This is a genomic window from Oceanobacillus phoenicis (assembly GCF_047238145.1).
Classification (GTDB): Bacteria; Bacillota; Bacilli; order Bacillales; family Amphibacillaceae; genus Oceanobacillus.
This window is the reverse complement of record NZ_JBDFME010000002.1, coordinates 115,343-230,685: the sequence shown is the minus strand read 5'-3', so window position 1 is coordinate 230,685 and position 115,343 is coordinate 115,343. Positions and strand designations below refer to the sequence as shown.

At 31.5% G+C, this 115,343-nt stretch carries 115 protein-coding genes and 7 pseudogenes (2 of these 122 running past the window's edge); 89 read left to right on the top strand and 33 right to left on the bottom strand.

The window, feature by feature from the left end; translation table 11 throughout:
• The 4 genes from ABC346_RS20990 to ABC346_RS20975 all read right to left on the bottom strand — a co-directional run.
• Positions 1 to 1,183, bottom strand: partial view of a VirB4 family type IV secretion system protein gene (locus ABC346_RS20990; protein ID WP_317958557.1) — the 5' portion only. Its footprint begins 935 nt before the window's first position; the window shows 1,183 of its 2,118 coding nt (coding positions 1-1,183); it begins with the start codon at positions 1,181 to 1,183; the stop codon falls past the left edge of the window.
• Complete coding sequence (locus ABC346_RS20985; RefSeq protein WP_317958556.1) at positions 1,146 to 2,045, bottom strand: hypothetical protein; 900 nt, start codon at positions 2,043 to 2,045, stop codon at positions 1,146 to 1,148. Before ABC346_RS20985 ends, ABC346_RS20990 begins: the two co-directional genes overlap by 38 nt.
• Complete coding sequence (locus tag ABC346_RS20980) at positions 2,046 to 2,414, bottom strand: PrgI family mobile element protein (protein ID WP_317958555.1); 369 nt, start codon at positions 2,412 to 2,414, stop codon at positions 2,046 to 2,048. It lies immediately after the preceding gene.
• An 82-nt stretch (positions 2,415 to 2,496) separates the two neighbouring features.
• Positions 2,497 to 2,883 (bottom strand): hypothetical protein, encoded by a 387-nt coding sequence (locus ABC346_RS20975; RefSeq protein WP_317958554.1) that lies wholly within the window; start codon positions 2,881 to 2,883, stop codon positions 2,497 to 2,499.
• Between the two features lie 347 nt (positions 2,884 to 3,230).
• On the opposite strand from ABC346_RS20975, the gene ABC346_RS20970 reads away from it, so the two are divergent.
• On the top strand, positions 3,231 to 3,944 hold the full coding sequence (locus ABC346_RS20970; RefSeq protein ID WP_317958553.1) for a hypothetical protein: 714 nt from the start codon (positions 3,231 to 3,233) through the stop codon (positions 3,942 to 3,944).
• 84 nt (positions 3,945 to 4,028) lie between these two features.
• Here ABC346_RS20970 and ABC346_RS20965 read toward each other — a convergent pair whose 3' ends face one another.
• The 5 genes from ABC346_RS20965 to ABC346_RS20945 all read right to left on the bottom strand — a co-directional run bounded on the left by ABC346_RS20965 (position 4,029) and on the right by ABC346_RS20945 (position 8,317).
• Positions 4,029 to 5,297, bottom strand: coding sequence for a DUF3854 domain-containing protein (locus ABC346_RS20965; RefSeq protein WP_413236671.1), 1,269 nt, complete (start codon positions 5,295 to 5,297; stop codon positions 4,029 to 4,031).
• Between the two features lie 27 nt (positions 5,298 to 5,324).
• Entirely contained in the window at positions 5,325 to 5,630 is a 306-nt protein-coding gene (locus ABC346_RS20960; protein WP_317958550.1) for a DUF4258 domain-containing protein, read from the bottom strand.
• Between the two features lie 160 nt (positions 5,631 to 5,790).
• Positions 5,791 to 6,054, bottom strand: coding sequence for a hypothetical protein (locus ABC346_RS20955; RefSeq protein WP_317958549.1), 264 nt, complete (start codon positions 6,052 to 6,054; stop codon positions 5,791 to 5,793).
• Positions 6,055 to 6,225: 171 nt separating this feature from the next.
• Positions 6,226 to 7,935, bottom strand: a complete 1,710-nt coding sequence (locus ABC346_RS20950) for a hypothetical protein (RefSeq protein WP_317958548.1) — start codon at positions 7,933 to 7,935, stop codon at positions 6,226 to 6,228.
• Positions 7,904 to 8,317: a helix-turn-helix domain-containing protein gene (locus tag ABC346_RS20945; RefSeq protein WP_317958547.1), complete on the bottom strand. Its 414-nt coding sequence runs from the start codon at positions 8,315 to 8,317 to the stop codon at positions 7,904 to 7,906. Before ABC346_RS20945 ends, ABC346_RS20950 begins: the two co-directional genes overlap by 32 nt.
• A 257-nt stretch (positions 8,318 to 8,574) precedes the next feature.
• Here ABC346_RS20945 and ABC346_RS20940 point away from each other — a divergent pair, with 257 nt between their 5' ends.
• The 7 genes from ABC346_RS20940 (at position 8,575) to ABC346_RS20910 (ending at position 14,244) form a co-directional block, all read left to right on the top strand.
• A complete protein-coding gene (locus ABC346_RS20940; protein WP_413236670.1) occupies positions 8,575 to 9,564 on the top strand; it encodes a Rad52/Rad22 family DNA repair protein in 990 nt (329 codons plus the stop codon).
• A gap of 90 nt (positions 9,565 to 9,654) precedes the next feature.
• Positions 9,655 to 10,782, top strand: coding sequence for a DNA polymerase III subunit beta (gene dnaN / locus ABC346_RS20935; RefSeq protein ID WP_317958545.1), 1,128 nt, complete (start codon positions 9,655 to 9,657; stop codon positions 10,780 to 10,782).
• 73 nt (positions 10,783 to 10,855) lie between these two features.
• The gene (locus ABC346_RS20930; protein WP_317958544.1) at positions 10,856 to 11,194 is read left to right on the top strand and encodes a hypothetical protein; all 339 of its coding nucleotides are present in this window, start codon (positions 10,856 to 10,858) and stop codon (positions 11,192 to 11,194) included.
• A gap of 19 nt (positions 11,195 to 11,213) precedes the next feature.
• Positions 11,214 to 11,765 carry a hypothetical protein gene (locus ABC346_RS20925; protein WP_317958543.1) on the top strand — a complete coding sequence of 184 codons (552 nt, stop codon included), beginning with the start codon at positions 11,214 to 11,216 and terminating at the stop codon, positions 11,763 to 11,765.
• Positions 11,737 to 12,405 carry a hypothetical protein gene (locus tag ABC346_RS20920; protein WP_317958542.1) on the top strand — a complete coding sequence of 223 codons (669 nt, stop codon included), beginning with the start codon at positions 11,737 to 11,739 and terminating at the stop codon, positions 12,403 to 12,405. The genes ABC346_RS20925 and ABC346_RS20920 overlap by 29 nt, the downstream gene beginning before the upstream one ends.
• A gap of 25 nt (positions 12,406 to 12,430) precedes the next feature.
• On the top strand, positions 12,431 to 13,399 hold the full coding sequence (locus ABC346_RS20915) for a hypothetical protein (protein ID WP_317958541.1): 969 nt from the start codon (positions 12,431 to 12,433) through the stop codon (positions 13,397 to 13,399).
• Positions 13,399 to 14,244, top strand: coding sequence for a ThiF family adenylyltransferase (locus tag ABC346_RS20910; protein WP_413236669.1), 846 nt, complete (start codon positions 13,399 to 13,401; stop codon positions 14,242 to 14,244). The genes ABC346_RS20915 and ABC346_RS20910 overlap by 1 nt, the downstream gene beginning before the upstream one ends.
• Positions 14,245 to 14,442: 198 nt before the next feature.
• Here the strand turns inward: ABC346_RS20910 and ABC346_RS20905 are convergent, their stop codons facing one another.
• From ABC346_RS20905 to ABC346_RS20880, 6 genes are all read right to left on the bottom strand, one after another.
• Positions 14,443 to 14,835 (bottom strand): hypothetical protein, encoded by a 393-nt coding sequence (locus tag ABC346_RS20905; protein WP_317958539.1) that lies wholly within the window; start codon positions 14,833 to 14,835, stop codon positions 14,443 to 14,445.
• Between the two features lie 38 nt (positions 14,836 to 14,873).
• Positions 14,874 to 15,746, bottom strand: coding sequence for a hypothetical protein (locus ABC346_RS20900; protein ID WP_317958538.1), 873 nt, complete (start codon positions 15,744 to 15,746; stop codon positions 14,874 to 14,876).
• Between the two features lie 14 nt (positions 15,747 to 15,760).
• The gene (locus tag ABC346_RS20895) at positions 15,761 to 16,408 is read right to left on the bottom strand and encodes a hypothetical protein (RefSeq protein WP_317958537.1); all 648 of its coding nucleotides are present in this window, start codon (positions 16,406 to 16,408) and stop codon (positions 15,761 to 15,763) included.
• Positions 16,401 to 17,009, bottom strand: coding sequence for a hypothetical protein (locus ABC346_RS20890; RefSeq protein ID WP_317958536.1), 609 nt, complete (start codon positions 17,007 to 17,009; stop codon positions 16,401 to 16,403). Before ABC346_RS20890 ends, ABC346_RS20895 begins: the two co-directional genes overlap by 8 nt.
• Positions 17,010 to 17,128: 119 nt before the next feature.
• Positions 17,129 to 18,004, bottom strand: a complete 876-nt coding sequence (locus tag ABC346_RS20885; protein WP_317958535.1) for a tyrosine-type recombinase/integrase — start codon at positions 18,002 to 18,004, stop codon at positions 17,129 to 17,131.
• 345 nt (positions 18,005 to 18,349) lie between these two features.
• Entirely contained in the window at positions 18,350 to 19,351 is a 1,002-nt protein-coding gene (locus ABC346_RS20880; RefSeq protein ID WP_317958534.1) for a hypothetical protein, read from the bottom strand.
• A gap of 892 nt (positions 19,352 to 20,243) precedes the next feature.
• Here ABC346_RS20880 and ABC346_RS20875 point away from each other — a divergent pair.
• Positions 20,244 to 20,426, top strand: coding sequence for a hypothetical protein (locus ABC346_RS20875; protein WP_317958533.1), 183 nt, complete (start codon positions 20,244 to 20,246; stop codon positions 20,424 to 20,426).
• 197 nt (positions 20,427 to 20,623) lie between these two features.
• Here ABC346_RS20875 and ABC346_RS20870 read toward each other — a convergent pair whose 3' ends face one another.
• Together ABC346_RS20870 and ABC346_RS20865 are read right to left on the bottom strand one after the other, a co-directional pair.
• The gene (locus ABC346_RS20870) at positions 20,624 to 20,956 is read right to left on the bottom strand and encodes a hypothetical protein (RefSeq protein ID WP_317958532.1); all 333 of its coding nucleotides are present in this window, start codon (positions 20,954 to 20,956) and stop codon (positions 20,624 to 20,626) included.
• 43 nt (positions 20,957 to 20,999) lie between these two features.
• On the bottom strand, positions 21,000 to 22,187 hold the full coding sequence (locus ABC346_RS20865; protein WP_317958531.1) for a ParM/StbA family protein: 1,188 nt from the start codon (positions 22,185 to 22,187) through the stop codon (positions 21,000 to 21,002).
• Positions 22,188 to 22,830: 643 nt separating this feature from the next.
• Between ABC346_RS20865 and ABC346_RS20860 the strand changes: the two genes are divergently transcribed.
• The 44 genes and pseudogenes from ABC346_RS20860 to ABC346_RS20645 all read left to right on the top strand — a co-directional run bounded on the left by ABC346_RS20860 (position 22,831) and on the right by ABC346_RS20645 (position 65,567).
• Entirely contained in the window at positions 22,831 to 24,180 is a 1,350-nt protein-coding gene (locus tag ABC346_RS20860; RefSeq protein WP_317958530.1) for a replication-relaxation family protein, read from the top strand.
• Between the two features lie 126 nt (positions 24,181 to 24,306).
• Positions 24,307 to 27,249 (top strand): type IV secretory system conjugative DNA transfer family protein, encoded by a 2,943-nt coding sequence (locus tag ABC346_RS20855; RefSeq protein WP_413236668.1) that lies wholly within the window; start codon positions 24,307 to 24,309, stop codon positions 27,247 to 27,249.
• 167 nt (positions 27,250 to 27,416) lie between these two features.
• The gene (locus ABC346_RS20850) at positions 27,417 to 28,346 is read left to right on the top strand and encodes a 30S ribosomal protein S1 (protein ID WP_317958528.1); all 930 of its coding nucleotides are present in this window, start codon (positions 27,417 to 27,419) and stop codon (positions 28,344 to 28,346) included.
• Positions 28,347 to 29,339, top strand: a complete 993-nt coding sequence (locus tag ABC346_RS20845) for a hypothetical protein (RefSeq protein ID WP_413236667.1) — start codon at positions 28,347 to 28,349, stop codon at positions 29,337 to 29,339. It begins immediately after the preceding gene.
• 216 nt (positions 29,340 to 29,555) lie between these two features.
• Positions 29,556 to 31,025 (top strand): hypothetical protein, encoded by a 1,470-nt coding sequence (locus tag ABC346_RS20840; RefSeq protein WP_317958526.1) that lies wholly within the window; start codon positions 29,556 to 29,558, stop codon positions 31,023 to 31,025.
• Between the two features lie 337 nt (positions 31,026 to 31,362).
• Positions 31,363 to 32,169 carry an SAF domain-containing protein gene (locus ABC346_RS20835; RefSeq protein ID WP_317958525.1) on the top strand — a complete coding sequence of 269 codons (807 nt, stop codon included), beginning with the start codon at positions 31,363 to 31,365 and terminating at the stop codon, positions 32,167 to 32,169.
• Between the two features lie 2 nt (positions 32,170 to 32,171).
• A complete protein-coding gene (locus ABC346_RS20830; protein WP_317958524.1) occupies positions 32,172 to 33,314 on the top strand; it encodes a CpaE/TadZ family protein in 1,143 nt (380 codons plus the stop codon).
• A 32-nt stretch (positions 33,315 to 33,346) separates the two neighbouring features.
• On the top strand, positions 33,347 to 34,777 hold the full coding sequence (locus ABC346_RS20825) for an ATPase, T2SS/T4P/T4SS family (RefSeq protein WP_413236666.1): 1,431 nt from the start codon (positions 33,347 to 33,349) through the stop codon (positions 34,775 to 34,777).
• Positions 34,778 to 34,780: 3 nt separating this feature from the next.
• Positions 34,781 to 35,758 (top strand): hypothetical protein, encoded by a 978-nt coding sequence (locus ABC346_RS20820; protein WP_317958522.1) that lies wholly within the window; start codon positions 34,781 to 34,783, stop codon positions 35,756 to 35,758.
• 26 nt (positions 35,759 to 35,784) lie between these two features.
• Complete coding sequence (locus ABC346_RS20815) at positions 35,785 to 36,687, top strand: hypothetical protein (protein WP_413236665.1); 903 nt, start codon at positions 35,785 to 35,787, stop codon at positions 36,685 to 36,687.
• Positions 36,688 to 36,709: 22 nt separating this feature from the next.
• Positions 36,710 to 36,901 (top strand): hypothetical protein, encoded by a 192-nt coding sequence (locus ABC346_RS20810; RefSeq protein WP_317958520.1) that lies wholly within the window; start codon positions 36,710 to 36,712, stop codon positions 36,899 to 36,901.
• Between the two features lie 44 nt (positions 36,902 to 36,945).
• On the top strand, positions 36,946 to 37,122 hold the full coding sequence (locus ABC346_RS20805; protein WP_317958519.1) for a hypothetical protein: 177 nt from the start codon (positions 36,946 to 36,948) through the stop codon (positions 37,120 to 37,122).
• 38 nt (positions 37,123 to 37,160) lie between these two features.
• Entirely contained in the window at positions 37,161 to 37,337 is a 177-nt protein-coding gene (locus ABC346_RS20800) for a hypothetical protein (RefSeq protein ID WP_317958518.1), read from the top strand.
• Positions 37,338 to 37,413: 76 nt separating this feature from the next.
• Positions 37,414 to 37,848, top strand: coding sequence for a hypothetical protein (locus ABC346_RS20795; protein ID WP_317958517.1), 435 nt, complete (start codon positions 37,414 to 37,416; stop codon positions 37,846 to 37,848).
• Positions 37,845 to 38,837: a M23 family metallopeptidase gene (locus ABC346_RS20790; RefSeq protein WP_317958516.1), complete on the top strand. Its 993-nt coding sequence runs from the start codon at positions 37,845 to 37,847 to the stop codon at positions 38,835 to 38,837. Before ABC346_RS20795 ends, ABC346_RS20790 begins: the two co-directional genes overlap by 4 nt.
• Before the next feature lie 311 nt (positions 38,838 to 39,148).
• Positions 39,149 to 40,054, top strand: coding sequence for a hypothetical protein (locus ABC346_RS20785; protein WP_413236664.1), 906 nt, complete (start codon positions 39,149 to 39,151; stop codon positions 40,052 to 40,054).
• A gap of 1 nt (position 40,055) precedes the next feature.
• Positions 40,056 to 42,866 (top strand): hypothetical protein, encoded by a 2,811-nt coding sequence (locus ABC346_RS20780; RefSeq protein ID WP_413236663.1) that lies wholly within the window; start codon positions 40,056 to 40,058, stop codon positions 42,864 to 42,866.
• 154 nt (positions 42,867 to 43,020) lie between these two features.
• Positions 43,021 to 43,254, top strand: a complete 234-nt coding sequence (locus ABC346_RS20775; protein WP_397351697.1) for a helix-turn-helix domain-containing protein — start codon at positions 43,021 to 43,023, stop codon at positions 43,252 to 43,254.
• Positions 43,255 to 43,421: 167 nt separating this feature from the next.
• Positions 43,422 to 43,748, top strand: a complete 327-nt coding sequence (locus tag ABC346_RS20770; RefSeq protein WP_317958513.1) for a hypothetical protein — start codon at positions 43,422 to 43,424, stop codon at positions 43,746 to 43,748.
• Positions 43,749 to 43,979: 231 nt separating this feature from the next.
• Entirely contained in the window at positions 43,980 to 44,558 is a 579-nt protein-coding gene (locus ABC346_RS20765; RefSeq protein WP_317958512.1) for a hypothetical protein, read from the top strand.
• A gap of 33 nt (positions 44,559 to 44,591) precedes the next feature.
• The gene (locus ABC346_RS20760) at positions 44,592 to 45,449 is read left to right on the top strand and encodes a hypothetical protein (protein ID WP_413236662.1); all 858 of its coding nucleotides are present in this window, start codon (positions 44,592 to 44,594) and stop codon (positions 45,447 to 45,449) included.
• A gap of 27 nt (positions 45,450 to 45,476) precedes the next feature.
• Positions 45,477 to 45,713 carry a hypothetical protein gene (locus ABC346_RS20755; RefSeq protein ID WP_317958510.1) on the top strand — a complete coding sequence of 79 codons (237 nt, stop codon included), beginning with the start codon at positions 45,477 to 45,479 and terminating at the stop codon, positions 45,711 to 45,713.
• 20 nt (positions 45,714 to 45,733) lie between these two features.
• Positions 45,734 to 45,943 carry a hypothetical protein gene (locus tag ABC346_RS20750; RefSeq protein ID WP_317958509.1) on the top strand — a complete coding sequence of 70 codons (210 nt, stop codon included), beginning with the start codon at positions 45,734 to 45,736 and terminating at the stop codon, positions 45,941 to 45,943.
• Between the two features lie 286 nt (positions 45,944 to 46,229).
• Positions 46,230 to 46,412, top strand: coding sequence for a hypothetical protein (locus ABC346_RS20745; RefSeq protein ID WP_317958508.1), 183 nt, complete (start codon positions 46,230 to 46,232; stop codon positions 46,410 to 46,412).
• 75 nt (positions 46,413 to 46,487) lie between these two features.
• Complete coding sequence (gene ssb, locus ABC346_RS20740) at positions 46,488 to 46,961, top strand: single-stranded DNA-binding protein (protein WP_317958507.1); 474 nt, start codon at positions 46,488 to 46,490, stop codon at positions 46,959 to 46,961.
• Between the two features lie 107 nt (positions 46,962 to 47,068).
• On the top strand, positions 47,069 to 47,386 hold the full coding sequence (locus tag ABC346_RS20735; RefSeq protein ID WP_317958506.1) for a hypothetical protein: 318 nt from the start codon (positions 47,069 to 47,071) through the stop codon (positions 47,384 to 47,386).
• Between the two features lie 15 nt (positions 47,387 to 47,401).
• Positions 47,402 to 48,487, top strand: coding sequence for a DUF6094 domain-containing protein (locus tag ABC346_RS20730; RefSeq protein ID WP_317958505.1), 1,086 nt, complete (start codon positions 47,402 to 47,404; stop codon positions 48,485 to 48,487).
• 16 nt (positions 48,488 to 48,503) lie between these two features.
• A complete protein-coding gene (locus ABC346_RS20725) occupies positions 48,504 to 48,704 on the top strand; it encodes a hypothetical protein (protein WP_317958504.1) in 201 nt (66 codons plus the stop codon).
• Between the two features lie 66 nt (positions 48,705 to 48,770).
• Complete coding sequence (locus ABC346_RS20720) at positions 48,771 to 50,627, top strand: LPD1 domain-containing protein (RefSeq protein WP_413236661.1); 1,857 nt, start codon at positions 48,771 to 48,773, stop codon at positions 50,625 to 50,627.
• Between the two features lie 71 nt (positions 50,628 to 50,698).
• A complete protein-coding gene (locus tag ABC346_RS20715) occupies positions 50,699 to 51,052 on the top strand; it encodes a GNAT family N-acetyltransferase (RefSeq protein ID WP_317958502.1) in 354 nt (117 codons plus the stop codon).
• Positions 51,049 to 51,234, top strand: a pseudogene (locus tag ABC346_RS20710) (DNA (cytosine-5-)-methyltransferase); the annotation flags it as partial. The gene ABC346_RS20715 and the pseudogene ABC346_RS20710, both read left to right, overlap by 4 nt.
• 532 nt (positions 51,235 to 51,766) lie before the next feature.
• Complete coding sequence (locus ABC346_RS20705; protein WP_413236660.1) at positions 51,767 to 52,768, top strand: DnaA N-terminal domain-containing protein; 1,002 nt, start codon at positions 51,767 to 51,769, stop codon at positions 52,766 to 52,768.
• Between the two features lie 390 nt (positions 52,769 to 53,158).
• Positions 53,159 to 53,779 (top strand): class D sortase, encoded by a 621-nt coding sequence (locus ABC346_RS20700; RefSeq protein WP_317958500.1) that lies wholly within the window; start codon positions 53,159 to 53,161, stop codon positions 53,777 to 53,779.
• Positions 53,780 to 54,150: 371 nt separating this feature from the next.
• A complete protein-coding gene (locus tag ABC346_RS20695) occupies positions 54,151 to 54,363 on the top strand; it encodes a hypothetical protein (protein ID WP_317958499.1) in 213 nt (70 codons plus the stop codon).
• A 162-nt stretch (positions 54,364 to 54,525) separates the two neighbouring features.
• On the top strand, positions 54,526 to 57,912 hold the full coding sequence (locus ABC346_RS20690; RefSeq protein ID WP_413236659.1) for a helicase-related protein: 3,387 nt from the start codon (positions 54,526 to 54,528) through the stop codon (positions 57,910 to 57,912).
• Positions 57,913 to 57,981: 69 nt separating this feature from the next.
• Positions 57,982 to 58,617, top strand: coding sequence for a hypothetical protein (locus tag ABC346_RS20685; RefSeq protein WP_317958497.1), 636 nt, complete (start codon positions 57,982 to 57,984; stop codon positions 58,615 to 58,617).
• 313 nt (positions 58,618 to 58,930) lie between these two features.
• Complete coding sequence (locus tag ABC346_RS20680; protein WP_317958496.1) at positions 58,931 to 59,647, top strand: hypothetical protein; 717 nt, start codon at positions 58,931 to 58,933, stop codon at positions 59,645 to 59,647.
• Positions 59,635 to 60,216, top strand: coding sequence for a hypothetical protein (locus tag ABC346_RS20675; RefSeq protein WP_317958495.1), 582 nt, complete (start codon positions 59,635 to 59,637; stop codon positions 60,214 to 60,216). Before ABC346_RS20680 ends, ABC346_RS20675 begins: the two co-directional genes overlap by 13 nt.
• Before the next feature lie 31 nt (positions 60,217 to 60,247).
• Positions 60,248 to 60,778, top strand: a complete 531-nt coding sequence (locus tag ABC346_RS20670; RefSeq protein WP_317958494.1) for a hypothetical protein — start codon at positions 60,248 to 60,250, stop codon at positions 60,776 to 60,778.
• Positions 60,779 to 60,927: 149 nt separating this feature from the next.
• Positions 60,928 to 61,350 carry a hypothetical protein gene (locus tag ABC346_RS20665; protein ID WP_317958493.1) on the top strand — a complete coding sequence of 141 codons (423 nt, stop codon included), beginning with the start codon at positions 60,928 to 60,930 and terminating at the stop codon, positions 61,348 to 61,350.
• Between the two features lie 14 nt (positions 61,351 to 61,364).
• On the top strand, positions 61,365 to 63,290 hold the full coding sequence (locus ABC346_RS20660; RefSeq protein ID WP_413236658.1) for a DNA topoisomerase: 1,926 nt from the start codon (positions 61,365 to 61,367) through the stop codon (positions 63,288 to 63,290).
• A gap of 69 nt (positions 63,291 to 63,359) precedes the next feature.
• Positions 63,360 to 64,199, top strand: coding sequence for a hypothetical protein (locus tag ABC346_RS20655; protein ID WP_317958490.1), 840 nt, complete (start codon positions 63,360 to 63,362; stop codon positions 64,197 to 64,199).
• Between the two features lie 35 nt (positions 64,200 to 64,234).
• The gene (locus ABC346_RS20650; RefSeq protein WP_413236657.1) at positions 64,235 to 64,657 is read left to right on the top strand and encodes a hypothetical protein; all 423 of its coding nucleotides are present in this window, start codon (positions 64,235 to 64,237) and stop codon (positions 64,655 to 64,657) included.
• 544 nt (positions 64,658 to 65,201) lie between these two features.
• A complete protein-coding gene (locus tag ABC346_RS20645) occupies positions 65,202 to 65,567 on the top strand; it encodes a hypothetical protein (protein ID WP_413236656.1) in 366 nt (121 codons plus the stop codon).
• Between the two features lie 103 nt (positions 65,568 to 65,670).
• Here the strand turns inward: ABC346_RS20645 and ABC346_RS20640 are convergent, their stop codons facing one another.
• From ABC346_RS20640 to ABC346_RS20630, 3 genes are all read right to left on the bottom strand, one after another.
• The gene (locus ABC346_RS20640) at positions 65,671 to 66,486 is read right to left on the bottom strand and encodes a hypothetical protein (RefSeq protein WP_413236655.1); all 816 of its coding nucleotides are present in this window, start codon (positions 66,484 to 66,486) and stop codon (positions 65,671 to 65,673) included.
• Positions 66,487 to 66,933: 447 nt separating this feature from the next.
• Positions 66,934 to 67,383, bottom strand: coding sequence for a hypothetical protein (locus tag ABC346_RS20635; RefSeq protein WP_413236654.1), 450 nt, complete (start codon positions 67,381 to 67,383; stop codon positions 66,934 to 66,936).
• 197 nt (positions 67,384 to 67,580) lie between these two features.
• A complete protein-coding gene (locus ABC346_RS20630) occupies positions 67,581 to 67,940 on the bottom strand; it encodes a hypothetical protein (RefSeq protein WP_413236653.1) in 360 nt (119 codons plus the stop codon).
• A gap of 112 nt (positions 67,941 to 68,052) precedes the next feature.
• Between ABC346_RS20630 and ABC346_RS20625 the strand changes: the two genes are divergently transcribed.
• From ABC346_RS20625 to ABC346_RS20615, 3 genes are all read left to right on the top strand, one after another.
• The gene (locus ABC346_RS20625) at positions 68,053 to 69,726 is read left to right on the top strand and encodes a hypothetical protein (RefSeq protein WP_413236652.1); all 1,674 of its coding nucleotides are present in this window, start codon (positions 68,053 to 68,055) and stop codon (positions 69,724 to 69,726) included.
• 926 nt (positions 69,727 to 70,652) lie between these two features.
• Positions 70,653 to 71,813: a replication initiation protein gene (locus ABC346_RS20620; protein WP_413236651.1), complete on the top strand. Its 1,161-nt coding sequence runs from the start codon at positions 70,653 to 70,655 to the stop codon at positions 71,811 to 71,813.
• A 1,083-nt stretch (positions 71,814 to 72,896) separates the two neighbouring features.
• Entirely contained in the window at positions 72,897 to 73,106 is a 210-nt protein-coding gene (locus ABC346_RS20615) for a hypothetical protein (RefSeq protein ID WP_413236650.1), read from the top strand.
• A gap of 241 nt (positions 73,107 to 73,347) precedes the next feature.
• Here ABC346_RS20615 and ABC346_RS20610 read toward each other — a convergent pair.
• Positions 73,348 to 73,517: pseudogene (locus ABC346_RS20610) on the bottom strand (IS256-like element ISBsu2 family transposase); the annotation flags it as partial.
• A gap of 95 nt (positions 73,518 to 73,612) precedes the next feature.
• On the opposite strand from ABC346_RS20610, the pseudogene ABC346_RS20605 reads away from it, so the two are divergent.
• Positions 73,613 to 73,840, top strand: a pseudogene (locus tag ABC346_RS20605) (transposase); the annotation flags it as partial.
• A gap of 72 nt (positions 73,841 to 73,912) precedes the next feature.
• Here the strand turns inward: ABC346_RS20605 and ABC346_RS20600 are convergent.
• Positions 73,913 to 74,674: a 2-phosphosulfolactate phosphatase gene (locus ABC346_RS20600; RefSeq protein WP_413236649.1), complete on the bottom strand. Its 762-nt coding sequence runs from the start codon at positions 74,672 to 74,674 to the stop codon at positions 73,913 to 73,915.
• A 32-nt stretch (positions 74,675 to 74,706) separates the two neighbouring features.
• Positions 74,707 to 75,612: a hypothetical protein gene (locus ABC346_RS20595; protein ID WP_413236648.1), complete on the bottom strand. Its 906-nt coding sequence runs from the start codon at positions 75,610 to 75,612 to the stop codon at positions 74,707 to 74,709.
• Positions 75,613 to 75,809: 197 nt separating this feature from the next.
• Between ABC346_RS20595 and ABC346_RS20590 the strand changes: the two genes are divergently transcribed.
• The 22 genes and pseudogenes from ABC346_RS20590 to ABC346_RS20485 all read left to right on the top strand — a co-directional run bounded on the left by ABC346_RS20590 (position 75,810) and on the right by ABC346_RS20485 (position 96,414).
• On the top strand, positions 75,810 to 76,052 hold the full coding sequence (locus tag ABC346_RS20590) for a hypothetical protein (protein ID WP_413236647.1): 243 nt from the start codon (positions 75,810 to 75,812) through the stop codon (positions 76,050 to 76,052).
• A gap of 690 nt (positions 76,053 to 76,742) precedes the next feature.
• Positions 76,743 to 77,452 (top strand): annotated as a pseudogene (locus ABC346_RS20585) (group II intron maturase-specific domain-containing protein); the annotation flags it as partial.
• A gap of 150 nt (positions 77,453 to 77,602) precedes the next feature.
• Entirely contained in the window at positions 77,603 to 78,364 is a 762-nt protein-coding gene (locus ABC346_RS20580; RefSeq protein ID WP_413236646.1) for a helix-turn-helix domain-containing protein, read from the top strand.
• Positions 78,351 to 78,593, top strand: a complete 243-nt coding sequence (locus ABC346_RS20575) for an acyl carrier protein (RefSeq protein WP_413236645.1) — start codon at positions 78,351 to 78,353, stop codon at positions 78,591 to 78,593. Before ABC346_RS20580 ends, ABC346_RS20575 begins: the two co-directional genes overlap by 14 nt.
• Positions 78,590 to 79,813 (top strand): ATP-grasp domain-containing protein, encoded by a 1,224-nt coding sequence (locus ABC346_RS20570; RefSeq protein ID WP_413236644.1) that lies wholly within the window; start codon positions 78,590 to 78,592, stop codon positions 79,811 to 79,813. Before ABC346_RS20575 ends, ABC346_RS20570 begins: the two co-directional genes overlap by 4 nt.
• Positions 79,801 to 81,072: a type III PLP-dependent enzyme gene (locus ABC346_RS20565; protein WP_413236643.1), complete on the top strand. Its 1,272-nt coding sequence runs from the start codon at positions 79,801 to 79,803 to the stop codon at positions 81,070 to 81,072. Before ABC346_RS20570 ends, ABC346_RS20565 begins: the two co-directional genes overlap by 13 nt.
• Complete coding sequence (locus ABC346_RS20560; protein WP_413236642.1) at positions 81,065 to 82,234, top strand: acyl-CoA dehydrogenase family protein; 1,170 nt, start codon at positions 81,065 to 81,067, stop codon at positions 82,232 to 82,234. Before ABC346_RS20565 ends, ABC346_RS20560 begins: the two co-directional genes overlap by 8 nt.
• 32 nt (positions 82,235 to 82,266) lie before the next feature.
• A pseudogene (locus ABC346_RS20555) lies at positions 82,267 to 83,160 on the top strand (ABC transporter transmembrane domain-containing protein); the annotation flags it as partial.
• A 210-nt stretch (positions 83,161 to 83,370) separates the two neighbouring features.
• A pseudogene (locus ABC346_RS20550) lies at positions 83,371 to 84,063 on the top strand (ABC transporter ATP-binding protein); the annotation flags it as partial.
• The gene (locus ABC346_RS20545) at positions 84,053 to 85,762 is read left to right on the top strand and encodes an ABC transporter ATP-binding protein (RefSeq protein WP_413236641.1); all 1,710 of its coding nucleotides are present in this window, start codon (positions 84,053 to 84,055) and stop codon (positions 85,760 to 85,762) included. The pseudogene ABC346_RS20550 and the gene ABC346_RS20545, both read left to right, overlap by 11 nt.
• A 214-nt stretch (positions 85,763 to 85,976) precedes the next feature.
• Complete coding sequence (locus ABC346_RS20540; protein WP_413236640.1) at positions 85,977 to 86,798, top strand: hypothetical protein; 822 nt, start codon at positions 85,977 to 85,979, stop codon at positions 86,796 to 86,798.
• Positions 86,799 to 86,850: 52 nt separating this feature from the next.
• Positions 86,851 to 87,858 carry a PLP-dependent transferase gene (locus ABC346_RS20535; RefSeq protein ID WP_413236639.1) on the top strand — a complete coding sequence of 336 codons (1,008 nt, stop codon included), beginning with the start codon at positions 86,851 to 86,853 and terminating at the stop codon, positions 87,856 to 87,858.
• Positions 87,848 to 88,963: a hypothetical protein gene (locus tag ABC346_RS20530; protein ID WP_413236638.1), complete on the top strand. Its 1,116-nt coding sequence runs from the start codon at positions 87,848 to 87,850 to the stop codon at positions 88,961 to 88,963. The genes ABC346_RS20535 and ABC346_RS20530 overlap by 11 nt, the downstream gene beginning before the upstream one ends.
• Entirely contained in the window at positions 88,956 to 89,885 is a 930-nt protein-coding gene (locus ABC346_RS20525) for a pyridoxal-phosphate dependent enzyme (RefSeq protein ID WP_413236637.1), read from the top strand. Before ABC346_RS20530 ends, ABC346_RS20525 begins: the two co-directional genes overlap by 8 nt.
• An 18-nt stretch (positions 89,886 to 89,903) precedes the next feature.
• Positions 89,904 to 90,704 (top strand): hypothetical protein, encoded by an 801-nt coding sequence (locus tag ABC346_RS20520; protein WP_413236636.1) that lies wholly within the window; start codon positions 89,904 to 89,906, stop codon positions 90,702 to 90,704.
• Between the two features lie 4 nt (positions 90,705 to 90,708).
• On the top strand, positions 90,709 to 91,353 hold the full coding sequence (locus tag ABC346_RS20515; RefSeq protein WP_413236635.1) for a GNAT family N-acetyltransferase: 645 nt from the start codon (positions 90,709 to 90,711) through the stop codon (positions 91,351 to 91,353).
• Between the two features lie 12 nt (positions 91,354 to 91,365).
• Positions 91,366 to 92,241 (top strand): putative PEP-binding protein, encoded by an 876-nt coding sequence (locus ABC346_RS20510; protein ID WP_413236634.1) that lies wholly within the window; start codon positions 91,366 to 91,368, stop codon positions 92,239 to 92,241.
• Positions 92,242 to 92,273: 32 nt separating this feature from the next.
• Positions 92,274 to 93,011, top strand: coding sequence for a hypothetical protein (locus ABC346_RS20505; protein ID WP_413236633.1), 738 nt, complete (start codon positions 92,274 to 92,276; stop codon positions 93,009 to 93,011).
• A 2-nt stretch (positions 93,012 to 93,013) separates the two neighbouring features.
• Entirely contained in the window at positions 93,014 to 93,793 is a 780-nt protein-coding gene (locus ABC346_RS20500) for a hypothetical protein (RefSeq protein WP_413236632.1), read from the top strand.
• Between the two features lies 1 nt (position 93,794).
• Positions 93,795 to 94,379 (top strand): hypothetical protein, encoded by a 585-nt coding sequence (locus tag ABC346_RS20495; RefSeq protein ID WP_413236631.1) that lies wholly within the window; start codon positions 93,795 to 93,797, stop codon positions 94,377 to 94,379.
• Positions 94,376 to 95,290, top strand: coding sequence for a hypothetical protein (locus ABC346_RS20490; RefSeq protein WP_413236630.1), 915 nt, complete (start codon positions 94,376 to 94,378; stop codon positions 95,288 to 95,290). The genes ABC346_RS20495 and ABC346_RS20490 overlap by 4 nt, the downstream gene beginning before the upstream one ends.
• A complete protein-coding gene (locus ABC346_RS20485) occupies positions 95,287 to 96,414 on the top strand; it encodes a nucleotidyltransferase family protein (protein WP_413236629.1) in 1,128 nt (375 codons plus the stop codon). Before ABC346_RS20490 ends, ABC346_RS20485 begins: the two co-directional genes overlap by 4 nt.
• A gap of 727 nt (positions 96,415 to 97,141) precedes the next feature.
• Here the strand turns inward: ABC346_RS20485 and ABC346_RS20480 are convergent.
• Positions 97,142 to 98,374: a tyrosine-type recombinase/integrase gene (locus ABC346_RS20480; protein WP_413236628.1), complete on the bottom strand. Its 1,233-nt coding sequence runs from the start codon at positions 98,372 to 98,374 to the stop codon at positions 97,142 to 97,144.
• A gap of 466 nt (positions 98,375 to 98,840) precedes the next feature.
• Between ABC346_RS20480 and ABC346_RS20475 the strand changes: the two genes are divergently transcribed.
• The 4 genes from ABC346_RS20475 to ABC346_RS20460 are packed head-to-tail and all read left to right on the top strand — an operon-like array spanning position 98,841 to position 101,024.
• Positions 98,841 to 99,092: a hypothetical protein gene (locus ABC346_RS20475; RefSeq protein WP_317958690.1), complete on the top strand. Its 252-nt coding sequence runs from the start codon at positions 98,841 to 98,843 to the stop codon at positions 99,090 to 99,092.
• 15 nt (positions 99,093 to 99,107) lie between these two features.
• On the top strand, positions 99,108 to 100,055 hold the full coding sequence (locus ABC346_RS20470; protein WP_317958689.1) for a helix-turn-helix domain-containing protein: 948 nt from the start codon (positions 99,108 to 99,110) through the stop codon (positions 100,053 to 100,055).
• Between the two features lie 54 nt (positions 100,056 to 100,109).
• Entirely contained in the window at positions 100,110 to 100,274 is a 165-nt protein-coding gene (locus ABC346_RS20465; RefSeq protein ID WP_317958688.1) for a hypothetical protein, read from the top strand.
• 42 nt (positions 100,275 to 100,316) lie between these two features.
• Positions 100,317 to 101,024, top strand: coding sequence for a thermonuclease family protein (locus tag ABC346_RS20460; protein WP_317958687.1), 708 nt, complete (start codon positions 100,317 to 100,319; stop codon positions 101,022 to 101,024).
• 551 nt (positions 101,025 to 101,575) lie between these two features.
• Here ABC346_RS20460 and ABC346_RS20455 read toward each other — a convergent pair.
• A complete protein-coding gene (locus tag ABC346_RS20455; RefSeq protein ID WP_105101340.1) occupies positions 101,576 to 101,761 on the bottom strand; it encodes a hypothetical protein in 186 nt (61 codons plus the stop codon).
• Positions 101,762 to 103,088: 1,327 nt separating this feature from the next.
• Here ABC346_RS20455 and ABC346_RS20450 point away from each other — a divergent pair.
• The 4 genes and pseudogenes from ABC346_RS20450 to ABC346_RS20435 all read left to right on the top strand — a co-directional run.
• Positions 103,089 to 103,646: pseudogene (locus ABC346_RS20450) on the top strand (recombinase family protein); the annotation flags it as partial.
• 43 nt (positions 103,647 to 103,689) lie between these two features.
• Positions 103,690 to 105,138, top strand: coding sequence for a Mu transposase C-terminal domain-containing protein (locus ABC346_RS20445; protein WP_317958685.1), 1,449 nt, complete (start codon positions 103,690 to 103,692; stop codon positions 105,136 to 105,138).
• Positions 105,131 to 105,943, top strand: a complete 813-nt coding sequence (locus tag ABC346_RS20440; protein WP_317958684.1) for an AAA family ATPase — start codon at positions 105,131 to 105,133, stop codon at positions 105,941 to 105,943. Before ABC346_RS20445 ends, ABC346_RS20440 begins: the two co-directional genes overlap by 8 nt.
• Before the next feature lie 183 nt (positions 105,944 to 106,126).
• The gene (locus ABC346_RS20435; RefSeq protein WP_413236627.1) at positions 106,127 to 106,684 is read left to right on the top strand and encodes a recombinase family protein; all 558 of its coding nucleotides are present in this window, start codon (positions 106,127 to 106,129) and stop codon (positions 106,682 to 106,684) included.
• Positions 106,685 to 106,853: 169 nt separating this feature from the next.
• Here ABC346_RS20435 and ABC346_RS20430 read toward each other — a convergent pair whose 3' ends face one another.
• Positions 106,854 to 107,744, bottom strand: a complete 891-nt coding sequence (locus ABC346_RS20430) for a hypothetical protein (protein WP_413236626.1) — start codon at positions 107,742 to 107,744, stop codon at positions 106,854 to 106,856.
• A gap of 378 nt (positions 107,745 to 108,122) precedes the next feature.
• Here ABC346_RS20430 and ABC346_RS20425 point away from each other — a divergent pair, with 378 nt between their 5' ends.
• On the top strand, positions 108,123 to 108,347 hold the full coding sequence (locus tag ABC346_RS20425) for a hypothetical protein (RefSeq protein WP_413236625.1): 225 nt from the start codon (positions 108,123 to 108,125) through the stop codon (positions 108,345 to 108,347).
• 160 nt (positions 108,348 to 108,507) lie between these two features.
• Here the strand turns inward: ABC346_RS20425 and ABC346_RS20420 are convergent, their stop codons facing one another.
• The 5 genes from ABC346_RS20420 to ABC346_RS20400 all read right to left on the bottom strand — a co-directional run bounded on the left by ABC346_RS20420 (position 108,508) and on the right by ABC346_RS20400 (position 111,569).
• Positions 108,508 to 108,795 (bottom strand): hypothetical protein, encoded by a 288-nt coding sequence (locus tag ABC346_RS20420; protein ID WP_413236624.1) that lies wholly within the window; start codon positions 108,793 to 108,795, stop codon positions 108,508 to 108,510.
• Between the two features lie 159 nt (positions 108,796 to 108,954).
• On the bottom strand, positions 108,955 to 110,067 hold the full coding sequence (locus ABC346_RS20415) for an FRG domain-containing protein (protein WP_413236623.1): 1,113 nt from the start codon (positions 110,065 to 110,067) through the stop codon (positions 108,955 to 108,957).
• A 140-nt stretch (positions 110,068 to 110,207) separates the two neighbouring features.
• Entirely contained in the window at positions 110,208 to 110,456 is a 249-nt protein-coding gene (locus tag ABC346_RS20410; RefSeq protein ID WP_413236622.1) for a hypothetical protein, read from the bottom strand.
• Between the two features lie 2 nt (positions 110,457 to 110,458).
• Positions 110,459 to 110,956, bottom strand: a complete 498-nt coding sequence (locus ABC346_RS20405) for a hypothetical protein (RefSeq protein ID WP_413236621.1) — start codon at positions 110,954 to 110,956, stop codon at positions 110,459 to 110,461.
• 175 nt (positions 110,957 to 111,131) lie between these two features.
• A complete protein-coding gene (locus ABC346_RS20400; RefSeq protein ID WP_413236620.1) occupies positions 111,132 to 111,569 on the bottom strand; it encodes a JAB domain-containing protein in 438 nt (145 codons plus the stop codon).
• An 844-nt stretch (positions 111,570 to 112,413) separates the two neighbouring features.
• Here ABC346_RS20400 and ABC346_RS20395 point away from each other — a divergent pair.
• Positions 112,414 to 114,315 (top strand): LTA synthase family protein, encoded by a 1,902-nt coding sequence (locus tag ABC346_RS20395; RefSeq protein WP_317958570.1) that lies wholly within the window; start codon positions 112,414 to 112,416, stop codon positions 114,313 to 114,315.
• A gap of 138 nt (positions 114,316 to 114,453) precedes the next feature.
• Here the strand turns inward: ABC346_RS20395 and ABC346_RS20390 are convergent, their stop codons facing one another.
• Positions 114,454 to 114,591, bottom strand: coding sequence for a hypothetical protein (locus ABC346_RS20390; RefSeq protein WP_317958571.1), 138 nt, complete (start codon positions 114,589 to 114,591; stop codon positions 114,454 to 114,456).
• Between the two features lie 50 nt (positions 114,592 to 114,641).
• Positions 114,642 to 115,343: the 3' portion of a cytochrome c oxidase assembly factor CtaG gene (ctaG, locus tag ABC346_RS20385; RefSeq protein WP_317958572.1), read on the bottom strand. Its footprint extends 204 nt past the window's final position; the window shows 702 of its 906 coding nt (coding positions 205-906); the start codon falls outside the window, past its right edge — the gene reads right to left on this strand; its stop codon occupies positions 114,642 to 114,644.

The window sequence follows — 115,343 nt, the reverse complement described above, 5'->3', positions numbered from 1 at the left end:
TTTCTCTAACTGGCACAAACCGGACAAAAGTTTTTCCATTCTTATCAATGATTTCACTTTCATCGTATTCTTCGAGCCAATTCAACTCATCATCATCTATTTTCTTTTCAATTTCGGTTGCGCTTACCGCACAGGGATTAATACAAATGTTTTCTTCTTCTGATATATTTAAATTAATTCCTCCGAGTCGCTTGGTTATTTCTGAAAATTCTCCTTCGGGGTCTATAATCATTGACCAAACGTTAGCACCACTAGCTTCTCGCGCTATTTTTAGTTTCATTGCTAATGACTTTCCAGAACCAGGTATACCTACAATTCCCATGTTATAATTCTGAGGTCTGAATTCTTCCGTGCCAAAAGAGTTGATGAATTCTAGCTGTCCTGTAATACGATTAACCCCAATTGGCACACCGCCCATGTATCTTCCACTTCCACTTATAAAAGGAGAATAAGTCGATAATGAACGCCTATCTAAATTTCTAAGCGTATCTGGCATATAGTTTTTCCCCAGAGGTAGAGCGCTCTTAAATCCACTTTTCACTCGACTCCATGCGCTAGATATCTTAAAGAATCCGCTAGCCATACTATCTTCTACAGACTCACTGAAATTATCTAATTTCTTCTCGCTATCTGAATACAAGACCCCCATTGTACTAACGTTAAATAGATCATTTTCGGAAAACTGAATTTCAGACATTAATTGTTCTGTATCAAATATTTTTGTTTGGGTTTCTTGAATTGTATCGATGTTTCCTTTTTTCGTTTGATAAGATAAGTTTGATTGTAAAGTTGTTAGCTGCTGTTGTAATAAACGTACTGCTTGAGTAGTTTGAACTTTATGTACGTCAACCAATATGTCTACTTCTCCTGCACTCGTTAATTTGTATAACCAATTTGTTGGCATTTTACGAGGAAACCCATCACGCGGGATATAAAATGGTCGAAAATGTGTTTTTGTTCCTAATGATTGCTTCATTACCCCGTGGTCTGGGGAATCAATAGAAAATCCGTCTGGTGCAATTAAATCCCATACTGTTGGCTTTGAAGGTAATACTACATTCCCCTCTTCATCATACTGCACGTCTGAAACACTCAAATCGATTTCATTAGATACAACATCATTTGCTTCTTTCATTTGTTTCTTATTAAGCACTTTTTTCTCTTTGTTTCTCCTCTTCTTCATTTTCCCGAATCGCCTCCTTAACTAAGTCAATATGAACATCATCTTGGTCTGCTGTTACATAGCTTGATAACATCTCATGATCACCAAAATCTTTGAATCTATTCTTAACTGCTCTGCGACGGTTGAATGCATGATACAAAATATCTGCTATTCCTTCATTAGTTAATAATTGGACTTCCATGCGAGCTTTGGACAATTGATTTTTAGCTGCATTAACTCTACGATGTAGTTCTGCAAATGCCTTATCTACAATTTTTTCTTCAAGTTCTTCTTCATTATCTGCTGTAATTTCAGCAGTATTAATCTTGTGAGAAAATATTAGATACCTCTTAGTTTCAAAAATTGGAGAGTTGTGTTGCCAAATTAAAAGGTTCTCAACCATAGATTCCCCAAACGTTATTGCGTTTTGATGCAGGTTTTCTGCATTAACCATTGTTTCTTGCATTTTTTTAATGGGTTCAGATAAATCAACATAACGATTCTGCAGGTAGAATTGAACATTATAATTTGTTTGTGCTAACCAAGTTTCAAATGTTACATCGATAGATTCTTGCTCTGTTTGTGATAAGAGAAAATAATTTACTGGTTCAACCTCTGTGTACATTACAAATGTATTATCTTTATACCTGAGCATGTGGTGCTTAATTTCTTTTACTTCACTAAGAAACTCTTTAAATGGGTCCGGCTCCTCTTCTAATTCAATGTCTTTCACTTTTTCCCGAGGGTTATTTTTCTTATATTTAACAGCTTGTTCGTTATTTGATTCTTTGTTGAAACTTGGTAAGATAGGCTTGTTATTTGATATTCGTATAACAACATACATAACAACTCCTAAAACAGCGAAAAAGATAATATTACTCATTTATTTTCCGCCTCCTTTCTTTTTACGTAGATTCACCTTTGTTTTTTCAATGGATGGACCTCTTCTCCACACACCTATTTCTTTTTTATAGTTAAATTTCAATAAGAAATACTGATCGAAATTCAAATTATATTTGTGATGTTTCATAAAACCTAATAATCCTATGGCACTGGCGGTTGGAATTGCTGAGATTAAAGCAAAAATCACTCCAATTACAGGATCTCCAACAAGACTAAATACTTTCGGTACATAGAAATATAGTAAAGCCCCACCAGCTATTAAATAGGTTAGTTGTCTTTTAGAGATAATCCCTAATATAACTTTTTGTTCTGAGTTCATATCTATAGGAACTGTTTCTTTCCTTGCCAAATTTTATTTCTCCTTCCATCTTTATAAAAAAACGCCTCTCTTTTTATGTATAATTTTAAGAGAGGCGTTTTTAAGTATATGGTTAACTAGAGGCTCCAAAACCTCCAATCCATCCCGCAACAGTTCTAGCTTGAACAACTACCCAACCTCCGACAGCAGCCATTCCTAAACCAATAAACCCTTGAGTACGATTTTGTGGATTTCCTTGTGCACCCGATAACTTAATACCAGCAAAGATTAAACAAGCAAGAACCCAGAATCCCCCTACTGCCATAACAATATTTACTAAACGGTTAAGGTCGTTATAAACTGCATCTTCTGTACCGCCAGAGTTGGATACACCTGATACTTCATCAAATGCACCTGTTGCAGCATTTACTGTAGAAGCTTCGAATACAAATAGAAGGCAAAAAACTGCTAGTAGGCTAATAACAAGCATAAATACACTTTTATTTTTTGTTAGAGTCATTTTTTTTCACCTCCTTCACTGTAGTTATAGAAAAGGCAAATAAAAAACGCCCTGAAAAATAGTGAATAGAAGAACAAACATAGTTGTTCTTTCACATATCTTTCAGGGCGTCTCCCTAATCTATTAAATTTATATTCTTATAAACTACAAAATTAAAATTATCTGTTGTTAGCCAACAATTTATAAACTTATTTTATGTTATTATTTAAGGAATTGCAACTATTAATTTATTTACTAGGAAAACTGTTAAACTTAAATATTTTGATTGTACTTTTAATTTTTTGGTTATAGTTAAATTTACTTAAGTACAACAAAATATATATGTTAGAAGAATTGAGGTGAATACATTGAATAAACTTATATGGATATCTGTAGTATGTGTATTATATCTAGTAATACATCCACTTCTACTAGTACATATCAATTGGTTTAATTATTATGGAATGTTGTTGCAGGGATTATCATTATCTTATATTGCTGCTTTTCTGTTTTACCTTGTACATAATTATTACCCCTATATTTCAACAAAGAAAAGGTATGAAACCGTAATAGATAGAGAATTAAGTGATTTGTGGGAAATTTGTAATGGTTTAACCTATTCCATACGTCACCATTCTAGTAGTATTAATACTGAAGCAGACAATATTTCTAAACAATTGCAGAACTTGCCAGTTAATCTAAAAAAAGATGTAGAAGAAAATGAATTAAATGGGTATCCAGTCCCTCCAGATAAAAATTTTGATGAGAAAAATAAGCCAATTATAATTAGAGAATTGGGTTTTGACAAATGGAGTGATGCCGCACAGTATGTAAGCTCCAAAATAGGCAGCACTTTAAATAAGGTTCTTAAAATGAAAGATGTAGTAGAAGAGGAAACAATTTTAAAATTATTTGATCTGGAAAATGCTATAAATGACTTTAGAACAGTAGCAACTATTTACGAAAGAGAAAATAAAGATACATTCAAAAATGGCTATTTAGAACAGAAATTTGTTAAGTTTTACGACGGTACTAACGAATTAAAAAAATATAAAGAAGACCCATCAACTTACGAATATTAGTACCAACAAAAACTGCCCGCTAATCTTTTACAAAATAGCGGGCAGTTCATATTATTATATCTTCCATTTTTTTATTATAAAACATTAAAATATTGGTGTGATAGTAGGAATTTTTCTTTGAGAAACAAATAAGTCATCAATTCCCTTACCATCTTCTTTCCCCCAGCTTACCATATTGATGTGATAACCTAACTTTTTAGCATGACCCATGAATTCTTTTAATGAATTCATGACGTATTTATTTGAAGAGAAATCCCTATCAAAAGCTAAATTTATTTCTTCCACCCCTAATTCCTCTAATACAGGAATAACGGTTTGCCAAGAGTTAACACCTGGAATTGCGATAAATGTATCTCCATATAAAGCAATTTGTTCAGGTGAATAAAGCTGGTGGATCATATCCGAAGAAATATCAGCTTTTAATGGACCTTCAGTCAGCCATACTATTTTTCTTTTTATACCCTGTCCTGGTTTCCATGTTCTTAATTGATTAGACGGAATAGAAACATGAACTGGGTTTGGAGAACCAGATCCAGTACCGTTTTTTTTCTTGGCAGAAGATAACCAAAAATAACGAGTTCCCTTTTTTAGGGTTACAAAACCTAATAATTTTCCATTTAAATCCTCTACTTGCTTCGTCTCCCCAATCATCATCTCTTGTTCAAACACAATTACATTTTGGTGAATAACAGTAACGTGTGAACCATCATTTCTTGCTTTCAAACCATGAATTCCACTTAGTTGCTTTACTTTCGCAATGGGAGGTGGATTATCTAACCTATATTGAAAACCGGTTATTTCATTTCTTACATTTCGATATGGTAATAATATTCCTTTTTGACCAGAAATCGACCAATATATTGACCCCTTTTTACCTTCAGCTTCATAGAAACCGGGTACACCTGCAAATGAATCAATTCCTAAGTCGTTTTGAATTGTTCTTGCCAGTGACCAAGGTGAATTAGGAAAAGACATGTATGCTCGAGTTATTATTTGTTCTTCATTTAATCCTCTACTTGGTGATGTTAAGTGAGAATAATGTTCTTCTGTTAATTCCATATAGTCCAACATGTTTGAATAAATTTCATTTAATTCTTCGTCAGATAGTTTTTTGTTACCCATTTCCTCTATGTCTTGATATTCTATTTTCTGTTGTTTATTTCTTCTCAAAAAATGCAACCACGAAGGTAATGCAGAGTTTTTACTAAAAGCTCTATCACTTTCAATGCGAATACAAGCAACTCTGTCACCTTCACTGTTAACCATACATCCTCCAGTATGGCCACATATTGGGCAAGCAATACGAATAAATTCAAAAAAGTTTGGTATTCTTGTAGAACGATAATCTTTCATCAGCAAACATCCTCCCAATTAATATCTTTAAATACATTCTGAAAATCTATTTTTATCGGTTGGGGGCATAGCAGTTACAAGGCAATACCCATCTTTCTTTTCAGAAAGAACTATAACTATTGGATTATCGGAATAATCTTTTCCTTCTATTACAAATTTTTTAGTATATCCTCTTGATTGTACTTCTATTATTCTTCCGTTTAATACTGCTCGAATAATATCACAACTACTATATCCTCTTTGTGACATTCTCTCTTTAGAATGAATTGATATAAGTATCTTCTTTAATAATAAACATTTTTTGATATGTTTTATTCTTGATCTTTTTGTCATTGCATTTTCTCCTCCGTTTTAATAGATTGATATAATTTATACAAAGTAAACAAAAAGAGCCTAAGAACCACATTAAAGCAGTTCTTAATCCCTTCAATAGAGTATCTTATCTCTCCAGTACTTGTTGCCATGTATATTTCTCATTCTTAAAACCTCCAATTTACTGTTTAAAATCTATCTCTGCTGTAAAACTTGATACCATTTCAACTGTTTGCGATCCCCCAAAAATAAACATGGCTGAACAGCAAGAATAGAAAACGGTATAGGTAATAAGACTCCCTATATAAATTCTGGTAATCTTATTGCTGTCTCCTCTTTCTAATGAAGGTAAATCTAGGTAAAAATCATTTTTCATTAAAGATTTATAAGAACCTATTATTACCCCAACTAGAATTGTAAATATTATTTTCATGAATATTTCCATTAGGCATTACCTCCTTATTTTAAAAAAGAAGGCAACAAAAAAACGCCTTTAGACAATATGAAGACACACGAATAGTGTTTACATACGTCCAAAGACGTTTTACTTTTAAAAAGTTACCGGCCAACCTAAAAAGGCTAGTCTAAAACAGAAATGAAATAAGATACATTTCCATTATACGAAAAGGTTCCTTAATTTTTCAAGCATTTTTGTAATAGTGTGACTACCATCAGGTCGATTTAATTGACTCTTGTTATATGTCTCTTGGTATACATGTACACCAATATCGTGAAATGAATTACTTAATAATGATTCAATATTTGGGTTATCCATTACAGACATGTGTTCATATTTATTTTTCCTTACTTCATTATTCAAATCTGGTAATGTTGCTAAAACAGGATAATCAAACGTATCTCTAATTAATTTCTCTGCAACAATAGGAAAGTAATTTTGAAAAATAATGTATATGGATAAATGAGGGTTATCTAGTTTCATCTTCTTTATATAGTCTTTATAACCAAAAATCATATCAGTTGAACCGTCCATCAAAATCCAAAGTTCATTTAAATGCTTTAGTGTTTCTCTTGTATCTTTTTTCAACTCTCCATTTGGTAAATCAACAATGACAACATCTTGTGGATTAGATACAAAAATATAATAAGGAATATCATCAATAACAGAATTTTTATAGTCTACATTTCCTTTCCCTAACGGAAACCAATACACTCCTTTAAAATCAATTACAGATGATGCTAATAAATCTGATTGTGGTTCGTCTATATCTTTACATGTATTCACATATGTGACATATGAATACCATTTTTTAGGAAATACATGTTTCTTTGGTGCTATTCTTTCAAGCTCTTTAAACATAATCGGATCTTCTCTCAAAGCTTCCATCACAGAAATAGGTAACCTTTTTTGCTGCCCAATATAAAATGCAAAATTCATTACAAACGTAGTGACACCTATTTGTCGGTTTGGGGACCATACTCCAATAGATTTATTACTTCTTGATTGATTCATATTGATATAATCTTTCATTTTTAATGTTGCTAATAAACGTTTGTCCATTTGTTTTATAAACTCTCGATACGATACTAAATGGAAGTATTCATTTACATATGGTTCTAAATCGACAATACGTTTTTCTTTCTCCTCCATTTCAGGTTGTAGTTTTAATTGCATTTTCTTGGCTTCTATTAATCTTGTTTGTACAGACTCCGATATTTCATTAGGATAAGGAGGTGCAATTGATATTATTGTTGCATCTGGATCTGGCATCTTTTTTTCATTCTCACTCTTTTTGTCTTCGATGTCTTTTCCTTGGCTAGCTAGTATTTCCTTTTGGTTGTCAGATAGGCTGCTAATCTCTCTTTGACTATTTTTATTTATTGATTGTTTATATTTTTCTTTTGTTTGATCAGCAGAATCATTATTTAATTCTTCCTTTAAAATGCCCTCCATCTGTTTAGTTTCCAATCTATCTACTTCTTGAACATGGGAAGAATTTTCATCCAGAGAAACTTTTTTACTATTTTTCATGGGATTAGACATTCCTAGCCTGAATAAATCTTGTTTATAATCTTTACTAGAATTCCATATACAGAATTGACCATTTACTGTTTTTGAAGATAGATTTGGGTCAATTAGCCATACTCTACCATTAGGATTCGTATTTTTAATTTCATCTTCCGTAATTAGCGTGTTATCTATAATCAACAAATCAAATTCATCTTGCTGCAGAAATCGTAATAATTGTTCTTTATCCTTTATAACAGATACGTTTTTATCTTTATAATTTGGAATCGAACTCTGTATATCTTTAGAGGTATTATGTACGAAAATATTATCGGTACTCGCTAAAAATATCTTCTCCATAGTTACGTTTCTCCTTACTTAAAAAATCATTAATTCGTTTTACCATTAAATTGGTTAAAGGGAATTTACCGCTTTCTACTTGTCCGTAATAACTATAAGAAACATTTAATAATCTTGCCATTTCATATTGTTTATAATTTAAACGTTTTCTTAGGATTAATAACTTTTCTAAATTGTTATTAACGGTATTGATATCTTCTAATTTTGTAATCCCATTAAGAATAAAATTATTATCCACTTTATCACCTATCCTATCAGAAATAAAAAAACCACCAACAGACCTCTCTCCTGTAGAGATTTCTGCCAGTGGATTACACTTTTTGTATTTGATTAGCTTAATTATAGCATAGCTCACTTTTAAAAATATAGATATTAAGTACATGAATTGATAAAAAATTCTTTTTTTATTGTTATGACTAATATTATCAGTTATAATTTAGTTGTACACTTTTTTATTTAATTTTTATCTAGCCTTTTTAGGTTAGTAGGCTAACACTTATTTTAAAGTGATCTAATTAAAGCGGTCTTTGGACTAAATGGAAACATACTATTCGTATGTCTAAATTAATCCAAGGGGCGCTTTTTTGTGTTGCCTAAAATAAATAATTGGGTGAAAAAATATTAGGAGGATGTTTTGTTATGTCAGAAGAAATGTTAAGTGTGGAGGAAATTCAAAAGAAACTATCAGAACCCTTTAAAGCGGACGAAGTTGAGTGGCGTGTTTTGCGAACAATTCAAGCAAAAAATAGCGGAAAATGTTACGTCTTTGTAACTCCATACGTTCAATCTCGAGCAATAATGATTCGTTTAGATGAGGTTGTTGGTATCGGAAATTGGGAAAATGAATTTAAAGAGATGCACAACGGTATTTTGTGTGGTATCAAAATTCACTTTTCTAATGGAAAAACACTTACAAAATGGGACGGTGCTGACCCAACAGATTTTGAATCCACTAAGGGTGGAATAAGTAATGCATCAAAAAGAGCTGCAGTACAATGGGGTATAGGAAGATATCTATATAAAGTTAATGAGATGATGGTTGAACTTCATCAAGAAAGAAAAGAAAACAATATGAAATACCATAATGACAAGAGACACGGAATAAAAGGTTATTGGTATACACCTCAATTACCTCAATGGGCAAGAGTAGATAACGGAGAACAACAAAAAAAGCCGCAACAACAAGCAAAAGGTAATAAAAATGGAAAACAACAACAAAGAAATCAAACAACCCAAGTTGGTGGTAATGATGATATTAGTTTAAAAGATCTAAAGGAATACATTAATAAATTTGAAATGGAAATTGGATTAAATAAACAACCAGACTTTGTGGTTAGAATATTTAATAAAGCGAATAAATCTGATTTTGAAGGAATAAATTACGTCAGAAATTCAACTATTGATGAATTAAAACAGTATTATTTAGCTATAAAACCAGTTTATCAATTAAGTATGATTCAAAAGAAACTTAATTTTACAGAGGAAGAGTTTGTAAAGATTGTGCAAACCTATGTAGTAGAGACAAAGATTACTAGTTTATTTAGTTGTTTCTTCCAGGTTAAGACTGAACAATTAAAGCAAATAGAAAAACTAGCTTTAGAGACATATCAGCAAAGAGAAGCTAGTTAAATTATTGAGGTTAAAAGCATGAATTAGGGAATGATAAGTTTCCCTTTTTTATGCTTTTTTAAATTAAAATTTATTAGGAGGAAGTTTGTTATGAAATTTGAGATTAAAAAAGAGGTATTGGTTACAAGTATGAACAAAGTTGTAGGGGTTGCTTCATTATCAAAGTTTATCCCTATTTTAAACGGAATCTATATATCTGTAGCGGATGATGGAATCACCTTAATAGGGTCTAATGGTGATATTTCAATAAAAACACTCATACCAAAGGTTTTAAATGATGAAACAATTATTAATGATATAGAAGTGGGAAGTATCGTTGTTCAAGCAAAAATATTTAACGACATTATTAAAAAGCTCCCAAGTAAATCGGTATCGATTAGTGTAGACGCTGAAAATCACATCTTTGTTAAATCCGGGAAATCAAAGTTCAATTTAAACGGTTTAGACAGTACTGAGTATCCTAAACTTCCAAATGTGTCGGATGAAACATCATTTGATATACCATCTAATGAATTAAAAGATGTAATTAAAGAAACGGTCATTTCTGTTGCAAACACTGAAACCAGACCTATTTTAAATGGTGTTAATATTCAATCTGCAAATAACAGTTTGAAATTCATTGCAACCGATAGTCATCGTTTAAGTCAACGTATAATCCAGGTATCTGAAGTATCTGAATTAGAAAGTATTACTGTACCTGGTAGATCATTATTAGAGTTAAATAAGATTTTAGATGGAACTAATACTCCGGTTAAAGTATGTTTTGGAAATAATCAGGTTTTGTTTATTGCTAACGAAACTTACCTTTATTCCCGTATATTAGAGGGGAATTTTCCTGATGTAAGTCGTTTAATACCGGATTCATCAACAACTAAGATAAGAGCTTCTAAAAAAGAGATATTAGATACAATTGAAAGAGCTTCGTTGTTATCAAAGGAAAAAGGAGTTATCAAGTTTTCTGTAAATGGAGGTCTAATGGCTGAAATAAGCAGTAACACAGCAGAAATAGGAAATCTTAAAGAGGAGTTAGTTATGTTGGATTTTGAAGGTGATGATATCATTCTATCTTTTTCGGCAGCTTATGCTATGGATGGTTTAAAAGCTATATCCCAGGATGAAGTATTACTTAACTTCAATGGTAATAGTCGGCCATTTGTCATAACTCCGACAGAAGATGAATCTAATCTTCAACTAATATTACCCATTAGGACAATATAAAAAACATAGAGGATAGAGGGATGTATAGAGCGTGCACTACTCCCCTACCCTCTTTTTTTTAGGAGGCCATTATATGCAATTCGATATTTCAATGTTCAAAGATAATATTGAAAAATATAATCTTAATAATAGAAAAATATGTGATTTAACTGGTCAAGCAAACGTCGTAAGCCACATCTATAATCATAATTATATTGATGAAATAAACTTTGATGTATTTTCCGTTGAAGATGTGATTAGAGTTATGGAATTGATGGAAGGTATCGCATTAGTAGATATAGATGATGAAAATTTTTACGTTGATCCACTGAGTCCATTTATTATTTATAAAAGTATGGATGAAGTAATGTATAGTCTTAGCAAATCTAACAGTAAAATCTATGAGTTTGATGAGGAAGAAATATTTATCTAGCTACAGGAGGAAAATATACATGGAAATGGATATTTATGAAAGAGAATCGTATGTACATTCTACATCTAATTTAGTAATGTTGAAAGCATTTTATGACAAAGGTGTGGATGTTACTAAGTTAGGAATTAATGATTATTTTGTAGACTTATATGGTTACTCCATGGATAACTCAGTTGATATATTACATAGTTGTTTAAAATCATTATTTGATGATTGTTTACTACTAGATAACGAAGAATTACAAAGTGAGAGTAATTATGCAGAGATATTAACCGATGGTATGCCGGAATACGCTTTGTTTATCAGCTACTCTAAGATAGATGATTTGTTTATAAGTAAGTATGTTCCAAAACTAGTGGAGATTATTAAAAATCATCAATCTTTCTCTTATACGGAAGCTGAAATAATTGTTTCAGAGAAAACAAAAGAGCTTTGTGTTCTAGTATGGTTTCCAGGCCAATTATTTGAGATAGCTTTAGAACTAATTAAAGTCTATGAAGAAGTGGAGAAATTACACCAAACTTTGGAGAGTGAGATAAGTAATGGAATTTCAGATAACCCTAACGGATAAATTGCGTAATTTTACTGATTATGTAGATATAAAACAAACCCAAGCAAATGGAGTCGTATTAGGAGAGTACAAAATGGCTTTAAATGATGTTATAAATGCCCTTTCTAATGCCTCTATTGAAGGTAGATCTCATGAGACACCTTTTTTACCGAAGAATTGCATAAAGTTCATAACATCTGACTCAGGTGATGACGAAGTATTTATCGAATTACCAAAAAGGCAATGGTCGATATCCTATATGGATAAGCAAATGGTAATTGGGTTCCCTAGATTAATCTTAAATTATAGAGTTCATCAAGGTGAGATACGAGGTTTAAAGATTGTTGCTATTAAAGAATCGGACTCTATCAATGAGGAAACAGATATTTATTATTTCCCATATTCAAATGTCCATCATGATTCTGGTGATGTTTGTATGGGAACAAATACATTTCCTAAGATCGACAGATTAAATCAACTGGAGAAAATGCATTTTTTATTTTTTAGTGCACCTTTTGGAAGTGACTATGGAGCAATGACATTAAAGGGGAAAACGTTGGAGGAATTATTTAAAGAATTTCATGAGAAACCATTTCATGATGAACTCTTATTTCCAACTAAAAAATCATTTAATGAATACTTCTTTTTAGGAAATAAATAATATAATTATATTGGAGGAAAACATTATGACTAATAACAATGACTTAAAACAAACAGATATCTTTTCTTTATTTGGAATTGAGGATGAATATGAACAAAGGAAGAAGAGAAAAGAAGAAGAACGGTTGAAAAAACAGTCAGAATTAGCTAAAAAGATGAAGCAAAGTAATGAAAATTCTTCAGCGACTTCTGCGCCTAATAAACCTAAAGTAGAATTTGAAGTTAATAGTGAGACTGTTATTTATTTTTATACGGAAACCATAGATATTAATGATTACTTTTCTACGGAAGAATTAGAGCATGGTTTACCTAAGAAAAATAAAGATGGAGAGATAGAGTATAAAAAAATTCAAGAGAATGATGTAAAGAAACGCTTGAATAAGGATTATCCAGTAATGTCAGCTGGAGCAGAGCTAGTTTATGTGAAAAAACAAAACATGGTATCCATTATCTTAAAAGCGAAGAAAAAAGGAAATCCATTTTATGATGAGAAAGAGTCCAATACGGACTCTTTTCCTCGTTCTAATCTAAAAATACCTTTTAATTTACTTAGAGATTTTATAGCTATTGCTAAGATGTTTTCAGACAACGATCAAACGGAGGTACATGCTGATATCTATTTAAATATTGATACCGGAGAATTTATTATGGATATTCCAAAACAAAATGCTCATCCATATTGGGTAGAAGTTACAGAAGAGCCATATGAGACTGTAGAGAAGTTTTCTGGCAATAGGCATGTTAAGTGTATGGAAATACATTCACACCATGTTATGCCCCCTTTCCCTTCTTCACAAGATGATGAAAGTGAAAGAGCACCAATTTTTTATGCGATTATTGGTAATATAAATGAATTTTTCCCAAATTTAACAGTCCGAACTTTTGACATACAAAAAGGGAAACATATTCAATTGAATCCATGGTCAATTTTTGAGAGTCCCTTCTCTACTGTATCTCATAATTATGATTTAAGTGTTGTGGAGGTCGTTCAGTAATGATTGAGTTGATTAACAAAGAAAGTTATGGCCAAAAAGGGTTATTCCCTTATATAGTTCAAGTTGGTACTGGCGGTACGGGAGGATATGTAACTCAGATGATTTCCCAAATGCTGTCCATTTTTAATATTAATGGTCACTTTATGATCGCAGATCCAGATGTTATTGAAGAGAAAAATTTAAAAAACCAACTTTTTGTCAAAAGTGATATTGGTAAAAAGAAAGCAAATGTATTAGCAAAAAGATATAGTGCTGCATATAACATACCAATTTCTAGCTATTCTGAGGACTATGTTGAGGATTTAGAAGTTCTCAAAAACCTCTTTTATAATAATCACTTGCCAAACATAGGTGGTTATTTATTTATTCCAGTTATTATCGGATGCGTTGATAATAACTATACTAGAAGAGTTTTGCATCAGTTCTTTGAGTGGACAAATAAGTGTATCTATTTGGATGTAGGTAATGATTCTGCTAAAGTTCCTTTTGATTACGGTCAAAGACCAATGCAGGAATGGTCAGAAAAAGAAAAAAAGGAATATGATGAAAGTGGTTGGGATGGTCAAGTTGTATGTGGCGTCAAGTTAAGTAATAAGACAATATTGCCACCTATAGCTGAAGTTTTCCCAGATATATTAAAGGATGATGATGAAATTGCGCCTTCTCAAGTTGCATGTTCTAACATTGTTGCTACTGATCCACAACGATTATTAACTAATCGTATGGCTGCTATGTCGGTTGCAACCTATCTTAACGAGATTTTCCAGAGTGCAACAATTAGTAACCGTATGACTTTCTTTCATGCAAAGAAAGGTTATATGAAGAGTATAGAAGTAACACAATAATTTAAAAGACCTTTCCTATAAAAATAGGTGAGGTCTTTTTTTATGAGCTAAATACTATTCCAAAATGCGTAAAACATCATATTATTAATGTTATAGTTCACTACAATGGACTAATAAGCGGATTTTTAATTTTTCATAGACTTTACTATTGATATTAGATAAGAACAATAATTCCTAGCTTATTGCTAATTTTCATAACTAATTAATAACACTTTGACGATAAGCGAGATTTCTAATATCATAAATTCCCTTCTCATAGACACAAACAGCATAGTTAAACAAATTTTGTTTCATCTTATTTCCACTTATGTGCTTAACAACTATATAATTACTTTGATTTAGTTTAGCTTGATTTATTAGATCAATGATATTATTTTCTGAATCATATCCTAGTAGATTAATTGTGGAATCTGTCTTAAAATTTTGTTTTATAAAATTTATTTCATTAGTTGTATCAATAATGGTCACATTTGTAATACTAAAGTTCGTTAACATTAATTGTATAAGCATAGAAGAGTAATTATTTTCGGTTTTATCGTAAATAATTATATTATTATTGGATTTTATTAACTCTATAATATCTTTATACATGTATGCACACCTTTCTCAAATCTTTTATTGGCTATTCTTCACTCTTGTTTTAGGAAAGCATTGACAAGTGTTAAGTTGTATTCAATTTCAAAGGGTTCAGCATAATTTAGAAGTTTAGCCATATGTGAGTTTGCCACTTGATCAATTTCATCACGATGGATTGAGGAAAGTATTTGCAAGTGGTAAGATATCTTAGTTTTTGTAACTAGATACTCAGGTTCAGTTATGACAATTGCCTGTCCAATTTTTTGTATGTTTCTTAAATTAGTCGACCAATAATGTATATCCCAAAATTCCAGATTTTCTGATGCATGATTAATAGTTAAATACATTTGTGGATTTACAAACTGTAGGTCACCTATGTTTCCAAGTTTTCTTTCTTCAGTTTCTAAACGAATACGTTCATAACCTAAAGAATTCCCTTTATCTCTTAGTGCTTGTCTAGCTCCAAAACATGATAAATCAAAACTCATTTGTTTTAATGGAGAACGAATATCCTCATAGTATTCCATCGACCACATGATTAATTCGTGAGTCGTTTTTGTAACAATAAGTTCATCAAAAGTGATACCCTGCTCTATTAAAGGCTGTATCATTTCTCTTAATATTGGAGGGATATTTTCTGTAAACATTCCTTCTGGCTGTTTGAAAAGAACATCATCTATATATGCATTTTCATCATTATAATATTGTTCAACCATTAAAAATCCATTGTGAAATTGCTCTATAATTGCTTTTTGTAACCAGTTGTTAAATCTTTCTTTATGTTCTACATCAATTATGTTTTGGAATTTTTTTAAATAAAATACTTGAAGGTACTGTATTTCTGATTGAAACCTAGTATCCCTCTCTAGTAGTACATTTAACCTGTCTTGTACATTCTTTTGCAACTTTCTTTCTTCTAGTATCATTAATAATCTCCTCTCTATTGTTGTTCTATATAGCCCGATGATAGTTCATCGTTATCAAACTTCCACGTATCTCCTTCTTTAACTATAGTTGTAATATAGTTTGTCATACCTCCTTCGGTTTCAACAGAGCGATAAAAATAAGCATATATTTCAGGTTCATCAAGAGTTAATTCAGAAATTTTATAACCGTTATAATGCGTATCAACCTTATTAATTAATTTTTGCAGATCCTCATACCCCAATATAATATCTTCTTTATTTGTATCATCAAAATCCTTTAGAAAAACTCTCGAACCATGGGACATCAAAAAATTGTAATATATCTCAGGACTTATTGCCTTGCTTTCAAAATCATATAGAATCCTGGCAACATATTGTGCAAATTCTTCTTTATTCTTGAAACTCTCTTTTCCTTCTATTTCTTCCAATTCAACAGTTTCTTTTTCTTCTCTTTGTTCATCTATATTCTCTTTTACTTCATGAACAGTGCTGCCTTCTTGTACATTATATTCTGGTTGTTGATCTTCTTGTAGAGTTTCTGTTTTTTCAACATTTTGGCCTTCTTCTCTTATTTTCTTAGCTTCATCAACAACATTATTACTACAAGCAGCTAAAAAAACGGAAAATAATATTAGTATATAGAGTATTTTTTTTCTAAACATAAGTATCTTCACCTAACTTAGATTGAATAATATTTGTTGATTCAATAAGTTTTTCTTTTTCTTTACTATTAAGATAAGCAGCAATATAGGAACTATTCTTTGAGGATGTTTTTCCTATAACTTCTAAAAGTAACTTAGATACATCTGTTATTTTAAGTTGATTTTTAGAAAAGATAACATTTACATTTAATAAGCTCTTTAATGTATAAGAAAGAGTGAATAAATAAGCTTGTTTTATAGTTGTTGAAAAAGCGATTCCTTCAACCTGTCGTACTCCGAAAAGATTAAGACATAGTATTATCGCTTGTATATCAGTTGATTTCAAGAAATTTTTCTTGAAAATCTTCTCCGAATTATCATGCCAATGATCCACCAAATCAATATACTCTACTGTTAAATAAATCGTCATTTCATTTGATTCTGAATCTATTTTTACATAATGTTGTAATTCAAATTCCTTCAAATAATCAGCAAGGAAGTATCGGTTCTCGTAAATTAATGGAACAATTAACTGTTTAGTTGAATCCCCCTTTTTTTTAAATACCTCTCCCCTACTCAAAAGTGAAGCGAGAATAAGATTCTTTAAAGGTTTATAGTCCATAATCAGAATATCTCCCCCCCTTTCCAAAAAGAAAACCCAAATAGCAATAGCTCACACAGCTAATTACTATTTGGGTTTTGTGCCCTTGACTATGAATTTTATATATATTTTACTACTATTTAATTGTTTATTTCAAGTGTTTCTGAGCCTTTTTCAATTCTTCTTTCACTTTCTTTTACTAAAAGTGCTGCACTGGAGTTTTCTATTCCAAAGATTGTAGCTATATTTTCAAATGTAAAATCTTTTTCATGATAAAGATAATAAGCATAGGAATGTCTAATTGTATTAGTGTTTAGTTTAGTAGGAATTCGATAATCTTCTTGGATCTCTTTTAAATGTTTATGAATACCCATAATTTCTATTGGAACTAACTTTTTGTCGTCATGTCTTTTAGTAACAAATACATAATCAGATTCATGGAATAAAGCATCATTAAAAACTTTTATAAAGATATCCAACTCTTGACCATATAATTCAATGGCTTCGTGGTATTTAGGAAATATCAAAATACTATCCCCATTGTCAATCACATCTTTTTTTAATATTTGAAAGTCCTGAATTCGAAAGCCGTGCATTACAAAAATAAATATGATTTTTTTAAGTTCTGTATAGTAATTATTAGTTATTATTGATGGTAATATCTCCAATAACATTTCATATCGCAATGAAATTGGTTTGTTAATACTATATTTAGCATGCTCTAATTTACTTGCAGGATCTACTGGAATTTGTTGAGTTTTCCATAGGTAGTTGAAAAAACTCTTTAATATGGTTATATTTTTATTTAATGTAGATAATTCAATTTTATCTATATATCTCTTTTTATCCAAAAAAATACGTATGTGTTTATTTTGGATCTCAAATACTTCTAAAGGGTCTTTTTTATATACATAGTCTAAGTGAGCAATAAATTGTTCAATCAATGAAATGTAGTCATCAACTGTCCGTATACTCTTACCCTTTTCAACTAAGTATTTTTTATATCCGAAAGGCAAGCTTAACCATCTCCAATATAGTAATTTCCTCTTCAATAAAAATTATATAAAATTTATTGATAATAGACAATTACTATCCATTTATAATTGACTTATCAAGGTAGCTGGTTAAGCTAATTTTTAGTAGCTGTAATCTTCCAACCTTAAAATAAATTAACGTATAAAATTACGCTAATTTATTTTAAGGTTGGAGCAAAAAAAAGGATTCTTTCTAAATTGAGAAAGAATCCTTTTTTTTATTGTATTAACAAAATAAAACCTATAATCGTTGTCGCTATCCCCAATAAATTTAATAACATTAATTTTATTATGTTAATCTTATTTTCATATTTACTTTTAGGACTATCAAAAACCATCTTCTAACTCCCCTCTCTTATCATTTTGATAACCATCGATCAAGTGGTGCTCCATTTTTTCAAAGTATAGTTTTTTTTCCTGGATGCTATCCTCAAGTTTATTAATATTTGTTGTTAATTGTTTTATATCATCGTAGATTTGGACAAGTTGTTTATCTATATTTTTAATATCATTATCTCTTTTTTCCTTTTGTTCTTTTGTTTCTACAGATTCTTTTTTTAACAATTCAATTTCATGATTTGAAGAAGTAATATCTTCTTGTTGTTCATTATTACTCTTACGAGTAAAAATACTTAGAAAACCCTTCTTCTTATTCGATTCTTCCAATAATAATCTGTTCTTTTGTTCTTTTTCTGATACAGTCTGTAAAGCATCTGTAATTGCTTTGATGTATCTTTCTTCGTTTTCACGTTGTTGGTCCAATTCAAGTAATCTATCTTTCTTAATTTCAAGGGTATTATATTCTAATTGTTTTTCTTGTTTTAAACTTCTTATCTGTTGCAATTCATTACTTTCAGCCAACCAATTGTTTTTGATTCTCTCTAATGACAAATATTGTTTTATTTTCTCTAATTCTTTATTTTGTAGCATTAAATTAGGAGATGATACATCTTCTTTTCCGATTTTAACGGACCCTTTCATCCCAAGTTCATAAGCTATTTGAGACTTATTTTTACCACCTTTTTCATACAGTAAAGATATCATATGAATTTTTAAAACGTTAATATAGTTTAGACGATATAGGTTCCCTACTTTCTCTGGAATAATATAGTCTACTAATTCAGTATTGAAGTAATTTCTAATTGTAGAATCTTTCCTACCGATCATTCTCCCTACTTCTATCGTGCTATAAGTCTTTTCAAGTTCTATAGATAATAAACTTTCAGGATAAAGATACCCTTCTAGTTTACTATCAACAACAAGTCTATAAACTGGATCATGATTAAATTCTTTTAAATATATCTCTTTTAAATCTTCCTTATCAATCATTTGTTTTCCTCCAATCTAATGAAAATGGAGATCATTTATTATTTAAATGTATTATACAATAGAAAGTCTATTATAACAATAACGCTGCAAATATACGGACAAGAGACAGCTATAGAAATATATCGCTGCGGACAGGTAACAATCACACAAACCAACTATCGTAGTCGCGTCCTTCATAGTGAACGGACACGTAAATTAATTTACATAAACGTGATTATTAGGTTGTCCACGGACGAAAACGACATCACAACAACCTTACCGCTATTACTTGTCCATCAAACTACAGCGCAATTATTTCTATTTTAAATGAATAAATACAATTAACATCCATTGATTATTCAATCATATATTATTGTTAAATAAGAATTTAATTAAAAATATATATAAAAGTATTCTATATTAATTGTTTATCTATTGATAAATAATTGATTGTTTTATATGTTTGATATAAAGAATAATTGTTCATTGCTTTATTAATGATTATCCATTGATTGATTTTTGATAGATTTTAATTAAATTAAAAAACATTTCTTACAGGGGGTAGGGGAGAGATATTGTGTCTCTAAACTATCTTTCTTGCTTTCTTAATAAGAATACAATAATTGATCACCTAACAGAGCACGAATTCCTCCAAATAGGGGAGTAGTTATTGCAGCACCATGCAAATACATGATTAATAATAACGATATTCCCATTGATACAGGAATTAAATATCGCATTTTTCACATTTTTTTTGATTTTTACTTGTTAGCGTTAATAAATGACAATGCTGATTTGCTGACTACAGAAAGGGAAAAGTTCAGAATGAAACGAAAGATATCTTATATTCATCAGATTAGTTCAATAATTTAAAGGATGAAAAATCAAATTGTTATAGAGGATATTAATTAAGGTGTTTGCAGAAGATGGGGTAAATACAAGTATCGTCCACATCCCTGTGAACCAGGCAGAAGGGCTATTATTTACAGTATCTTGTTATGGATTATGTTTTGCTCTAGGTTTTGCAACAGGTCCTGGTGGATTAACATGCTGCTATAATGGTATACCGTTAACTCAAGCTATTAGTGATATATGAGGACCAGTTATCATAGGTTTGTTAAATAATAAGTAGGGGATAGACGCTCTCTTATGTATTAAAAGGGAGAATCTGTTATATATATGTTTCATAAATTCAATATTTAAGAATGATAGATTCAACTGACAATCTATTTATATATTAAGAAGAGCCTTCTAAACTAGATTTTAGCTAAGAAGGCTCTTCTTTATAATTGTTTAAATATCTATGTCTCTTTTTGTTATCTTCTTTCTAGGTTTCGAAACTTCTTTAGAAGAATACGAAGAATCTATATAACTATTCTCCTCTTCATCGAAATTATCTTTTTTAGCAGCAGGTTGTGAAATAACTCTCGTTTGATTAGACATTGCATTTCTTGTTTCAGCTGAACGTATATCTCCAGTACCATAAGCTCTCACAAATTGTTCTAATGCTTCTTTAGCTGCTTTACTGATAGGCAGGGTTTGATTATCTACCCATTCTTGCAAATCTAACGATGCCGTTTTTCCAATTTGAATTTGTACTTTTGTTGATTTATTATCTACGCTCATTTAATCACCTTCTTTAACAGTAGTACGATTATTCATTCCAAAATTAGACTTTTTCAGAATAAGTAATGTCGTTATAGATTTGCATACCTTCCATGTTCATATCAGTCGCATACTTTTCTGGTATCCATAGTATTTCTTTTTTAATTGGTGAATATTTCTCTATAAGCAAAGGCTGCAATGTTTCTTTTAGAATAATGGATGCACCACCATAAATCACTATTACATCGAAGCCAAGTTTTAATTCTGATGCTCTGTCTGAAATAGAATTAAATAAACGTTCAGCAAGCTGCTCTAAGGGTTCTTGGATACAGGCCACTGCTAAATCATAAAAGTCACTATTTCTATTGCGAAGGTATGCTGATAAGTCTTGACGCTTTACTTTCAAGTCATATGCTTCCATCTCTTTTTTAAAGGTACTAAGTGCATCTTCTAAAGCAATACCTAATCCAAAATCTTCACCAAATGATTTTCCTTTGTCATTTTTGTAGCCTTTAGTAAAAGTTAATTCCGTTGTGCCATCACCAATATCTACATGTAATAAACGCTTGTCTGAAAAATAGGACCCATCAATCTTGTTTTTCTTATATTCCTTTTTAAATTCATCAAATATATCATCATCGCGATATCCACCATTTCCGTCTTCTATTATGTTAAATAAAGCCGGAACTCCCTCAACTAACACCTTAACTTCATCAAATTTTATCTTAACAGTTGCATGGGAATTATTATAATGAACTTTTACTTCATGATAGTGTTCTGTAAATTTCTCTCGAAATTGATTACTTGTATTTTCATCATGTGCAGTAGCTGGTAAAGCTGTAGTCATAGTAACATTCAATTCTATTGTTTCGCCTTCTTTAAGTGTTCCGTTTGATTCAAATTGTCTTTTTGTTGCAAGAGCTGAAAGATATCCTAGTGTATTTACTATCGGTAAAATTTCTTCATGTTTCTTTGATCTTTTAATGTTCATATTTTGAAGTGCATTACCAGAAGCTATTTCCAATGCTCTTGAACCTATTACATATGTTCTAGCGTTAGATGATATTGCTTTAGAGTCTATTGTCACTACAATATTATCCAATAACTCATCCATTACTATATCGAGCGTTTTTAAGTCCTCTGATGGTCTATTGTTATACAATGCATAAACGTTAGGTTGATGATAAGTCTGACCATTCACAGCTAGTTTATGTTCTGAATTACCATTGTCATTTGCTACGATAAATTTCATCATTCCATCTCCTTTTAAGTATAAGATTTCATTATTGTATTTCTATTAATCAATAATTACTTATTACCAAAACAATAATTATCCATTGATTATCTATTAATATATTACCAACTATACCATTGTTTGGATATAATTCAAGTTTTAAAGTATATACAAATGTACTTTTTAATAATAAGTCATTGTTTATTCATTGTATATAAGTTTTATAGAGAAACTTAGGTAAGGTAATTTTCTATAAGTTATTCTAATTACAGACGTAATTGTTCTCTTTATTTTCAGATCAAATATACCAATTGATTAAAAATAGACATTAGATAGAATCGAAAAAAATACATAGGGGAGGACATAAGGTAGAGACGTAAAAATAATTAGGGGGTAGAGACACAAATTTACGTCTCTACCCTTTGTCTCTCCCAGACCCATAGAAAATACTATAAAATCAATACTTTATGTTCTGTATAAAAACGTAACTAAGTACTCTACAAACAATTCTTTATTTATAAAATAAATATCAGTATTTTCTTTAAAAATGTGTTTTACTACGGTAATTTTTTAGGTATATTTGTTCTTTTTTATTGCCTTAAATCATGTTTTGTAATACTATAATCCTACAACTACTATAAAAAGTATATGGAGGGAATTTATGGAACAATTTCATTTAGTGAACTTTGCACACCCATCTTTATCGGATAATGAATACTTTAAAGAAAAACAACAGGTATACCTACCAAACTATCCGAAATTATATATTAAAGTTACTTTATTCGAGTTAGAAATTTTAAAGGTATTAACCATCCATAAAACATTAACTACAACTCAACTACTTCATCTTCACAATGCACATAACCCTAAAAAAATTAAAAAGGAAGCATTGCGAAAGAAACTTTTAAGGTGGTGTGAGAAAGATGTTATAAACATATATAATCCTTCTAAGCGAAACGTACCATTGGGTTACAATAATATCTATAGTATCGGAAAAGAAGGGGTACACATACTTGTGATAAAAGATTTTCTTCCTGAAGAAATACTAGACGAAGATATCGCTGACTATAACAAGATAACAAACCATATACATTCAGTTGGTCAACACGATGTTGCTATCGAACTTTTTACTAAATTGAAAGAGTACGATTTATTTTTCGATACAGTACGTCCGTCCAGCTATAATAATAAAACAGATGAATCAAATTATGGAAAGTCCGATTGGTTACTCCGCTACTACAATGAAAAATCCAATGAATACACTATGGTATATATAGAGTTTGATACAGGAACTGAAAGTATTGATATAATCAATGGTAAAATTAATTCTTATATCAAGCGAGCAGCAGAACACCCAAAAGAAAATCATTTAGTCTTGTTTTCAGTTTTGGATGATGAATTTCATCAATCAGGGGATAAGAATAATCCAAAAAAAAGACGAATCGGAAATCTTAAGAAACAATTTTTAGATTCAGATAAGAGACTCCCTACTAATCTGAAATTTAAAATTGCCTACCGCAATCGTATGCACCATATTGTTAGAAGGGAAATCCTTGAAATTGAAAAAACTGATATTTTGGATACTTTTACAAATTATTTAGAAACTGTTATGGAATATCAAATACAGAGTGTTGCTGATGAAGATATATATATGAAAGAGGTAAATAAAGACACCTTTGCCGACCAAATATTTGAAGTATGTAACAAAGAAGGAGTTTTCCAAGAGCGGCTTGGGGTTATTATAGCGGATGAAGGGGATATTAATAGTTTTAATAAAGTCATTGGATTTTATCAAAACTTAAAAGACCGAGTCTTTAAGTCTAGTGTTACTCGTTTAGTTTTAATTTATGAAGATGAGGAATCTATGATTGATCCTTACAGTTATAAATTCGACAAATCTGTATTATTAACAAACTATTCTTCTTTAAAAGGTCAGAGAAAGATGATTTTCAACCAATTCATTAACTTGAATGGTACCAAAAAAGTAAGCTATATATTAAATCAATATTGATAAATAGATAGTTGTTTTGTAAAATAAGTCTTAACAATTAAATAATTATAGGATTAATCCCTAACGGTACTTAGCGAATTCGTTCGCTTATTCGTTGGGGATTTTTTTGTGAGAGGGAAGTGAGAGATGAGTGCTAATGAAATTATGCTAGATAAATCTAAAACAAATATAACAAAGGAAGATGTTATAAGAGGCAAACCTAAATGGAGCATAAAGAATGTTTATCTCCTTATGTGCATTTGGATGATCATTAATTTTTTATGGACTATAAGAAACATATCTAATTATTTAATGCTTATGATTGGTATATTTTTACCTAATATTCCAATGTTTAAACCATTTGGTAATCCTTTGTATCCTTCTTTTATAGAATTAGTTTTATATAGTATTTCTATAATCACTATGTGGCTTATTTTTACAAAGGTAGACGAGTCATTAATTAAAGAATGCTTAGATTTAAGAATTGGTAAGAAATCTATTGGTATGAAGAAATTCTTATGGTTATTCAAACCTATTCAAAGCTACAAAATAATAAAAGTAATGCAAAAAGAAAAAGTATATCTACGTACATTCGTTTTTGTAAATGTATTATTAGGTATTGGTTCTTATTTTGTATGGTATGTAACCTCCTCAGTATATTTACATGTTATACCATACTTTTTACAGCATATTGTGACCGTTGATCTAAATTCACCACTTGCATTAATTTTGGTAGGAAACCCTACTAATTTGCTTCGACTATTTATGTTTATTCCATTTGTTATGGTCATGTTCGTATTGGTCTTACTATGGGTAGAGTATGGAAAATATAAAGACTCTTTTAATAATGCATTTGTAGAATATGAGTTTAGTAATCAATGGTTACAGAAAAAAATTCACCGTACAGATATAACTGACATTAGAGGTAATGAATTACATTATCCAGATGTCGTTCTTGGCCCAAATTCTAAGACTAAGGAAATGGTCGTACAACCAGGAAATGATAGAACCCTAAATAATATTATTGTCGGTAGCATTGGAACAGGTAAAACCGCAGCTTTAGTACTACCAATAATTAATCAAGATTTGCATTGGATGACTCGCTTTATTAATCATTTTCCTAGTGTCCATAAAAGAGACGATTATAATACAGAGGAAGTACAAGGAATGTATCTGAATGGCTTATCTATTATTGAACCTTCTAACGATTTATGCCAAAAAGCATATCGCTTAGTAAAGTCCCATGGTATTCCAGAAGAAACAGTGTTTTATATTGACCCGACAAATCCAGAAACACCTAGCATTAATGTTATGCGTGGACCCGTTGATAAAGTTGCTGAAGCTTTTGCAATGGTGATCGAAGGATTAGCAGAAGGTGGACAAGGCAACTTCTTTTTCCAGCAATCAGAGAGAAACCATTTAAAGCATTATATTTATTTATTAAAGATGCATAAAGGAGAAACAGAGGACGATAATGCCACCTTTGACCTATTACTGGATATGTATAACAATGCACAATTAGTTAGACAGATGCACATTCAATTAAAGGATACTTTTCCAGAAACCGATATTGATTCTATTGAGAATAGAGATGAAAGAAATCATTGGAAAATTATACAACAGATTGATGAATGGTTTGATAATAGTTTATTACCTCGTACATCTAGAAGTGGTGAGCCCGTTAAAGTTCGTACTGGTAAGTATCGAGGAGAAGAAGAATATTACGATGCGAAAGCTGAATATGTACAAGGGTTACGCAACATTCTTAATGATATTGGTTCTAATAAGTTACTTCGTCGTGTTTTATTTGGTCATTCCAAGTTCAATATGGATAAACACTTGAAGTATGGTGGGGTATTACTTGTAAATACAGCAAAAGGAGAACTTGGAGAGTTATCTAATGTTCTTGGAAAATTAGTTCTGTTAAACTTGCAGAATGGAGTATTTCGTAGACCACCAAATATATCAACTTTTCATCATATTATAGTAGACGAATTTCCAGACTATGTCTATCGACCCTTCAAGGAGTTTCCAGCTCAAAGTCGTAAATATAAAGCAATTGTTACGGTTGTTGCTCAGACCATCACTCAATTAGCTGATAAGTATGGAACAACTTATATGCATACGCTACTTGGTACATTAAGACATAAAATGGTATACGGTGATATACCTCAGTTTGATGCACAATTGTTCAGTCAAATTTTTGGAGAAGAAGAACGTTATGATGAGGGTACACAAGAACAAGAAATCTCTCCCTTACAGGATGATCCGACATTACGTACAGGTAGCAATTACACACGAACTAAGGATGTTATAATGACTCCTAGTGATATTATATTCCAAAAAGAGTTTCAGGCAGCAGTGAAAATAGTAAAAAATAATCGACCAATTCCTGTTGTACAAATTGACGCAAACTTTGTAAATAAAGACGAATTTGAAACAGCTATTGAACTGGTAGAAGAAGAATCTGGTACTTTTTGGTTGAATGAAAGAAATCGGCAATTAGACCTTACTTCACAACATTACCTTGAAGATCCTATAGAAGAAATAGAAGAAGATATTTCATTAGATAGGGAGAACAAAAAAATAACTGAAGTTCCTAAAGATATTACGATTAAAAGATATCCTACTGATTATGATGAAGAGGGTATTGATGAGGAAGTTGATAATATCGTCCAATTTCCAACAGTTGTTAGTAATGACAGTGAAGCAAATTTGTTTATAAAGGAACTAAAAGATACTTTCTCAGGAGAAGATTCAGAACAATTAACAGGAAATGAAACTAATTTAAGTTCTACTGAACCTGAGAATTCAACTACAAAAACAGAAGTTGATGATACTGAACTTCAAACAAAACAACTTGAAAACTTAGTAAATAAGGACGAAAGTGAAGAACAGTTTAGAAAACAGCAAGAAATAGATAGATTAGGAAAAGAACGTGCTTTTCATGAGGAACAGAAGAGATTGTCTATGAATTACAAGAATCAACAACATACCAGGCATAGTAAGAACGAAAAAGAAAGGGAGATCATGCAAAATCAGAGTGATTTCATGAGTGATTTTGGAATATTTGATGCAGATGAAGATTAATAGGTGCATAAATTTAGACTTGTATTTTTATAAATATTATGTATTATAATAGTTAACTAAAAAAATATGTAGATAGAGGAACACTCTAACAGAAGTACGTGAATTATAATTCGCGTCTATTTGTTGGAGTGTTCTTTTTTTGTCTACAATTCATTGGAGGTTATAAAATGGCAGGTTTTGAATATGTTGAATCTTGGGAAACAGATGTTGAATTAGAGTTATTAACAAAAGCAAAACGTGATAATCAGATTCTTATAGGTCACGTCCATATGCTACATACTTTGGATACATCTAAAGTAGAAAATGAGAATACTATTGAGCCACGAACTGCAAGAGATAATATGGAGCTACTTCAAATTATTCTTGAAAATGGATCTAATGTTTATTGTACTGCAGAGAATTTTGCAGAATATGATTATCGTACTTTACGTGACTTTGTTGGTACACAACAAGAGCTAATCGTATCTGATATCAATTTAGAAACTCGTATTGCTTTAGTTAGTGTAAAAGCAGCAGATGCAGTAAATAAGCAAAAGTTCATTGAACGATTAAAGACACTTCAAGAAAGGAAAGAACTGGCATCACAAACTTTTGAAGGTATTGTTCGAGGAATTGATCCAAGAACAAATACAGTATATATCCGAATAGCTGGTGTAGATTGTAGAATGAACCCTAATGAATGGGATTGGTCCCATTATTACACCTGGGAAATCCCAGATATGGTACAACGTGGTGAAAAAATAAGAGTTAAGGTATTGTCCTATGATAAAGAATCCGAATTCGTTCGTGTAAGTCGTAAAGCTACAATTAGAGACCCATACGAGAGAATAGAAAGCCTTCGTAATGCTGACCGTATCTCTGGTGTTGTTACCAAAGTTCATCCAGTTCATGGAATTTTTGTTCAAATTGAAAAGGGGCTAGATGCTAAAGGGATGAAGCTTCGTCATTTGCCAGAGCCTGTAGTTGGAGATGTTGTAACCTGCAAAGTGGAATCAGTTAATCCTGAAAAACGGCATGTTAAAGTTATGATTCATCGTTATCCTAACGGTAAATCTACGAATCAAACAAATCCAACAGCATTTATGTTTGGGAGATAAATGGTTAATTCAGAAAAGGTTACCAATATTAATCCCGATATAGAGGAATTGGATAACTATCTAACTAAAGAGGGGATAGTACCGTTTCTCGATCACCCTAATTTGGTAGCTAATAAAAAAATCCCAAAGTATTATCGTGCTTATTACACTTTGCAAGCCGTTATCTCTGATTATCAGCGAGGTATTATTACTGAGGAACATATCTTAATATTGAAAGCACTTGGTGATGCAATCTGTTGTAGTGAAGAACATTTAAGAAGAGTATTTACTAATAAATTAACACGTTCTCAAGTTTCTAAGTTATTAGACCAATTATCAACTCATGACTATGTTCAGCGCTATCGTATCTCCGTTCGTGGAGAAGAAGAAGACTATCCAAATTATTCAAGGATCTTTGTACTTGGAATTGCAGGTAAGTTATTAATGGAACATTTTTATAGTGGTATATCCACTTTTATGAGTCCTGAAAGATTTCACGGTAATAATGGAATCAGTTTAATGCAACGTTACATCGCGTTAAATGACCTTCGCACAGCCTTTATAGAAGAACGTGTAGCATCTAAATGGCTATGGGGGGGAAGTATTATTGGTGGTAATTCATTCAATAAAGCTTCTGCAGCAGTTGAAATTTCTGTTCCGCAAGGCGAAATTAATTTCTTTATTGAACGTGCCCAAATGAAACAAGACTTTATAGGATTTTTTAAAAATAAATTAGCGAAATGGCAGTTTGTTTATGGGAAACAGAATGGTTTAAAGATTAGAGGTTTTCCCGATAATCCAACCTATGTCGTTTTGTATGTTTCCACACTTTCCATGGCCCAAGCTATTCATAGGGAAGTTATGATTGATACGTTTCCTTTCCATGTATGGTTTTGTGTTGAAGAGGAATTTGTAACTAAGGGACTTGCTAAATCTTTTTATCGCGCTGATAAAGACAAATTAAAACGTTTATATCTCAGTTTCTTAGATGTGAACCAAGCAGTAGTAGAGTAAATTTCTAGCTTCTTTGACTTTTCACTTTTAGGGTGCTATATTATGCTTATAACAAACATCCTCCGTATATATATAACGGAGAGCAACGGGTATATACGAGTGTGGAAAGCTCGTTCCGTTGTATACATAACATAAGAACCCTCGAAAAGTTATTTATTAGGCTACAACCTAATCGCATAATTTTCGAGGGTTTTTTCATGGATTGGAGTTAATATTATGGAAAGAAAACCACGCATATTAATTGGTGTGGCAAATGAATATATTAGTGATATTTTAAGAAAGTATTTAGTTCCTTCTGAACACTTTCATATTATTGAACAAGAAGTAATGCATATGCGATTTATGGAAGAAGTTCTTGATTCTGAACAGCCAGATATTCTGATTGTACATGATGTTTTCTTGCCTTCTGAAAAGATGGATAGTGAAGAAAGACAACAAGAATGGTTATCCTTCTTACACTTTACACGTCAACGATATAATGATCTTCGTATTGTTTTTTTATGCGAACGATCAAAAGAAGATATATTTTTAAATCAATTGATTGGACTTGGGATTCAAGATATTTTTAACAATTCTTCTATTAACATGGAACACTTCATTAAACAATTATCTCTGCCTGCAAAATATTCCAATGTTGCTAAATTCCGCACCAGTGGGACAACCGCCACTGTTAATTTTCAGGAGGAATATAATTATGATGAATCTGAAGAAGAACTTGTAAATGAGACATTAAAACCTGGAGATGAAATAAGTACTGAACAAGAATCTAAGACTTTTAAAAAGCGAAAAAATAGGAATGAACACAAGATAGAGACAAGAGAAGTAATTGTTGAAAAACCAGTAGAACGGTTAATCGCTTACCCATTATCAAAGAAAATAATTCTTGTTGGTAGTCCTTTTTCTAGAAGTGGAAGCACGTTTGTTAGCCATTTAATAGCAAAAGAGATGGCTCATATGGATATTAGTGTTACTTATGTAGAAAACCCTTTTCAAAGAGGCTATGCCTATGACAGATTTGATGGCCATAGAAAGACGGAAAACTACCGTAGTGTCTTTCACTCCTATCTTAAAAACAACAAACCAGAACCGCCCATAACTTACGAATGGAGCGTTGATGGAGTAGAAATGATTGTAAAACATCCCAGTAGTGAAGTAGTTTATGACGAAAGCCAAATAGATTTTGAACTTTTTATTAAAGTGTTGTTAACAAATAAGTCTGCGGTTACTATCGTAGATGTAGGTAATGATTGGGATAACAAAACCTATCAGGATTTACTAGAAATTGCTAGTGATGTCATTATGGTAGTAGAACCCGATATAAGTAACATACAATATCTTGAAGACCCCAATAACTCTGAATCAGATGTCTTTCGACAAGTGCTCGAACTTGATAAGACAATGTTTGTTGGGAATAGATTTAGTGATATACTCATGAAAAATAAGTTACTGAAGGACTTATATGGAACGGAAGTAGAAATCTCTATACCACAATTTCCAATAGAAGCTGTTTTTGAATGTCAAGAGAAGGCAACGTTTTTAAATAGCCATACTGACTTTTCAGAGGAAATAGAAGGAGTACTTCATCCTTTATTAGAACTACTGTTGCCTGAAAATTTATTTCAAAGAAAGAAAAAGAAGGGAAGACTTCTTCAACATATCTTTCAAAAAAGAAGTACCGTTAATTAAGTATTAAAATCATTAATAACATGGCGCTTACGTTTTCTAAAAACTTATGACATAAAAGCAATTGACTTTAAACTGTACTGGTGCTAGAATTCAATTATTGAATCTTGTATATAATAAAAAGATTAGTAAATTAATAGAACAATACAATCGTATATTTAACGGGATACACCCGAGGAAACACACAATGATGAACTGGTATTTAGCCAGCAAGTCATTTTGTATTTCTTCGGGTGTTTTTTTATTTAATTATCCTAGTTGATTGGGGGGATAGAATGAGAATAAGTTCTTTAACAAGAATTAGGACTTTAAATAACGCATTGAAAGATGGAGGGGTAAAATGAAAAAGTTTTTCACAATTATACTATCAATAATTATAATAATTGCTGGTTTTGCTATTGTTATAGGCTTTGATACTGTTAAAGGAAAAATAAACCAGACCGAGGTTGTGGTTGCCAATACTCAAATTTCATTTAAGGATGAGATAAAAGAAGAACACTTAGTCGTTGAGAGTGTTCCGACAGACCAAGTTTTAGAACAATCATTTACTCCGGAAGAAGCAGAACAAATCATTGGAAGCTATGCAGCTATCGATATACCAAAAGGACAACAAATACACATAACGTTGCTTGATTCTTTTGATTTAATTCCAAATAAAGCAGATGGGGAGTTTATAGCAGCGATACCAGAAGAATGGTTATTCACTGTTCCACAATCTCTAAGAAAAAGTTATTTAGCTGACTTTTACATTATTCCAACTGACGAGAAAAAAATGGTTGAATCAATGAGCAGTGGAGAGCAAGAGCAATTTATAACAAATGATCGCATCCCAATACTACAAAACATTCGCATATCAAGTGTTAAAAACAGTTCTAATAGCGAAGTTGAAACAGTAGTTACAGAAGAAAATACAGAGTCAACAACTGGAACAATTTCAAACATGGAAATTATCGCAAATGACGATATTTTAAATGTTTTGCGAGCTGCTACTGGGCAAGGTTATCAACTATATGTTGTTTATACTTTGGAACGTGATGGCAACGAAGACAGAGAAGTAATTATCAATGCAGATAAAGTTGAAGAAATTGAATCCAATAAAGACAATGAAGAATCTAAAGAAAATGAGGATGAAAGTGAGGATGAATAATTGTGAAAATTGAGATTGTATCAACGGATGAAACTTTAATATCCCTATTTAAAAGAACATTTAATAATGCAGATGTTAAGAATGTTAATTCTCTAAATTCTATTAGTACAACAAATAGTACAACAAACGTTCTTATTTTAACCGATGAGTTTCTCAGTCACACCGATTTTGTAGACTATAATTTCAAAAAGCATAATTATGTTTTCTATGTTATGAGAAATGAAATTATGGATGTTTTAGAGAGTACTATTAAAGCCATGTGTGTAGGTAACGAAATGTACTACATTTCTGCTAGATTAACTAACGAACAAGTGGTATCTGAAATTAAAAAAGTGCTAACACCTACTGAAAAACAAAAAAAACATGTGTATTCATTCTTTTCTAGTGTATCTAATGTAGGATCAACTTCTACATCTTTCTCAACTGCATTTTCCGTTAGTGAGAACACCTCAGCTAAGGTAGGCTTACTTATTTTAAACGCATGGGATAGTGGTGCAGATTACATTAATTACACGGGTAAATATTTAGATGAAGTAAAAGACTCCATGTTTAATAGTCATTATGATGATGATGGTCATTTTCAAGATCTATTTCAAGAGGTTAAAAAAGACTCTCTATATATAATGCTAGGAAATCGTAATACAAAGTTAGAGAGACTTTATACAAAAGAAGAAATCGAGAAAGTCATTCAACGTGCAGAAGATATTTTTGATGTAGTTATCATTGATGCGGGCTGCCATTATGACAACGCAAATATAATACAAGCACTTTATTCTAGTGACTATCATTTTCTCGTGTTAAATCAACAAGAAAAACTAAAAAGGAAATGGGAAGAGATTTATAGCAATATTTTAAGTCCACTAGGTTTCAAACGTGAACAATTCCTTTTAGTGTTAAATCGATTTCATAATAATCCTTCTATGCCATCCGTAAAGGATCTGAAACAGTCTTATCAAATGAATGTACTTACTTTTATTGAAGAATCCACAAATGGATATCTAGCAGAATTCAATAAGCAATCATTATATCAGTTTGAAGACCTAAAATATCGCGAATCAGTTAATGTCATTGGCAGGACCATTGCAAATTCCGCAGGATTTGAATTTGTAGACAGTTCGAAAAAGAAAAAACTATTTAGCTTCTAATTGAATGTTGGATATAAAAAGGAAGTGATTATTTGACCCAAATCTTTAATGTAGTTGAAGAAATACAAAACAAAATGAATAGTGAACCTCAATTACCTGGTAAAAAAGATAACTCTATATCATTTGAATCATTAATCGAACAAGTTAAAGAGCATTTTGATGACTTTTTCAAAGATGATTCAAATGATAGTAAAAAGAAACAAGATAGATTGAATTTATACCATAAAGCAGTTATTGGAGATAAGGAAACAGAGATCTTATTAACAAACGAAATTGATTCATATTTACGGTCAATTAACGTTAATAACATTCCTTATCCAGAATACTATCAATCTTTGGCTCAAGCCTTATTTCATGAAATTTATCGTTTCGGAATACTACATAAATGGTATGTAATGGAGGATAGTCCAGCTGCTAAGTTTACTGGTAATGAATTTTGGATTGAAAGAAACGATGTATTCGAAAAGCAAAAAGAAGTTTTACCTCACAAGGATAGTGTTCGAGAATTTATACAACGGTTTATGGCTGGACAAAAGAACTTAAAAGTTAATGAGTCCAACCCATATGCAGAAATTGCTTTGGCAGACAAGACAAGGGTTACGATAATTATTCCGCCAGCTAGTTACAAACCTACACTAATTTTTCGTAAGTATACCGTCAAGAACTTAAACTTTGAACAACAAGCTGAAAGAGGTACTATCCCTAAAAGTGATGTTGATTTTTATAAGGTATTCTCGCGTCTGTATTTCAATACTATTGTGGCTGGACATATCAAATCTGGTAAATCAACTTTTCTTAAATCAATCTATGGAGCAAGAGAACCTGAGAAAGTAGCCGTTTTAATAGAAGATGAAGCTGAAACTTTTTTGAAGCAAGACTTTCCAAACCGCCTGGTACACGAGCTTTATACACATAACCAGGATGTTAACCAAACAATACGAAGAGCTTTACGAATCGACCATGATTTCCTTATTGTCCAGGAAGTTAGAGGAATTGAAGCTGAAGGAGCAATAGGTGGTACAGAACGTGGTAGAAAAGGGTTATTGATGTCTTATCATATTACAGATCCTGAAAATACTTCAATTCAGTTATCACAACACATTGTTGATGAATATCCAAATCGACATCAAGTTAATGAGATTAGACGCATATCCAAATCGCTTGATATCGGTGTCACAATGGAGAGTAAAAATGGTCAAAAGAGAGTAACCTCCATGTATGAAATAGGAATAGAAAAAACAAATAATCAACCTTTCATAAATTATTTAATTTATTTCAACCCTAAGACAAATAAATGGGAGTACAACAGTGATGTATCTAGAGAACTAATAGTTCGTATGGACGATACTAATCCTGAACTATCTCATAGATTTATTCAACATTTACAAGAACAAACAAAATTAAATCCTATGAGTAAAAAAGCGAGACACCCTATTTATTTGGGTAGTTTCAAGGAGGAATAATTTATGGATTTACTTTCAATAGCTGAAGTTATTGTAAAAATCATTGGTTATACCCTCATTTTATATGGTATTTGGAATTTAATTGGCCAGTATTTCATTATCAAATCTGTTCACTACATTACTCAGTATGTTAAGCGTAAACGATATTTACGTCGTTTAAATCGAGTACAGATTGAACTAGAGGATGATGACACCGAAGAATCATTTCTTAATCAGCATATTAAAATACTGCTCATGTCTATTAATAGAAAAAAGAAAGGTGAGCCAATAAACTTTTACATCTTATCTTTATTCATATTCGGAGTTACTTTCATGTTGGTTTATCTAGCATTAAACGACTTCATAATTTCTTTATTGTTTGGAGTAGGGTTCATGTGTATCCCTTACATTACACTACGCATGAGATTAGCAAACAAGCGAATGAAAACATCCTTAGCTTTTATGAATAGTTTCCATATTATCATACAAGCCTATAATTCTAGTTCTAAAAATGCGTATCACATGATTCAAAGTGTTACAGATACATTAGATGACAAAGAATTAAAAAATACTTTTATACAACTACTTGCTTCCATGCAGCAAGATCGATATGAACATGAATTTAGAGAAGCAGTTCTTATCTTCTCTTACACAATTAATTCATCATTTGCTATTCGTTTTGGTAATTTGCTAACTAGGGCATATTTAGCTTCATCTGATATCACTTCATCTTTAAATGATCTAAATAGAGATATTACCAGCAGAAAAAATGATTTAGAAAACGAGAAATCACTAAATGTAGAAACAAAAATACTTGGTTATTTACCAATACTTACACTGCCAATTTTTTTGTTTGCAGCTTGGAGACTCTCATCGATGTATGACTTTTGGTCACTATTTAATAACAACTTAAATATCATTATATTTTTACTTGCATTAGTTTTTACAGGTTTTTCTTTCTTTGCAGTGCTTGTGTTTTCAAAACCTCGTTCAGATGTTTAAAAATGATTATGTGAAAGGGTGGATATATGGATATAAATTTGGTGCTAGAAATTGTCAAATATCTATTTTTTAGTATATTTCTTTTCTCTGGTACTTTCTTAATCTATAAAACTATTACACCAAAAGAAATACGTGATAGTCATAGATTGCGGTTTAAACAGCAGCTACAAACAAAGATGAAAACGACAGAAAAGAAACTAAAAAGCATATCGTTTGATGAACGTTTAAAGGAAGCAGGACTTCCTTTCATGAATTCATTCCGGTTTGAAATGATCCGCATAGGTATACTAGTCATATTTATTATTAATTATTGGCTACTACCTGTTTTAAGTGGAGAAGGAATAAATATTCAAAGTATATCGATATTAATTGTTTTGTGGCTCATAACAGAACATCGTTTTAATATTCCTGTTTCTTTAACAAACATTATCTTAAAGGTGTTAACTGCTCAAAAGAAGAAGGTACGCAGTATTGAGTTATTTACTTTGTATGATGTGTTAAAAACCGAGTTAAATACATTACACAGCAATCAAACTGTTAACGTTTATAACTTGTTAAAAGACTCTTTACCAATGTTCAGATATTTAAATGGTACATTGTCTCGATTTTTATCTACTTTGCTTACAAATCCGTCATTAGCTCAAAGTGTCTTTTACGATGATATAAAGACACAAGGGGCTAAAACAATAGGTGAGATAATTGTAAAGATAGATAATTTAAGTCGTGATGAAGCATTAGAAGTTATTCAAACTGAATCTAGTGCTTACTCTAGTCATTTTTTTAAACAAGAATTTCGTAATGGACAGAAAAGAAAAAACAGATTACAAGCTCTCTTTTCTGTAAATGTACTTTTCAATGCAGCTTGGCTCATTGTATTTATTACCAACATGCTAATGATTCAAATGAATAATGTTAATAACATTTTATAGAAATTCGAAAGGAGGTATCTTAATGAGTGAACTTGTTGGCCAAATACTTGGTGTTGTTGCTGTATTAGCAATATTTGTAGTAGTAATTGCTGGAACCATTTACCCCGCTATCTATGATAGTGGAGAGGAACTAGAAGAAAACATAAGGAATACCAGTTATAGCACAAGCTATAATCTCATCATTGAGAAAGCACAAGAATCTTCTTACTTATAAAGTTATAGTGTTTTGATAATTTGAATTTAAAGGGGGTGAACAGAATGGGTGAAATATCTGGTAAATTGTTAGGGATCTTAGCAACAATAGCAGTCTTTGTTGTAGCGATTATGGTTGCTGTTTATCCTACGGTACAAGAACAAGGGGTAACTGTGGGAGATCAAGTTGACCAAACTACAAATGAGATGCCAAAAGCGTCTGAGATTGATTGGAAAAACTAAAACAAAAGAAAAAATAATTTAAAATAGGAGTGATTTTCATGGGTGAAATTTCAGGTAAATTATTAGGGATCTTAGCAACAATAGCAGTATTTGTTGTAGCAATTATGGTTGCTGTTTATCCTACGGTACAAGAACAAGGGGTAACTGTAGGAGATCAAGTTGACCAAACGACGAGTGCTATGCCAAAAGCGTCTGAAATTGATTGGAAGAATTAGAGTTATTCAAAAGGAATAAGCCTCCTTTTAATTCTAAAGAGGCTTATTTCAAAAAAATTAACTGGAGAGGATATGAATGAGTAATCAACTATCATTTATCTTGTTGTTGCCCCTTATCTTGTGGTCGACTTTTCAAGGTTTACTCTATATCCATAGTGGACAAGTCACAGAAACTGTTAATCTAGCAGCTTTCGAAGGACAAAAAGAGGCTAGTTTGCAAGGTTATTACACGGATGATATTAAAGCCGAAATAAAAGATTTTTTAGTAGACGGATACAATATGGACCCTTCTCAAATAGAAGTGGTTGCTTCTGAAGAACAGATAAAACGTGGAGAGCGTATGTCAGTTTGCGTATCTGTTCCTAGTCCAATTATTCATGTTATGGATATCTTTAATTTCACATCCGATACGGATAGTTCACCGTCTTGTAGCGGTAAAACTGATCAGTTATACCATACAGTAGAAAGAGAAATTATGTCCGAATATGTAGATGAGGGTTCTTCTATATGAGTGAACTAATACGAATGATACTAGTTCTTGGAGTTTCTATAACAATGATGATTTTAACTATTAACGCTTCTTCTCATGCCAGTCAATCTAAATTCTTAAAGGAAGATTTAGAAGTTGCTGCTCATGATGCTAGTTTACAATTAGATGTAGAAGCCTTATCGAATGGTTACATTATTTTTAATCAGGAAAAAGCAAGAGAAGTCTTTGAAGAAACATTAGAACGAAACACTGGTTTATCAGAAGGAGAAGATTATAGTTTTATTGAATGGGAGGTCTTCGATCATGATACAAACCCTTCGGGATTTGCATGTGAAAATCAAACTAACCCTACATATGACTATGAATCTCCCAATGTAAATGCTTCATTTACTGTATCTTGTCCAACGATCATAGCGATAGTAAAACATACTACAGATAATTATATTTATTTAGCTGGGGAATCAACAGACGGGAAAGACATTATTAAAGGAGCTGCATATACGTATGAATTCAATCCTAATGCTAAAAAAATAGAATCAAGTTTAACAACTTTAGCTGCAGTTAATAGCGACCCTCAAATTAATTCTTTAAATAGTGATCTAGTTAAAAAAGGGGACTTTTATTGGCCAGTACCATACACAACAAATATTACCTCCCATTTCCAAAAAAACCGTCCAAATCCAGTTACTGGTGTAATAAAGAATCATAATGGTACAGATATTGCTGCTAATGGTGTTAACAATCAACCAGCAGTTTCCATTACCGATGGAATTGTATCGTATACAGGGCCAGTTGGAGGATATGGAAACATGGTAGAAGTAACACATCCCGATGGATTAGTTACACGATACGCACATCTAAACTCTATACTAGTAACAAATGGACAAAAAATATCTGGAGGAGATATTGTTGGGTTGATTGGTTCAACTGGTAATTCTACTGGTCCACACTTACATTTTGAAACACGAATAAATGGAACCCCTGTTGATCCACTAACGATATTTAAATAAGGAGGGGCTAATGGGTGAAAAAAATAGTAATCTCGGCATTAATATTAGGAACTATAATTCTAAGTTTCACCGCATCACCAAAGGTTGTAGAACTTGCACCCTCGTCCGAATATACATCTGATAGTAATTTAGGTTAAAAAATATCATCGCCTCTTCCTGTTACACGTTTTGTGTATTTTATATAATCACTAATGGTATAACTTAATAATTGGCTTTTTTTAGCTTTATTGCATTACACATTTAGTGGAGGTATAATTAAATACATAATAATCACTATTTTATATACTAACTTAAATTAAGAGGGGATTAATATGAAAAAAAACTTATTTACTATCAGTTTAGTATTAATACTTTGCATAACAAATACTTACAACGTATTAGCAGAAGAAAACTTGGAACCTGGCAAATGTAGCATAACAATTGACAAGAGCAAAAATACTTTCTCTAATCGCTCACAAGCTACGGGGCCTTGTAAAGGACTGGTTGAAGGTTATTACTTAGACGGACCTATTTTATATGGTTCTTACATCGGACCCGTATCTAATGGACAAGAGGTTTTAATTGGAACACCCAAAGTGCCTTATGGCGAGTCAAACTTGACTGTTAAAGTTATAGAGGGTACACCTCCAAAAGAAAATAACGAAGATAAAAAGCCAGTAGATCCTGCACCAGATGATGAACAAAAAACGCAAGATAAAGATGATTCTAACTCAAATGAAAAGAATAAAAACTCAAATACTGAATCGAATGTAAAAGAAAAGAACTCTAATAATGGTAGTAAATCATCAACTAATACTAATAGTTCATCACCAAAAGATAAAAATAATGTATCACATAACAATAAAGATACTACTGTAAAAAATAAAGACACAGATTCTATTAATACAAACGAGAAAAAAGAAAACAAGGAAACTACTACCGCTGCATCTAAGCAAGTCAAAGATTCCTCAAATGATACCAATGAAAGCGTTGAAAAATCAAAGGAATCTGATTCCAATAATGAAGAAAAAATAAAAAAAGAAAAAACGGAAGAAAAACAGATAAAAACAGCTGGTTCTATACATTCCTCTACAGAAGGTAAGGAAATTTCTAATACAGAAGTTAATGAATCTGAATCTTCTCCAAATCTATGGATTTGGATTGTTATAGGGTTAACTGTTTCAATTACAGTTATTTTAACTTCCATACTTATTTATAAGAAAAGAAAGGGGGAATAATATGAGTAAATACCGAATTTTATTGTTTTCGGTATTCTCTTTATTAATCCTTTACTGTGTTGATGTACCAATTGTTCAGGCAGCGTCTGGACCATATGATGTTCCTTCTGATGTGCGTAATAAATGGGATAATATAAAAGGTGGTAAACAGTATACCAACAGCACAGGAAAAAGACTTCTATATGATGTCTATTCCCATAAAGGAATAGACGGTGGTTATAGAGTGGTTAATAGAAACTTTGGAGAAGGGACTAGAGCATATATTAATTTTGAGGGTTGGTCAGTTCTTCATGGGCATGCAAAACACACTTACGCAAATAATGAGACCTACATTGTAGCACAAAAAGTTGGAGGAAATGAAACAAAAATCTATTCAACTCAAAAACGGAAAAGCCTATCAGCTACAGAAGACCTTGAATATAATAATCAAGGTAGTGGGGTATACAATGAATGTCCGGATAGCGCTAGAAATAAATTAGCTGATGAATGTAATATGCGATATAACAATGTAGATTTTCAAGCATTTATTCCAATAGAAGAGCTATTTCCTGATATAACAAGTCAAGCAAAATGGCGTTTATACATTGTTAAAAAAGTAAATAATCGAATAATTTATGATGAAATGCGAGTTCCTTTTAATTTTGAAGAGTTATCTTATGAAGGCGGAGAAATCTCGCTATCTAGTGGGTTAAATGCTAATAGTTTAATCATGAACAATGAAGGAGTATTAAGACGAAGTTATAGATCTCAAACTGCAGAGTCTGTTAGAAATGAACTAGGAGATAATCGACACTTTCAAGTGGGTAGGCCATATTCAATGCTTAAATCAGAAGAAGGAAGTACCACTGTATTTTATGGTGTTAGAAGTATCCATAGTAATGACAGAGGAGAAACTAAATACGCATCTTCTGCTTACTGGATGTTCGGTGGTGACCAGGCAACAATAGAATTTGTTCCTGATGAACAACCTCCAGAACATAGATCGCATGGGATAACGCAACACCGATATAAAGATGGTAATGACTACTGGATTCAACCTAATGATGATGTAGATATTCGCCTCAGGGGATACGATAAGGATTCGTTCTTAAACCGTTCCGTTTTACGGTTAGATAGTGGTGATGCAGATGCAAGAGTACGATATTATTATAATGAAGGGCGTTTTGATTACTGGTGGACAGATAATACCATAGATATTAACTCCGCTAAAAGAACTTATCAAAGCTCTACACAACGTACAAGAGAGGCAACTTGGAATGTTACAGCTAGAGAACATGGCCATAACTACAATGTAATGTACTGGCATACAGATAATGCTAACAATAGCATTGGTTATAGTAGTACAGGTATGAATCTAAGGGTGGACGGAATAGAACCACAGCATCAATCGCATAGTATAGCTGGAGCGAGCTATGAAAAAGGTAATGATTATTGGATGAACTCAGAAGATGAAGTTACTGTTACATTTAGGCAAAGGGATACAGACTCAGGGAATAAATATCAGTATTTAAGATTGTTAGATAACAATGATGGTATTGACGTACGGATGCGACATAATTATTCTGGTGATAAAAACTATATGGCAAATGTTTCAGGTGACGCTTTTATTGATGATAGTATCACTATAACGTCTGCCAATAGAAAAGAAGACAGTTCTTATGGGACAGTTGAATGGAAAGTTTTACCTCATTCTCATGGTAAATCTTTTAATGTAATGTACTATTACCAAGACAATGTTGATAATAAGACTACGTCAAGTGATTCTTATAATTATGGTGATACTAACCTTAATATTCGTATAGATGACAATGCACCTGTCGTTTCCTTTAGAGATAAGGATGACAAAGTCAATTTTCTCGAGAGAGAATGGCATCATTCGGAAGTAGATGTTAGATTGAAATTTAAAGACGATGACTCTGGTTATGATAAATCTAGATATGCCTGGACTAAATCTACTACAAAGCCAAAAGACAGTGACTGGTCAGATTGGACAAGTAGTTCAAATTATGTAGTAAATCAATCGAATTTTGGAGAATGGAACTTACATGTTCAAGCAATAGATAATGTAGGGAACACTATAACAACTTATGAAGGTCTATATAAAATAAACCAAGCACCTAATGTCGATTTCGAATATCCAGATCCATTATATGAAGGCGATCCTTTAGAATTAGTTAACATTTCTACTGACCCAGAAGGCCATGATATGAATGCTATATGGAAAATAACAGACCCTGATGGTGTAGTTGAAGAATTTAATAGTTGGGATGTCACGATTCATGATTTATCAGACCCTTATAATCCACAATCCAAACCAGGAACATACACTGTTCATCTTGAAGTCACAGACGAATACGGTGCTAAGGATTCTATAGAAAAAGAAATTAATGTTATTCCATTAGTTATAGAAGGGACTGTAGAGCATACCGAAAGGTGGCGGGAAATTCATGAACTTCTAGATAACCCAGAAAATGTTTTCTTCTCTGGGGAAAGATTCATATTATCTTCATCAGTTACTAATTATCCTATTTCTAATGTAGACGTAACATTTAGAGGAACAGATGTAAATAATGACCCTGTTGAAATAACCGAAGTACTAACTGAAAGTTCAAGTACAGATGGAATTATTAGTTATAAGGGGGAAATTTATGAGGAATTCATGGCAGATCCAAATAATAAATTAAAATCAGAAACAGATGTGCATTTCACTTTTAAAGCTGAGTGGACTAATGGTGTAATCAAAGAAGATATTGTTACAATAAGAATTGTAGACGATGTTTATGATTTTTATAAACTGCATAAAACCAATTAGTAAAATCTTCTATCTACTAGTTTAGATAGAAGATTTTTAAATTATATAAATTTTATATTGTTTAAACAGGAATAAAGAACTACAATATTTTTATAAGAATGAATAATTATATCTATATAACTCTTAAATTCTAAAGGTGGTCTTAAAAAATGATATGAATGTAATAGATTATGATATAAAACAAAAGGTTGGAAAAAACATAAGGTATTACAGACTACAAAAAGGATTAACACAAATAAATTTGGCCAAACTTACAGGATTAAGACAAACTTATATCAGTGAGGTAGAAAGAGGAAAAATAAATATATCTATATTGAACATTAATCTGATTAGCGAATCGTTAGATGTTCCGGTTTATATATTATTTTTAGACGATTATATAAGTTAGTAAATATTTTATTTTCAGGTGTTAAAATTAATATTTTAGGTTATATTATTTATATGTACGCACAAATAAATATTATATTTTTATATTTTTATTGAAATCCTACAAAAAATTAAAGATTAATAGTTTATGATAATAAAAATAAACTTGTAAAGAGGAGTATATTATTTATGAACACGCCTGAACAAATTAAATATTATTATGAACGCAATAAATTTATTATTGATCCAAATACTTTCGTTGATATGGTTTGTCTAACTTGCGATAAAATTAGTATTGAAGATGGTTATAAAAAAACAACTTATTCCACATTAGAAAGTTATTCTGAAGAATTATCTTTAAATGAAATTCCTAATGCAAAAAGAAAAGAATTGGAACAAAAAACAAGACTAGAAATTAACTTGGAATTAACAAAAGAAGAGTATTTAAAATTTTCAAAGCTAGAAGGAAAGGAACTTTATGATATAGATCCTACAAATATAAAATCAAATATATAATAATAATTGAATACAATGTTTAGATTTGCTAGAATAGTAATGTGAACTTTTTATTTTAATTTTTTGACAGCCTTTTTAGGCGGTTCGGTTACTTAAAAACATTCGAAACCTTTGGGTTTTATGAAAACATGCTATCAGTATGTTCTTTTCGTAAATTCTAAAGGTTTTTTTGTGTTTTAAAGTAAAAAAGTTTACGATTTTCGCTAATAAAAACAAGGAGGATGTTTTGTTATGTCAGTATTTTCTGTTCAAAATGAAAAAAGAGGAGGACAATTTTTTAACATTACCGTTTTTACCAATATCAAGCCTAAATTACTATTTGAAAATCTTACTTCTATCCGATTTAAAATTAATCTGAAAAGTAATGAGGTTTATTGGAAAGGTGAAGATGAAAAGCAATTTATTATAAGTCCTTTTCGTCATCAAAACAGAAATGGATTAAATGGTTATCGGATCTATTCTAATTATCCTATCTCAACCATTTTATATTTGTTTGATGGAGCATTAGGTTGGATTCATGAGTTAAAAGTATCTGGTGTAGAATCAGAAGTATCTTTAACTAAAACCCGCAAGGAGCACCTTAATGAAATGATTTCCCATCCTTCGTTACAAATGATAGATACAAGGGGAATTTTCATTAAAGATGATATAAGTATTATTTTATTACAAGATAAAATTGTACTTCAGAGGAGAAGCAAGCTAAAAAAACTAAATAACGAATTAAAAAAGATCGAGGCTGCTATGGATTTATTGTTACCAAGCAAGCACGATCTTTTTTCATTCTTAGAAGAAGATGAAAAAGCAGTTTAGTTATAATTGATTAAAATTATGGAGGGTGCATGTATGGATAATATAAAATCTGTTACATTAATGGAGACTTTTATAAAAAGTGGTGGTTATCGTTCTTTAAAATTCGCTAAATTAAAAAAGGATAAAATAGTTAATGAGGTTAAAAATCATTTAAAAGATTCTGAGTTAAAGCGCCATGAATTCTCACGCTATGGATTAGTTGCAAAATTTGCAATGAACCGTGATTTTAAGTGGGATTATATCGGATTGAATGATTACTTAGCCGACCTTGGTCTACTTATTCCTGTAGCAAAGATGTTACCAGATAAAGAACTTAAGGCTGAGGAAGTATATGAACGTATTAAAGATTTTGAGTTACCTCGTAAATCTTATAGCTTAAAACCATCCTTTAATAAAGATGGGAAAAATTATAATACATTCAATGAAGAGGAACTAGAAATATATGAACAGCTTAATTTAGACATGTTATTAAATGTATTTGATGCAGCAAAACGTGATGTTTTAGGCTGTGAAGAACATTATGAATCTATTAAGCAAGAAATTATGTCTTGTGGTGTTCTCCAGGATAAAAAGAAAATCAAATATGCTTTTGGGTCTCTCTCTCTTTCGTTAAAAAAGGAAGGATATGATATTAACTCAATCGAAGGTGAATATGGTATTGATTTTCTTATTAATTATACAAAGCCCGATATGAATAAACTTAATGAATTTATTCTACAAGGGACCATTACACAAGGCGAGGTTTTTCAGTTTAGAAAAGATGTTACCTCTGAAGATAAAGAAATGAAGTTCACGTTAATGGAGATTGAAGATGAACATAAACAAATTCAAATGCTCTCATCACGCTCATTAAAAGCGTCTTTAGCAAGAGACGCTAGAATGAAGGCTTAATAAATATAGTAAATGGAGGATGTTCTTATGAGTAATATAAAAAATAATAACTTAAAAATGTTTGATATTGTTGTTCATCAACCAACTGGTTTTATCTTTAAATTTTTTCAATATGAAGATGATAAAACTTGTTCAGTCATGGATGAATTAGAACTTATGTATTCTTTCCCTATAAATTCAATTAAAGAGGGTTCTAGAAAAGACATGGATGTTTACGAAGAAAATACCGCAAAGAAATTCCAACATTTGCGAAAATACTTATAATAAATTTGGAGGCATTAAATATGATTAAATTAATCAGAGAATACGATGGAAAATGGATGGTATATAATACACAAAATTCTAAGGTTGCTGATATTTTAACAATCAATGAATACAATTACTATCCCCAGACAAAAACGAGATATAGAGTAGACTATAAAGGAGAAACTCAAAAATCAATGATAGAACATTTTAGTACAGCTAAGTCAATAGCTTGGAAAATAGTAAAATAGAAATGTTAACTGATTTTTGTACTTATTATGTAGAGAATAAAGGGAATAGTATTTGCTTATTCCTTTTTATTCTTTTATAATAAGAGAGTAATCTTTTTATTTAGTTTTTTTGCACACCTTTTTAGGTGTACTGGTTATTTTTAAAACAACGAACGAGCCTTTGGGCTTCATGGAAATACACTATAAGTGTGTCTATTCATGAACTCAAAGGCTCTTTTTGTGTTTTAGTAGAGTAATTGGATCAATGAAAGGATTACATATTTTATAAAATAGGAGGATGTTTGTTGTGTCAAAAATTTATGATTTATCTACAGGAAAAGAGTTAGTAGAAGTCAGGAAAACAAAAAGAAAAACGTTCCATGTCATGGATGATGGTACAATGGTATCTTATTTAAAGCCATCAAAAACAGAGCGTTTTAAAGAAAAAGTAAAGAAAACATTTAATTATTTTTTTGAACTGGAGGATTAAGAAATAGGGTTTAAGTCTATCTTGAACTCATTAAATTAAAGATTATTATTTTTACATCTATAGGAGGAATTTATTATGTTAAACCGAGTTGTATTAGTAGGAAGATTAACAAAGGACCCAGAGCTTAGATATACACCTAATGGTGTCGCTGTAGCTAATTTTACTATTGCAGTAAACAGACCGTTTTCAAACCAGCAAGGAAATCGCGAAGCAGACTTTATCAATTGTGTTGTTTGGCGACGACCTGCTGAGAATCTAGCCAATTATATGAAAAAAGGAAGTATGGTTGGAGTTGATGGCCGTGTTCAAACGAGAACCTTTGAAGGTCAAGACGGAAAAACCGTCTATGTTACTGAAATAGTAGCCGATAGTGTTCAATTTCTAGAGACAAAAGGTTCTCAAGGTGGACAAGATTCATCTGGTGGTTATCAGCAAAATAGAAATCAGAATCAAAATCAATATGCATCTAATCAGAGCCAAGATCAAGAAGACCAATTTAAAAATAATGGTGAACCAATTGATATTTCTGATGATGATTTACCATTCTGACCAGTGAATAACTGTAAAAAAATAATAATTAGAGGATTTTAAAAAGGATTTTGAGCCATCTTTATAAGGCTAAAATCCTTTTTTCTTTTTTAGGAGGATGTTTTGTAATGAATTATAAAATTTTAAGTAATGGTGACGAACTTTTTGTGGGTTCAAGCGAAGATGTGAGAGAAAAAGTTGAGTTATTGCTTGAAGATAAACTGGATTTCTTTGTAATGCTACAAGAAATAATAGCAGAAGACGATAATCTTGAGCTTTTTGTTCACACTGAAACGTATTACGACACAAATGAAATACAAGAGGAAAAATTATTTGAATTAGGAATTACTGACGATATTTCTAAAGATGAAATATGTCGCTATCTAGAAATTTCTATATTAGAAGAGGATACCAATAAAATTTCAGTTGAAAAGAAATCAGCGTAGGAGAGGATATTTAAAATGGCACATATAGGTTCTAAAATACGTGCAGGATTTTTTGCAACCCCTGAAAGACAAGGTGAATATTTAGCTAAGTTGTTCGTAGCAGAAGGTAATGGTATTTGGTTTGATCCAACTTGTGGTGAAGGTAAGATTCTTCATCAGTTGTTAAATTTAATTCCAAAGAAAAATGAAGAAAGTAACATATTAACTTATGGTGTAGAACTGGACAAAGGACGTGCTGCTATTGCAGAACAGGAGTTAACTAAAGTTGTTCAATCTCCTATTGAAGCAATGGTAATTAGTAATAACTCTTTTCCGTTTGTTTTTCTTAATCCTCCTTATGACGACACAATGAAAGTTGATAACTCAAAGGTGGAAAGAAAAGAGTATATTGAATTACACCGTAATACCAAATATTTAGTAGGTGGAGGTATTTTAGCTTTTGTTATCCCTTCTTATCAGTTTGCTAATCCTAAAATTGCTAGACATTTAGCAACTCATTATGAAGAATGTGGCATAATGTCTTTTTCAAAAGAGGATTACAATGATTTCCGTCAATGTGTTTTTATTGGAAGGAAGAAAAAAGGTAAGTCGAAACTATTCGGAAAAAAAGAAAAGAAATTATATGATTTTCTTCTTGCGATGGAAACAGAAGAGTTCGTTCAAAAATATGTTACACCAATAGATATAATGATTGGTCACAAGTTTTGGACTATCCCTGAAGGACGACCAGAAGTAAAAACCTTTTATTCTAGATTAAGGAATAAAAGCGATTTTTCCAAAGGTATTCTTTCTTCAAAAGGATTTGAGATATTTAAAAATCGCGCAACTACTCCTACTTTAACTATAGGTGGAGATCCTGTACTACCTCCTAACGCTGGGCAATTATCCTTATTACTTGCAAGTGGAGTAATTAATGGTGAGCTTGGGAATGGAGATACTTATCACCTTGTTCAAGGTCAGGAAATTGTGGAAACGGAAAAAGACAGTGAAGAAGAATTGCTAGATAATGGTACTAAGAAAACTACTTCGACGGAACGAACAAAACGTTCTGTATCTATAAAAGCAATCCTTCCAGATGGTACTATTAAAAAATTTGTATAGAGGTGAAGAAACATATATGCCAACATTTAATGAAAAGGTTATGAGAAATTTAGTCAAAAAAGACAGATATTTAACCTTTGTATTTAATGATCTGTTGAAAAGAAATGAAAATATATCTGAGAAAAATGTTTTAGAGGTTATCTTTAACAGCAACATTATTGAAGATTCTTCATTAGAATTAATTTATATAACAGAATTCCAAAATGTGAATAAATAAAAAACACGAGGTTCTAGGCTTTTTGCTTAGTACCTCTTTTTTTGAAAAAAGAGAGGGAGATATAAAATGACAGTACAAATTAATTTATTTGAAGTAGAAGAAAATAATATTACTAAAGATATTCGAACAGATGCCCAATTTAACCGAAAAGTTTCATATGATGTAGGTGAAAAAATCGGGGGAGCAAGGAAAGATGAATTTGCTCTTATAAAAGCTTTTGAGGATAACAAAAGCTTGAAAAACTTAAAATCTATAGAAGACTATAGTGTAGTAACCGCAGCTGAATTGGTGACTAAAAAACTATTATTTAATACTTTTTCTTTGGAAAATGAACAAAATAAAGGAACAGCACCTGGTATAGCTAGAATAAAACAGCTACTTATTCAACGGATTATTAATGTACCGAAAGAAGATTCTTCAAACGGTAGAGAATCTTACCTTCGTGCTGCAACCTTTATTCTAAAGGAATTAGACGAAATTTTAGAATTAGATGATTTAATTAATTGGATATATTCAATGAGAGAACATTTTCGCTACGAGAATGTTGATCCTTCTCTTGCAAAAAGAAGAGTACAAGAGTCAAATAATATTATTAATTCTGATGAAAATAACAAAGAGATTTTAGCAAAAGCTAAAAAAGATAAATCATTTTATATAGATGTTATCGATAAATCAAACAAAGCTAAGGAACTTCGTCTTAGTTGTTTAGGAGATAAATTTACTAATTTCTTCAAAAATGCTAATAGTGCTAATACCACCATGAACAACGTCCTAGCAAAAGTTAAAACATGGGATGATTTAATAATACCTAAAAAAGTAAATAGAAAAAAATCATCAAATAAACCTGTTTGGAGTCGTGAGTTTCCAGAACGAGCAGATAGAATTGGTGGAGAGATATCAGATGTAAAAAATCCAGAAATACTTATGGATAAATTTGGATTTAGAGGAGTTGAGTTTGGTCACTGGGCGAATGACGATATTGCAACAGGACACCTTTTTAGAAGTTCTGAAGCATTTTTGGATTTACGAGATATACTTAAAATGAACCATAATTACAGTATATCTTTTAATGGTACATTGGCCATGGCTTATGGAAGTCGCGGACGTGGGAGTGCATTGGCACATTATGAACCTATCAATAGAGTAATAAATTTAACTAGAGATCACGGTTCATTAGGAGTGACTGCACACGAATGGTTTCATGGGTTAGATCATTGGCTTAATAATATATCCCACCAGCACAAAAATGGTATGATAAACTATTTATCTTCTATTGACGATGTAGGTAATAGTATTCCTTCTATAGTAGATGTATTTAAAGTATTAATGACTTCTATAAAAGAAGGAAACAGTATTATATATATCAATAATACGAATACACCAAATACTACCTGGAGAATTAATAATAGTATAAGAGACACCTATAATTCTAATGATAAGAACGTTGAAGAAACTTTGAAGGAATTAAAGATCGAATCTGATAGAAGATTACAAAGTCATCTTTTATTTATTACTTCTATTCATAACAATAAAGATAGAGAGAAAAAGAAAGAAAAGGCTATCAAAAAATTTGAACGTGAATTTAAAAGGATAGCTTTAGCTATTGCTTATCTTCATGAAGAGGAAACTGGTGAGAGGCTAGATGAAATACCCTTTCCCACTAAAAATACTCGTTTTTATAATAATGCAATTAAGCTTGATCGTAATAATGTAGGAAAGTATTGGAGTAGTAACGTTGAATTGGCTGCGCGTGCTTTCGAGTCATATGTTCAAGATAAGTTGACAGCCGCTCACAGAAAAAATGACTATTTGGTATGTGGTACACATGATCCGATTGCCTTTCCTGTCAAAGAGGAAAGAGATAGAATCAATGATTGTTTTGACTTATTGTTTGAACAAATTCGCAAATCAGGTCTGTTATAAAGTTATAAAGGAGACAAGGAGTTAGGTTCAGCCTAACTCCTATTATTTTAATTTAAAAGGGGAAAATAAAAATGATGAATATGGAAAACTTATACTTTGAGAATCAGCATATCGACTATATTGGCAGAGGGGAAAATAAATTTACGTTGTTTGTTGCTTATAAATCTGATCCAAAACTACGCATAATTGGCTATATTGATTATTCACTTCTAAGTACAGATGAATTATATGTAGACTTTGTAGAAGTTTTGAATGAAGAGAGAGGAAAGGGTATTGCTAAATCTCTTTACCAGAAATTATACGAACTGAATAAACAATGTTCATTTGAAAGGGCAGGCTATTATAGTCATGAAGGAAGTCATATAAGAAAATGGTTTGAGGAAAATATCTTACAGACGATTTCAGAAAAAAAGGTGATTAAATGATAAAGATTCTTGAATTATTTGGAGGAATTGGAGCACCTAGAAAGGCATTAATCAATCTTGGCATTGACCATAAATGTATTGATTATGTGGAATGGCAATTAAATAGAGTAAAAGCCTACAATGCTCTTTACGATCATTTGCATAAAACACAGGATGTTAGAGGTTGGAATTTAAAACCAGAAAATGAGATTGGACAGTTGGAATTAGTTTGTTAAATCTCGTTTATAATATATTGATGTTATAAAAAAGTATGCTATTTTCTTAGCATACAAACTAGGTTCTTATAGTTAACCATAATGTTACCATTGTATTTTTATCCTATTATGGTAAAATTAACCTAGTTTAATATAAAAGGGAGCAACCCTAAATGAATTTTCCCCCGTATAACCGGTGGTCTATTTGTTTAGGGCTTTTTCTCGTGGCCAGGTATATTAAATATAGCAATCTATTAATTTCTTTGTTATTATTGAAATATCAACATTTATTACCAATAAATACAAAAAATAACATAAAAAAACCCACCCAATTTTTTATTTAATCTCTTCAGTTTGGCCGCTGGTACAAGATTAAATAGAAATCCGAGGTAGGATAGGATTTTTTATTAATATTCTATTGTTAGTTTAACACAGAATATTTTATTGTCAAAATAATTATATCCTTTTACTTCCCTAGGGTGATGGCTTTTATTAGTGGGTAGAAAGGGGTATGTAAACAATGAACGAATATGATTTCTATCAAAGCTACAATGCAGAAAGATATATTCACTTCCGTACTGTACCGACAGGTAAATATGAAATTATAGAAACAAAGAGAAATGGAAAACTTATAACAAATAGAAAGCCCATTTTTGAAAAACAGAAATTAAGTTTTGAAGATGTTAAAAACATTAATCTTGATAACTATGGTCAAGATGTTCGAACTTCCTCTGAAGACTTTACTCTGGTACATAATTATTTACTTGATTTTTGGAGTGCAATAATGGGGGCTGATGCAGTATTACTTTATATACATTTAAAAAGGTATTGTTTCTCAGGTAAAGATTTCTGTTACCCTAATATGAAAACTATTCAGGAAAAAATGAAAAAAGGAAGTAAATCAACGATCAATAAAAATATGGATATCCTAGAGAAATATGGATTTATTGCTAAAATCCAACGTATTGATACAGAACGCAATAATGGTTACGCTAGTCCATTTTTCAAAGTGAGACGATATGTTCCACTCTTATCTCAAGAATTAATTGAACAGCTGCCAGAAACATTACATAAAGAGCATGATAAATTTTTAGCTAATGCAAATGGTGTTACTTTAGATGAAACCATTGATAATGAAGATCTAATTAATGATTTAATGAGATCTTCTAAGTTGATGAAGTCAAAAAGTCAATCATCCAAAGAAGAAGTCTTAAAAAGACAAGGTAGAATGAAAGAATATATATTAGCAAAATTATCTACTCAAGAGCAAGAATATCGGTATATGTTTCTGCAGTACTTAGAGAAAAAGTTTTCAAAACCATCTTATGAAACATGGTTTAGGGATTCAATCTTTATTTTAGACCAGGAACATCAACTGTTTAAAATTTATGTTGCTAATAGTTTTGCTTTAGAATGGATTAATAATCAATACAAAGATGTACTTCAACAAATGCTTAAAGAAATATTGGATTTAGAAATAAAAACTATAGAAATTTCATTATATGAGGATTATTTAAATTAGCTGGAGATATCTCCAGCTTTTTTAATTATTAATTATTAATAGTAATAAATTCTTAAAACCTTGTAATTCTTATATATTCAATATTTGAATAAGGGTATGTTCAAATATTGAATAGTGGATTTCATAGTTCATTTTTTGAACTATGAAAATAAAGATAAAAATGTGGATAACTCATAGTTCATTTTTTGAACTATGAGAATATCACCATAGTTCATTTTTTGAACTATAGGTATTTAATTATTGAACTACCCATATTTAAAAAATGAACTATAGATATTCAATTATTGAACATTGATAGGACCACATTGACGTTTGTTTTAACTAGTTTTTTCTCATTTATTTCCTTTTTGGGAGAATTTTAATAAACTATTAATATGAAGGGGGATAAAAATGAAAAAGTTATCATATTTATTTTTTATAATTGGAGCAATTATTTTTGGTTTTGGTGGTTATCAAATAATAAGTGAACAATTATCTCAAAAAAATGCATTGGTCGAAGCAAAAGAAAAGGTCGAAGTATCAGGTACATCTACAGCAACTACTTTAAATAATGTAAAGGAAAAAGAGAATAAAACAGAAGAAGTTCCATTATCCAACAACGATTTTTCTCCGTCTGTAGGTGAAACAATAGGTATATTACATATTCCTAAATTGGAATCGGATCTTCCAATTATAGAAGGTACGAATGAGAATGAACTAGAAAAAGGTGTAGGTCATTATCAAGGAACAATGTTTCCAGGACAAGGTGAACAAATTGTATTATCGGGTCATCGTGATACAGTATTTAGAAGAATGGGTGAGTTAGAGATAGGCGATATAATGACTGTTCAACTTCCATATGGAGATTTTTCATATGAAATAGTAGAAACTCAAATAGTTGATGCAGAGGATCGGACAATTATTCGACCACAAGGTCATGAGGTTTTAACAGTTACAACTTGCTATCCATTCGATTATATTGGTAATGCTCCAGACCGCTACATTATTACGGCTTTACCTATTGAAGAATAGTATATAAGTCTTGAATCTATAATGAAAAACAAATATAATAATAGTGTAGTAATGTAATTTTTCCTTTTTTATACTGTCTTTTAAGATAGTATGGCTATTAAAATGAACGCAAAACCTTTGGGTTTAAATGGAAACGTACTAAAAGTATGTCTATTTGTACCCAAAGGTTTTTTTTGTGGAGAAATGATATAGAGGAATACTCAACAAGCTATCATATGATTGCTTGTTTTTATATATAAATAATCAATTTAACAGGAGGATGTTTGTTATGATGAAAAACTCAATACCTTAGTGCTTCTTTTTTAATTGGTAACAAGCATTGGGTTGAGTCGCTTAACAGTATATTAATATATGATAAGGAGAAATGAAAAATGGTAGATATTCAAGGATATGGCAAAGGATATAGAGTATGTACTGAATGTAACGCCAAAATGGAAGAGGGTTACTGTATTGATTCTGGAATGTATTATTTTTGTTCAGATGAACATTTAGAGAAAAATTTCACTAGGGAAGCTTTTTTAGATTTATATGATGACGGTGATGGTGACTCTTACTATACAACTTGGTATGACGAGGTTATCTGAAAATTATAATAAGCGATTAATACGCTTATAAGAATGTTGATACTAATAATTGATTAATAGGGAGGTGTATCCTATTTTCATTACTTCTAATGTAATTAGGATGCGCTGAGCTATTCAGCTTTTCTATGTTCTATTAGTAAGGATGGGTTTTTAACCAAAGTAATGAAGATAGGAACTAAAATGTTGTTAGGAAATTATACTATTTGTGAAGAGACAGAAGAACAACCAAAGATGGTTGAATTCAGAATGAACAACTTATATCAAGATGCTTTTTGCTATGGTTTAGCAATTGAGGAAAATGAGAAAAAAGAAGATGTTATTTTGGCTATTATTGTTGCAGGGAACGATTCTAGTTTGCAAGCATTAAAAGCAAGTATGGATATCGGAAGCAATGGTATATCTTTTGGTTTTGGAGTAAAAGAAAACACCTCTTGGTCTTTCCAGTCAGAGATATATAGCTTAACTGCACAAAAAGGGAAATATACACGTTTTCCTTTACCAATAGAGGGAGAAAGTGCATTTAAGTCTATGGCGATTGTTCATGATGATGTACTAGTCAACGGAGACTATGTCTTAAGTTTTAATGAAAATCCAGCAGATGATTTACTTCCTTATTTCGGAGGTAGTAAGCACGGATTACATTTACTTCCTGAATGGAAAGAACCGTTGTATACTGCATTGCAAGAAAATGGTTATTTGAAAGAAATCCCAATGTACATGTCAGAGGGATTCCAGATGCGTCTTCTAAAATTGAATATAACTGAAGAACAAGGGGATAACCTAGTTACTCAGTGTATCCAAAAAGGGATCTTCTCATTTCCAGGAAGTGTAGGTACGGGAGAAAAAATTAAAGAGATAGGTAGTTTAGAAAACTATTTATCTTTAAATGTTGATTCTATGATTGAAAAGGTTAATGAACAGGTGTCTCCTAGTCACGAGCCTACTATTGATGATGCATTTCCGTACTTTGACGAATATGACCGCCCACTTTTTCCAGTTCAAGCTCACGTTGCAACTGCTCTTGTTAAAAAGTTTAAGAAACAAAACAGTGTGTTGCTAGAGGGGGAAATGAGTACGGGGAAGACAACAATGATGACCGCAGTTGCAGATGCATATGCGCGTAATAGTGGGAAGAAAGGCTTTTTTTCTTGCGTCATGGTCCCACCAAACCTAACAAAGAAGTGGCCACAAGAAATTAAGGATATCTTAAAAAATGCAGAAGTACACCTTATTGAAAATACTTCGCAATTAATTAGATACCATGCGGAGTGGACACGTCAAGGTCGTCCTTCTCCAACTAAGCCAACTTTCTTTGTGATTAGTTATAACACGATGCGTGATGGAAGTGCTATTCGTCCAGCTTGTGAATTTCAATATAAAAAAACAACGAATCAAGCTACATCACAAGATAAACCGTATCGATTTGGTTGGTATTGTCCTTCATGTGGTAAACCTCATCAAAAGGTGATTGATTCTCAAACAACAATTGATGAAAACGGAAATGAAGTAGAAGAGGTTGAAAAAGAGATACTTCTAGAGTATGAATTTGGAACTACACGACGAATCCATAAAACTAAATCTCCAGCGAATGCTTTCTGTAGTGAATGTGGTGAAAGTTTATGGACTAAAAAAGTAGTTAATCGTTATGAGAACTATAAAGATTGGATAACTCATGAAAAGAAATTAATTCATGCAATCCAACAACCAAATTCTAAAATGCTTGTATCTCATATACAAAAAACACAGGAGCCAGTAAAAAAATCACAAAAGTTCCCCCGTAAAGTGGCAGCTATTGATTATATCAAAAGGAAAATGAAAAACTTCTTTGATTTAGCAATAGTAGATGAAATCCATTTAACCAAAAGTGGAAATACAGCACAAGGTAATGCACTAGGTGCTTTAGCAGCAGCTTCAAAAAAATTAGTTGGTGGTACGGGAACATTATTTGGAGGTAAAGCAGAAGATATTTATTATATTCTCTGGCGTTTATTCCCTTATATGATGAAAGCTAATGGCTTTGAATACTCTGAAGTTAGCAAGTGGAATCATGAGTATGGAAATATAGAAAAGACTATTACAACGTATAACGGTGAATCTATTGGAGATGAATATAGCAATAAAAATAGTCATGGAGGATCAAATACAAGAAGTAAAGAAAAGGTATTACCTGGAATATCACCATTTGTATATGGAAAGTTTTTAGTTCAAAATTCATGTCTAGTACGTTTAGTTGATGTATGGCCAGATCCTGTTGAACTAGTAGATGTTCCAACAATTTTTGTCCCGATGAACCCAGAATTAAGAACTGCGTATGATGACATGGTTCGGACTTTTGAAAAAGAGATTGATAAACGAAAAGATGGGAAAAAACTATATTTACCTCTAACTCAGAATGGAGTTGCATATCCTGATAATCCTTTTACTTATCCTGATATGGATTACAAATTATTAGAGGGTGAGTCCGGATTACAAAGGCAACGTATTTGGAATTCAGTTCACTTGGACACTAATATTTTACTCAATAAAGAGAAAAAATTACAGGATATCATACAAGACGAAATGTCTGAAGGTCGTAAATCAATTGTTTATGTACGTGATACAGGGTCCTCTATTCAAGGAAGAGATGTTCGTCCAAGACTTCAGAAAGTACTGAGCGATATCGGTGCAAGAGTATGTATCTTGGATACTACGACCACTAAAACAAATAATCGTTCGGAATGGCTTAAAGAGAAAATGGAAGAAGAGGGCTATGATGTGTGTATTGTATCTCAAGAACTAGTGAAAGTAGGTTTAGACTTACTTTGTACACCTACACTTATTTTTTATCAATTCTCATGGTCACTTTTTACAATTAATCAAGCAGCACGAAGAGCTTGGCGTATTGGGCAAACAGAGGAATGTAGATTATTCTACATAGCATATAAAGATAGCTATCAAGAGCAAATGGCTGAACTTATTGCCAAGAAGAAGAAAGCAACAGCTGCTATTAGTGGTGACGTCTCATCCGATGGACTTGCTGCTATGCTTGGAGATGAAGGTGACTTACAAACGATGCTTGTTAAATCCATTAAAAGCGGAGAAACCATTAAAGGATCTGCGGAAGAATGGGTATCACAAACCTCTGATAGAGCTCGAGAGCTTTTATCTGAAGTTGGGAAGAAAAAGCAAATATCATCTAAAGTCCAATTTATTAATTGGGTGAGAACAACCATTAATGGTGATGCTACTAAAAATATTCTCATAAACAAAGCAGACACTATCATTGCTTGTATTGAGAAGGGGAAAAGAGAAGGTTTTGTAATGGATAAAGGAGTACTATCTATTGACCTAGTTGAAGCTTTTGGTTTTGATATGGTTGACGATAAAGCAATCCTTTCGCATCTTGTAGTTACAGAAAGAAATACATTACAACAATCAGGAAATACCATATATGAAGAAGAACAACTTTCTTTATTCACGGTAAGTAAAAACACAAATAAGCAAAAAAGGAAAGGGACTAAGAAAGGCCCAATAGATGGTCAACTAGGCTTTGACTTATTTGCTGGATGATATAAGGGTGGAGGTGGTTTTCTCCATCTATCCACCTTTATTACTTTTACAGAGAGGAATTTCGTTTAAATGGAGCAAATGGAGATACTCATTGTTATGTTAACCGTATTTTATATACTAGAATATAATTTTTTGAAATGTATATTTGCACCAAGTCGAGTAGAAAGTGACCCATATTGGAGAGCTATTTATGGCGTAGGAGAGTTTTCTCGAGAAAATATTCTAAAAGAAAAAAGAAAAAATGAGGAGAATAATATGTTAGTAAACATGAGTACAGAAAATAATGATTTTCTAACAGCAATCGACAAATATGAACCAACAGACATACCTATAAATGTATCCTCTGATTCTGAAGCAAAAGAGATAGTAAGGCAGCTTCAAGAGGAGTTTGGAGATGGAAAAATCTCTCTCTTTGATGATGAATATGAAGATCCGAATAGCTATCTTGATATTGCAGATCTTCAAAAAGCAATAGATCGGGAACACACTCCCTCTACAATGGCCAATAATATCGATGGTATGCAAAATTGGATTGTTATTGTAGTTGGAAAGGAAGGTCCTTTTATCCATGTGTCTGATGGCAAAAAGAGATGGATTCATATGGGTGATTATGCTGAAGAGATTCAAATTAATGACAAATTAATGCTAACCGTAGAGGAAAAAGCAGAGAAAATAAAAGTTATAGACCATACAATCATTTCTTAATTGTCTATAACTTTTAAGAGCAATTGGTAACTAATCTAATTTTAGTTGCCTCTTGTATAAAGCGAATTAATATAGAGTTCTTCAATCTATATTAGTACGTTTTATACAGGAGGTGTGTGTATTAACTACATATTTAATATTCTTGAGAAGGAGAAAATAGTATGATTTCTTATTAAAATTAATAGTAAAAAAGTATTGGAAAATATTAGATATAATGTATAATTATCTATAAACGACAAAATAAATTAAACTTGCTTAGTTAAATATACCTATTTATAAAAAATGCTGGGTCTTAAATATTAAGGGGGATCTTATGATACTGACGGAAGAAGGGATACATCAATTCATTGAAAAGATAATGAGAAATAAATTTAACATAAGTGAATTGTTTATTAAGTGTAGCCCAAATAAATCTACGAATGTAAAACCATATGCTTTACTAAGTGTTAAGGGTGTAAAAGGTATTCATCAAGAAGATACATATTATGAGAATCTTGAAGAAAACATTATAGCTTGTGATTTTAGCTGGTTAGAACCAATTTCTCAATACCTTAACGTTCCATTAGAAGCAACTATTCAAGTAGATGAAGACGGAAACTTTGATAATCGTGCAATTCAAATAAAATTTAGAATCGATATACCAAAAAAGGTCAATTCTTTAACATCTTTTCTTTATCCTCGTATTAAAAGATTTGTAATATTAAATGAGTATATCGAATCTGTTCGTGTATTCGGTTCTAAAGGGTATTTAACGAAACTATATTTCCATATGAATATTGACGCATTAAAGGTATCTAAGTTGTTAAAAGAAAAGCAACTTAACCGAAGCATTTTAAACCAATGGATTACAGCACTGAATAGAGTGGAAAACGAAAGTGTACAGAAAGAAATGTTCGACAGTAAATTTGAAGTAATAGCTGGAAAGATCAATTTAGAATTCCAAACAGAGTTGGTATCACAATACTTCGAATTAGGGAAGTATTTTACTAATATTTCTATAAGAAATGGAGATAAAGCATGGGTAGATTAACATTGCTTATTGTCTTTTCATGCTTTTTATTATTTCCAATAAATACTTCTGCAATGGTTAATTTAGATAAAATTGAAGAAGGAAAATCAATGTTCGATAGTAATGTAAACTTTTCTGATTCTCTCAATGCAACTACACAAACCGTAAACGAAAGTACAATGATATGGTCATCTATAATTCCTGCAATATTTACGGTGATTTTTATTTATTTTCTTATCCGTTTTGCATATGCGCTTTTTACCAAAGTTGGAAGCACATTGAAAACTGCAACCTGGGGTCTTATTTCAATTCCGATAATCTTTATTTTTTTCAGAGTAGTTGGTATATTTGTTTTAGGAGAAAATAATATTCACAATGTAGATGGATATTTAAACAGTATTATCTCATTGTTATCTTCATCTGTGTTTTTCATAGCTATAGGATTAGTTTTTATTGGGTTACTTTTTAGAATGTCTTATATCTTAATAAAGCACCCAGCTTATAACAGATGGAGCAATCGCTTATTCTTATTTTCAGTAATATCTATTATATTATCTGTTGTAGTTGAACCGGTATTATATAATATATAAAGTTTTTTACAAAGAGAAGGGGAACGTAATAATGTTATATAGGGTAGATCAGCAAAAAGAACCATATGATGAAGATGTAATTACTTGCCAAACACATTGTGCTCTTTTTGATAAAAAAACAAGTAAATGCGGTTTCTTTAATAATGAAGTTCCAAATGATCCTTTTTATACAGCTGGATGTTCCCAATTTTTGAGTGAAAAAGAGTGGGATGAATTTTCCGATAGCGTATTACTTAATGAATCGGATGAATCTCAAACAAAATTATTATATCCACTGCAACCTGACCAAAATGTAGATTATAATGCAGTATGGTATGTTTCTCCAGATCAAACTTTTGGTTGTTGGATTATCTCTTTATCTAAAAAAAATAAATTTATGGCTCTAAATCAGAAAGAAACTATCATTGGTTGGCATGATGAAGTGTATAAATCACCTTTTCCACTTCATGACCATGGATTGATTTCATATAAAGCATCAACAGTTGCATGGGTAATTGACGAACATGGATTTGGTCAATACGCTTTAGTAGAAAATGGAGAACTACATTTGTTTCATCCATAATAAGCATGGTATTTTACTTTATCGAATGCTATAATAACTTTAACATTTAATTAAATATAAAAAGGGACCCCCTTAACTGGCTAAAAGGAATAATTTTTTAATTTCCTTAAGCTTATTAAGGGGGTTTTTAATTTGGGGGTATCACTACATTGAATACTTGTATCGTATCACATCATCATCACTATCGAGAGGGACTAAGACAACTTCTAGAAATCTCTATCCCTTCCTTATCTATTGTTTCATATCCATCGATCTCTAATTTTTCAAACAACGATAATGCTTTAGTAATCATAGAACCTTTATTTTGCGATACTGAGAAAGAGCAGCGAAATATAGAAGTGATTGAAGATTTAACGAAAAGAGGTGTGAAAGTTTGCTTAATAACGGAAAATTTAAGAGATGAGGAACTAATAGAGTTGCTTAGTTTCCCTATTTTTGGATTGTTGTTTAAGTCTATGAGAACACAAGATGTCATCTTAGCAATTAAACGTATATTGAAGGGTGCGTATTATATCCCTCAAAGAGTTGGAAAACTCCTGTTAGATCAGTATCAACAACAAAAAAGTTTATAGAAAGGGTATAGCTTATGGGGAAATATTGTTTTATATGCGAGAAGAACTCTCAAGCTAAGATGGTTGCTCAGGCATATAACTACACACATAAAGGGAACTACTATGAGATACATCCTTGTTCAACTTTTCCAGATGGTGCTTATGTAGCCTATGCTGCTGGACATTTATTACAGATCAAAGAACCTCACGAACTAAATAGTAGCTGGAAAGAGTGGCGATTAGACAACTTACCGTTAAATCCGGCTACTATGTCTAAGAAAATTGATAGTACAAAGAAACGTCTTTTACAAACTATAAAACAATTAGCAAATAAGTCGTCAGTTATAGTAAACGCAGGTGATATAGATATAGAAGGCTCTTACCTTGTTCATGAAATTATTTTATTTTTAGGAATTAAAAAACCATTAAAGCGTTTGTGGCTTACATCATTAACTCCTAATGCCATAAGGAAATCTGTAAACAAAATGAAGGATTTCTCTGAATCTGAATATATGTACTGGCAAGGTTTATCACGTTCAGAAGCTGATTGGCTATTTGGTATGAATTTTTCAAGACAATTTACGTTACTACTATCAAAAAACCCTCAACTTAAAAATAAGACCTTTCCAGTAAAGAATAAAAAGACTTCCAACGTTTTTAGTGTAGGTAGAATTCAAACTGTAGTGAATCACCTTATCTATCAAAGAGAGATTGCCATAGAAAACTTTGTGAGTGAAAAATACTGGGATATATATGCATCTTTTCGAATTGCTGGTCATGAATACAATGGTAAGTGGTTTATCCCTGATTGGGACCATATTTTCTATAAAGAACAAGCAGACTTTTTAATAAATGAATTGAGAGAAAAGCCTGCTTCGATATTAGATGTAAAAAAGGAGATAAAACATATACGTCCCCCGCAATTTTTTAATTTAACTAGTTTACAAAAAAAAGTAGACAAAGTCATAGGTTTATCACCGGATCAAACACTCTCTGAATTACAGAAATTATATTTAGAAGGGTATGTAAGCTATCCTCGTACTCAGATTGTATATGTAGGAGAGGAAGAAGCTAATACATTTGAACAAGTGTTAAGTAATTTAGCTGAATTAAATGAATTCAAGACGTTATTACCAGCACCAGTTAAAGATATTTCTAATGATACTCGTTATATTAATTCCTCAAAGGTTCAAGAGCATCATGGAATAATACCTACAGAGAAGAAAGTAGATTGGGAGAAACTAAATAACAATCAGAAAGTAATATATAGCTTGATTGCAAAATCATTAATCGCAGCACACTATAAAGACGTTGTAGTTAATGAAGTTGTGATAGCAACACTTGTAAATGAACAATATACGTTTAGAAGCAAAGGCAGCCAAGTCGTAGAAAAAGGATGGTATCAAGTTATTCCCTCTCAAAAAGAAGATGTATTATTACCAGATGTTCAAATAGGAGAAAAAGGGAGTGTTATCAGTGTAGACACGAAAGAAGGAAAAACTAAACCTTTATCTAGATGGAGTGAAGCGGACATTGTAGTAATGATGGCTAATGCTTATAAGGAATTACCTAACGGTATTCGTAGTGAATATTCAAAGGATGAGTTGTCATTAGGAACTGTAGCAACACGAGCTGAAACTGTAAAAGGACTAAAACAACGTGGATATATAGAAGTGAAGAAAAACAAAGTGTTTATCACAACAAAAGGAAGAATTCTCGCAACAGCTATGGAGAACATACCTTTATTTACTTCTCCTCTAACCACAGGGAATATGCAAAAACACATTAATGAAGAAATTAAAGATTATGCATCTTACCAAAAATTCCTAAAAGGTATAAGAACCCGCGTTGCACTGACATATGAAGAAGCATTGAAGCAATCTACTATTTGGGATTTTTCTTCCATCGGATTAGATAAGTTACCGCAAAAGGGGAAACTAAAATTTGAAAAAAACCTATAATCGGTTAATAGATGTTCTTATGGGGTTAATAGTCTTGTCATCTTTATATAAAAAGGAGAGTGAGTCTAAATGAATTCAGCTTTACTAAGCAACGGGAAGGTGATAACAGCAAGAGAATACAACGCAGAAATTCATGGGAATAGGTTATATTGCATTGATAATTCATGCAAAGTGCCAGTTATTCATGTACCAGAAAGTGAGAATACAACAACTTACTTTAAGACAACAGGTAAGAATGACTCAAAGCATGCTGCAGGTTGTGGTTTTTCGAAACCATTAACCTTTGTTGAGTCGATTAAGAAAGTTGGAGAATACCAGGACGATTTACTAGATAATGGTATTTCAGAAACGCTAGTAAGATTAAATCTAAACAAAATCGATCCAGACTATGAACGACGCCTTGTAGAAAAAGATGAGAATGAGAAGAAGAAAACAGATCCTAATAAAATAAAAGTCAAACAAGAGAGTGATACACCTGCTAGCATAGGGTCATTAAAATCCGTTGTTAAATTGATGACTTCTTATGAACCAGATATTCTAAGTGGAATTATTGTAAACATAAAAGGAAAGAAAATACCAATATCGTCAATTATTATTGACCAAGAAAAGGCGCATAATCTGCTTTGGAATGACCGATTGATACCCAATATAGGCTATTTTGTGTATGGGGAGGTTGAAAACATTTTAAGACGTGAAAAGGTTATTTATATCAATTTCAAAGCAGTAAATAAAGTCTTATTTTCACTAGTACTTTTTGATAAATATTTTAGACATTTTACGTATTCCGATATGGATCTAATAGGAAAGAATATTCTTGCATGGGGATTTTTACGAAAGAATACTTACCAGGATAAAAACACTACTGAAATGAGCATTAAAGCAGATGCTTATATAGGAATACTACCATAATTAAATATTGCTTAAATCAAAGGAGGACCAATTCAATGTATCACATAGATATTCAATCAATCGAGGATTATTCATGCCATAATCCTTTTCAAACAAAAGTAATAATTATACCAAATGAACATGAAAATATAAGAATTATACGAGCTGCAGTACAGTGGGATGCTAATTATTTAATCGTTTATCATAATCCCATTCTAAGGTTGTTCAATTTTTCACCTTTACTTGTCTATATGGGAAGAAGTAGTGCAAGTGAAGCAGTTATTAATGAAATAATTACTATTGATGAAGAAATGATTTTTTCGTTTAAAAAAGTATCTACACGTAAGCATTTTGAGAGGAAAGTAATGCCTGTATTAGTAAAATTCATAGATAAAAAAATTAAATCTATTCTAGAAAGTAAAAACGAACCAATTGCTTCATTTTTAAATAATGAACAGTATAAGGGAATTAAAAGTTAGATATGCAAAATTCTTAAAGGAGAATATTTTTTATGCAAAGTTTTCTAAGTTGGGTAAAAATGTTTTTGCAAATGTTGTATAGAGGCTCAGTACAAACGTTTAAATATTTTTTTGAGCGTGTTGAACACTACATACAACGTTTCTTTTAACAGTAATGATTAAGAAAGGGCGGGGTAATATGCAAAATTTTATGTATATTTATTCTACAGTTCACAGGAAAAATTTTAAATTCTATATTCTAAGTTTACTGTTTATATTTTTATAGTTATAGGATCAATATATTTATATGGAATATATACCTTCGTAGCAGAACGAAGTCTATTGTTATATTATATGTTGGCCATCTTCGGCTTTCCATTTATATTCACTGCATTCTTTATAAGGGTGAATCATAAAGTTGCTAAAAATTATAAATTAGAAAACCCTAAAGTTAAACGTCCATATTGGCAACTACTGCTTGTAGGACATGGGCTGAGTTACATATTAACATTCTCTTTTGTGTTGGTAGTTGCTAGTTTAATAACGGTATTAGGGGGATGACCTTATGGAGTTTATACGCGAATATGCAATCATTCATATTAGAGATAACTTTTTCTTTTATTTAGTTTTAACATTAATATTAACATGGAACTACTTTTTATTACCTGAAACGATACCTTATTATATATACTCTGCACTAGCAATGCTATTTGGTGAATCCGCGCTTATTCTTTTAATTGCAAATTTAGTATTTATCTTTGTTCTTTCTTTATTATTTATTTATCCAAATAAGCTACTAGTAGAGATCCAGGAGTTTAAGAAAGACAAGTACAGGAGAAGATACTTTTGGATATGCCAATTGATTAGTGTTGTAATTATAATATTTATTCGACAAATATATGAAGTAGTTATAACTATGGTAGCTCTATAGTTTATTATTAGTCCTTACAACTAAAATAAAAAGCAGTCTTTGAAAATAAGGCTGCTTTTAATAATTCACTTTAAACTAGATGAACAGAAACAATTTAATACATTCATCCTCTAGCAGAAGGGCCATTTTTAAATAATTTAAATAATTTAAATATCCATTCTGTAATACCTTTAACCACTGTATCTATCAAAACCATTGTTTTAATTGATAGTTTCTTACCATCATACATACTTATTAGTTGAGTATATAGTATGTTTTTGGAAAGGGGAACGTCATTACTATTTATAATTTCAAGCGTGTGGTTAATTAGTTTAGAAAAAATAAATAACACCACCGTAAATATATATAATATCATAATAAGACTATTGAATTCCGTATTCACTGAATCAAAAAACCACAAGTAGAGCATGATTATTACTATCCAGGTTAGGTAAGTAAACACATAATACATAAAAGAATAAATTGAATGAAAGAGAGATGATGTAATAGTAAAGAATAATGATTGAGTTTGTTTATTCTTTTCACGTATATATTGATGGGATACAAATTCATATAACACCCAATACTGTTTTTCTATATATATTGAGAATTCTATAATTTTATTCTTTCTTAATCTGTCATCCATTTGTCCCCAGTAAGAGAGAAACTCAGCAATGTATACATCTTTTATTTTATACATATCAGAATTATAATAAGTATCAACGAAGCTATTAAAATTATCTACTGATAAATTATTCTTGTTATTACTCCAGAAATTAATAAGTTCGAAATACATTGGACTTATCTTTGTTTTTAATACTTCTTCACCGTCTTGTATTGCTCTTATCTTTTTATTTTTAGGACCTTGTAATAATAAAGCACACATTGCGGCTACGATTGGTACTATAAGTGGTATAAATGGAGCGAGTTCAGTATTCATAATCTTACACTATCTCCTTTCATAAATTATTAATGACTCCCAAATCAACATAAACCCTAACAAAATTGAAGAAAAATACCTCTATTAGTGTCATCTATCGATTACTCCTTTTTAATCTTTTATAAAATTTAACAACCTGCGTAACAGCCAATACAGCTAATAAAATTAAAATAGAGAAAAAAACATCTTTATCTTTTTAATCTATCGACGATTTCAGAGTATATATAAAGCCTTTTTCTTGTATTTGTATTCTCATTGCTAATCTTATTCGTCCATGACAAATTCATTGATCCATTTTCTTATTATGGAAGATGGAGTATGTCCATATAGCTTTGTCTTTGTTTTAAATTTTATAAAGTTATCTTCATCTATTCTAACGTAGATTCTTTTAGGATATTTTGTTGGTTTGTTTCTTTTTTGTCTACTCAAAAGTACTCTCCCCTTTTTTTAAATTGCTTCCAAATCAAAAGATAATTGTTCATTAATAACAGATTTCTTAATCTGTACAGTTGATGCTGCATAATGCTTCGGTTGAAGTTTTATATCTTTTCTTTTTACTTCTTTAATTACCGCAAAAATTTCACCATGTGCTTCATTTACAATTGGTGCTTTATCTTCCCACTCTTCTGATAGATTATGTTCTTTAATCAATTGATATCTTTCTTTTGCAGTTAATTCGAACGCAAGCCCAAGACAATCCCGTCTAATTTGAACTCTTTCTGACTCTAACAATTGGTCCACAATTATTTCAGCTTTCTCGTTATCCTTGTGAATTTTTTCAAAAATGTCGTTCATTCCGATACTTCCTGAAGCGAAATACCCCTGTTCTATATAGTTTCTTTTCATCATTTTGTATGCTTTATTTACATAACTTCCTAATAAATTTGCTTTTATCATAACAAACACCATCCTTATATTATTTGTTGAGTAACTCAACACGTGGGTAAAAAAATATTATATGCTAATATCTAATTTAATATAAATTAATAATATCACAGTTTGTTGAGTAGTTCAACAGTAAAGTTTTATGTATTATTATAAAACTACTAATATAATTTAGTTATTTAGCTATATAGCGTCAAAGTCTTATATACCTACGTATTATACAAGATACTATTTTCATGTTCGACCATATGGTCCTTAAAATGTTTAATAGGTTCTCCTTTTATTGGTATTATCTTATAAACCATTACAGGTTGTGCATACAAATTTCCTGGAAGTAAACTATTAAATGCATTAAAAATATGACTATTGTAATCTTCAAGAGTTATACAATGAACAATCTTATTCATATTCATAATAAACTTAATTGTTACTCTGCTTTCTTGTTGGGTAGTACTTTTTGAAATAACATCAAATTTAACCAATTTATCATTAAGGTAGTCTTCAACAAAAGACATAGATATTTCTCCGTTAGTTGAATATATATCTGAAGATCCTATAACCTGTATCATAAATTATCACCTCTGTTATTTGGTTTTCAGGTAAATTATACCATTTTAAATGTTAGGATGTTAATAATTATCAGTCCAAACGTGCTAAAATATAGAAGTAGGGGGCGATTTGATGATTCAGTTTGTTTTCGTAGACTTTAAAGGTGAGCACGATATAGATTATTTACAAAAAACATCAGAAATGTTAGAAAAAAAAATACCATTAAATTCATTTGAAGTGGATAGATTAGACGGACCTGAAGATGCAATAATTATAAAAGTAGTAGACAAGAGTGGTAGTGAGTGTGTTTTATTTTTTGAACTTGCTACATTCGATACAAAAAAGCAACTATTAATTCAAATTAATATAGAAGATCCTGAGAATTTTAGTGAACTAGCGTACATGCTCAAAGAAGAAATAAAGAATCATTTGAGAAAAGATTGGAATGAATGTATATGGTTGAAGGATAGTCAATCTGCTCTTTATGCTTATCAATTATATTCGCTCATATACAATACAGAAAATAGCTTGAGGGAATTTATTAACCTCCTTATGATAAAAGAAATGGGGGTTAAGTGGTGGGAAAGCTATGTTAGTGAAAACTTAATCAAAACTTTTAAAGACAGGGAAGGTTCTTATAAAACAACTGCACCAATGTATACAAATATAGATACTATGCTTTTATCTTTAAATTCAGACCATTTATCCCAAATAATGACGTACAAGAAGAAAAAGTGGAACCCTGAGTATAACGAAAAAATAGAAAAACTAATATATAGTAGCAAGGAAAAGGACTTAAAGTCAGTTCAAGGAATATTATTAAGTCAATTAAAGACAGAAGTTGACTTATGGAAACATTTGTTTAGTAAATATTTTGATGATGACTTCATGAACGAGTGGGGCGATTTCTGCAAAAACAGGAATCATATTGCCCACAATAAACTTATTGATAAAAGTGCTAATTCGATCATGAGAAAGAACATTAAATGTGTTCAAAAGAAAATTGACAATGCATTTAAACGTTTTCATTCGCTAACTCTTTCTGATGAGAGTAAAAAAGAATTAGAAAAAATTTGGTTAGAAGACCAAAAAGTAATTATGCAAGAACAATCTGGAATTAGTGTGGATGATGAAGAATCAATAAAACAAATTTTCATTGAGGAAGCCACTAGAATAATAATGTTAATCGAAGATGAATTGCACTTTAGAAGTGATTTAATTTTAAAAGATTATAGTATTGAAGATGGAAAACCATTTTTTAATATTCAAAGTAAGCTTGTAGATGAAATTGAAATAGATATCTATTTTCTAATAAGATATTTGTCCGATGAACCAGGGGGGAGCAGCAAATTAACAGTACAAATTGATAGCGAACAACAAACAGAGTATTCTTATGAGATAATTTATCAAAATGGAGAAGCTTATTTTGATGAAGATCAAAGCAACTATATGCCAGTAATTCAAAATGGTTTAGAAGAAATAGATGATAACTTATTCCTTGAAGACCTTAATGAAATAATTGATTCTCACTTTCCAAATAAAGTGAATGAGATATCTATCATGAATTATACAAGTATTAAAGATGGTGGTACTGAAGTTGTAGGTAATTTTTGTTGTGAGGAATGTGGAGAAGAAACAGTATCTATAGATGAAGATTTTTATACGTTCGGTGTTTGTGTGAATTGTGGTCATGATCAATCTAGTTCTATAAAAAGCTGTATGAGATGTGAAAATTTATACAATCATAATATTGATGGCAGTCATAGTATTTGTGAGAACTGTGTTTCTTTTATTGAATCTCAATAATTCATATATGTGGTATAACCGTTAGAAAGATACGAAACATAAATGTGATTTTGGAGTAGATGGAATGTAATTCTATATTATAATTTACGTTTTTATTATGTATTTATGACTGACAGAAACTAATTATACTAAAGAGAATATATATATCTTTAGTAATTAGTTTCATAGGGTGCTTTTATGTTTAAAATAATTAATAAATTATATACAACAAACATATTCTATTTAAAAGAGACTTTTACTAACATTTAAATACATATAAAACATTTAATACATTTCGGGACGCTCAAACCCTTGTCATATAAGTATTCATACTGTCAAATTATCACATATTGAGTGAAAACTATCACGTATTGAGTGCAAAGCATCACATATTAAGTGAAAATTATCACGTATTGAGTGAGCAACTATCACATATTGAGTGTTTAATTATCACATATTGAGTGCAGAGCGTCACATATTGAGTGCATCTATCACATATTGAGTGACAAGACATATGAAATGCTTATACACCAGTATTTTGTACTAATTTTTGTGTCAAATTATCACATATTGAGTGTTAATTAATTATCTCACAAGTGAAGAGGATAGTAAGTTTCTTTTTTATGTCTAGAACTATCACATATTGAGTGTAATAGTACATCTAATGTGTGATAGTTTCTTTAAACTAAGCATCACAACACTCAATATGTGATAGTTAAAAGGAAAGATAATACCTTTATACACTCAAATCGTGATACTTATAGAGAAGTTTCTATCACAACACACTCAAACTGTGATAATAAGAAGTAATTTAGAAAGAAGACACTCAATATGTGATAGTTAAAGGGTTATCCACTCAATGTATGATACTTCACTATTTCTATTGCGAACCTATTTTTATTATGAAATAATATATAATAATAAATTGTATACAGGATCGTGATTATATGACTGAACAAAGTAGTCAAGATATTGAAAAAAAATTACAGGTCTATCAGTCTAATGATTTAGTAGAGGCTATATATGAAGATGATTTAAGTGCAACTGAACATAAAATCATTCGGTATGCTGCAGGTAAAATCACTAATTCACCAAATCAGTTTCCTGATGTATCGTTTACGGTAAGTGAATTTGTAAAAGCTGCTGGATTAAATGGCCAAGGTTATTACAGTCGTGTTGAGAAATTAGCAGATGAATTAACTAAAAAAAGAATAAAGATACATACTGTAGATAATGATATTGGTTGGTTTCCTTGGTTTAAGAGTATCATTTATCGAAAAGGCTCAGGAGTTGTTGATATACAATTCAATGATGTGATACAACCTTATATAATGAACCTTACACAAAGTGGTAGATATACTAAATATGATTTTCCAACGATAGGTGAAATGCAAAGTCCATACACAATTCGACTGTTTGAGTTACTACAACAATATGCCAAAATAGGTAAACGAACAATTAAATTAGAAACATTGAAGGAGCATTTAGGTGTTGGGGGTAAATACAAACAGTATGGACACTTTAAATCTAGGATTCTATTAAAGGTCCAAGATGAGTTAAATGAGATAAACGTTCTAACGTTTGAATTTGAAGAAATAAAAAAAGGCAGAAAAGTTGATGAGATAAAGTTTACGATACATATAACAGATAATATTCCATTTGAGGGAGATATTAAGGAAGAAGAAGTTAAAGCTTTCATAGAACAAGCGAGACCACTTGTTAAACAATATGGTTATGATATTCCAAATAGAGAGTTAAAAGCATGGACAAGCTTTGGAATAGATGAACTGCAATTTGTATTAGAACAAATTGAGAGAAATAATACAAAAGTGACACATATTGGAGCTTATATAACAACTATATTGAAATCTAGATACAAAGAATATAAAAAGGCAACCTCAAATTTTAGATTAACTGATGAAAATGTTCAGCATATTATTTGGAATTATATAAAAAACACTAAGAATAATGTAGGTGTTCTGCCAGAAGGATTTATAGAACAAAAGTTACTAAAAGAATTTGAAAAGCAAAATTATACGTATGAACAATTTCAAGAGATTTGGAAAGAAAATAGTAAAATGATATATAAAGCAGTAAATAATAAATAAAGCAGACGGGGAATTAGATCCTGTCTGCTTTATTTATTGATTGCTCAATGGCTTTATTAGAAATATAGTTATATACCATTGTAGTTTAGGTGCTGACGTAATAAGTATTTCTTTTTCAATTATCGCTAATCATCTTGTTAGTTCTACTAATATTATCATATTTATTAGTAATAAGTTCCAGTAATTCTTTGCATTTTCCCTTGTGTTCAAATTTGCAATTAGTGTATAAATACTAATCTATTAATAAGTAATTTTGCCTAACATATATCTTTGTAAAATTCAGTTAATACAACTACTCGAACATGGTTAGTCACGCTTTTTAATTTTTCGTTGTAATTATAGAAGGATAAAACTACTATATTATGAATTATAAAATAGAAAGGCTGGTGATGAGGTTTGATTAGCATACAAATTGAAATATTAAAAATGATTAGATTCAGTGTTAGTGTAAATTTAAGTGTATTTTCAATATTGAATATGTATTTCTGGTAATACAATAATGTGTTAACGCACAATTGAAAAGAAAAAATGTTCATAAGATGGAAGGGGAGATTATTTATGTCATACGATCTTTATTAGGAACTTTGTATAATACAGTCAGCAAGCAGCGAACAAACTAGACCATTTAAACTACGTATAACTTATGTTATACGTAGTTTAAAGTTGGACCGTTTTTGATTTAATATTGCTTAATATAAATCGATATTATCACACTTTGGGTACATAGTGTAGAAACTTAGGTTATATCTAGGGTTTACAATGTAAAAACATGAACTAAGTAAAAATTTTTCAAAATAACAGTACCTTATTTATGATAATAAAAACCCAGATTGTGATAGTTAGTACCTTATATGTGATATTTCGTCGCCATAAACACAATCATATCAATGTGATACAGTACTCCGAAATGTTATTAAAAGTCTTATTTAAATAAAATATGTTGTTATATAATTAATATATCTAATATATGTATTCTAACTATGTTTACATACTCAACAATACTAAGATATAATTATTATATACACCGTACTATAGGATTAATTATAATTTATTAATAATTTTATATTCTTTTAGGAGGAAAAAATGTCTAACATAGAAGAAACAAAATACTATTATGGTCTAAAAGAATTTGCAGATATATCAAACAAATACGGAATAAATACTTCTACTGAAAAGTTATCTGTTTATAGAAGAAGAGGACTATTACCTGTACCAACAGTAATGATTGGTACAAAAGCAGGTTGGACAAAAGAACAAATAGAACGTTGGATTAAAGATAAGAAACAAAGTTAAATTAAGGGGATTTTTTATGTATTCTACTGAGTCTGTATAAATTATGTACATAACCTAAATCAATTGAACTATCAGAGATATTTAGGAGATTACACAAACCTGAGGGGATTAATGATTTATACACCAATCGAACTGAAATACTGGAAAAAATTGTATAAGCGTAGGAATTAACAAGATATAGTACTTAAATTACATACAGGTGGTGGAAAGACTTTAGTGGGTGGGTCTACTAATGGCACAATCTACTCCTACTCCCATAATCAAAAAGTTGTTCGACATGTACGAAGTTACGTTTCCATACGTTAACGGATGGTACATGGACCATTGGTTCAAAAAATTATCAAAAGCACTGTGACAAGCTTTCAAACTTGCTGCTCCATAGACCTTTTTTAAGGAAGTTGTAAATGGCCGTATTCAACAATGGGCGATGGTGATGAATCAATTGCTTGTTCATGAACACATTCGATCGAATTTAATCAATTGTTATCCTTTGGACTGGTAAATGGATTCGAAAAATCATGTACACCACCAATGCCGTAGAAAGCATTCATTCTAGCTATAGAAAAGTGACTAGTAAAGGAGCATTCCCCAACGAGAACGCTCTATTAAAAGTATTATTCTTACGAGTAAAGTAACTCGAAACAAAATAGGAAGATGGCCACGTTCAAAACTGGGCAATGGTTATGAACCAACTTCTTCTACATGATGAGTTAAAAGATAGGGTGTTAAAGTAACTTGAGTAAGCAGGGACTTACATACTTTATTTGACAAACCCCGGCACGCTTAAATAATTGGTAAGTTCAGTCTTAAACTATATAATTTGTTACACATTTATCACATATTATTGGAACAACATTCTCGGAATTTATATTGCTTGCAATAACAACATCTTCTTTAAACCCTCTTTGCACTAGTTCTTGTCCGCTTCCTGAGTTCTCAATCAAAGAGAGGATTTTGTGTTGTGAATTTAAGAAAGTAATCGAAGAAACTTCTGCTTCAGGTGACTTCTTTCCTTCTAATTTAGATAAGATACTACCTGCAGCTAAAAAATCTTCTATACACGGACGTAAAGAATCGGAGGTACCGAGGCCATTATTTTCCCATTTCTCCCCACAAGCTATAATAGTTACATTTTTATTTGTTTTTTTTCTAATATCATTTACAACATTCGCAACAGCAGTTGCATTATTAAAACACCCTATAAATAAATGTTCTGTGTCCGTTGCTAGCCAAGTGCATAATGCGCCGTTTTTTGATGAAAGGACATACTTTTTACCTGAGTGAGAATTATTAAAGGACGCTGGGGATAAAGATGGCTTTTTGCTTTTTAATGCCTCTGCTCTACCCAGTATTAATTCACCTTTAATTTCTTTAGCATATTCATAGCCTGTAAGATTCTCATCATACGGAAAAGGGAAAATTATTGCTCCTGAAGCTAACGCAGCAACTACTGAAGTTGAAAAACTGAGAACATCAACTATTACAATGATGTCTCCTCTTTGTGAGGCTCTGCTTGCCCCAATTCCTCCCCAATCAAATTTAATTGGAAATGGTTCTTGATTAAACATAAAATACCCCCAATTCCTTTGTATATTTAATGTTAAGTTATACTAGCTGCTTTAATTTCTTTTTCAAAAATCTTGCTATAAATTAATAATACTTCTTCTATACTACTTTTTTGATAAGCATGTCTTAATAATTCGTTTGAAAAATGATTCCACATTTTGTAAAGTTCATAATAAAGATTTCTACATTCGGATGACAGAAACGGATTAGACGAAATTAGCTTTCTTGAAATAATAGGGCCCCTGGGGTGCTTTAGACTTTTTGATAAACCGTAAATTGATAATTCCCTGGATAAGTTATATTCTATGTGGAGTAATTTAATTATATCATTTTGGAACTGTAAAAGGTTATGAAAAGTAGTGTCCATAAATGAATTAGCGAAGTTCTGCCACTCTTTAAAAATATTGTCTATTATTACTTCTCTAGATAAATGATTTGTGACATTAATATTTAAGAATTTATACTTTTGGTCTCTCATAGCTTTTAGCAAATCATCGCTTTGTATTTTAGTTTTGAAATTATAATCGGATATTAGGAATTCTTTTCTTTCTGGTATATATTTATTTAAAATAATGTAATGTTTATCGGAATTTCTATTAAAGTTCTTTTTATCAAAGCGAAGGTAGAAGCAGTTAGTATATACGATTGGAGTTATATTATTTTCTAATAAAACTATTAAATCATTTATTATCTTTTTACTATTTAGCTTTTGTGGTGTTATTAGTATATTACTGTTTTGTTTTATCTTACTGTATTCCGCTTCTCCGCCATAGATCTTAAAAGACCGAGGTGTTTCATCTCCTTCAATACCTTCAATTTCATATTTAAACTTAAAACCACCACTTAGTAAAAGAAGATCACTTTCTGAAAGTTTAATACCTTGTGAAGAAATGACTTCCTTTAAAACAAAAAATAAACAGTGTAATCCGTTGTTATTCATGCCCCTCCCCCTTATTATGATATTTATTTATAATTATTATAAACTCATGGAGGTTCAGAGTAAATGCAACAATTTACTTGATTTATAACTTTTTATCTAAATATATATATATTACTTTGTAAAGTTGACTTTTTGTTGATGGTGAGATAATTTAAGATTTAAATAATTTTAAATATATTATCAAGTGGGGATCATAAATGAGAATTAAAATAAACCCTGATTTTGCAATTACTAGATTTAAAGAAGGTATAATTCTTACTAATATAAATAATAATCAAAGTTATCACATCGATAACCGTGCATACGAATTAATAAAACTAGCGTCTGGTAATTATGTCTGTATAAACGATTTATATCATAGTGATTATCCGGAAGAGGAATTTAAGAGTTTTGTAACTGGACTAATTGAGATTAATTTCTTATTAGTTAAGGTATTTTAAAAGCCCTTACGTTGTAGTGTTTATACCTGACCGAAAGGAGGTGAGGAGATGTTTGAAATTAAAGAACTTGGAACGTTCGGTGATCCAATAACTAAAAATACGTAATATTCTTAAAGAGAAGTTGTTAATACAACTTCTCTTTTTTTGTGTGCCAGGTATGCACACATTCTTTAGGGTTCAAGTCCCGAACCGTGAAGGCATTAGTAGCGGTTAGCTTAAGACAAAGGTGTCAGAGTTATCTGGAATCTGAAGGAAGTCGGTGGCAAATCTCCGCCTTTAGGAACACGAACTTCATACAAGGCTGGGTGTACTTGGGCGAGGCTGCTAAACAAGCTAAAGCCTTACTGCCAAAGGGTACATCAAGTAAATGAAGAGAGGATATGGAGAGGAAGAATGTCTGCTTACCCTGGGAGGTCTGATAGGAATGCGGTGCGCACTCCGTAACCGAACATGAGAATGTTCGCTGAGCTATCAGAAGTCAGCCGAAGCCGTAGTACTGGATATTTCTAGAATACCCAGGAAGGGCTAATCATTTAAGAAAGAATTGTCACTTTGCGTACGCAATGCTTGATGAAGCAGAAGCATGGAACCTTCCTAGTGGAGAAAACGGTGAATCCCGTGGGGGACATTAGAAGGGCTGAAAGTTATTGCCACACAAGAAGAACGGACAAATTCACGCAGAAGTTAGATATCATGTTGGAACGAATCTTATCACGTGAAAACTTAATACTCGCATTAAAGCGTGTTGAACGCAATAAAGGGAGTCATGGTGTAGATGAAATGCCCGTACAAAACTTACGAGCGCATATCATGGAACACTGGACTACCCTACGAGAAGAACTTCAAGAGGGAACCTACCATCCTCACCCCGTCCGACATGTCGAAATCCCGAAACCGAATGGCGGGAAGAGGAAGCTGGGCATCCCAACTGTACTGGACAGATTCATCCAACAGGAAGTTGCACAAGTTCTCACCGAAGAATATGACCCACCGTTCTCAAAACATAGCTACGGATTTCGTCTAAACAAACGAGGACATGATGCGGTAAGAGAAGCTAGGAAGTACATCTTGTCCGCTATGCGGACAATTGTAATATTTATGTTCGTTCCAAAAGATCAGGGTTATGTGATGGGAAACATTACGAAGTTTATCGAAGGAAAACTAAAATTGAAAGTGAACGAAGAAAAAGTGCGGTAGACCGCCCATGGAAACGGAAGTTCCTTGTCTTCTCCTTTCCTATGGATAGTATCGACCGCTTCAAACAACGTATTCGAGAACTAACTTCAAGAAGGAAATCGATGAATATGAAAGACAGAATCGAAAAGTTAAATCGATATCTAGTGGGCTGGTTTGGTTACTATCAGCTAGCAGAGACACCTTCTATATTCAAGAAGTTGGATAGCAGACAGATTCTCTTTGTTTCCTTAATACCTTAAAAATATTCATAAATGTTAAAAAATACATATAATAACCAATATTTTGTAGGTTAGCATAATTGTATTGAAGCACTTAACCTCTATTGGTATTTTGTTCTGTAAGGTGGTGAGGTATTGAAAGTACTGGGCGTGAAATACAGAGAATTAATTGCACCAGGTAAATCAATAAATCTAATTAATAATAAGAATATATACAGTTTGTTAATTGCCAATGATGACATTACTATAATATTTGATAACAAGACCATAGTTTTAAAAAAAGGTTTTGTAACTATAGGTAGGTGTATAAGAGTATTTAATCATAATGACAATTATTGCGAAATAAGAGCTATCATTTATGAATTTAAAGATAATGCATTAGAGAATCCTTACATTTTAAGTAAAAAAAATCAAAAATTTAAACATCATTTTGAACATATATACGAATATTTAGCCTCGAATCTATTATCAATTGATAAATTATCAGACGAGATATGTGAAGTAATTAAAAAAATTTCTGTAACTGATAATGAATTGATTGAAGAAGATGTCGACGAAAGATTACAAATAATATATTGCATATTAAAAAATAGATACAATGAACCACTTACGCTAAATTATCTTGCTGAACAAGTATTTTGCAATCCAGTGTATTTAAGTAATTGCTACTCTAAAGCATTTGGAATATCACCTATGAAGCATCTGCAGTTTATTCGAATGGAAGAGGCAAAGCAGTTACTACTAAATATTTCAATGACAATCAGTGAAATAAAAGATGAAGTTGGATATATATCAGGGTCTCAATTTTCCACTTATTTTAAGAAACATACTGGGAAATCCCCAAATGAATATAGAAAAGAATATCTAATAAGAGGTGAGGTAGTTGAAACTGTATGAACGGATCAACAAATGTGTAATGGAAGCATTAGAAGTTGACAAATCAATTAGTATGGTTGAAGAGTTAATGGGACTAGGAATGGACTCCCTGTCAACAGTAAAACTAGTCATATTACTAGAGGATGAGTTTAATATTAAATTTAATGATGATGAACTTTTTTACGAGAATTTCTCGACCATTAAAAAGATTGAAATGCTTGTTAATGACAGAGTAGAGGAAGAAAATTGATTTATTATGGATTAGATGAATTGTTGTCACTAGAAGACAAAGATGCTTATTGGATTATGAACCTAACTGACGAACAAAATTGGAACAAAAATTCCCCATTCCCATCACTATTAAGTGACACCACCAACTTGGTAGTACAACAAGAGCAACAACTACTTCTTTTGAATAAAAAGCATACTGTTTTATTTCAACATCAACCAAGCGCGCAATTTTTAACATATTTAAAAAAGAAGGGGATACAAATACCTAAAATTAAACTAGTATCCGATTTTAGAACCTATAAAGAAAACTCAGTAATTGTGCCTTTTATAAATACAGAATCCATTGAAAAATGGTCTGAAATTAAAGGCGTGAAAGTTTTTGGTAGCGATTCCTCATTAGTTAAATTAATAAATAACAAATATTGGGTAAGGGAATTAATGTTAAAATATGGATTTTTGACAACTAAAGGCTATTTCTGTAAAGGGGAAGAGGAAACAAGAAAAGCTTACACAAGGTTAAGTAATGATTCATTCAAAAAGTATGTTTTAAAACTTCCCTATGGGTCTTCCGGTAAAGGACTCTTTATATTTAAAGAGTTACAAGAAGTTAATTCTATTTTAAAAAGAAACGGAGATAATAGATTACTTATTGAAGGATGGCACGAGTCTGACAGACAGTTAAATACTCAAATATTAATAGACGAAAATATCAATATCTTATCAATTACAGAACAAATAATTAATCATAATGCGAAGTATCTAGGTACAAATTTTACGCCAACTTATAAAAAGGAAATTCTTGATAACTACAAATCAAAAATATGGGATATCGCCGAAATTATAAAAAATTTAGGATATAAAGGTGTACTAGGTATAGATTCCATTTTAGATAGAGAAGGCAATTTATACCCGGCAATTGAAATAAATGCTAGATTTACTCAGGTTTCCTACCTTACATCCTTAATAAAAAACATAGATAAAAAATATATTGAAAGTAGAACAGTTGACTTGTTTAGTAAAACAAAACGTTCATTTAACGAATTAAATATACAACTTGATAAATTGTTAAGTCGTCATGGATTTAACTATACAATATACACTTTTGCAGAGAGTTTTACCGGAAGTAAGTATTTATATAGAATTTATGTTTTATTTTATACTGATTATCAGGTATTACTTAATTCTCAAATAGAACTCTTCTATAATTATATTCGTGGGGGCTTATTATGGACCATTTAATAAATGATCAGAAAGTAGTTGACTTAACCAAAAAATATAGTACACCTTTTTATTTATATGATGGGGATAAACTAAAAGAAAAGTACTACAACTTTAAGAAGGGGTTGCATAAAAACATTGAAATTTACTATTCTTTGAAAGCAAATAACAATATTTCAATTGCTAGTTTATATAAAAGTTTAGGAAGCGGGATTGAAATTGCCTCAAAAGGAGAATTGTATATTGCATTAAAAGCTGGGTTTAATCCACAGAAGATTATTTTTTCGGGTCCAGGTAAGACTTTTGAAGAATTAAATTATGCAATTCAGGAAGGAATAAAGTTAATAATTGTAGAATCCATAGAAGAGATAAAATTACTTGATAGTATAGCAATTCAACACAATAAAATAGTAAGTGTTGCAATTAGAATAAATCCCGACGAAAAAACAGCAGCACAGGTGAAAATGACAGGTATCCCTTCTCAATTTGGGATTGATAAAGAAATATTAAATAGCGCTTTATCGGAAATTAATTTATGCAATAATCTAGTCTTTTCGGGGATTCACGTATACTTGGGAACACAGAATTTAGATGAAAAAGATATCATTAAAAATATAAAATATACGCTGAAGGTTGCGCTAGATATATACTTTGAACATGGGTTGATTTGCAAAGTTATTGATTTTGGGGGTGGATTTGGCATCCCTTATTTCCAAGGCCAGAATATACTTAAAATGGATGAAATCAAATTGGTTCTAAATTCACTAGTCTCAAATAATAAAGTATTTGCTGATACTAAGTTTATTCTGGAAAGTGGTAGATATTTGTTGGCGGAGTCAGGCATGTATATTACAAAAGTTACTTATCGTAAAATATCAAAAGGAAAAACATTTTTAATCGTAGACGGTGGGTTGCATCACTGTGTTGCCCCGACATTCCAAGGACGGTTAATTAGGGATAATTTCCCCGTGAAATTGATATCTAGCCCGAAGAATTCTGTAAAAGAAACTGTCACAATTGTTGGTCCGCTTTGTACTCCAGAGGATTGTTTAGCTAAGAATATAAAATTGCCAAAAGCTATTCCCGGTGATCACATATGTATTCTAAATGTAGGGGCATATGGCCTTTCATATAGTCCGGTTCATTTTTTAGGCCATACAACGCCATATGAGTTATTAAAGATAGATAATAACTTTGTGAAAATCAGAGATAAGGGAAACCATGACGATATTCTTAATAACCAAATATTAATAAACCTAAAAGGAGAAAATTATGAATAACAGAATAGAAGATAAGATTGAAAAGCTGAGGTTGCAATATAGACAAACAGCCATAAAAGCTGATAATGAGTTCTTGTTTCCCTATGATAATTTTGAAAATCTAATTAAGGAAGGATTACACACTATTAATTTGCCTGATAAATATGGAGGGGAGAGTCTAGGATTTGTAGATACCAGTAAAATGATAGTAGAGCTTAGTAAAGGCTGCCCCTCAACAGCTTTATGTTTAGCAATGCATTTCTATACGATAGGTGGTTTACAAAGAATGCTATCACCGGAAATTAAGGAAGAAATATTTTTAAAAGTATGGGAAGAAGGAGCTTTATTTGGATCGATTGGAGATCCGAATGTATTTTTATCAAATCCTAAAAAAAGTAATAAAGAGAGCTATATAAATATTACAAAGGTGAAGGATGGATATGTAATAAATGGGGTGAAACGGTTTGTATCTGGAAGTTTTATAATAAGATATTTACCTATTTATGGTATTGTTGGAGGAGAAAGTATAAAGGAATATGGTTTAACTGCTTTATTAATAGATATGGAAACAAAGGGGATATCGATAAAGAAAAACTGGAATTATAGTGGAATGAGAGCAAGTATGACCCATGATGTTTCTTTCGAGAACGTTTATGTGCCACAGAAATATTTAATAGGTGAAGAAGGTGAGGGTGTAAGATATACAGAAAATTTAATTTATTGGTTCCGATTATTACTTGTATCAGTTTATCAAGGTATATCTCTAAAAGCTTATGATTATATCATAGAATTAGTTAAAAATAAGGTAGATAAAACGACAGGTAAAAAACTAGCATTATTGCCCAGTGCCCAATCAAAGTTAGCTAAAATGAGGATTCTTATTAAAAATAGTTCTACCCAATTAATATTTACTTGTCAAAAAGCAGATAAGGAAAATAAAGAGAGAAGTTTTACTAATTCATTATATGAAGATTCCCTTATAACAAAGTACATTATCACAAACTCCGCTGTTAAAGTTATAAACCTTGCTATGGATATTGAAGGCACTAGCTCCTTGAATAAGAGTTCTTTATTAGAAATGTTGTATAGAGATGTGCGGGCTGGAAGCTTCCACCCACCAACTGACGACAAAATAGAGGAGTATATTTCTAAAAGAGAACTAGGAATTATCAGTATAAGTTAGCAATTAGAATTTTAGATAGCGAGGAGATATATGTGAGTGTTAATAGGGGTATAAAATCGAGTGTGGAAAAAAAATCTTACCTAACAATATACTTTTGGGTAATTTCGTTCTATAGAAAGTATATTCCTAATTTAGTGATAATTATTATATTAGGCGCAACTGCAACTAGCATACAACTGGCTATTCCCAAGGGTATAGGATATTTCATTGATGAAGTTTTACCTTCTAAGAATTATCATAACTTTTTTATATTGATAGCTTCTCTCTCGTTACTAATAGCAGTAATGATTCTAATTATAGCACGAAAGAATTTAATTAGTGTTAAATTGCAAGAACAAGTGTCTTATGAGATGCAATTCTCCGCTTTAGAAAAATTAAGAAGGTTAGGTTTGCATTATTACGAATCTCATTCTGTAGGCGAAATACTATCATTAATGAATACTGAAGTTTTAGCGTTACAGAAGTTATATCGTTCAATCATCCCTAAATTAATTGAGGATGTTATTTTTTCAATAGTTGCAATTATTTTCATGTTTACTGTAAGTATAAGATTAACTATCGTGCTTTTACCTATGTTTTTATTATATTTCTTAGTTGGTCCATACTTTGAGAAAAAAGCAGCTCTCCTATCTAATAAAACTGCAAAAAGTAGGATATTATACAATAAGAAAACATATGAGAGTATATCATCTGTTATAGAACTGAGGGCAATAGGGGAAGAAAAGTGGAATTATAAAAGACTAAGAAGAGTAATGGAGACTTATTTAAATAATTGGGTAACTTCACTAGCATATGCCTATTTGAGAGGGTCAATCCGTAGGTTTATAGTTTATTTTAGCGGTGTAGTTTCTATATTTTATGGGATATATCTTGTTCGTAATAATCTTATAGGTCTGGGTAACTTCACAGCATTTTTACTTTATTATTTCCAGTCAATGACAATATTAACAGAGGTAATCACAGGTATAACCCAGCAAAAAATAGTGTTGCAACAAGCTGTTAGATTGTATGAATTCTTCCAACTCAAAACCGAACCAAAGAATGAAATAACAGGAACAGATATTCAAGAATATAAAGGGCATATATCTCTTAGAGGCGTTAATTTTTCTTATCCTAATTCAAATGAGCCAATTCTAAGGGACTTCAGTACTGAAATAAAAGCCGGAGAAAAGGTTGTTATTGTTGGACCTAGTGGGAGTGGAAAGACTACTTTATTAAAGTTAATTGGAGGCTTGTATGAAGTAAATGGTGGAGAATTATTAATTGATTCAGTCCCAATAGAAAGGATTTCTTATTTAAATTTAAGAGACCACATTGGATACGTATTCCAAGAAAACTATTTATTTGGTAGTACTGTCTATGATAATATACTATTCGGAAAACCAGATGCTACTGAGGGTGAGGTTTTTAAGGCAGCGAAAGCAGCTAATGCTCACGAATTTATTATGGAGTTACCTAGAAAGTATAAGACAATTGTTGGTGAAAAGGGTTCTAACTTTTCTGGGGGGCAGAAGCAACGAATATCGATTGCAAGAATGATATTAAAAAATCCTAGCATTATACTGTTAGATGAGATCACTTCTTCTCTAGATCGTTTAAATGAAGAAGAACTTATAGATTCTCTAACTTATGTATTCAAAGAAAAAACGATTATATCAGTATCCCACAGCCTAAACTTGATAAAAAGCTTTGATAGGGTTTTAGTACTTGATAAAGGTAGATTGGTACAAGAGGGGGAATATTACAATTTAGTAAATGAATCAAGTATATATTACGATTTAGTTCAAAGCCCCGAAGAAGAAAGAGGTGAGAATTTCATTGAAGAATAGGTTTCTTTTTGTTTCGCACTATATAAATCAAAACAAGTTTCTATTTCTCAGCTCTCTTATTGTCATCACTTTAGGTTCAGGGGCACAACTTTTATTAGTCTTTATACAACAATATATAATAGATAGCATTATTTTAGATGAGAATTATAATATGCTCTTATCTACTATTTTAATTTTTATCGTCTTATTTGTGTTATTGACGATTACATTTACTCTAGGTCCACATTTAATGCACCGAAATGTATCTAAAATTAGTACTGAGATTAATAATAACTTTTTTAATTCGATCTTTTCCATGCCAATAGAGGAATTGGATAAAAAAAGAAATGCCAGGCTTGTGCATTACATAACTGATGATATCCCTAGAGTTGCATGGCTATGTGCAGAAACAACCCCAAATCTAATAAAAGAAATCTTTGTTGCTCTTTTCTTAATTGTCATTATTGGTAACACAAATATCATTTTACTAATAGTAAGTATACTCTTTAGTATATTGTATATCTGGATAGGCTATAGATCTTCTAGTAAATCAGTTAGAACATCCAGGGCAGTTCAAGAAGGCAGATCTGACTTTATTATTAAGATGGAAGAGAGTATATCATCCACTAGAGAAGTTATTTCTTATAACAGAGCTAGCTGGGAGAAGGAATTATTCCAGCGATCGTTTAATAAGTATTTTGATAAGGTGAAAAAACAAGCTACTTTTCAGAATCAACAACTTTATAAAACAGAACCAATTAAGTGGGGAATAAATATTTTTATTTTAGTTTACGGTGGGTATTTAGTTATGAATGGATCTATTTCTATTGGTAATTTTGTTGTGATATACCAGCTTAGTTTTAATTTATTGAATTCTTTTCAAAATTTGTTCCAAACGTTTTTGACTCTAACTCAAGAGTCTGCGAGTATTGATAGAGTTAATAACGTATTATATAGGAGTAAAAAGATAAAGCAATTAAAGAATAAAAATGAAAATATTCAGAAAGTTGAACACATTAAATTATACAATATTTATGTCGAATACAGTGAGAATCTTATTTTAGAAGATATAAATATGCACATACAAGCAGATAAACAAATAGCAATAATAGGGGAGAGTGGTAGTGGCAAATCGACTATTGTGAAACTTTTACTTAATTTCTTAGTGCCAAAATCCGGCAGTATATATATCAACGATGTTCCTATACATGATATAGGTATTAAATCCCTAAACAGGAAAGTTAACGTTGTATTCCAAGAACCCTATTTTTTCCCTGAAACAATAAAAACTAATATAGTACTAGGGCTTGAAGATATAAGCATGTCTAAGATACGAGATATTTGTAAGCTAGTTAACATGGATAAATTTATTATGGGTTTGCCTCACAAATATAATACGGTTTTAGGCGAAGGTGGGCTTTCATTATCAGGAGGACAAAGACAAAGAATTGCAATTGCAAGGGCATTAATACGCGATCCAGAGATTTTGGTGTTAGATGAAGCGACCTCTGCACTAGATGCATTAACGTCGAAGGAAGTTTTATATAATATTGAAAAATATAGAAAAGGAAAAACAACTATTATAATATCACACCGTCTAAATGATTTTTTAAATTCGGATGTTATATATGTGTTTAATAAAGGGAAAATAGTTGGCGTGGGGACCCATGAAGATTTGCTATGTAATAATTATTATAAAAAATTAGTATCGCAAAATTAGAGAATTGTTTGATAATTGGTGAAAGAAGCTGCTAAGTAAAAGAGAAATCTTTTCTATAGCAGCTCTTTTTCTGTCGTGAACTCCATAAAATAGTCAACTATCAATCCTTTTTTCTTAAATCTACAAATTTTGATTAATAATACAGATACCGTTGTTTCTTCAAAATAATAAATGTATTATAAGACCAATATAAATATGCATGGAGGTTATCTGAATGATCAATTGGAAGCTTATAGAGAAGTATTTACAAGTTGGTCAAAATGACACTTTATTTCTAGGAGGTTCTTCAGCTCTTCCTTGGAAAAAATCTCAAGCTGAGGAGTATGATTTATTTTTAATCACCGAATCTATTTCGGAAGAATTTGTAGAAAAGCGCTCAGATGAAAGAATAAGTGAGCAGAAAAGAAATGGATTTACCATTGTTTATATTAATACTGAGGAAGTTGAGCTCGACATTGAGATTTGGAACAGAAAGAAAGTTGATAAAGCTATTCGTTCATTTGGCAGAGGTCTACCATCGTTAACGCAAATAGAGGAGAACTTTAATTATTTTGCGGGATTAGATAGAAAAGTAGGTCTCGATCTATTTCATAATATAAACATAGGTTTGTCACAACCTAGACTATCAGATAATTATATCCGGTTAAAGGAACAAATAGATTGGCAAAGATATTATGCATGGAACAGAGATTACCACCTTATTAACGTTATGGATGGAGTAAAAGGGATAACAACCAGTATTAAAGGCAAACATAAACAGGAAGCATATCTCAAGTTATGTTGGGCCTTCGATAATGCTTTAGATGCAATATTATTTCACCACGGGATATCAATAAATAGATGGAAGTGGCGATTAAGATATCTAAAATACTTACCAAAGGACTTTTCAAAGGTGTATCAATCCATCAGGTTTGATGGGCTATTAAATTCTTTTGAAGATTTCAAACAACCACTTGAAATACTGAAGGATACACAAAACTATATAGAAACTAGACCAACTAGAGGGGGAGATCAGTATTTTTTGCGAAGAACATAGACAATTAAGTGTAGCTGATCCTTATTTTACTATGGAAGATTTTTGGAACAACATGGAACAACAATCACTAGGAAATAGATTTGGGAGTATATGGGATACTTATGAGTGTGGAGAACGAACAAGATTAGAAAATGAACTCGCTAACTTATATAAAGCACCTGATTCGCTAGTAGTAAGTAGTGGGATGGCTGCTATTACTTGTGTATTGTTAGATTTAATGACAAACCATAATTTGTATCTAAGCGATGAAAAGACATATGGGTACTTTGAAATTAACAATCTTATAGAAAGCGTCTTCAACAAATTATTCCCCATGAATCCTGTAAATAAGAAAATTAAGATCATTGAGCCTATAGTAAACGAGCCTGGCATGACGATTAATCTAAACAATTTAACTGATCTTGACGAGACAAATGCATTAATAATTGACAATTCATTGTTTTCTAGTTCTGTTCCTTGGCCAGAATGGAGAAAGAGAGCCCGTGGTAAGTTATTTGTGATTGAAAGTTTGCCGAAGTATCTTACACACAAAGTGAGTGGCGGAGTCATTATCGGAGAGAAAGATTTATTAGAATCACTCCGACAAACTGCTAGGAAAATCGGGGTCCTTTTAAGCAGACAAGCTAGTGAAAAAATACTGAATGAAGACTTTAAAACTCATAATCGAAGGCTTGAGAGGTTAAAAGATAATGCCGACGTATTTGCCAATAAATTAAGAGATATTCGGCCTGATCTAGTTGTTCAAACACCACATGATTTAGCTGCAGGAGCAGGGTTAATTAGAGCAAAATCGTCTTTAGTTTTTGTATATTACCCAAATGACCAACAGTTAGACAGAGAGTTTAGCGATTGGGCTAAGAATACATCAAGGCTTTTAGATAACAGGCCAATGGTGAGGGCTGGTTATGGATGGAATAAAACATATGGTAGGGCTTATGGAAATAATCAATTAAACACCTCAAAAGGTCAAAAGTATTTAAGATTTAGTATTGGTCTAGAAAATAAAGATATTATTGAACAAATGGCAGTTCATTTAAGGAGGTATCCTAATGATAAATGAAAGGTTTCTATTTTTAGATACTTTAGGAATTAACACTCAAGGTAAAGATAAAATAATAACTAAAGAACAATACTTAAAGTGGGTAAATAGTATCGGGAATATAATTACAAACTTATCAACTTTCGCTGTTCTGTCACCGTATTTAGAAATTAAAATTGGTATAGCTTTTGGATTATATGAAACAACCTATGCCTATAAAGGTCTATGTAAACGTTTAGAAGAGTTAAAAGTAGAAGTACCCATTAGAAATACAATTGACCCAGTATTAAGCGGGAAAACTGAATTATCAATAGAAGATACTTCTTGGGAACTGAAATCTATCGCTGATGAAATGAATAACGTATTGATGAATATAAATCAACTCGCAGATTGGCCATCGGTTAGACTATTAAGAAAAGAAATAATACCGTCACTCATTGTAACTGTAGATTTATTAGATGAATTGGTTAAAATTCCCTTGAAAACAAACTGTTTAACTTATATGGGGGATAGGGATGATAGGTATACAACTTTCAACCATACAAGAAATTATGAAGAAGGCAAATATGGAAATAAAGAAAGGGGAAATTTAATTCAACAATTACGTACACAAAGGGATGAATTAGATGCAATAGAAACATTTGCTAGATTGATTGCTGTAGAGCCTAAACTTAATTCTAGTGACCTATTAGAACTTGCAAGAATTGTCGCAGATGAAGGAAGACATAGTTTAATAGGTGAAATTTGTTTAGATTTTCTAGAAATTGATCCCATATCTGTTCCTGTTGGAACAATCGGAGCTGAGTTAAGAAGTCAACTGACTCCTTGGGAGGCACTTGCCCAAATATGTCTTATTGGAGAAGCTGGCAATCTCAAAGAAATAGAGAATGGTTCAAGAAATGCATATGATTTCAAGCAGCATAATATATCAGTTCTTTTGAAAAGCATCTATACGGATGAGAGTTATCACATAAGTAAAGGTGTAGAATTATTGAAGAACAAAACTCCAGACATCCAAATTAAAAAGCTTCAAAGTGACATCTTAGAAAAGACCAACAAATTTCTAGAAACTAAGGGAATTCCTAAGGTTACACTAAGAGAAGCGGGGAGACTTTTAGGTGAATAGTGAAAAACTAAGGTGGTGTACTGTAACAACATTTCCTACTCCAATTTTGAAATTCCAAATGGATAATTTAAACATTCTTGCTAAAGTTGAATATTTACAACCAGGATGTTCTATTAAAAACAGAATAGCTCATTATCTAATTAAGGAAATGATAGAAGTTGGGGAACTAACAAAAGAGACAGAATATATTGTAGAAGCAACGGCTGGAAATACAGCAATAGCACTTGCCCATGAAATTAAGAGGTTAAATTTAAATACACAAGTAGTCGCAGTCGTAAAAGAAGGATTATCTCAATTAAAGATCAATTCGATGAAAGATATGGGGATTAAAGTTCATTTTGTAAATAACAAGGTTTCCAAAGACCCTACAACTAATATGAACCCTCAAATGCAAACAGTTCAAGAGCTTTGCGAGATATATCCAAATAGTATAGCAGTTGGGCAATTTAATAAAAAGTCAAACCCATTAGCACATGAATTGGGCACGGGAAAAGAAATAGTAGAGCAACTAGCTAATGAACCTGAAGCGCTTGTTCTCGGAGCAGGAACAGGAGGTACATTAACAGGTATAGCTCGAGCAATCAAGAAAGCGGGTTGGAAAACAAAGATAATACTTGCGGATCCGGTTGGTAGTGTAATTGGCCCCGTTTGGATGGGAGAAAATGATCCAATACCTAGCCCCACAGTAGTTGAGGGTATTGGCCATGACATAATGCCTCCTTTATTGGATTTAAGTTATATTGACCAAGTATTAATGGTGTCAGATGATGAAACAATTGAGTCATTTAACTTTTTGAAGAGCATTGGTTTCCCAGTTGGTCTGAGTTCTGCCTGTGCCTGGGCAGCTGCATGTAAATTGAGAGGTCAAGTGGGGGAGGTCCTGATGTTATTTGCAGACCATGGTTCAAATTATAATATATAAAAATTAGGAGGAATTGAAATGGATTTAATAGGACATATAAAAGTCATTGAAGATGCTGGTTTAAGTAAAGGTAGACTATTAAACGAAGAAGAAATATTGTATGCTATGTTCCCGAATATCGCACATTGCCACGAATGGGCATACCAGAGCTTATGGAATGCGCATACCGATAGCAATAATAATCTAATTAGAATCCTACAAGGGCATATGATATGTGATTATGTAATACATTATGGGCCAGATTATGAAGAAAATACTAGTAGAATAGGTTGGGCTTATAAGGAAATGCCAAGGGCGTTAGAGATGTTGGATTTGTTTGTTGAAGAAAGCAAAATTAGAGGTTTTTTAGAAATGGATCCTAGACTAACAAGTGATAAAGACCGTTTCATAAGAGACTTCGGTCATACTGCTGTAGAGTGTGCTTTAGATTTTTCCTTAGCCGAAGACTTTTCTGGAACAGATAGGTTAAATAACATACGCTCTGCATTTCAAAAATTAGGAAGAGAGGAAAGAGGAAATAAATTTATTGAAAAGGTGTTTAAAAATACTTCTGGATATACCAAAGAACCGTTAGAAAAACTTTTAACAACAGTTGATAGTTATTCTAACTGGTCGGAAAAGGTAAAAAGCCCCGAAGAATTTGCTGCATTTACACTTATAGAAAAATATGGACTAGTGGATTCGACGGAATCTCTAAACTTTTGCGTATCTTTTTTAAAAGACTTATCTGACAAGCTTAATAAGACAAAAATCGATAGTATGCTCTACGAAATCACTGAGAGGGTTTACAATCCAAATTTAGCGTTCCAAGGAAGATAAAGTAATGAATAACTTGAAAGAATCACCTTATGTAAGTGGTTTGCAATCACATGGAAGGTCAATAATTGTATGGCCTAGTCTAATTAATAATTGTGAGATAGATTATTTAAGAAGAATAGTTGGTTTTGGATGCAGAATTATTTGCATTGGTGGAAAAATTAAATCATTACCTATATGGCCTGGAGAAATTAATGTCCACGATTTATGTGTTATGAAATATAGGAAGTCAACCATGAATAATTGTAAATTAAATACACATTATTATACCAAAGAAATGATTAAACGTGTCCAGTCTTTACAACGAAGTTGCTGTATAACTCCTTTACCTAAAGAAGTGTATTTCAATGATGATATATGGAAACATAGTATTGTTATAGACCAAGAAGTTGTTAAAGCTTCAGGTAGCATCCAGTTACTTAAAAATAAAGTTAATTCTTCTAAAATTACTTTAGTATGTGGCATAGCTGTTGATAATATCTGCAAACAAAAAGGTTTTGGTGGGAGAATAGTTAAGGATCTTGTAAGACAATCAAAAACTAGCGAACTATTAGCTTTTGTAGAAAATGACAATAAAGTAGCTAAAGGTTTTTTCAATAAATTGGGATGGGAGCAGAGTTCTGAAGTTGTTCAATATTCTTATTGGAAATAGGGGGAAGATATAGTGCAAATAAAATTATCTTTAAGTGGAGAGCAGGTATCAAAAGAACTATCGAATAATTTCGAATCTGGGGTTGGATTGATTAGAGGGGAGTACTTATTAAGAAAGAATGATCTATACATTGTAAAAAAAGCAGCACAAGTAGAACTACAGGAATATCTGTATTCTATAGCAGAAACATTCTATCCAAAGCCAGTATGGTATAGACTAATAGACCTTTGGAGTGACGAAGCCAACACTCTTGATGGTAATAATTTAATGCTTGATGAACATAATCCTCTTGTTGGGTATCGAGGGTTGAGAGGGGCATTGCAAAATAAAGAAGCATCATTAATAGAGCTAAACTTAATACGAGAAGTAGCAGAAAAATGGGATAATCTTCATATACTTTTCCCTTTTGTAGGAGATACAAACGAATTTGCTGAAGGAATCAAGTTATTAGAAGAAGTAAAGTGGCCTAATAAGTTCGGTACAATGTTAGAGATACCTTCAGCCATTTTATATTCTAACGATTTTGTAAGTGAAGGTGCTAGTAATCTTCTTTTAGGTTTAAACGATTTAACTAGCCTAATGTTAGGGGCCGAACGTGGAAACGCATTTTATAATAAAGAGCATAAAGCTATTAAGTGGTGTATTGATAAAGTTTCTGAAACTAAAGGAGCTGAGTGGGGAATAGCCGGAAACATTGATAGTTCACTGCTTAGCTTATGCGTCGAAAAGAAAGTTCCTTATTGTAGTATTCATTATTCGAGTTTAGATACTTTAATGAAAATTGACAACTCATTACTCCCTGATTTAGGCTTTGTGAAATCCACTAAGGTAAAAACAAAAAGAAGAATTTATGAGTACCAAATGAAAAGGTGCTTAAAGGATATATAAAAAGTATTACCTCTGAAAGGAGTAAACTATTCATGACTATTAATCGGAAATTGTTTCAAAAGAGACTATCGAATGCTTTATATAAAGAAGAAAACGAAATTGAGGAATTGGCTGACTATATTATTAGTTCATCCATGGATGAACAGGGAGAGAAGCAGCTAAAGAAGTATTTGGCAGATTCTGGAATAGGGGACCACTGGAACCTTATCCTTGATAAAATTCGTTCAGGTTACCTAGCAGAGAAAATAATGTACCATATTGATGTGTGTTCTCCAAAGATAATTGATGTTTTATCTGGAACTGGAACATTGGCCAGCGCCTTAAGACAAAAGGGAGCACATGTTATGGAAGTTGAGCGGTTAGAGCATTATCCAAACTTGCAACCGAACAATAATTTAGTAGATTTAGAAGATCGAGAGATTCTAAATAACATGGAAGCTGATGCGTTAATTGTCGTTGCCTCCCTACACCACGAAAAAGAACTTGATAAGTTTTTGGGGTGGTTATCAACAATTCAAGCAAATACAATTATTATTATTGAAAATCTTAAGAATAGGGAAACAAATATTGAAACACATAAACGGATGGATTGGTTTTTCAATAGGTGCCTTAACAATTTTGAAGCAGATTGCCCTGGTTGGTACTGGGATAAAAGCCAGTGGGAATTAGTTCTAAGCTCTCTGGGTGATGTGAAATGGGAGGACAATATGTCTAATGTTCCTGGGATTCCTTTCGATTATGATCTATTCGTAGTAAAAAGGAGAGGATAAGGATGTTTTTATTTGGACATATATTAACAGCCAAAAATTCCAATCTTATTGGACGTTTAGATGTGGCTAAAGGAGAAGGAGTAGTAGCCTTAATGTTGCCTGACATACTGTCAAGTCATGATTGGGCATATAATAAATCTTGGAATATAGATCCAAACAAGGAAGGTGCACTTTTGATTCAAGCACATATAATAGGGGATGCTGTAATTCATTTTGGTAAAGAGTGGGATAAACCTCTTGTTAAAAGAGGTTGGGCTTATAAAAATATGAAATATATAGCTGGAGATTATTATAATTTTTTTAATAAAGCAAAAAGGATGGACTATATTAAACCAAATAAAATCATAAATGACTCTATTCGTGGATGGTCTCATACGATGGTTGAGTATACGATAGATCAGTATTTGACTGATAATTTTATTTTAGAAGAATCTTTTGACAACATAAAAAAAGTATTCTCTGAAACAACACATAATCTAAGCTTTTTATCAGATTCTGTTGTCGACTATGGAATCGAGACTTCAAAACCTTTCCCAGACCAGCCATTACGTTACTCGAATATTATAAAAAATTCGAATTCCCCTGATGAGTTTCATCTAAGAGGATTAGCGGCCAAATATGGCTTAAAAGAAAATGATGACGTGATAGATTGGTTAAGGAGTTATTTGAGAAGCATTATTTCATTAGTTGGAATAAATAGTATAAAAGATATTATTAATACTTTAAAAGAAGTTACCAGTGATCCTTATAATTATAATTACCCGGTTAAGGACAAAATATAAAATGAAAAAGAGTATATATTGGATAACATCTTGGGAGCAGATAAAAAAAGCAAGGTTTAATGGGTTTAAGTTTAGTTCGGAAATTAAACTTATAAGAGGTATTCCTCCTAACTCAATTTATCAACTCATTTCTCCACAATTTAAAACTAAGGAGGAAAAGGGTAAGAAGTTTGAGTTTTACTATCTACGTGAACTATCTAAGGATTTAGTATTAATAAATTCAATTAATTTGCCAAAGGTAGATGAAATTAGCTTTATAGAATTAGAAGACAAACAAATATCGGAATACTTGGAAAATAACAATCCCCTTTGGCTCTTTTTTGACAATTCAAATATACAACAGCTATATGAAATAATTAATTTTGATGTAGAGGGTACTGATTGGAAGACTTGGTCATTTAAGATTATAAACCTATATAAAGAGAACAGTTTTGTAATAAATAACTCTTTACTATCCAGTAAACTAACTTTAAATAACTTGGAGGATGTAGAGCAATCTCTAAAGTTGAACATCCCTTATATAGCCATCTTATCTTTAAATAGGATTGGTTGGAAACCTCCATACAAGGGCGTGATCAAAAGTTGAAGATGGAAAACCAGACTGGAAATGTTCTTATACCACTCATAGTCGCTCCAGAAGCTTCAGGAGATAGATTAATTGTATCTATTGGAAAATTATTAGAAAATAATAACTTTCTATTTAAAAGTGCAGTAGTAATTAATTTCACTCCAGAAATTGTGGATTTTATGTATATGTCTGGCCCAACAAATAAAAATAACCGACTCCAGACGATTCCATGGATGTTCAATTCTTATAATGAATATTGTAATAAGCAAGCAGCAATTGTTTTGTTGGAGTATAACGGGAGACCTCAAAAAGAAAGCACATATCAAATAATCAACACTATAAAAGGGAAAAGTGTATACCCTAACAAACATACTTTAAGATCTTTGTCTACACTTACAAAGTATAATTATTCATATGTTCATATACCTGATGAAGACATAGTCAATGATATTTTATTATGGGCTTTTCCAAATACTGAAGATATAAAACCTATAGAACAAAAGAATAATCTTAATAATTGGGAAAAACTTCAGTCCGTTCTACAGTCTTCTGAGAGTATTAATAATAGAAAAAAAAGTGTTGAACATGAAGTTGTCACCCAGGGTTTAAATATTTTATATTTGTCTAGGTTAAGATGTCTAAACCAAAGTAGTTTGTTATGGGACTTAGAAACAAAAAACGATAATGAAAAGATTTCTATTCTACAAAGAATAAATAATTCTATACCTACTGAAAGTTTTACAGGAAGGAGATTGAAATATTTAAATTCAATTTTGTTGGCAATAATAGGGGAGCAGCAACTGGATCTTTTGATTGATTTAGATAGTATATTTGAGTACTCAGGGTTAAAATTATCACCAAATATGACTCAGTATTTTAGATCAAATATTGTAACTCGAATAAAGTTAAACCAAGGAGGTAATCAATGAAACATGAAGAGAGGTTATTAATAACCTTACTAAAAGTAAGATTAGGTATAGAAGAAGAAGATAAAGTTAATAAATTATTAAGAAGTAACTCAACCGACTGGGGGTATTTCTTTAATCTTGTAATACATCATAAGTTACCTTCTTTTCTATACCACCAAATTATTGATTCAAAACTTCCCGTTAGCAGAAAATGGATATCTTTATTAGAGATAAATTATTTAGGCACTAAACAAAAAAATCAAGAACGAGAAAGTTTCTTAACTCCTATTATCCAAGATCTTTATTCAAAAAATATAATTTGCACCCCAATAAAAGGGGCTGCATTAAACTTACTAGTTTACGGGGACTTGGGTTTAAGACAATCTAATGATTATGACCTTCTGATACAGGAAAAGGACATACCAAAAGTTACAAAAGTAATAGAAGACTATGGGTTTATACAATCAAATAAGATTGAGAATGGTGTTCCTCTACCAGCAACTAGATTTGAAAAAACTTTTTATAGATTATCCACTCACGAAGTAGTACCTTTCTTGAAAAAGGGAGACTTATTTAATAATTTTTTTGAAATAGATGTTCAATTTGATATCTTTAGTCACGCAGAAAACCTTCCTGTTGATTTCCCTTTAGAGAACCTATTTAACAACTTAGAAACCATAAACAATGATAAGGGGAAGTTTTTTATTTTAAAACCAGAACATAATTTACTACAATTATGCTCTCATATTTTCCAAGATAATACAATGCTACAAAATATTATAAAAGGAAAAGATCATATTTTAAGAGATTTTGTAGATATCTATGAATTAATAAATAAATATACAATTGATTGGGATAACTTTTCTAATGAAGTTAAATCAGATCCTTGGGTTCAAAAAATTGTTTACTATGTATTATTTCACACAGAGGAAATATTTGGAAATTTTATTCCTCAGGACTTTATAAGAAAAATAAAACCAGAATGTACAAAATATGTAGATGAATATGGATTTGAAGAAGGAAAGAGCTCGCAATGGACTAATGAATTTGTAGATAGATTGTTTGAGTTAGACGTGTCTATAGAAGAACAGTCTGAAAATTTTAAGTCTAATAAGTATTTTAATATGTTTTCAAAATATAAATGAATGAGGTGGATATTTTTTGTATGTCTGTAATGAACATGTTAAATATGTTATAAGACACCTAGTTTCTCCACACTTTAAAAAAGTAAACAAGCAATGTCATAAATCATGTATTTGTTGTAATAAGACGGGAGAATATTATCTATTTTATTTGTTTGATGGAGATTAAACACTTGAGGAGATGTTTTATAAATTCTTAGAATTTAAGGTAAAAAGCTCACTGCTTCTTTTTCAATTAAAGAGCAATTATTTTGTTATTTAGTAATTGTACAAAATGGAACAGAAAGAGAACTAAATAAGCAATATAAGGGGTCCATCCGACAAAACGTGGATATTATACGTTAAGGAACTTTTTAGAAGGTAAAGCCCTAATTTTTCTACCCTAAGCAGAAAAATCAGGGTCTTTTACTTCCTAAGTGGAATTAGTATCACAGTCACACCTATCAGGATAACTACCAAATGTACCATAGCAATTATCGTGAGTTCGGCAGCATGTATTAACTGAATTCACTGGTGTACCACTTCCACAACCATTCCCACACCATTTGTAAGCAACAGAAATAGAAGGTAGACCCCCAGGGTAAAGGGGTTCTTGTATTTGTAAAAACTAAAGCGCTAGTTTTTCAGCGCCCTCTATTCATCCACGCTCCTTTTTTACTAAAAGGGTATAGTTGTAAAAGTAATATTTATAAACTCCCTAGATTTTGAAAACTTTAGATGAACCTTGAAACTAAATATAATTCAATATGTCATTCCCTTTCCAATCCTGACCTACATTCTGTTCTTTTGATTGTTTATTTTCAAGATAGATCATGGTTGTTTCTATTTTTTCATGACCAAGCGATTGCATAATTCTAAATACATCACTATTATTTTCAGCACTAATAATAGCAAAAGCATGTCTTAACGTGTGAGGTGAGAGGGACCTAATTCTCTTTTCAGGTAACAGTCCAGCATCAATCTGTTCTTTGAGTTGATTATTAATCTGAATAAATGGAACGTCGGCTTCACGAATATGCTTAGTGAGGAACATTGATAAATTTTTATATTGATACGCTTTACCCTTTGCAGTAGTAAATAGTGGTGAATGATCGATAGGGTTTAAAACTGTATCTAATCTCCTTCTATGTCTAAATCTCATTATTGCCTCAAAAACATTATCATGAATAAGAAGGGAACGGTTTTTATTACCTTTCCCGGTAACTTCTAGCCAATAATGATATTGGTTTGTTATCTCGTCTTTCTCGTATGTTAAGTCACTTACTTTTGCTGAACATATTTCCTCTATTCTTGCTCCTGTTGTAACTAATATAGATAAAAAACCGTGAACAATAGGATTAGTACGATAATAATCAAGAAGTTGAATGACTTCCTTCTTACTTATATCTCTGTTTGGCCTATCTTTTTTGCTCACTTTAGCTGCAAGAAATTCTTTATGAATTGGGGAAGTAATGTATTGTTTATTATATAAATACAAAAGAAATGACTTAAAAATGGTCGTCTTCCTAGATATTGTTGCAATAGAGTATGGTTTATTTCCTTTACCTAGTGGAGCTGTTTTTAACCACTGTTGATATAATCTTATGTGCTTTTCCTTTAAAGTTCGAAAAAGGTCTCCATTGGTATTAAAAGGAATGCCAAATTGGTCACGATTATTATTCAGAAGCAAATAAACATGAAGTAACTCTCGTACATATTCTTTTTTCGTATTTTGTTGTGTATTTTTTTCTTCGTCTTGATCCTTCTCTTGATGCACATATAAGTAAATCATTTCTATATCATTAAACTTGCTATAGTCGGATGTATCTGTTTCAAATATTCTCCTAAAAAATTCTTCTTTATAACTTTCATCAAGTAATGCTGCTTTTACTTGTTTATTTAAAGAACTGTCCTTTACATTTGATAACGATATATTATTCTCTTTAATGTATGCCATCTTTACTAGTGGATTATCCGAGTTCACTATCTATCAACTCCTTTATATGTTTTTTAATGCCTTCTATAGTTTTAATAATTAAATTTATATATTAGATACCTTTGCACATGATAACTATAACTATAATAGCATGAAGACCTGTAATAATCTGCTTAAATAATATTATATTGGAAAAATCTATTTATTTGTCCATTATATAATAAGAATAGACGAAAACAAAATATATACATAACTGTTATATTTATGTTGAATAACTATACAAATATAACAGTTATGTTATAATTTATTTATAGGTAAAAAGACATGCGTGCATGAGTTTGATTTTTTAGAAATTAGGTGATAGTTAATAATTCTTTTAATAGTGAGTTCAATTAATTTGTGAAGATGTATTATTCTTTGTATTATGACTTGGCTATTATAGCGAGAGGAACTTACGGTAATTTAGAAATAGTATTACAAATAACTTTGTAGATCATCGAAGGGGAGAGTTATAGTGGACAAAAAAAATATAGATATTGGCTATACGGTACAAGCTGACAAACCTATGTTAGTTCAATTAGAGAATATATCTGATAAAGAGTTTTTCTATCTCCAATCTTTATCATATGATGTAGGGACTATTTGTGATATAAAGAATGGATATTATGATAAATCAATATTTGTAGTCTCTTATAGAAATCAAGAAAAGATAGCTTACATACATGAAGATGACTTAAGAGTTGTATCTTCTCATGTTAACGAGTGATAGGAGGAATTAAGAATGGATGAGAAATTATTAAGTACAAAAGAGGTAGCTGAGCGGTTGGGTTTAACTGTTACCACTATATATCAATATGTGAAAAACCAAAAACTAAAACCAGTTTATGATGATTGGCAAGTTGATGAGACAATGTTGTTTTATTTATCTGATGTACAACGACTTGAAAATCAAAGACCCGAAGGGTATACAACAGCGCAGGTTGCAGAAGAATTGGGAATACATCAAACAACAGTTTCAAAACAAATTAAGGAAGGAAAAATAAAAGCCGATAAAGTTAAATATAAAGGCAGAATGACTTATTTTGTATCCTATGATGTTTTGGAAGAGTTAAAAATGGATTACAACAATAATAGGTCGAATAAAGATTATTTTTATCAAAAAAAATGGAATTATTATTTATATCAGCCTTTCACTAATGTGAAAAATAATGAGTTCGCTAGAGTAGAAAAAATTACTAAAGATAGCGGTCACATTATTACTGATAACGGTGAACAGATTAAATTTGAACAGTTAAAAGAAAAAGGATTTTATCCAAGAGAAAAATATGTGAACCTAAATACCATAAATAAACCAGGAGATATATCCTTTCAATTTAAGCTACCAAACTCACTACATTCTCCAGTTTATGAAGTGATTGAATTATTTTATAGAAATCTTAGCTATAAAAATATGAAGTTATTTATAGAAGATGATTATATTAATATCCAGGTTAAACCTGTGTTGTTAAAACTAAGTAATGACGTTACTTATACCTTGTTACAAGAGCATGTTGTAAAAGGGAAAGTAACAGAACGTCACAATGGTATTTTATTAGACAGTTGTCTTGAGAGCATACTAATTCATATGAATAAAGAACAAAAACGTAGATTAAAGCATGAATCAAAACGTAACGGAATTACAGTGGATCAGTTGATTGTAAGTATTATTGACGAACATTATAAAGAATAAATTACTGTTGCTGGGCCTTAAGGTGACTAAACTGATAATAAGAGGGGGGGAGAAATGATGGACCCATTGAGTTATACCGATTATGCAGAGAGGCTCCAATTGAAACTGCTTGAATCTTATCGAGATAAAAAAAAAAGTTTATCTGAATATCAACATATAACCCATACTCTTTATGAACTATGTGGGAACCTAGATGAAAGAAGCAACAAAGAGCTTTAAATTAACAATTTAACACAGAATAGTTTGATAGGAGGGATTTGTTTGAGGAAACAACATAAGTTTATTTTAGTATTCTGTTTGCAAATAATTATTTTAGCTGCTTGCTCAAGTACACCTAATTCATTAGGTATTGTGGACGATACAGAAAAGGAGTGGGAGAAGTCATTAAGTTCCTTATTACCACAAGATCCCGTACCTAATGAAATTAAGTTAGAAGATGGAGATTATGTTGTTGCTAATATAGCAACTGTGCGAGATGGTGATACACTCACTATTTCCAATATTGATACATCGTTTATAAAAAATGTTACCACGCAAAAAGCTATTGAAGATGAAATTAATTCAAGTGACAATGCAACTTTAGGAGTTCGCCTTATTAGTATTGATACACCGGAAATAACAAATGGAAAAAATGAACTATTTGGAACTGAAGCGAAAGAAGCTGTAGAAAGATTGGTTTATAATGGTGAAGTTTATTTGGAAATAGACCCCAAAGCACTCTTTGATAATTATGATAGACTCATCGCTCATGCTTATACTACTGAAGGTATAAGCATTCAAAAGACTTTGTTAAGTAATGGATTAGCAAGAACTGCTTACCTTTATGATGATTATAAGTACATAAATGAATACCAACTTGCAGAAGAACAAGCAAAGACAAAAAAACAAAATATTTATTCTATTGATGGATATGTGAAAGAAGAAGAAAGTGGCGGATTTGATATGAGTGTTTCTCCAGGAGGATATTAATATATTTAGGCACTAAATAATAAATTTATAGGCAGTAGGTTTAAGTCTTTTTTAGTACGATTAAATAGGGGTAATACCAACAAAACGCGGAAAACATACGCTAAGGATCATATCAAAAGATAAATAAAACCCTGATTTTTCTACGCTAAGCAGAAAAATCAGGGTTTTTTATATCCTATGTGTACATTGGGAATGTATGGAGTTCAAAATCTCGGGTTTAAAAGGATATTCTCCTAAAAAGTTTAGGTGTCCCTATCCAAATGGTGATACGTATGGAACTTTGATGTAAGAAAAGTAACGAGTTTACATTCCCTACGCCCTCTTCTTCAATAATACTAAAGGCCAATGATTCCTTAGCGTAGGAAAAATTGGCCTTTTTACCTCGGTATTTCTCTTAGCATATGTTATTAAGACCTAAATTGCAAAAAGTCATAAAAAATAGAGATTGATTCATATTAAACATGTCCAATATGTATCAATCCCTTGCTTCTTGTGCAACAAACGCACCCGAGTCTTGAATAAGTTACTACATAATTTTAGCGAAATACGTATTAAATCTTTTGTATCTCTATTATCTGATCGTGATACAACGTTCTATAAATATCGGAAACATATTCATGAATTATTAGATAATCATCTGTAATTGAATCCACATAACCTTCAAAAATATCTCCATTTTCTCCATATACTATCGAAACTTTATAATTTTTATTTAAAGAATTAATAATTTGTATCATTACCTTTCCTCCTTTGCAATTTGTGTCAAATATGAAATACGAAGTCCTTATTAAAGAAATGCGCCCGATTGTGGTGTATGCCCTATGTTCCCCAGCAAGTTGTTCCCAAGATCAACTATTATCTAAGATGTTTTTCAAACCAGCCGCACGCCTCAAGTTTCATACTGTAAGTAAACTGATGATTAACAAAAGGCATACTAAGTTTAAGTTTATCGAGATGTCCAGAATACTTCGGTAATAACTTCTTATATAGTTCTAACGAATAAAAGTACGGCGAATCAATATCTTGGTCACCATCAATAATTAATAATGGTTTTGGAAAAAAATCACTTAACTTGTCAAAAGGGTTTCTTAGAGGAAATTGACAAGGATTATATGGAGATCATCTTACAGAACCTAGCAAAGTTTATCGGATGGTTGCGGAATCCACATAGCAGCCATAAAGTAACCCCTTTTAAGGAGATGAAGTCGAAGAAAACCTTCATTTGTCCTCCTCCAATAGCCAAAATATATAATTATATTATACTTTTTAAACAAAATTTGTAAGGTCTTGTTTATATTTCTGATTTACAGAAAAAGAGAAGGTATTCGCCCATATACTGAACGAACTATCCTCTCTTTATGATAGTCTAATTAACGTATGTTTTCCGCGTTTTGTTGGTAGGACCCCACATAGTTCAATAGTTTTAAAAATACGACAATAATTGACAATATAATTTTTAAAGTACTTTGATTCTATTATGCTAACGGAACTTTCAACATACTATTGTAAAGATGCACCAGCACCTTATTCCAGTAAAAATCCATGGTTTTTTGTTAGCCAGTTTTTATACAATGTTAAAATGAATATACCCGCATTAAATGTATAATTATACTGGTGTGGCTTGACATGGAGACCTCTGTGGGCATGCCTTCCCAGCCAAGAAGCCAGCAGTCTAAAGACTTGGCTTGCCGAATAACCATTTGCGAGACAAGAAAAAGTACAGGGTTTTATATCAGATAATCAATCTTTATTTTAAATCCGCATTACGACTAAATTCTGCATTATCAATATTGAAAGGACATCTTGAATGGAAATATTTTATTTAGAATTATTTATAGCTAATTCATTAGTTATTGTATATTTAATTGCATTTTTATTACCACCTATCCAATATAATTATTCTTATAAAATATTTATCTTAAAAACGAATGTTTTTGAGACTTTTTTTCTATCACAATTAAATAGCTTATAATCATAGTTTATTTTGTCTTTAAATATTGCTCAAAATCTATGTATCATATACCACCTTTTGTGATATAATTTTACTGAAAAGGTGGTTTTTTTATGAGTCAGTATATTTACGGGTATGCTCGAGTGAGTACTCGTCAACAAGATTTAGCACGTCAATTGGATTTATTAGAAAAATATAATTGTAATGAAATTCTGACAGAAAAAATGACAGGAACAAAATCAAACCGGCCAGAGTTAAATCGTTTAAAAGACAAGTTGAGACCAGGCGATATTGTTGTTGTAGAAAGTTTTTCAAGATTAGGTAGAAGCACGAAAGATTTAATTGATTTAGTTAATTACTTTGAAGAAAACAATGTGAAATTAATTAGTGTTAAAGAAAATTTTGACACTACTACTCCACAAGGAAGATTAATGATGACCGTTTTTCAAGCTTTTAGTCAGTTTGAAAGAGATTTGATCGTTGAACGAACAAAGGAAGGACTAAAAAGTGCTAGAGCTAGAGGAAGAAAAGGAGGACGACCAAGAGTAGGAACTAAAGATATTACAAAAGCCATAAATCTTTATAATACTGAAGAATACAGTGTAAAGGAAATTGTTGAAATGACTGGAATTAGTAGAGCCACTCTTTATCGATATTTAAATAAGAGTAAAAGTTAAAAGTACTAGCTTCACTTATTAGAAGGAGCTGTTTTATATGAAAAATGAACTCCCTCAGTTAACTTCGTATTCGGAGGATCAGCGACAAGAGGCTGTGAATAAATATAGGTTAATTGCACCATACCTTAATCACCAAGAAAGTTTAAAAGCTATCGCCGAGGAATCAGGTATCTCAAAACGAACACTACAATATTGGATTAGCAAGTACCAACAATTTGGTTTAAAGGGATTGATACGTAAAAAACGAACGGATTCTGGAAGCGTTAAAGTTGAAAAAGAAGTGCAAGAAGAGATTAAGAACTTAATAATCAAACACAAAAGAAATTCAATTACTTCTATCTATAGGAAGATATGTGAAACATGCAAAATGCATAACTGGAAGCAACCCAGTTACTATCAGGTTTATGCTATCTCAAAGACTTTATCACCAGGACTAAAAAAACTAGCCTATGAAGGGAAAAAAGAATATCAAAACACTTATGATTTAATTCACCGACGAGAGGCTAATTACCCTAATGAGATATGGCAAGCTGATCATACCCCATTAGATATAATTGTTTTAAATGAAAAAGGAAAACCAGAAAGACCTTGGCTAACAATTATTTTAGATGACTATAGTCGAGCAGTTGCTGGATATTTTTTAACTTTTCAAGACCCTTCTGCTATACATACATCTTTGGTCTTACACCAAGCAATATGGAGAAAAAGAAACCCCGATTGGCAAATATGTGGTATCCCTGAAAAATTTTATACAGATCATGGAAGTGATTTTACCTCCAATCATTTGGAACAAGTAGCAATTGATTTAAAGATTAATCTAGTCTTCTCTACAGTAGGAGTTCCTAGAGGGCGTGGGAAAATAGAAAGATTTTTTTTAACCATTAATCAACTGTTTCTACAAGACTTACCTGGTTATCTTGGTAATCAAAATAGCACTGCACTTCTTACCCTTACAGAACTTGATGAAAAATTATCAAATTTCATCATATATAACTATCATCACAGGGTTCATGGTACAACAAAAAAAGAACCCATAAAAGATTGGAATAATTCTGGTTTTCTCCCTAATATGCCAGATAGTTTGGAAAGTCTAGATTTATTGTTATTAAATGTAGCAAAACCGAGGAAGGTTCATTCGGATGGTATTCATTTTCAGGGATTAAGATATATCAATACTAACTTGGCTGCATACGTTGGCGAAACAGTTATTATTCGTTATGATCCGCGGGATATTGCGGAGATACGAGTTTTCTTTAAAGACGAATACTTATGTACAGCAATTTCCCCTGAAATCTCTGATTATACAGTCGATTTAAAGGATATTGTTTCAGCCCGAAATAAAAGAAGGAGAAATCTGAAAAAGCAACTTGATACAGGGAAAACGGTTGCGGTGGAAGTTGCTATGTCAAAGCAAAAAGATTTGGAGGGCAACTCGACTCATTCGGATTCAAAAAAGCCAAAATTAAAGAGGTATTTTAATGAATAAAACACAAAAATTTATTGAAACAAAAGAATACAAAAGATTTGCGGAGTTTTGTGATGCCTGTATTAAATATAAATATATCGGCATTTGTTATGGACTGCCTGGTGTCGGAAAAACATTGTCCTCAAGATATTATTCAAATTGGGATGCCATTGAAAAGCAAATCGCGTATAAAACAGGAACGGAAATCGGTGTAGATGCAGACGAACAAATTCTGGAAGCAAAAACCATTTTTTATACTGCTCCTGCTGTAAAAGCCACTAAAATGACAAGTGAAATTCACACAATTGGATATAAAATGGGTATGGTGAGAGCTGTGTATAAAATGAAGACTCTAGATGAAGAAGAACATTATCCCCTCGATTCTTTTGAAGATATCGACTTGATTATTATTGATGAAATTGACCGACTAAAAATGCAGCATTTAGAACAGCTTCGGGATATCTATGATCGAAACGACATAGCGATGATATTCATTGGAATGCCCGGCATTGAGAAACGATTAGCACGATATCCTCAACTCTTTTCCAGAATTGGTTTTGCACATGAATTTGATAACCTCAGCAAAGATGAAACGCATCATATTTTGGAATATAAATGGGAAGAGTTAGGCCTCTCCATAAAACTTGAAGACTTTTCCGATTACGAAGCAATTACTAGCATTATTAAGATTACCAATGGGAACTTTAGGCTTATACAGAGGCTTTTCATGCAGATTGATCGAATACTTGAAATTAACAATCTCCAAACGATAACAACAGAAGTTGTTGAAGCTGCACGAGACAGTTTGGTTATCGGTATCAAATAGACTATTGAAAAGCCATTATCCATTAAAAAGATGGCTTTTTATTGTGTACTCTCAGTGCAAAATATCGCCTAAAAAAGGTGCAAAAAAGCGTTTAAAGTGACACCCGTGTGTAGTAATATCAAGGTGTGCCAAGGTGTCATAACTTAGGTTCATAAAAAGTGTAGAAAAAAGGTGATTTTCTTCATGAAATATGGATACGCAAGAGTATCAACTTTACATCAAGATTTGCAAGGACAAATAGAACGATTAGAAAGTGAAGGGTGCGAAAAGATTTTTCAGGAGAAATTTACAGGAACAAAAAAAGACAGACCTGAATTTACCAAGTTACTGGATGTCTTAAAAGAAGGAGATACGCTTGTAGTTACAAAATTAGATCGCTTTGCCAGAACAACCACAGATGGAATAAATATTGTCAAAGAACTTTTTGAAAAAGGGGTAAAAGTTCATGTTTTAAACATGGGTCTCGTTGAAGATACGCCGACAGGACGTTTGATTTTAAGTGTGATGCTTGCCTTTGCAGAATTCGAAAGAGATATGATAGTAGAGCGTACTCAAGAAGGAAAAGCGATAGCAAAACAACGTGATGACTTTCGAGAAGGTAGACCTAAAAAATACGGTAAAAAACATATTGAGGAAGCTTTAAAAATGCTGGGAACAAATTCATACAAAGAAGTAACAGAAAGAACAGGAATATCTAAAAGCACGCTAATTAGAGCGAAAAAAGAAAGGGGATTGTTGTAAATGGCTAAAAGAACAGGGGAAGGGGATTCAAGGGTTCTCCACTAACTAGATACCAGAAAAAATTAGAACAAATAAAAAACACCTTCAAGGGGTGCTTTTATTTGTATGGAAAAAATTTACATCTATAATCGAATTGAAAAACCAGAGTTAACGGGTTAACCTAATGATTTTATTGTTTTTTCTTGTTAACCTTATTAAGTTCATTTTTATGTTCTTCTTGCAACATGTTTATTCTTTCCTCGTATTCTTTTCTTATGTTATTCATTTCATCATACAGCGACTTGACCGTTTCGTTATGTTCTGTACTCATCCTTGTAATTTCGTCGGCGTATTTTCGTTCAGTTTCCAGTAAAGCCTTATCTTTTTCAAGTTCTTTTCGTTCCTTTATTTGTTCTATCTCTATTTTATTATTTTGCGTTAAATCCTCTATTCCTTTTCTTAATTCCTCAATAATAGATATATTATTAACATTTCCCTCTGACAATTCAGCAATTTGATCATTCAATTGCGTTCTCTCTTCAGCAAACATTTGCTTTAATGTTTCATTATCTTCTTTATAGGATTTATATTCATTCACTAAACCAGTTAACGTATCGTTTTTTTCTTTATACTGATTAATTAAATCTAGATTGTTTTCATTGTTAACCCTAGTTTCCTCCAAAGCCTTTTCCAAGTCCTCAACTTCTTGTTTCGTTTGTTCTAGAGAGGTTTTCATTTCCTTAGCAGATTCAATAGCTGTTTTTGCCTTTTCCTGAAATTCTGTGATGGTAGATTCCTTTTGCTCTATTTTTTCTTGGAGTTCTCTCGTAGATTGATCTTTTAAATAATTTGACCTTTGTACCATATTGGCTACTAATTCGTAGATTCTTGTTGTATGCGTCTCTAATTCTATCAAATCATGTTTATGTTCTGGAGAACCTTCCTTTAATTCACTTTGTTCCACCAATGCAACTGCTTTTTGAAACCAATCTTTATTTGATAACCCGGATGACTCAATCATCATCTGTGTTTTTTGTTGTAAATCTTCACTTATTTTAAACCCTATTGTTTTGTCAGCCATTATTACTCACTCTCCTTATATTGAAATTCACCGATATTGTTCTATTACCTATATTATACCATTCGCTTATGATTTATACAATTTTAGGTTAACTATTTAACAACCTATTATTATACGGTTAACCCAGTTAACCAACGTTAACCAATCCGAATCATGACGGAAATCGAGACATCAAACATAGCGTTTTTCTTTGTCGAAAGGTTTACCAAAATTACATTTTGGAAGGTTTTTTGTCCATTTTTTGTCCAAAAACCCCTTTTTCCTATGTGGAAATGCAATTTTAATGGTATTTTTCCTTCCAAAAATTAATTTTGGCTTTTTGTCAAAAACTACTAAAATCGTTAATCTATATACATATTAACGAAAGGGGAATTTTAAATGAGTGAAATGCTATTACGTTGCCCAAGTTGTCAAAAGGAAGTAAATCTTAGTGAGGAAGTAAATTTGGATATCCTCAACACCATTACACACAAATCTTGTGAACCGCAATCTAGTATTAAGGATTCTGGAACACTTGAAGAAATGATTGATAAATATCCATTTTTTGAATCAATTTTGCATCCACTAGCTGATGAACCATTGGAAGAAGAGCAATCTAAGTAGTTCATTTTTGAGGTACAAAAATTTAAAATGTAAATAGGGGGCCTGCCGACAAAACACTAAGCAATTTTCAACCTAAAAAAAGTCGAATTCCCGCACTCTAAGGATCCGACTTTTTTATCGACTTGTTAAGCTAACGAACTAGTTACTTTAATAATTCAGTTTATTGCTCTTTAGTAAAATAAAACCCTTGTCCATTTTCTTGTGGCACAAATCCTGATAAAACTGATGAATTCTCTACTCTAGTTTGTTCTTCCGCTGTAATAACTGTTTCAAGGTCTTTGCCTTCAATAACCTTATTTTCACGTACTTCTTGTTCCTCTACGGTTACAATTCTAATTTTATCTCCATTACTAACGTCAGCTTGTCCATTTGCTAATACATCTGTAAATCCAACTGATAGTGCAAGAACTCCTATAAAACCAAAAACCAACCCTGATTTTCTTATCATAAAATACCCTCCGTTTTCAAAAAAATTGTGTCTTCTAATAAATATATTAGCATAAATAAATAATAAAACCTTCTTCTACTCTACTACCCTTATTGTACTAACGCACCAGTTAGCCCACTGTATGTCGTCAACCTATTAAAAAGACAAACTATGAACTAATCACTTCTTATTTTTAATATAAGAGGCTATATTATCAAAATCACCATAAATGAATTTTTCATTTATTCCGATGAAATCAAGTTCTTTGTAGATTTGTTTTTTATTTTCAATTACGATGATTTCGTCTGGCCAAATTCTTTGTTGTGCCAAAATTTCAGCATTATATACTTCTTCAATGAATATTAAATAAGTTTGATATATAAATAACCCTTGCTGATTGCGACTACGTTCAAAAGTCAATATGGGGGCGTATTTGAAATTAGGCATGAAGTTGAACCACCAAATAGGCTCTGTAAAGTTTAATATTTTTTGTAAAAAACTTTGAAGATACAATGTGTATAATAAAACTTCATAAGAAACTTTCCTGAAAGTATTTTCTATTTGAGCTAAGAGGTCTTTGGCTTCCTCATTTTCATTCGTGATATTAAAAACATACTTCCATATTTCCCTTTTATATTCTCCGTTATTATATGGAACGAATCTTTTAGGGATAGGATTTTTGTCTAAGCCTTTTCCAAAATAATAATGATAATCATCATTCAGCTTCTTTATATATTTATAAAAATGGTTTGGTTTCTTCTTTTCAAATTCCAAAAATACTTGATACATATCAAACAAGATATTATCCCGATTATAAGCATATAATTCTAAAATATTTTCATCTTCATACTTTGTTAAAATATTTGTTATGTCAACAAAATTATCCTCAAATAAATATACATAACCTCTTTCCTCATCATAGTCTTCACCCATATGATTAGTATAGTTTTCACATGCAAAATACAGGGCAACTAATGGAGAAGTGGTTATATCAATGAGGTTTGTAGGTATACCATGATGCTGTGAAAATGCTGTGAAATAAGTTCGTTCATCAGGAGATAATTTATGCCATACTTCTTTTTTAAATTCATTTCTCATCTCAACAAATGAATACTTAGTAGCATCTACTCTTAATGCTGAAGATATAGTTTCATCATAATTGGTTGGTTCTCCCCTAAACAAATAATTCTTGTACTTTCCGCCGGAAAACAACTGTATATAACTAGCTAAATCCTTCACAACTATTTCTTTGGGATCTGGAAGCCCTTTTAATTTTCGTTTGGAAAATCTCATGTTAACCTCCTTGTTTAAGTTGATTATTTTAACTATCTTATCCATCTAATTAGCTGTTAGCTTAAGTTAAAAACCGCACAATCTTTTGTTATTTCAGCAAAAAATCAGTTACCTCCTGAATCTACAGGAGGTTTTCAAGTTCATAATTTGATTATACTATATTGAACAATTAGAATAGCTTGAATCTCACTATTAATTCTTTTCCTTCTATCAGAAAGAAACTTTTTAGCAATTAGATCATTTATGGTGTGCTCAATATCAGAAGGTTCATGACCAGTTCGTAATTCTAATTCTTCTATCGTTGTAAGATGCCCTCTTTTATTGTGATGATAAATTATGGTTAATAACTTCCGTTCGAAGTCGGTAAGCCGGTTCGTTCTATCATTCATCATTAATTTTCCTTACTCTGAATCTGTTCTTTTAAAAATCGTTCACATGTAGTCCGTTCCCAATATTTTGTTCCGCTTATAATAATATCAGCTTTTGGAGCTTTTCCACGACTGATATAAACACTTAATTTCGCCTTGTCATAATTCAACCCATGCTCTAACAAAAATTCAGCAAATCGACTTTGATTCATGTAATAATCCCGATCTGTAATAATCGAATGGGTTGGTTCCTTGATTAAATACGTATCGTTTCTGAAAAACAAATGAATCAATTCAAGTCCGAATTCCAGCCAATCATCTTCTAAATGCTTATAGAAGCTTTCTAAATTGAAATTTTCTTTGTTTGGATTCTCAAAAAACCAAGCCAATCGTAAAAATACTTGTTCCTCATTTGTGAGTTGTGACAATACTTGATCACTCAAAAGGGTGCTCTCATTGGAATTTAAATACTGTTCCAAAACAGGTAATTCTTCCATAATTTTTTTCGTTGCAGATTTCATTTGAATCTCCCCTTCATTTCGTTAACTTTGTTAACTATATTGTATCACTTGTTAACTTTGTTAACAACACTATATTATATATTTATTACTGCCTTTTTTCTTTTTCAATAACGCAAGTTTTGAAAAAGAAACTCCTAGAAAAAAACAAATAAAGGGAAGAACTCCCTTTATTTGCTTATACATAACCTTTTTCTTTCAAACTAGTAAACTGATTTCTACCAACAATAAGATGATCTAATACTTCGATTCCAATTATTTGACCTGCATCTTTCAATCGTTTTGTCACATGAATGTCTTCCTGAGATGGAGAACTATCTCCCGATGGATGCTGATGAGCAACAATGATAGATGCTGCATTATTGAGTATTGCTGCTTTGAAAGTCTCCCTTGGATGCACGACACTAGCATTCAGCGATCCAACATGCGCCCTATGTACAGCGATAACATGATTTTTGGTATTTAAACACATGACAAAGAATACTTCACGGTCATCATCACCAATAAATTTCTGTGCAATATCTACACCATCTTCCGGACAACGAATCACATGATTATTAACTTCCACCTCACTAACAACTTGCTTAATACGTTGAATTTCGTAAATTTTTTCCATTTCAATTCCTCCTTTTTGTTTGAACTCACCTTAATGTTGGCGAAAACGAAGTGGGAAGGGTCGGCTTGGTTTTTAGCCGACTTGCAAGAAAAACATAGTGATTGAACATGCTTTTGGTGAAATCACGTAGGAAAACGAGTGAAACCCAATGACTTATCAGGAGTTGCAAAGCGTACTTTGCTTTGGTACTCCTGGTTAGCCTACTTGGTTTTGCCGATTTCCTTTGCTTTTTCGCACGCCCTTCCGCAAGTTATGAGCCAATCATTATAATGAGGAGAACAAAGAAGGAAGGAACAATAGGAAACGCACTATCTATAGATAAAGAGTGCTTTTTTTGAAGGTTCGATGCCTGAAAAAAAAGATAAAAAGTGAAAGATAGTTGGCAGCAATCAACGGTTTTTGTTGATCGCTGCCAACTAAAAATGAAGCGTACTATTTCAGTGGTCTTCTGAAATAGTCGAGTTGTTGGGGTTCGACACCGAAAACAAGTCGCATAAATCACTTATAAAATAGCATGGAGCAAAGCGAAAGCAAGCGACAAGATTTCCGACAATAGGAGGAAATTTACCCTTTTATTAGGAATATTTATTGTTTTATCTATTTTCTAAAGAAGAGATTCACCGTTAACGGTGACTATGTTGCTTCAGCTAACAAAGCATGTTGTAGAAAACGATTCTAAGCGAATTAGAAATAACTTAACGTATTAATGGCTTACAATAAACTAGTTTCTCTTTTACCCTTTTTAATATATAGGGGTTATGTTATCTTAATTACATATAAATTATAAAAGGATTTTCTATCAAGGTATATTAATAGGAACTTCTGCTATTTTGGGGGACTATAAATGGATGTTAAAAGGAAAAATATACCATTATTTTTAACAAGTACCATATTGTTTGGGATAAAGACTTATATCATTTATCGGTTTATTTTTAACCTTGAATTAAAAAATGCGATGCAAGAATTAATCTTGTTTATAAACCCGTTTGTATCTGCTTTTTTAATCTTTTCAATGAGTGTATGGTTTAAAAACCATTCTGCTCAAATGAAATTCTTAAGATACACGTCTCTAATAGGAATGTTAATCTTGTATTTCAATCTATTATTCTATCGAGTGAATACTGATTTTATTACGATTCCTCAATTATTTCAGGCTGGTAATATGGGAGATTTAGGATCTAGTATATTGACTCTAATTAAAGTATATGATTTTCTATTATTTGTTGATGTTATTATTATCTGGTATCTAAGTAAGAAAAAGCGGGACATGATAGCTGTAAATTATCATAAAAGTGGGAAGGTTTTTGCCCTAGCTATGTCATTACTACTCTTAGCAGGAAACTTTTTCTTAGCTGAGATGGAAAGGCCTCAGCTTTTTACACGTACTTTCGACCGGGAATATCTAGTTAAAAATATAGGTATTTTTAACTATCATATGTATGATGCCATTATGCAATCCAAAGTTAAAACCCAGCGGGTGTTTGCGGATGAAAGTAAACTTCCAGATATAAAAGAATATGTCAATGAAATCCAAAGTAAGAATCAATCTGACCTGTATGGTATTGCAGAAGGAAAGAATGTAATTTTTATTTCGGTGGAATCTCTGCAAAATTTTGTAATTAATAATGAAGTAAATCGTGAAGAAATTACACCATTTTTAAATAGTTTAGTAGAAAATGAGGATACGTTCTATTTTGAAAACTTTTATTCACAAGTTGCGCAAGGCAGAACGTCAGATTCTGAGTTTTTGGTGGAAAACTCACTATATCCATTGTCAAGTGGGGCAGTATTTTTTACGCATGGTCAGAATGAATATAATGCATTGCCAGAGCAGTTAAAGGAAAAAGGTTATTATAACACCGTATTCCATGCGAATAATAAGAGTTTTTGGAACAGAGATCAAATGTATAAGAGTTTAGGTTATGATTACTACTATGGAGAAAAAGCCTATGAAGTTACGGAAAATAATTCAATTGGTTGGGGATTAAAAGACAAAGCCTTTTTTGAGCAATCGATAAAATATTTACAGTCATTTGAACAACCTTTTTATTCAAAATTCATTACCTTAACGAATCATTTTCCATTTAATTTAGATGAAGAGGATCGTACGATTGAACCTTATGATTCAAATTCAAACACACTTAATAATTACTTTCCAACTGTAAGATATACGGATGAAGCGCTAGAACAATTCTTTAAACAATTGAAAGATACCGGAATCTATGAAGACTCCATTATAGTAATAATGGGTGACCATTTTGGTATAAGTGAAAACCATAATAAAGCGATGAGTCAGTATCTAGGGAATGAAAAAATCACACCTTATGACCATCTTCAACTTCAACGAGTTCCGCTTTTTATACACATACCAGGTTCTGGAAAAGGGAAGGTCATGTCTGATGTTTCTGGTCAAATTGATGTTAAACCAACATTACTGCATTTATTAGGAATTGAAACAGAGAATGACATATACTTTGGAAATGATTTATTTTCGGATGATCGTAAAGGATATATATTGTTTCGTAACGGTGATTTTGTTAGTGAAAACTATGTATCTGCAGGTGGCTCCTGTTATAATCGTGAGACAGGTGCCCCAGTAGATGAAAATAATAACTCGGGTGTTGAAGATAAAGTAGGAAATCCGTGTACTCCAATAAAGAAAAGGGTCATGAAAGAGCTTCAATACTCTGATGATATCATTTATGGTGACTTATTTAGGTTTGTAAATTTTGGTAGGTCAAACTAGTAAAGAGTCTGATTCACTTGAGAGATGGACAGATATCTACAAAACGTGTAAATGTAAAGAGGTGCAATTCTTTTTAGAGAATTGCACCTCTTTATACGATTTATTTAGAGCTACTGTACTTTTTATTGGGTAGTATTATTAATGGAGACCATTAATAATACTATCCGGAGGTACCAAATTATACTCATCAATAATATTCTGTATCCAGAACCAAATAAAAACTAAAACGATAATAGTAATTATAATTAATACTAAGACTGTTATCTTCCCTTTCATAATAAACCTCCAAACTTCAATTAAGTTTGACTTATTTTACTAGTCCAGTTCTAAAGATGATTCATTTCTTTGGGTAAAGGGTCTATTTTACGGACTTCTTTCTTGTCAAACCATTTAAAGAAAATGGTGATATAGATTACTCCATATGTAATTTCCTGCATAACCTTCATAATAATTCCGCCTAACTGCTGGTCTGTTAGAGTTCCCATAGATGTAAACATTTCTGGACCTGAAAGACTAGATGAAAGTCCCTGTAATACATTATTAGGTACGCATAAACTTAAAGCTTGTAGCCATGGACCATTCTGAGTATAAGCAGCATATAGTGGTACTTCGGCGAAAATGATTATCGCGCATGCCGGAGTGATTAAAACACTACCAACTAAAATATAGGCTATTTTAAGTAGTGGTCTTTGTTTGTCTAATTCCTTTATAGGGGGAATGAGTGGTAAAAAGACTATAAACGCAGCCACTAATAATATAATTGATATCGATGTATGAGCTATCGGCGATGATTTTGAAAAATTAAATACTACCGGAATATGATAGATTGAAAACAGTGTGTTAAACAAAAGTAATGAGATAATAGGTTTGGTTAATAAATTTATTATAGGTTTTATCACAGGTGTATAAATCACTTTTCTCCAAATCCATTCAGGGATTCCTTTTATAATAAAAATAGGAAATACCAATAAATAGACGGCCATTTGAATCATATGAGCTGTTAGCGTAATATGGGTTAATAAATCTAT

Excerpts from the sequence above, each read along its gene's own strand:
- ABC346_RS20985 (WP_317958556.1), bottom strand. The coding sequence starts at position 2,045 with ATGAGTAATATTATCTTTTTCGCTGTTTTAGGAGTTGTTATGTATGTT.
- ABC346_RS20975 (WP_317958554.1), bottom strand. The coding sequence starts at position 2,883 with ATGACTCTAACAAAAAATAAAAGTGTATTTATGCTTGTTATTAGCCTA.
- ABC346_RS20965 (WP_413236671.1), bottom strand. The coding sequence starts at position 5,297 with ATGAAAGATTATCGTTCTACAAGAATACCAAACTTTTTTGAATTTATT.
- ABC346_RS20960 (WP_317958550.1), bottom strand. The coding sequence starts at position 5,630 with ATGACAAAAAGATCAAGAATAAAACATATCAAAAAATGTTTATTATTA.
- ABC346_RS20955 (WP_317958549.1), bottom strand. The coding sequence starts at position 6,054 with ATGGAAATATTCATGAAAATAATATTTACAATTCTAGTTGGGGTAATA.
- ABC346_RS20950 (WP_317958548.1), bottom strand. The coding sequence starts at position 7,935 with ATGGAGAAGATATTTTTAGCGAGTACCGATAATATTTTCGTACATAAT.
- ABC346_RS20945 (WP_317958547.1), bottom strand. The coding sequence starts at position 8,317 with ATGTACTTAATATCTATATTTTTAAAAGTGAGCTATGCTATAATTAAG.
- ABC346_RS20940 (WP_413236670.1), top strand. The coding sequence starts at position 8,575 with ATGTCAGAAGAAATGTTAAGTGTGGAGGAAATTCAAAAGAAACTATCA.
- dnaN (WP_317958545.1), top strand. The coding sequence starts at position 9,655 with ATGAAATTTGAGATTAAAAAAGAGGTATTGGTTACAAGTATGAACAAA.
- ABC346_RS20930 (WP_317958544.1), top strand. The coding sequence starts at position 10,856 with ATGCAATTCGATATTTCAATGTTCAAAGATAATATTGAAAAATATAAT.
- ABC346_RS20925 (WP_317958543.1), top strand. The coding sequence starts at position 11,214 with ATGGAAATGGATATTTATGAAAGAGAATCGTATGTACATTCTACATCT.
- ABC346_RS20920 (WP_317958542.1), top strand. The coding sequence starts at position 11,737 with ATGGAATTTCAGATAACCCTAACGGATAAATTGCGTAATTTTACTGAT.
- ABC346_RS20915 (WP_317958541.1), top strand. The coding sequence starts at position 12,431 with ATGACTAATAACAATGACTTAAAACAAACAGATATCTTTTCTTTATTT.
- ABC346_RS20910 (WP_413236669.1), top strand. The coding sequence starts at position 13,399 with ATGATTGAGTTGATTAACAAAGAAAGTTATGGCCAAAAAGGGTTATTC.
- ABC346_RS20905 (WP_317958539.1), bottom strand. The coding sequence starts at position 14,835 with ATGTATAAAGATATTATAGAGTTAATAAAATCCAATAATAATATAATT.
- ABC346_RS20900 (WP_317958538.1), bottom strand. The coding sequence starts at position 15,746 with ATGATACTAGAAGAAAGAAAGTTGCAAAAGAATGTACAAGACAGGTTA.
- ABC346_RS20895 (WP_317958537.1), bottom strand. The coding sequence starts at position 16,408 with ATGTTTAGAAAAAAAATACTCTATATACTAATATTATTTTCCGTTTTT.
- ABC346_RS20890 (WP_317958536.1), bottom strand. The coding sequence starts at position 17,009 with ATGGACTATAAACCTTTAAAGAATCTTATTCTCGCTTCACTTTTGAGT.
- ABC346_RS20880 (WP_317958534.1), bottom strand. The coding sequence starts at position 19,351 with ATGATTGATAAGGAAGATTTAAAAGAGATATATTTAAAAGAATTTAAT.
- ABC346_RS20870 (WP_317958532.1), bottom strand. The coding sequence starts at position 20,956 with ATGAGCGTAGATAATAAATCAACAAAAGTACAAATTCAAATTGGAAAA.
- ABC346_RS20865 (WP_317958531.1), bottom strand. The coding sequence starts at position 22,187 with ATGAAATTTATCGTAGCAAATGACAATGGTAATTCAGAACATAAACTA.
- ABC346_RS20860 (WP_317958530.1), top strand. The coding sequence starts at position 22,831 with ATGGAACAATTTCATTTAGTGAACTTTGCACACCCATCTTTATCGGAT.
- ABC346_RS20855 (WP_413236668.1), top strand. The coding sequence starts at position 24,307 with ATGAGTGCTAATGAAATTATGCTAGATAAATCTAAAACAAATATAACA.
- ABC346_RS20850 (WP_317958528.1), top strand. The coding sequence starts at position 27,417 with ATGGCAGGTTTTGAATATGTTGAATCTTGGGAAACAGATGTTGAATTA.
- ABC346_RS20845 (WP_413236667.1), top strand. The coding sequence starts at position 28,347 with ATGGTTAATTCAGAAAAGGTTACCAATATTAATCCCGATATAGAGGAA.
- ABC346_RS20840 (WP_317958526.1), top strand. The coding sequence starts at position 29,556 with ATGGAAAGAAAACCACGCATATTAATTGGTGTGGCAAATGAATATATT.
- ABC346_RS20835 (WP_317958525.1), top strand. The coding sequence starts at position 31,363 with ATGAAAAAGTTTTTCACAATTATACTATCAATAATTATAATAATTGCT.
- ABC346_RS20820 (WP_317958522.1), top strand. The coding sequence starts at position 34,781 with ATGGATTTACTTTCAATAGCTGAAGTTATTGTAAAAATCATTGGTTAT.
- ABC346_RS20815 (WP_413236665.1), top strand. The coding sequence starts at position 35,785 with ATGGATATAAATTTGGTGCTAGAAATTGTCAAATATCTATTTTTTAGT.
- ABC346_RS20810 (WP_317958520.1), top strand. The coding sequence starts at position 36,710 with ATGAGTGAACTTGTTGGCCAAATACTTGGTGTTGTTGCTGTATTAGCA.
- ABC346_RS20805 (WP_317958519.1), top strand. The coding sequence starts at position 36,946 with ATGGGTGAAATATCTGGTAAATTGTTAGGGATCTTAGCAACAATAGCA.
- ABC346_RS20800 (WP_317958518.1), top strand. The coding sequence starts at position 37,161 with ATGGGTGAAATTTCAGGTAAATTATTAGGGATCTTAGCAACAATAGCA.
- ABC346_RS20795 (WP_317958517.1), top strand. The coding sequence starts at position 37,414 with ATGAGTAATCAACTATCATTTATCTTGTTGTTGCCCCTTATCTTGTGG.
- ABC346_RS20790 (WP_317958516.1), top strand. The coding sequence starts at position 37,845 with ATGAGTGAACTAATACGAATGATACTAGTTCTTGGAGTTTCTATAACA.
- ABC346_RS20785 (WP_413236664.1), top strand. The coding sequence starts at position 39,149 with ATGAAAAAAAACTTATTTACTATCAGTTTAGTATTAATACTTTGCATA.
- ABC346_RS20780 (WP_413236663.1), top strand. The coding sequence starts at position 40,056 with ATGAGTAAATACCGAATTTTATTGTTTTCGGTATTCTCTTTATTAATC.
- ABC346_RS20775 (WP_397351697.1), top strand. The coding sequence starts at position 43,021 with ATGAATGTAATAGATTATGATATAAAACAAAAGGTTGGAAAAAACATA.
- ABC346_RS20770 (WP_317958513.1), top strand. The coding sequence starts at position 43,422 with ATGAACACGCCTGAACAAATTAAATATTATTATGAACGCAATAAATTT.
- ABC346_RS20765 (WP_317958512.1), top strand. The coding sequence starts at position 43,980 with ATGTCAGTATTTTCTGTTCAAAATGAAAAAAGAGGAGGACAATTTTTT.
- ABC346_RS20760 (WP_413236662.1), top strand. The coding sequence starts at position 44,592 with ATGGATAATATAAAATCTGTTACATTAATGGAGACTTTTATAAAAAGT.
- ABC346_RS20755 (WP_317958510.1), top strand. The coding sequence starts at position 45,477 with ATGAGTAATATAAAAAATAATAACTTAAAAATGTTTGATATTGTTGTT.
- ABC346_RS20750 (WP_317958509.1), top strand. The coding sequence starts at position 45,734 with ATGATTAAATTAATCAGAGAATACGATGGAAAATGGATGGTATATAAT.
- ssb (WP_317958507.1), top strand. The coding sequence starts at position 46,488 with ATGTTAAACCGAGTTGTATTAGTAGGAAGATTAACAAAGGACCCAGAG.
- ABC346_RS20735 (WP_317958506.1), top strand. The coding sequence starts at position 47,069 with ATGAATTATAAAATTTTAAGTAATGGTGACGAACTTTTTGTGGGTTCA.
- ABC346_RS20730 (WP_317958505.1), top strand. The coding sequence starts at position 47,402 with ATGGCACATATAGGTTCTAAAATACGTGCAGGATTTTTTGCAACCCCT.
- ABC346_RS20725 (WP_317958504.1), top strand. The coding sequence starts at position 48,504 with ATGCCAACATTTAATGAAAAGGTTATGAGAAATTTAGTCAAAAAAGAC.
- ABC346_RS20720 (WP_413236661.1), top strand. The coding sequence starts at position 48,771 with ATGACAGTACAAATTAATTTATTTGAAGTAGAAGAAAATAATATTACT.
- ABC346_RS20715 (WP_317958502.1), top strand. The coding sequence starts at position 50,699 with ATGATGAATATGGAAAACTTATACTTTGAGAATCAGCATATCGACTAT.
- ABC346_RS20705 (WP_413236660.1), top strand. The coding sequence starts at position 51,767 with ATGAACGAATATGATTTCTATCAAAGCTACAATGCAGAAAGATATATT.
- ABC346_RS20700 (WP_317958500.1), top strand. The coding sequence starts at position 53,159 with ATGAAAAAGTTATCATATTTATTTTTTATAATTGGAGCAATTATTTTT.
- ABC346_RS20695 (WP_317958499.1), top strand. The coding sequence starts at position 54,151 with ATGGTAGATATTCAAGGATATGGCAAAGGATATAGAGTATGTACTGAA.
- ABC346_RS20690 (WP_413236659.1), top strand. The coding sequence starts at position 54,526 with ATGAAGATAGGAACTAAAATGTTGTTAGGAAATTATACTATTTGTGAA.
- ABC346_RS20685 (WP_317958497.1), top strand. The coding sequence starts at position 57,982 with ATGGAGCAAATGGAGATACTCATTGTTATGTTAACCGTATTTTATATA.
- ABC346_RS20680 (WP_317958496.1), top strand. The coding sequence starts at position 58,931 with ATGATACTGACGGAAGAAGGGATACATCAATTCATTGAAAAGATAATG.
- ABC346_RS20675 (WP_317958495.1), top strand. The coding sequence starts at position 59,635 with ATGGGTAGATTAACATTGCTTATTGTCTTTTCATGCTTTTTATTATTT.
- ABC346_RS20670 (WP_317958494.1), top strand. The coding sequence starts at position 60,248 with ATGTTATATAGGGTAGATCAGCAAAAAGAACCATATGATGAAGATGTA.
- ABC346_RS20660 (WP_413236658.1), top strand. The coding sequence starts at position 61,365 with ATGGGGAAATATTGTTTTATATGCGAGAAGAACTCTCAAGCTAAGATG.
- ABC346_RS20655 (WP_317958490.1), top strand. The coding sequence starts at position 63,360 with ATGAATTCAGCTTTACTAAGCAACGGGAAGGTGATAACAGCAAGAGAA.
- ABC346_RS20650 (WP_413236657.1), top strand. The coding sequence starts at position 64,235 with ATGTATCACATAGATATTCAATCAATCGAGGATTATTCATGCCATAAT.
- ABC346_RS20645 (WP_413236656.1), top strand. The coding sequence starts at position 65,202 with ATGGAGTTTATACGCGAATATGCAATCATTCATATTAGAGATAACTTT.
- ABC346_RS20640 (WP_413236655.1), bottom strand. The coding sequence starts at position 66,486 with ATGAATACTGAACTCGCTCCATTTATACCACTTATAGTACCAATCGTA.
- ABC346_RS20635 (WP_413236654.1), bottom strand. The coding sequence starts at position 67,383 with ATGATAAAAGCAAATTTATTAGGAAGTTATGTAAATAAAGCATACAAA.
- ABC346_RS20630 (WP_413236653.1), bottom strand. The coding sequence starts at position 67,940 with ATGATACAGGTTATAGGATCTTCAGATATATATTCAACTAACGGAGAA.
- ABC346_RS20625 (WP_413236652.1), top strand. The coding sequence starts at position 68,053 with ATGATTCAGTTTGTTTTCGTAGACTTTAAAGGTGAGCACGATATAGAT.
- ABC346_RS20620 (WP_413236651.1), top strand. The coding sequence starts at position 70,653 with ATGACTGAACAAAGTAGTCAAGATATTGAAAAAAAATTACAGGTCTAT.
- ABC346_RS20615 (WP_413236650.1), top strand. The coding sequence starts at position 72,897 with ATGTCTAACATAGAAGAAACAAAATACTATTATGGTCTAAAAGAATTT.
- ABC346_RS20600 (WP_413236649.1), bottom strand. The coding sequence starts at position 74,674 with ATGTTTAATCAAGAACCATTTCCAATTAAATTTGATTGGGGAGGAATT.
- ABC346_RS20595 (WP_413236648.1), bottom strand. The coding sequence starts at position 75,612 with ATGAATAACAACGGATTACACTGTTTATTTTTTGTTTTAAAGGAAGTC.
- ABC346_RS20590 (WP_413236647.1), top strand. The coding sequence starts at position 75,810 with ATGAGAATTAAAATAAACCCTGATTTTGCAATTACTAGATTTAAAGAA.
- ABC346_RS20565 (WP_413236643.1), top strand. The coding sequence starts at position 79,801 with ATGGACCATTTAATAAATGATCAGAAAGTAGTTGACTTAACCAAAAAA.
- ABC346_RS20560 (WP_413236642.1), top strand. The coding sequence starts at position 81,065 with ATGAATAACAGAATAGAAGATAAGATTGAAAAGCTGAGGTTGCAATAT.
- ABC346_RS20540 (WP_413236640.1), top strand. The coding sequence starts at position 85,977 with ATGATCAATTGGAAGCTTATAGAGAAGTATTTACAAGTTGGTCAAAAT.
- ABC346_RS20535 (WP_413236639.1), top strand. The coding sequence starts at position 86,851 with ATGGAACAACAATCACTAGGAAATAGATTTGGGAGTATATGGGATACT.
- ABC346_RS20530 (WP_413236638.1), top strand. The coding sequence starts at position 87,848 with ATGATAAATGAAAGGTTTCTATTTTTAGATACTTTAGGAATTAACACT.
- ABC346_RS20520 (WP_413236636.1), top strand. The coding sequence starts at position 89,904 with ATGGATTTAATAGGACATATAAAAGTCATTGAAGATGCTGGTTTAAGT.
- ABC346_RS20515 (WP_413236635.1), top strand. The coding sequence starts at position 90,709 with ATGAATAACTTGAAAGAATCACCTTATGTAAGTGGTTTGCAATCACAT.
- ABC346_RS20505 (WP_413236633.1), top strand. The coding sequence starts at position 92,274 with ATGACTATTAATCGGAAATTGTTTCAAAAGAGACTATCGAATGCTTTA.
- ABC346_RS20500 (WP_413236632.1), top strand. The coding sequence starts at position 93,014 with ATGTTTTTATTTGGACATATATTAACAGCCAAAAATTCCAATCTTATT.
- ABC346_RS20495 (WP_413236631.1), top strand. The coding sequence starts at position 93,795 with ATGAAAAAGAGTATATATTGGATAACATCTTGGGAGCAGATAAAAAAA.
- ABC346_RS20485 (WP_413236629.1), top strand. The coding sequence starts at position 95,287 with ATGAAACATGAAGAGAGGTTATTAATAACCTTACTAAAAGTAAGATTA.
- ABC346_RS20470 (WP_317958689.1), top strand. The coding sequence starts at position 99,108 with ATGGATGAGAAATTATTAAGTACAAAAGAGGTAGCTGAGCGGTTGGGT.
- ABC346_RS20465 (WP_317958688.1), top strand. The coding sequence starts at position 100,110 with ATGATGGACCCATTGAGTTATACCGATTATGCAGAGAGGCTCCAATTG.
- ABC346_RS20455 (WP_105101340.1), bottom strand. The coding sequence starts at position 101,761 with ATGATACAAATTATTAATTCTTTAAATAAAAATTATAAAGTTTCGATA.
- ABC346_RS20445 (WP_317958685.1), top strand. The coding sequence starts at position 103,690 with ATGAAAAATGAACTCCCTCAGTTAACTTCGTATTCGGAGGATCAGCGA.
- ABC346_RS20440 (WP_317958684.1), top strand. The coding sequence starts at position 105,131 with ATGAATAAAACACAAAAATTTATTGAAACAAAAGAATACAAAAGATTT.
- ABC346_RS20435 (WP_413236627.1), top strand. The coding sequence starts at position 106,127 with ATGAAATATGGATACGCAAGAGTATCAACTTTACATCAAGATTTGCAA.
- ABC346_RS20430 (WP_413236626.1), bottom strand. The coding sequence starts at position 107,744 with ATGGCTGACAAAACAATAGGGTTTAAAATAAGTGAAGATTTACAACAA.
- ABC346_RS20425 (WP_413236625.1), top strand. The coding sequence starts at position 108,123 with ATGAGTGAAATGCTATTACGTTGCCCAAGTTGTCAAAAGGAAGTAAAT.
- ABC346_RS20420 (WP_413236624.1), bottom strand. The coding sequence starts at position 108,795 with ATGATAAGAAAATCAGGGTTGGTTTTTGGTTTTATAGGAGTTCTTGCA.
- ABC346_RS20415 (WP_413236623.1), bottom strand. The coding sequence starts at position 110,067 with ATGAGATTTTCCAAACGAAAATTAAAAGGGCTTCCAGATCCCAAAGAA.
- ABC346_RS20410 (WP_413236622.1), bottom strand. The coding sequence starts at position 110,456 with ATGAATGATAGAACGAACCGGCTTACCGACTTCGAACGGAAGTTATTA.
- ABC346_RS20405 (WP_413236621.1), bottom strand. The coding sequence starts at position 110,956 with ATGAAATCTGCAACGAAAAAAATTATGGAAGAATTACCTGTTTTGGAA.
- ABC346_RS20400 (WP_413236620.1), bottom strand. The coding sequence starts at position 111,569 with ATGGAAAAAATTTACGAAATTCAACGTATTAAGCAAGTTGTTAGTGAG.
- ABC346_RS20395 (WP_317958570.1), top strand. The coding sequence starts at position 112,414 with ATGGATGTTAAAAGGAAAAATATACCATTATTTTTAACAAGTACCATA.
- ABC346_RS20390 (WP_317958571.1), bottom strand. The coding sequence starts at position 114,591 with ATGAAAGGGAAGATAACAGTCTTAGTATTAATTATAATTACTATTATC.